Here is a 115,343-nt window from a genome sequence, read left to right as displayed (position 1 = left end):
CCCCTCAGGGCACGGCGAAGTACAAGGACCCGCACACCGGGGAGAGCGCCACCTGGGAGTACGCCACGTGGACGTCGCCGCTGCGGCCGGCGGGCCTCGCGGCAGGCGAAGTCATCACCTCGTGGAACGCACACACCCCGAAGGGCACCTGGCTGCGCGTCGAACTCCACGGCGTCTACTCCGACGGCACGAAGACGCCCTGGTACACGATGGGCGTGTGGACCTCCGGCGACGGCAAGGATGTACCGCGGCGCACCTCCGTCGACGACCAGAGCGACGGCAAGTCCAGCGTGTGGACCGACACCTTCGCCATCGACGAACTGGACAGCGGCCTGCGGTTGGCGGCGTACCAGGTGCGGCTGACCCTCTACCGTGCGCTGGCCAGCGGGGCCGAGCCGGCCGTGTGGCGGCTGAGCGCGATGAGTTCGGACGTTCCCGACCGCTTCACGGTCCCGGCGTCCAAGCCCGGACCGGGCAGCGGCGTCGAGCTCGAGGTGCCGCGTTACTCGCAGGAAGTACACAAGGGCCGGTACCCCGAGTACGACGGCGGCGGCGAGGCCTGGTGCAGCCCGACCTCCTCGACGATGATCCTCGAATACTGGGGCCGCAAGCCGTCGGAGAAGGACCTGGAGTGGGTCGACCCCGACTTCACCGACCCGCAGGTCTGCCACGCCGCCCGCTACACCTTCGACTACCAGTACGAGGGCTGCGGCAACTGGCCCTTCAACGCGGCCTATGCGGCTACCTACCGTGACATGGAGTCGGTGGTCACCCGGCTCGGCAGCCTCACCGACGTGGAGCGTCTCGTGGCGGCGGGCATCCCCGTCATCACCTCGCAGTCCTTCATCGAGTCCGAACTGGACGGCGCGGGTTACGGCACCGCGGGCCATCTGATGACCGTCATCGGCTTCACGCAGGACGGCGACATCATCGCCAACGACCCGGCCTCGGAGGACAACGAGGCCGTCCGGCGCGTCTACAAGCGCCGCCAGTGGGAGAACATCTGGCTGCGCACCAAGCGCAAGGACGCCGACGGCAAGGTCAAGTCCGGTACGGGCGGCGTGTGTTATCTCTACTTCCCGACCCGCCTGAGCGGCGGCCAGCGCAAGGTGCTCCGGGAGCTCGGGGTGCGTTAGCGGACTGCGGGGCGGTTCAGGCGGCGACGCCCGCCGTCCGCCCACCGGTTCGGCCGGTCCCGACCCCGTGTGCCCCGTCCACCGGGTGACCGTGGACGGGGCACACGGGTGTCCGGGAGTGCAGAAGTCGCGCGCCGTCAGGACCCGGAGGCTCCCGGAGAGGGCGCCGGTGTCCGTCCGGATACGGAATCCCCGTCCATTCCGGCAGGCGGCAGCGGGCCGGAATGGACAGAGGTACCGCCCGGTCTTCACGGAATGCTGTTCCCTGTGCGGGAGAATAACCCCTTCGCCCACACAGGGCTGGAGAGTTCCATTCGTCCGCGGAATACTTGCGAGGCGCCCGTGACTGCGGGAGCATGCACCGCCGAGAGGGTGGGGGAGCGGCTTTCCACTCGCATACCGGGGAGAGACCTGATGAGCAATCCGTTCGACGACGAGAACGGCTCGTTCTATGTACTCGTCAACGATGAGAAGCAGAATTCGCTGTGGCCCGCGTTCGCTGACATCCCCGAGGGCTGGACGATCGCCTTCGGCGAGGACAGCCGTCAGGCGTGCCTGGATTACGTCGAGGAGAACTGGACCGACATGCGGCCCGCCCACCTGGTGAAGGAGATGGGCTGAGGGGCTTCCTCGCGCGCTCCCCACACCCGGCTGGCCTGTTGCTGACGGCAGTGCGGCTGCCGCCGCGAGCCGGAGGGGATTCGCCGGAGTCGGGGTGCCAGTGGTCTGCACCGGTGAAAGGACCGGCCTTCCGGAATGCAATGTTCCGGCGTGGGTGAACCGCTTAATCCGGGCAGAGCGTCCATACTCGGTGAACTCCCAGGAAAAATCGCCCAGAACGATCCTGCGGAGGCGTCCGGAGTCCTCTCCAATACAGGAAACCGCGGCGGAGCGGGCGCCTTTCGCGGTGAATCTCCATTCTCGATCTCCTCCCTTCTCCCGGCCGGGCCGTGCCTGTAGCATCCCGCCCGACCAGAAGAATTCGGGGAGGATGCGTGACGCCTCAAGTCGCGGGAGAACGCGCGTTTCCGGTGGCCGTGCGGAGCGCCGCCTGGCATGTGCCCGAAACGGCTGTGGCGGTGCCGGACCTGGCCGAACTGGCGTCGCTGGGCGCGAGCGAGCGGAGTACGTGCCTCGCCCTGGGCATCGAGACGGTACGGGCGGACGACGGCCTGAACGCGGCGGCACTCGGCGAACTCGCCGCACGCGAGGCGCTCGACCGGGCGGGGCTCGCCGCACGTGACCTGGGCGCACTGATCGTCGTGGAGCCGCGTGCTCCGGAGACGCTGCTCAGTTCCGAGGCGACCAGGCTGCAGCATCTGCTGGGTGCGGAGAGGGCGGTCACCTTCACGGTGGGCGGCCTGGGCTGCGTCTCGATCACGCCCGCGCTGCTGGCGGCACGCGGACTCATGTGCGCCGACCGGGACTTGGGCGACGTGCTCGTCGTGCACGGCAGCAAGCCGGCCGCCGCGGGCCGCTACCGCCACCCCGTGACGGTGAACGGGGACGGTGGGCAGGCGCTGCTGCTCTCCCGTGGCGACTCCGGCCCCGCCCCGGTGCGGCTCCTGGACATCGTCCAGGAGACCAACGGGGAGCACTGGGACCTCTTCCACGTGGAGTACCGCGACCGGCCGGCCGACCAGTGGCAGGAGGTGTGCCGTGACCCCTCCACGTACTCATTCCGGCTCGCGATGGAGAGCCGCGGCAGGCTGTCGGGCCTGCTGAGCGGGCTGCTGGAGCGCAACGGGCTGAAGCCCGGCGACATCCGCGGCCACCTCAGCCAGAACCTGTCCGCGGCCGGGTTCACCTTCACCGAGGAGTCCCTCGGGATCGGCATCATGCCGGTCTGCCGGGAGAACCTGCGGCGCTACGGACATCTGGGCCCCAACGACGTGTTCCTCAACCTCTACACGGCGATTGAGCGCGGTGAACTCACCGAGGGAGACCACGCCGTGCTGATCAACGTGAGCCCGGTGGCGGCGTGGAGCGTGCTGCTGGCCGAGATCGGACCTCAGCCCGAGACGGGAGCGCACGCACAGTGAACGACATCACGCGGGAGATCACGGAGTTCCTCTCCGCGGCGCTGCGCAGCGAAGTCGGCCCGGACGACGACTACTTCGAACTCGGCCTCGCGGACTCGCTCTTCGCGCTGGAACTGGTGACCTTCGTCGAGGGCCGCTTCTCCCTCATCGTGGAGGTCGAGGACCTCGACCTGGAGAGCTTCCGTACGGCGAACCGCATCACCCGGTTCGTGCGGCGCAAGACCGGTTCGCCCGAATTCACCGAGAACCGGTGAACCGGGCATCGGGGACGGGGAGTCCGGCGGTCGTCGCCGAGGCGGCCCGGTTCGCCTCGGAGGTACGGGGCCGCGCCGCCGGCTGGGACCGCGATGGCGGACTGCCCGCAGGCGCACGCGAAGAGGCCGCCGCCGTGGGCCTGCTCGGGGCCGGGCTGCCTGAGCACTACGGCGGACCGGGCGTCTCCCCCGCCGAACTGGGCGAGATCTGCGCGCACTTGGGCGGCGTGTGCAGCGCGCTGCGCGGACTGGTCACGGTGCAGGGGATGGTCGCGGCGGCACTGCACCGCTGGGGGACCAGGGAACAGCGTGCCCGGTGGCTGCCACTGCTGGCGGGCGGTGAGCTGACCGCGGGCTTCGCCGCCACCGAGGAGGCCGCGGGCAGCGCCCTTTCGGCCGTCCGCACCCGCATCGAGGACGCCGGCGACGGTGAGCATGTGACGGTCACCGGACACAAGAAGTGGATCACCTTCGGGCAGGTCGCACAGCTGCTTCTGGTGCTGGGGCAGGACCAGGGCAAGCCGGCCGCGGTGGTCGTCGAGGCGGACCGCGAGGGCGTCAGCAGGGAGCCAGTCGGCGGCCAGCTCGGCATGCGGGCCGCGCAGATCGCTCACATCGGCCTCGACGGGGTGCGCGTACCGCGGAGCAATCTCGTCGCGCCCTCCGGGCTGGGACTCTCCCACGTCGCCGCCACGGCCCTCGACCACGGGCGGTTCACCGTGGCATGGGGCTGCGTCGGGATGGCCGAGGCGTGCCTCGAGGACGCCACCGCGCACGCGGCCGCCCGTACGCAGGGAGGCGTTGCACTTGCCGGCCATCAGTCGGTGCGGGCGCTGCTCGCGAAGGCGGCCGTCGAGACCGCGGGGGCGCGTGAACTCGCCCGCCGGGCCGCCGAGTTCCGGGCCGGCGGCGCGCCGGGGTCGGTGACGGAGACCATCGTCGCCAAGTACGCCGCCGCCGCGGCGGCCGCTTCCGCGAGCAGCACGGCCGTGCAGATCCTCGGCTCGGCCGGCTGCGAGCCGGACAGCCGGGCCGGGCGGCACTTCCGGGACGCGAAGGTCATGGAGATCATCGAAGGAGCGCAGCAGGTGGCCGAACTCCACATTGCCGAGCAGCTGATGCGCCGCCACGCGGGCACGGCCACGGCGTCGCCCGGCACGGCTTCCCCGGCCGCGGAGGTGCGGGCATGACGGCCGCCGCGGACGCACCGGTCCCACCCGTCGTCAAGTGCCTGGTGTGGGACCTCGACGACACCTTGTGGGACGGGGTCGTGCTGGAAGGCGACGAGCCGGAGCCGTTTCCCTCCGCGCTCAAGACGCTGCGCGCGCTGGACGAGCGGGGCATCGTGCACGCCGCCGCCGGCCGCGGCGAGTACTCCGTCACCTCCCGCCATCTCGGACGGCACGGCCTGGAGGAGTGGTTCTGCGACGTGCAGGTGGGCTGGGGCACCAAGTCCGGCGCGGTCCGCCGCATCGCGGAAGGTCTCAACATAGGCCTCGACACCGTGGCGTTCGTCGACAACGACCCGGTGGAGCGCGCCGAGGTGGCGTCCGCGCTGCCCACGGTCCGCTGCTACCCGGCGGACCAGGCCGCAGCGCTGCCCGATCTGGCCGAGTTCCAGCCGGAGTTCGTCACGGAAGAGGCCGGCAGGCGCCGGCAGCTCTACCGCACCGAACGGCGACGCCAGGCGGCCGAGGAGGAGTTCGGCGCCGACCGGCAGGGCTTCCTCGCCTCGCTCGGCCTGGAGATGACCGTACGGGACGCCACCGAGGACGACCTGTCACGGGCCAGCGAACTGACCGTACGGACACATCAGCTCAACACCTCGGGTCTGACGTACGACGCGGACGAGCTGAGGGAGCTGGCGGCATCGGACGGTCACCGGGTTGAGGTCGCCGAACTCCGCGACGGATTCGGCGACTACGGGATCATCGGCCTGGCCGTGACCGAACTCACCGCGGACGACGCGGTGCTCCGCCTGATGCTGATGTCGTGCCGGGTCGCCTCCAGAGGCGTGGGCGCCGTGCTCCTCGACCACCTCGTCCGGGACGCGGCGGCGGGTGGACGACGGCCCGTCGCGCACTTCGTGCCCACGGAGACCAACCGCAACATGCTGGTGACGCTGCGGTTCGCGGGCTTCGCCCCCGTCGCGGACGAACAAGAAGCCGGCGGGCCGCTCGTCCTCGCAGCCGATCCCGGCAGCCTGGCGCCGCCGCGGCACAGCCATGTACGAGTCGTCAGCGGAACGGACTGAGGTGAGACCACAGTGGCGCACGAGTCCGTGGAAGAGCGAGCCGAGGTGAGGGCCGCACAGCCGGACGCGGCCGGCGCGCCGCAGCCGTCCCTCCTGGAGCGGTTCCTGCGGCAGGCCCGGCGTGCGCCCGCCGCGACCGCGTTGATCGTCGGCGGCGTGGAGCTGACGTACCGGGAACTCGACCTGGCGTCCGCGGCGTTGGCGGACCGGCTGCGGCGACGCGGCACGGGACCCGGCCGCCTCGTGTGCATCCGCCTCGAACAGAACGCCCTCGCCGTCACGGGAATCCTCGCCGCACTGCGCACCGGAGCGGCGTGGGCGGTAGTGGAACCGGACCAGCCGCCGAGCAGGCTGCGGGCGCTGCTCGCCGATACCGACTGTGCGGTGGTGATCAGCTCAGGTCCCGACCCGGTGCCGGCGAGCGTGCCCTCCGCTCCACATCTGCTGGACGTGGCCGGGCTGGAAGTGCGCGAACTCGTCCTGGAGGGCGAGGCGTCCCTCTCAGCGGGCACCTCGTACCACGACGCCACCGGCGTACCCGATACTGCGCCCGCCTACATCGTCTGCACTTCGGGATCCACCGGAGCCCCGAAGGGCGTGATGGTCAGCCGGGGCCAGCTGGCCACGTCGATCAGCCCGAGGGGATCGGTCTACGGCTCCGGCCGCTCCACGTTCCTGATGGCGATGCGGATGTCGTTCGACGGGATGCTGGGCGGCATGTTCTGGTCGTTCGCAGGCGGCCACACGCTGCTCCTCCCCGACGAGAAGCAGCTGAAGCAGGTGCACGAACTGGCCCGGCTGGCAGGGGAGTTCAAGGCCACGCATCTCATCGTCGTACCCTCCTACTACCGGGCGCTGCTGGAGGAGAGCCGGCTGCTGCCGGACACCCTGCGGCTGGTCGTCGTCGCGGGCGAGCCGTGCACCCAGGATCTGGTCCGCCTCCACCACGAGCGGCTGCCCGGCACTCCGCTGGCGAACGAGTACGGCCCCACTGAGACGACCATCTCCTGCACCGTCCAGCCCGGTCTCGACCCGTCCTGGCAGCGGATACCCATCGGCAGGCCCTGGGAGGGCGCCGAGGCGCGCGTGCTCGACGAGCGGCTGCGCGAAGTGCCCGCGGGAGAGCGGGGGGAGCTGTACATCGGCGGCGGGTTCGTGGCGCTCGGCTACGCCGGGCAGCCCGGCAGGACCGCCGAGCGGTTCGTTGCGGACCCGTACGGACGGCCCGGAGCGCGCCTGTACCGTACGGGCGATATCGCGCACGTCGACGAGACGGGCGCGCTGCACTGCCACGGCAGAACAGACCACCAGGTGAAGATCCGCGGCACCCGGGTGGAACTGGGCGAGACCGAGGCCGCGTTGGAGTGCCACCCCGGGGTGGGGCAGGCGGTCGTCGTGCACGACACCTCCGGAGCGGAGCCCAGGCTCGTCGCTTTCCTCACGCCCGTGGCTCCCGGTGACTGCACACCGTCCTGGCCGGACCTGCGCGCACACTGCGGCGATTACCTCGTCGAGCAGGCCGTGCCGGTGCTCTTCCACACGCTGGAGCGGATGCCGCTCAACGCCAGCGGCAAGGCGGACCGCGCGGCACTGAAGGCGCTGATCCCCGAGGCGGCGTCCGGGGCACGCGGCGCAGCGGTCGCACGAAGCGGGGGCGAAGCAGACGTAGCTGCACGGGGCGAGGCCGCCTCCGCCGCGGCGGATCACCTGCGGAGCGTCACGGAGATCTGGGCGGCCGTGCTCGGCCACGGCGAGTCGCGGCCGCACGACAACTTCTTCGCGGTGGGCGGCAGTTCGCTCAGAGTCATCGACCTGCACAAGCGGCTGGATCAGCAGTGGCCCGGCGTGCTGCGGGTGGGTGAGCTGTTCGACCTGACGACGATCTCAGCACAGGCGGAGGCGGTCACGTCCCGGCTGGGGGCGACGGGCCCGGGGGACGAAGACCTGCCCGCCGCCTACGAGTTGTGAAGCGGGTTGCCCGTGACCCGGCCGGTGCCGGTGAGCTGTCCATGAACGGAAAGGCGGGAGAGATCGGGATGAGCGGGACGGTCAGCGCGACAAGCGGACGCGCCGGCATCGCGGTGATCGGGATATCCACCCGTTTCCCGCAGGCCGACACCCTCACCGGGTTCCGTGCGAACCTGCGCGCCGGCCGCGACTCGGTGCGTGCCATGCCGCGCGAACGTATCGAGGCGAGCTGCCAGGACCCCGCCGCCGGCTATCCGCACCAGGGGTACCTGGACCGTATCGACCTGTTCGACCACGAGTTCTTCGGGCTGTCGCGGCGCGAGGCGGAGGTGACCGACCCCCAGCACCGGCTGGCGCTGCAACTCACCCACGAGGCCCTGGAGAACGCCGGATACGCGGCATCGCGGATGCGCGACTCACGTACGGCCGTCATCTTCAGCTCGCCCAGCAACGGCTACGCGCCGCTGGTGCGGGAAGTCGGCACCCTCAGCATGATCGGGAACATCCCGTGCGGCCTGCCCGCCCGTGTCTCACACCTGTTCGGGCTCACCGGCCCCTGCTACGGCGTGGACACCGGATGCAACGGATCGCTCGTCGCCGTGCACCAGGCTTCACGTGAACTGCGCGACGGCGACGCCGACTTCGCCGTCGCCGGCGGAGTGAGCGTACGTCACGTGGTGCCGCCCGCGGCCACGGTCGGTGCCTTTCCCGGCATCGCCTCCCCGACGGCCAAGTGCCGCGCCTTCGACGAGCGGGCCGACGGCGCCGCGGGCGGCGAGGGCGGAGCCGTACTGCTGCTCACCACCTTGGAACGGGCCCTGGAGGAGGGCGCGTTCATCCACGCGGTGATCCGCGGAAGCGCGGTCGTGCACAACGGGCGGCACTCCGCGACCATCGCCACGCCCAGCGCCAGGTCACAGGCCGAGGTGATCAGGAAGGCGTGGCAGAACGCGGGCGTGGACATCGCGACCGCCGGCTATGTCGAGGCGCACGGATCAGGCACCCGCCTGGGCGACGCCGTCGAGGTGGAAGGGCTGGCTCTCGCCCGCTCCGGAGCCGCGGGGGCCTCCGGGGATCTGCCGGTCGGCTCCGTGAAGACCAACCTCGGGCACCTGGACCATGCGGCCGGGATCGCCGGCCTCGTCAAGACGGTGCTCAGCGTACGGCACGCGGAGCTGTACCCGACGCTGCACTTCACGCGCCCGGCCGCGGACGTCGACCTCCGGGCCGCACGGCTCGACGTGGTGACGTCGGGGCGGGCCTGGAAGGCCGACGTGCGCAGAGCGGGCGTCAGCTCCTTCAGCCTCGGCGGCATCAACGCGCACTGCGTGGTCGAGCAGTCGCCCGCGGCGGCCGAGCGGGAGACGCCCTGCGGAGAGCAGCCGCAACTGATCGGCGTCTCGGCGCGCAGCGCCGACGACCTGGTGACGCTGTGCGAGCGGCTGTCGCTCGAACTGCGCGACGCGCCATGGTCGTTGGCCGACGTCGCGAGGACGCTGAACGAAGGCAGGGACCATCACGGGCACCGAATGGGCGTGGTGGCGCGTACGGTCGCGGACCTGGCGCTGAAACTGGCCGCCCAGGTCACCTGGCGGCGACTGGAGGCTTCTTCCCCTGCCTCCGGCGGGGAGGCCCCTGCCGGCTCCAACGCGGAGACACCGAGGCCTGCGGGGGGCGGTCCCGTCGGGGCACCCCGCGTCGTACTGCTGCTCTCCGGCGACGCCACCGGAGCACCGGCCGGCGAGGGCGCGCCGCTGCCCGACCGGCTGCCCCTGCCCGCCGGCCCCGCCGCACGGGTACGTGCCCAACTCGCCGCGCACGAACGGCTCAAGGAGGCCGGGGTGCGTGTGGACGGGCTCATCAGCTCCGGCGCCTCGCGCTACGCGGTGCGGCATCTGCAGGGCAGACTGACGGCCGCCGACACGCAGGCGCTCACGAGGGCGACGAACGAGTGGACCGGCGACGGCGAGAGTGACGGCGATGAGGGCGGCCCCTTCGGGGGCCCGCTCCGGCGCGACCGGCTCCATGCCGCCGTGGAGGAACAACTCGCCTCCGGGCCGGTGGTGTTCGTCGAGCTCGCCGCCCGGGGTGAGATCAGCGACCAGCTCGCCGAGCACCTCTACGGGCGCACCGACGCCCGGGTCATCCCCCTCGGGGACGGCCCCGAGGACGTGCTGGCGGCGCTGGGCCGGCTCTATGAGGCCCAAGTCGCCCTCGACTGGACGGCGTTGAGGCCGAAGGACCGTACGTCTGAACCCCGCAGGGTCCCGCTGCCGGGGCATCCGTTCCGTGGTGTCCGCTGCTGGGCGCGCCCGCTGGGCGACGTCGTACGCTTCGACCTCCCCGAACCCGCACCGCAGGAGCCCCGGGCAGGTCAGGAGCAGCCGCCTGCGTCCGTCCCCGCTCCGGGAGAGCGAGCGCCCGCAACGGCGCCGGTGCCCGCTCCGGCGGCCGGGGCGTCGGAGCCTTCGGGCGGCGCGCCCGAAGCGGCTGTGCCGAAACCGGCCGGACCGACCGTACCGGCCGCAACGGCGGGACCGACCGAATCGCCCAAGTCCGAACCGGTCGAGCAGCCGCCCGCCGAGCCCGATCCGGTCGCCGCGTCCGCTCCGCACGGACCGCGGGCGGACGTGCTGCCATGGCTGCGCCGGACCCTCGCCGGACTGCTCTACGCGGACGAAGTGGCCCCGGACGCCGACTACTTCTCCATCGGCGGCAACTCCGTCATCGCCCTGCAGCTCATCGAGCGCGTGCTCAGCCGGTACGGCGCCTCCCTCAAGCTCGTCGACATCTACGCCCACCCGCTCGTGTCGGACCTCGCCTCCGCCGTCGCCGACCGCATGCCGCAACCGGCGGGCGAAGCGGGCGGGCACCTCACGACTCGCGACGGCTCCGCAGCCGAACCGGGCACCTCCCCGTCGTCCGCGGCGGCTTCCGCGTCCGCCTCCGCGGCTGCTTCTCGCTCCGCCTCCGCCGACATGCACAGACTGCCGCCGGTCCGCCCGGGCCAGGAACCGACGCTCTCCTACGGGCAGGAGCGCATGTGGTTCCACCACCAGCTCGATCCGGGCACGACCCTCTACAACCTGCCCGGCGCCTCCCGGCTGCGTGGCGAGCCGGACCTCGAAGCGCTGCGGCTCGCATGGGAGGACCTCGCCCAGCGGCACGAGGCACTCCGTTCCAACTTCGCCGAGGCCGACGGCCGTCCGCAGCTGGTCGTACGTCCCGAACTCGGCGACTTCTTCCGCGTGCTGGACGTCTCGGGCGAACCGGACCCGGAGGCGGCGGCCCGCTCCGCCGTGCAGAAGGAGACCCACTGGGTCTTCGACGTGGCCCGCGACCCGCTGGTCCGGGTCACGGTCGTACGCATCGCACCCGGTGACTACCTCTTCTGCTGGACCATGCACCACGGCGTGAACGACGGCTGGGCCCCGCAGATCCTCATGGGCGAACTGCTCCAGTTCTACGAGGCCCGCTGCGAGGGCCGCGTACACCGGCCCGAGCCGCTGCCCGTGCAGTACAGGGACTATGCCCGGTGGCAGCGCGACCTGCTGGAGGGCTCGCTGCTCGACGGTGAACTGGACTACTGGCGCGAGCAGTTGCACGACCCGCCCGCCCTGGAACTGCCCACCGACCGGCCGCGAGCCGCACGCATGGACTTCGCCGGCGCCACGTACGGCTTCACCGTCCCCGCCGAACTCGTCCGCAAGCTGCGGGCGTTGGGCAGCGCCGAGACGGCCACCCTCTTCATGGTGATCCTCACCGGGCTCAACGTGCTGCTCTCCCGCTGGTCGGGCCAGCGGGACATCGTGGTCGGCACGCCCACCGTCGGCCGCAGCAGGCCCGAACTGTGGGGGCTGCTCGGCTTCTTCAACAACACCATCGCCCTGCGCTCGGACCTCTCGGGCGACGCCACCTTCCGCGAACTGCTCCGCCGCGTACGGGCCGTCGTGCTGGGAGCGATGGAGAACCAGGAGATCCCGTTCGACAGGGTCGTACGGGAGGTCGCACCGGACCGCGACCCGAGCCGGAACCCGATCTTCGACGTGATGTACGTGCATCAGACGCTGCCGCCCCACTTCTCCTTCGGCGAGAGCACGTTCAACCCCGGGCGTCCCGGCGGCGTGGAGGACGAGACGCCGCTGTTCCCCGGACTGCCGCCGGGCACGGCCAAGTTCGACCTGACGATGGTCGTCGCGGAACGCCCGGACGTCGAAGAGCTGGAGGTCGCCCTGGAGTACAGCACCCAGCTCTTCGACGCCGGGACCGTCACCGCGATGACCCGGTCCCTGCTGGACTTGCTGCGGGCCGCCGCCGACGACGCGGACACCGACCACCGGGAGCTGCCCGCCGGTCCGCCCGAGGAGGGGGAGCGCGGCGGCACCGCCCGGACACCCGCCCCAGCCTCAGCCACAGCACCAGCCACAGCCCTGGCGCCCACTCCACCTTCCTCCGACGCCGTCTCCGCCTGCCTGCGGCTGCGCGGCGACGTCGACGCGGAGGTACTGCGAGCGGCGTTCGACGATCTGACGGAGCGGCACGACGTCCTGCGGACCCGCTTCCCGGTCCCGACCGGGCAGACGCTCTCCCCGTTCGCGCGGGACGCCGCCGCCGGCTTCTTCAGCGCGGTGGACGTCTCCGGCCGTACGGACCCGAAGGCGGCCGCGCGTGACCTGGCAGCCGCGCACGGCCGTGCTGCCATCGACCCGGCAACGGGCTCCCCGCTGAGGGCGCTGCTGATGACGACGGGCACCGCCGACCACATCCTCGTGGTCACCACGCACCGTGAGGTCTACGACGGTGCGCAGCCCGGCGTGTTCTTCGGCGACCTGCTCTCCTTCTACGCCGTCCGCTCGGGCGGCGTGCCGCCGGAGCCCGCCGCGCTCCCCGTCACCTACAACGACTATGCGCGGTGGCAGCGCAGCCTGCGGGCCGACGGACTGCTGGACGGTCAACTCGCCTACTGGCACGAGAGGCTGGCCTCGCTCAAGGCCTTCGAGGCGCCCGCCGACAGGCCGCGGCCCATGCGCGGTACGCACGCGAGCGCGTCCCACGGCTTCCGCATCCCGGCGCCGCTGGCCGCTGAGCTGATCCGCAGCGGCGCACGGGAGCGGCTCCTCGCCGGTATCGCGACGCTGCTGTCCCTCCGCTCAGGTGCGGACGAGGTGGTCATCGGCCTCACCGAGGCGGCCCCCGACACCGATTCGCCGCGCCCGGAGGGTTCGGGCGCGGACCGTCCACCTCTCGGTGAACTCGTCGGCCCGTTCGCCAACCCCCTTGCTCTGCGCATCGATTCCTGCGACGAGCCCGGCTTCGACGCCCTCACCGCCCGCGTCCGCGCAGTGATCGCAGCCGCCGAGGCCCGCGCCGACGTGCCGTTCGAGGACGTCGTACGGGCCCTGCGGCTGCCGCGGCAGCCGGGGCGGGCGCCGCTCTTCGACGTCACCTACGCCCACCACGCGCTGCCGCAGGACCTCGGCTCCGCGTCGGGTCTCGACGTGCGGGGAGTGACGTGGCCCGGCTCGGGCGCCGCCCGGCTGATGGTCCCCGCGGAGGCCGCCCCGAGCCGGCACGACCTGGCTTGGTCGGTGCTGGAGGGGCCCGGCCCCGGCTCGCTGAACGTCTCCGTGGACTACCGCACGGAGCTGTTCGACGCCGGGACCGTTGCAGCCATGGCCGACGGCCTCGTCACGCTGCTGCGGCTCGGACTGCGCGAACCCGCCGTACCGCTCAGCGAGTTGTGGCCCGCCGCCGCGTCCCCGCACGCCGGGCCGCACGCCCGCTGACCCCCGAACGGAACGGACCGAAGGAGGCCACGCGACAGTGGGCGAACGCAAGGACATCGAGCCGGCAGCACCGGAAGGCCCGGTCGTGGGGGTCGTCGGCGCCGGCACCATGGGCGCCGGAGTGGCCCAGTGCTTCGCACAGGCCGGCCATCGCGTCGTGGTCGTCGACCCCGACGCGGAGGCGCGCCGGGGCGGTGCGGCGAGGCTGCGGGCAGGGCTGCGGCTGAAGAGCCTGCTGCGCGGCGGACAGACCGGCGGTGCGCGGCAGCGGAACGCTCCTCAGGACGGCGGCGGCGACGCGGCAGGACCGGCATGTCCCGGTCAGCGGGCGGAGCCGGACGGCCCCGCCGCCGCGGTGCGGCTCGTGGACTTCTCCGCGGAGCTGTCCGATCTGGCACAGGCGTCCTTCGTCGTCGAGTGCGCGCGCGAGCGGGAGCCGCTCAAGGAGGAGATCCTGCGGGCACTCGACGGTCTGTGCCCGCAGGAGACGGTCTTCGCGTCGTGCACGTCGGCCATCCCCGTCGCCCGTCTCGGGTCCTTCACCGGCCGTCCCGACCGGGTCGTCGGCACGCACTTCATGAACCCCGCACCGCTCAAGGACGCCGTAGAGGTGGCGCGTTCACCGCACACGAGCGAAGACACCCTCGCGCGCACGCTGCGCCTCCTGGAGGGCATCGGCAAGAAGCCCCTCGTCGTGGGCGACGGACCCGGGTTTGTGACCAACCGTGTCCTGATGCTGACCGTCAACGAGGCGGCGTACGTGCTCCACGAGGGAACCGCGGACGCCGAGACCGTCGACCGCGTCTTCCAGGAGTGCTTCGGCCACCCGATGGGGCCGCTGCGCACCGGCGACCTCATCGGACTCGACACCGTCGTCGACACCCTCGACGTGCTCCGGGAGCACACCGGCGACGAACGCTTCCAGCCGTGCCCCCTGCTGGCGAAGCTCGTCGCCGACGGCAGCGTCGGCCGCAAGGCCGGCCGGGGTTTCCACACCTATCCCAGCAGCCCGCTCGTCCCACGGGGAGAAACCAGCCATGGCTGACCACCACACCGCGCGCGTCCCGATGTCACCGGCCGGGCGGGAGGTCTGGCGCCGCACGCCGGGCGCCGCCGCCGGATGCGCCGGCCGGTGCGTCGCCGAAGTCGTCGAGATACGCGGCCCGTTGGACACCGCGCTGTTCGAGGACGCGGTGCGCACGGTGACGGGGGAGAGCGAGGCGCTGCGCCTGCGCGTCGCGGAGAACGCCGCCACACAGGGTGACGCCAACGGCCCCCAGCTCGCTGAAGCACCCGGCGGAGCGAACGGCGAGGGGCACGGCGGTGCGAACGGCGAGGGGCACGGCGGTGCGCGGCACGGGGGAGAGCCGCACCTGGAGGCCGACGGCGGCTTTCCACTGCCGCTGGTCGACGTCAGTGCCGAGGCGGACCCCGTGGCGGCGGCGGAGGAGTGGGAACGTGCCGAACTGGCGCGGCCGTTGGAGCCGCAAGGCGCACTGTCGGGCCAGGCGCTCATCCGCCTCGCGGGCGACCGCTTCCGCTGGTTCCACCGCCATCACCCCTCCGTGCTGGACGCCTTCGGCTGCGCCCTGGTCACCCGTCGCGTCGCCGAGGTGTACACGGCACGTACGGAGGGCTGGCCGCACGACGACGACAGGCTCGTACCGCTGTCGGCCCTGGACGCGGAGGACGCCGAGTACCGGGCCTCCCAAGTGCCCGACGAGGACCGCGACTTCTGGCTGAGCAGGTACGCCGGCCGGCCCGAGCCGCTCTCGCTCGCCACCGGCCCGCCGGTTGCCGACCGGGCGGTCTTCTCCTCGCCCGGCCACGCGCGCTCACGCACCGTAGCCCTCACCGCGGAGGCGAGCGCACGCGTACGGGACGCGACCCGGCACACCGGCAGCGACCCCGGCGCGGTGCTGCTGGCCGCCGTGGCGGCGTACGTGCACCGGCTCACCGGCGGCACGGACGTGGTGCTCGGCCTGCCCGTCGACGGCCGCACCAGCCGCTCCTCCCGGCGGGTCCCGGGCGCGGCCGGGGACGTGGCGGCGCTGCGGGCGACCGTGGCGCCGGGGACCGCCTTCACCCGGCTCGTACGGGAAGTCGCGCTGGAGAGCCGCCGCGTCCGGCGCCATCAGCGGTTCCGGCACGAGGAGTTGTGCGACCGGCTCGGTGTCGCGGGTCGGGGCGGCGGCCTGTACGGACCGGTCGTCGACGTGCGCACGGCGGCGCACGAGATCCGCTTCGGCGACCACCCGGCCTCCGTGCGGCGCACCGGCGCCGAAGAAGCGGGGGAACTGCGCGTCGTCATCGACGAGGACCCCGCCGACCGCACCCTCGGCATCACCTTCACCGGCGCGGCCGACCGCTACACGGCTGCCGAACTCGACGCGCACAGGGCGCGGTTCGAGCGTCTCCTGGCGGCGGCAGCCGACGCTCCCGAGCGCCCGGTGGGTGCCCTGGACCTGCTGGACCCCGGTGAGCGGCGGACGGTGCTGTCCTGGGCGCAGGGCGGCGGGACGGCGCCTTCGGCGCAGGGAGGCCTGCTGCCCGCCCTGTTCGAGGAGGCGGCTGCCCGGCACGCGGACGCGGTGGCCTTGACCGACCGTTCGGGCAGCCTCACGTACCGGGAACTCGACGAGCGCGCCAACAGGCTGGCCCGTCTGCTCGTTGAACGCGGTGCGGGCCCCGAACGCGTCGTGGGCCTGATGCTGCCCCGTTCCGCCGGGACCGTCGTCGCGATGCTCGCGGTGCTGAAGGCCGGTGCCGCATACCTGCCGCTCGACCCCGCCTACCCGGTGGAGCGGCTGCGCTTCATGGTCCGCGACGCACGCCCTTCCTGTGTGCTGACCGACGCCGCCGGAGCGGACCGCGACATCGCCGGAGCCTCGCTGATCGTCCTCGACGACGCCCGTACCGCGCAGGAGCTGGAGCGCCGTTCGCCGGCACCGCTGACCGACGCCGACCGTGCCGCACCGCTGCTGCCCTCGCACCCCGCATACGTCATCTACACCTCCGGTTCCAGCGGAACCCCCAAGGGCGTCGTCGTCGCGCACGGCAACGTGAGCGCGCTGATCGCCTGGGCGAGGGACGAGTTCGGCCCCGGCGTGCTCCAACACACGCTTGCCGCCACGTCGTTCAGCTTCGACGTGTCGGTGGCCGAGATCTTCCCGGCGCTTACGACGGGCGGCCGGGTCGAAGTGGTCAGGGACCTGCTGGCGCTGCTGGACGGTGACCCGCCGCGCTGGTCCGGCGGGCTGGTGTGCGCGATCCCCTCGGTACTGGCCAAGCTCACCGAGTACGGAGGGCTCGACCTGTCCGCCTCGGCGCTGTCGATGGCCGGCGAGGCGCTTCCCGTCTCCCTCGCCGAGCGCGTGCGCAAGACGATGCCCGGCACCCGGCTGCTCAACGTGTACGGGCCCACCGAGGCGACCGTGTACGCGACCGCGTGGGCCGACGGGTCCACACCGGACGGTGTCACGCCGCCGATCGGGCGGCCCCTCGGCCACGTACGCACCTATGTGCTCGACGGGTCGCTGCAGCCGGTGGAGCCGGGCAGGCCCGGCGAGCTCTACCTGGCGGGTGCGGGGCTGGCACGCGGCTATCTGCGCCGGCCGGGACTGAGCGCCGAACGCTTCGTGGCCGACCCGTTCGGCCCGCCCGGCGAGCGCATGTACCGCACCGGTGATCTCGTGCGATGGCTGGAGGACGGGCAGCTCGACTTCCTCGGGCGGATCGACGGACAGGTCAAGTTCCGTGGATTCCGGATCGAGTTGGGTGAAGTCGAATCCGTGCTCGGCCGCCACGACGGGGTGGCCGAGGCGGTGTGCGCAGTGCGCGAGGACACCGAGGGCGAGCAGAGGCTGACTGCCTACGTCGTGCCGTCCGCGGACGGGAGCGGGAACGCTGAGCCCGAGGCGCTGCGGGAGTGGCTCGCCGAACGGCTTCCGGCGTACCTCGTCCCCGGCGCCGTCACGGTGCTCACGGAGCTGCCCCGTACGCCCAGCGGCAAGCTCGACCGCGAGGCGCTGCCCGTGCCGGGCCCGCTCTCCGGCGCGGCCGAGCGAGCTGTACGGCCCGAGCAGCCCGAGCCCGAGTTCGCGCCCGCCCCACCGACGGAGCCCGAGGCCCCCGCCGAGGCCTCCGCCCCGGTCGAAGCCTCCGCCTCCGCCGACGCGCCCATGCCTCCGGCGGCGCCGGAGACCGCAGCCGCGCCGCCCGCCGAGCCCGCCGCCGCGGCCCCCGCTGCTGTGACGGAACCCGCCGCCGCGACGGAACCCGCCGAGTCACGCGAGGACGTCGTCGCCGACGTCTTCGCCTCGGTGCTGCGGCTTCCCGAAGTCGCCCCGGACGACAGCTTCTTCGACCTCGGCGGCGACAGCATCGTCTCCATCCAGCTGGTGAGCCAGCTGCGGAAGGCGGGGCTGGTGCTCACCCCGCAGGACGTCTTCGAGCACAAGACCGTCAGGGCACTCGCGTCCGTGGCGCGCGAGACCGGGCGGGGTGCGGGCGGCGGCGAGACCACGTCCGGCGTCGGCGAGGTGCCGCTCACCCCGATCGTGCACTGGCTGCGCGAACTCGACGGCCCCGTCGACGGGTTCCACCAGGCCGTCCTGCTCCAGGTGCCGGGCGGTCTGCGCCAGGACGTGCTGACGAAGGCCGTACAGGTCCTCTTCGATCACCACGACGCACTGCGGCTGCGACTGGAGACGTCCGGCAAGGAGTGGCGGCTCGTGGTGCGCCCGCCCGGCTCGGTGCCCGCGGCCTCCTGCATACGCCGCATCGACGTGCCGGAATCGGGCGGCGACCTGGCCGGCGCGATCGGCCGGGAGGCGGCCAGGGCCAAGGAGGAACTGGACGTCCAGGCAGGCACGATGGTGCGGGTCCTGTGGTTCGACGCCGGAGCGGAGGCACCCGGCCGGCTGATGTTCATGGGACACCACCTGTCCGTCGACGGAGTGTCCTGGCGCATCATCGTGCCCGACTTGTCCTCCGCGTACGAGGCCCTGGAATCCGGCAGGGAGCCCCGGCTCCAGCCCGTCGAGACGCCGCTCCGGCACTGGGGACGCGCCCTGTCCGCGCAGGCGAAGGAGGAGCAGCGCCTCGCCGAACTGCCGCTGTGGACCGGGATGCTCGCCACGCACGGGCCGCAGCTCGCGAACCGTCCGCTCGATCCTGCGCGCGACACCACGGGCCGCGCGCGTTCACATGTGCTGACGTACGGGGCGGAGCGCGCCCGGCACCTCTTCACCACCATCCCGTCGGCGTTCCACTGCGAGATCAACGACGTTCTGCTCACCGCTCTCGCGCTCGCCGTGCGGCGCTGCCTCGGCACCGAAGGCGAGAGCGACGTGCTCATCGACGTGGAGGGCCACGGCCGTGAGCCCGTCGTACCGGGCGCCGATCTCTCCCGCACCGTCGGCTGGTTCACCAGCATGTATCCGGTGCGGCTCGCGCCCGGCACGGAGGCTCCGCGCGACGGGCAGGGCTACGGGCAGGAGCTTGGGCGTGCCCTGCGGCGCGTCAAGGAGCAGCTGCGCGCCATCCCGGACAAGGGCATCGGCTTCGGCCTGCTGCGCTATCTGAACCCGGAGACGTCGGCGGCGCTCGCCGCCGCGCCCCCCAGGCACATCGGGTTCAACTACTTCGGGCGGTTCCTGCTGCCCGCCGCGGCGGGTGAGCGCGACTGGGCGCCGGCGCCGGAGACCGCGATGAGCGCCGGGGCGGACGCGGACATGCCGCTGACGCACCCGCTCTCCATCAACGCGCTTACGCAGGACGCCGAGGACGGCACCGAACTGGCCGTGTCGTTCGTGTGGCCGGAGGGCGTCGTCGACGACGAGGCCGTACGGGCCCTGGCGGACGCCTGGTTCGAGATCCTCGACTCGCTCGCCGAGTACGCGGCGCAGCCCGGCGCCGGCGGACGCACACCCTCGGACTTCCCGCTGGTGAGCCTCGACCAGGACGAGATCGACGAGCTGGAGGAGGCACACCCGGACCTTGAGGAGATCCTTCCGCTCTCCCCGCTGCAGCAGGGCATGCTCTACCACGTGCTGCTGGGCGCGCTCGCCGACGACGGCGACGACGGCGAGCACGGAGACTCCGCTGACGAGACGAGGAACAACCTCTACACGGTGCAGCTGGCGCTCGACCTGGAGGGCACCCTGGACGCCCGGCTGATGCGGGACGCCGCCCAGGCGCTGCTGCAGCGTCACGGCAATCTGCGCGCGGCCTTCGTGCACGACGGCATGCGCCAGCCCGTACAGGTGATCTGCGGCGATGCCGAACTCCCCTGGCGGGTGGCGGACTTGAGCGGCTTCACGGGGGAGCGGCTGGAGACGGAGTCGCATCGGATGATGCGCTCCGAGCGTGGCCGCCCCTTCGATCCGGCACGCCCGCCGATGGTGCGCATGATGCTGCTCACGACCGGCGTGAACCGCTGGAAGCTGGTGCTGACCACGCATCACATCCTGCTGGACGGCTGGTCGTTGCCCGTCCTCGTGCGGGAGCTGTTCGCGCTCTACCGCAAGGCCGTCGGCGCAGCAGGTGGCGGCGACGAGGACCTGCCGGCGATCAGGCCGTTCCGCGAATACCTCGCCTGGCTGGAGAACGTCGAGGGGGACGAGGCGGAAGCCGCGTGGCGTGACGCGCTGTCGGGCCTGGCCACCACCACGCGGCTCGCCCCGGAGGAGGACGGCCGGCAGCCGCTGCCCGCGGCACACGTGGCCGTCGAACTGACCGAGGAGACCACGACGGCGCTGGTCGAGATGGCCCGCCGCCACGGAGTCACGCTCAACACGGTTCTGCAGACGTGCTGGGGAGTGCTGCTGGGCCTGGAGACGGGCAACGAGGACGTGGTCTTCGGGTCCGTGGTCTCGGGCCGGCCTGCCGAACTCCCGGGCGTCGAGACGATGGTGGGGCTGTTCATCAACACCGTCCCGACCCGGGTGCGGATGGTCCCGGACGAGTCGCTGGGCACGCTGCTCGTACGGATCCAGCAGGAGCAGACCCGGCTGATGCCGTACCACCACATCGGCCTCGGCGAGATCCGCGGCATCACGAACATGGGCGACATGTTCGACACCGTGATGGCCTTCGAGAACTACCCCATCGACGGCGTGACGGCGCAGCCGGCACCCGGGCTCACGCTCGCCGGCGCCTCCGGAGACGACGCCCCGCACTATCCGCTCGGCCTCATCGTCTCCGCACGGGGCGAACGCCTCTTCCTGCGCCTGGACTACCGTCCGCACCTTCTCCAGCGGGACCGGGTGGAGGCACTCTCCAGCCGCTTCGTGCAGTTGCTCACGACCGCGGCACACGACCCGGCGAGGCGCGTCGGCGACGCCGGGTCGGGAGACGGAGACGCGGCAGGCGCCGCCGCGCCCGTCGGAGCCGCCACGGGCGCGTCCACGGCCTCCGGCGGGCAGCAGGGCGAGCAGCCGAAGGCTGATCCGGAGCATCCGGAGCATCAGGAGCAGGGCCGGGAGCACGCCGCCAGCGGAATAGGGGTGCTGCTGCCGCTGCGCGACTCCGGCGGCCGGCCGCCGCTGTTCTGCGTACACCCGGCGGCCGGCATCGCCTGGTCGTACGCGGGACTCACCACGTCCCTCGGGGCCGGACAGCCCGTCTACGGGCTCCAGGCACGCGGTCTCGACGGTACGGAGGTGCTGCCGGCCACGATCGGGGAGATGGCGGCGGACTACCTGGCACAGGTGCGCGAGGTGCAGCCGTCCGGCCCGTACCACCTGCTGGGCTGGTCCTTCGGCGGGCTGGTGGCCCACGAGATGGCCGTGCAGCTGCAGAAGAGCGGTGAGCGGGTCGGACTGCTGTCGGTGCTCGACGCCTTCCCCTCGGGACCGGAGGGCGCCTCCGGTGCGCAGACGGCGTCCGGCGCCGGGACACCCGTGGCGGCGGAACCGCCGGCGGACGGCGGCGTGGGCACGGTCCTGGGGCTGCTGCTGGAGTTCTTCGGCTACGACCCGGCGGCGTGGGCCGGTGAGACGCTCACATACCCGAGGTTCCTGGAGATCGCGCGGGACCGCACCGGGCTGCTGGCCACGTTCGACGAGTCGAGGGTCGCCGCGATCTGCCGGATCTTCCTCAACAACGGCACGCTCTCCCGTGCGCACACGCCTGGCCGGTTCGCCGGCGACGCGCTCGTCTTCGCCGCGCAGGAGACCGACGCCCAGCTCGCGTCGGAGCTGTGGCTGCCATATCTGGACGGCGGCAAGCCCGAGGTGCGGACAGTCGGCCACTCGCACGGCGAGATGGGACGCCCGGACGCGCTGGGCGAGATCGGCAAGGTGCTGCTGCCGCGCCTCCAGGGTGACGGTGACGAGACCACGCCCGGTGCCACGCCGTGAGCGGCCCGAGGGGAGCGAGGCCGGCATGAGCGTCGACGCCGTGCAGGACGCCGTGCAGGACTCCGTGCCCCTCACCACCGCCCAGTCCGGCATGTGGATGGGCCATGCCCTCGCGCCCGCCTCGGCGCGCCACCACGTGGGAATCAGCGTCGAGGTCGGCGGGTCGCTGCACCCGGAGACCTTCGAGGCGGCGTTCCGGCACGTCATAGCGGAAGCCGAAGCGCTGCGGGTTCGGTTCACGGTGGGCGAGGACGGCGAACCGCGCCAGCACACAGGGCCGTTGCCGGAGTGGGGCGTGCCGTACGTCGATCTGAGTGGCGAAGGCCAGCCACGCCGCGCCGCGACGGCGTGGATGCGCGCCGACCTGTCGCGCCCCTTCGACCTGGCACGCGGGCCGCTCTTCCGCGGCGCGCTGCTGAGGCTCTCCGGAAGCAGCGTGTGCTGGTACCTGGGAGCACACCACCTCGTACTGGACGGCTTCAGCTCCTCCCTCTTCTCCCGGCGGCTGAGCGACGTGTACGCGGCGATGGAGAGCGGAAAGCCGCCCACGGCAGGGGAGTTCGAGCCGCTGAGGGCACTCCTGGAGGACGAGGCCGCCTACCGAGCGTCGCCCGGTCACCTCGCGGATCGCGGCTTCTGGCTGGGGCGGATGGCCGCCCGTCCCGGCCCCGGTGATCTCGCATGGGCCCCGACGCCGCGCAGCGTCGAAGCGGAGACGCACGCCGCCGCGGACGGACTCGCGCTGCGCCGCAGCGCCGTGCTCCCCCCGGGGGCGTGGCAGGCGGTCCGGGATCAGGCCGGACGGCTCGGCGTGCGATGGCCGGTGCTGGTGACGGCCGCCGCCGCGCTGCACGTGTACGCCCGTACGGCAGGCGGAGACCCCGTACAGGCCGGCGAAGGACGCGGGGGACGCTGCGGGGGAGAGGTGACGCTGGGCCTGCCCGTCACCTCCCGTCCGGGTGAGGCGGTACGCACCGTGCCCGGCATGGCATCCAATGTGCTGCCGCTGAGGCTGACGGTCGACCCGGGCAGGCCCGCAGCCGAACTCGTACACGCCGTGGGCGCCGAGATGAACGCCGCGTTCGCCCATCAGCGCTACCGCTGCGAGGACCTGCGCCGCGACCTCGGACTGACCGGCGGGGGGCGGCTGTTCGGGCTGGCCGTGAACGTGCTGCCCTTCGACTACGGTCGGCTCTTCGCGGGACGGCCGATGGTGATGCGCAACGTCGCGATCGGCCCGGTCGAGGATCTGTCCCTCACCGTCCACCGGGACACCGGCCACGCGTCTGCCACCGTCCCACCGGCCGACGGCGGGACACTGCGCGTCGAACTGGACGCGGACCCGGCCCGGTTCACCGGGGCCGAAGCCGCAGCCGAGGCACGCCGCTTCGTGCATGTGCTGCGCGGGCTCGTCTCCGACCCGGGCCTGCCCGCCGGGCGGATCGACCCTCTGACGGGCGGTGAGCGGCGGCTGTTCGTGCCACGGGCCGCCGCTGTGCGGCATGACCGGCGGCCCTCACCGACACTGCCGGATCTGGTCGAGCGCTGGGCCGCGCGTACGCCCCGGGCGGTTGCGGTCACCGCGGGGGAGACCCGGCTGACGTATGGAGAGCTCGACGCGCGTGCCAACCGGCTCGCCCGGTGGCTGATCCGGCACGGCGCGGGCCCTGAGCGCATCGTCGCCGTACTGCTGCCGCGCTCGGCCGGCCTGGTGACCGCGATCCTCGCCGTGGCGAAGACGGGCGCCGCCTTTCTGCCGGTCGACCCCCGCTGGCCCGAAGAGCGCGTCCGTACGATCCTCGCCGACGCACAGCCGGTGGTGACCCTTTCACCGGACGAACTCGGCCGGGCCGAGGACGAGTTGACGGCCCCGAAACACCCGGAACCGGAACAGCACAGCCAGGAGCATCGCCGGGAGCATCACACGCCTGACGCGACGGTGACCGACGCGGACCGGTGCGCGCCCCTGACTCCGTCGCACGCCGCATACGTCATCTACACCTCGGGTTCCACCGGCCGCCCCAAGGGCGTGGTGGTTCCCCACCGCAGCATCGTGACGCTCCTCGAAGACGCCGCGGCCCCGTTCGGCTTCGGCACCGACGACGTATGGACCATGTTCCACTCCTGCGCCTTCGACTTCTCCGTCTGGGAGATGTGGGGCGCCCTCGCACACGGCGGGCGCCTGGTCGTCGTCGGCCACGACGTGAGCCGCTCGCCCCGCGCCTTTCGTGACCTGCTCGTCAGGGAGAGCGTGACCGTGCTGAACCAGACGCCGTCCGCCTTTCTCGCCCTCGACCGCGCCGACGCAGAAGAACCGCGACGCGGCCGCGAACCGGCCCTGCGACTCGTCGTCTTCGGAGGCGAGGCCCTGCGCCCGGAACTGCTGCGCCCATGGAGCGAGCGGTACGGTGCGTCCGCGCCCGGCATGGTCAACATGTACGGCATCACCGAGACCACCGTGCATGCGACTCAACTGGGCCTGGACGGCCGGTATCTCGCCGAGCGCGGCAGCCCCGTCGGCAAGGCCGTAGCCGGCACACGCCTCTACGTGCTCGACGCGCGGCTGCGGCCCGTGCCGCCCGGTACGACCGGCGAGCTGTACGTGGCTGGCGCCGGCGTCGCCCGCGGCTATCTCGGACGTCCGGGCCTGACCGCGTCGCGGTTCGTCGCCGATCCGTTCGGGCCGCCCGGTTCGCGGCTCTACCGGTCCGGAGACCTCGCCCGGTGGCGTGCGGACGGCGGACTGGAGTACGCGGGAAGAGCCGACGACCAGATCAAGGTGCGCGGATTCCGCATCGAGCCCGGCGAGATCGAGACCGCCCTGGCCGGCGCCCCCGGTATCGCGCATGCCGTCGTGGCCGCCAGACAGGACGGCGGCGAAGGCGCTGCGGACGGAACCCGGCTGGTGGCCTACGTGGTTCCGGGCGCCGCCCGTCAACAGGGCGCCCGTCACCAGGCTTCCCGTCAACAGGGCGGCGCAGCCGAGCCGTTGGAGGACGCCGGTGCCGCCCTGCGCGAGTATCTGCGTCTCCGGCTGCCGGAGCATCTCGTGCCGTCCGTGTTCGTACGGCTGGACCGGCTGCCCCTCACGGCCAACGGGAAGCTCGACAGGGCCGCGCTCCCTCCCCTCCCCGCACCGGTTGTACGCACTGCGCGTCACCCCGCGCCGGGGCGGCAGCCGCAGGGCCCGCAGGAGCGCCGACTCGCCGCCCTGTACGCCGAGTTGCTCGGCGTCGGCACCGTCGGTGCGGACGACGGCTTCTTCGATCTCGGCGGCGACAGCCTGCGCGCGACACGCCTCGTCAGCAGGGTCCGCAGCGAACTGCACGCGGAGATCGACGTACGGGACGTGTTCGAGCACCCGACCGTCGCAGGGCTCGCCGCCCGGCTGCGGACGCGCGCCCCCGCCGTTCCCCTGTCCGCCGCGGACAGGGCCGGAGGGCGGCCGGTGAGCGTCCCGCTGTCGCATGCACAGCGCCGCCTGTGGTTCCAGCAGTCGCTGACCGGGCCGGACGCCTCGTACAACGTACCGCTGGTGCTGCGGATGACCGGCGGACTGGACAGGGACGCCCTGCACACCGCCCTCCTCGATGTGACCGAACGCCATGAGCCGCTGCGCACCGTCGTACGGGCCGGGGCCGCGGGCCCGGAACAGCACGTGCTTCCGGTGGGAGAGGCCCGCGTGTGGCTGCCCGACGCCGAGACCGGTGCGGAGCGGCTCGACGAGGAGCTGGGCGCGGCGGCCCGGCACGCCTTCCGGCTGGAGAGCGAACCACCCCTGCGGGCCCAGCTGTTCGTCCCCTGCCCTGGGCGGGGCGACCCCGAGTGCCTTCGGCAGGAGGACCCCAACCGGACCGGCGAACACGTACTGCTTCTGCTGCTGCACCACATCGCCTGCGACGCGGCTTCGCTCGAACCCCTCCTGACCGACCTCGGCACCGCCTACACCGCGCGCCGCGACGGACGTGCGCCGCAGTGGGAGCCGCTGCCCGTCCAGTACGCGGACTACGCGCTGTGGCAGCGCACCGTACTCGGCACAGGGACGGGGACGGACACGGACACGGACACGGACACGGGCGAGGGCGCGGGCAGCGGGGGCCCGGCCGGCTGCGGCCTCGAGCACTGGACGCGCGCCCTGGAGGGCCTGCCGCGGCGGATACCGCTGCCCGCCGACCGGGCACCCGACCCCGAGGACGCCGACAGCAGCGGCGACAGCGTCGAGCTGCGCATACCGGCAGACGTGCACGCGCGGCTGGCGGATCTGGCCGCCTCGGAGCAGGCCAGCCTGTTCATGGTGGTGCACGCCGCGCTGGCCGCGCTGCTGACCCGTCTGGGCGCGGGCGACGACATACCCGTCGGCAGCGCCGTGGAGGGGCGGACCGACGCGAGTCTGAACGGCCTCGTCGGCTTCTTCGTCAACACGGTCGTGCTGCGCACGGACACCTCCGGCGCACCCACCTTCCGTGAACTGCTCTCCCGCGTAAGGGAATCGGACCTCGCTGCGTTCGCACACCAGGACGTGCCCTTCGACCTGGTCGTCGAGGCGCTCAACCCCGACCGCAGCGCACCAGGACAGCCCTTGTTCCAGGTCATGCTGACCCTCACGCAGGCGCCGCCGGAGCACGTCGCACTACCCGGGCTGACGACCACGGTCGGCGCCGCAGGCACCGGCGCCGCCAAGTTCGACCTGTGCCTGAGCCTGTACGAGCACCGCGGTGCGGACGCCGGCTGTCTGGGACTCGACGGCCGGCTCGAATACCGCAGCGCCCTCTTCGACCACGCCACGGCCGAAGCGATCGGCGGGCGCTTCGAACGGCTGCTTGAGGAGGTGTCCGCCGGTCCGGACACTCCCGTCCCCCGGCTGGACATCCTCGGTGGCGCGGAACGGCGCCGCCTGCTGACGGAATGGGGCACCGCCGGGCCCTTGCCCGGCTCCGCGCACCGCACCGTTCCGCAGCGTTTCGCAGAGCAGGTACGCGCCACACCGGACGCGGTGGCCGTACGCGCATCCGGCTCCGGCGGTCCCTGGGCCCTGACGTACGCCGAGTTGGACGCATGGTCCGGTCAACTCGCCAGGCGGCTCGCCGGATTCGGAGTGGGCGCGGAGACGCCCGTCGCGGTCCTGATGGAGCGGTCGCCGGGCCTCGTCGTGACGCTGCTGGCGATCCTCCGGGCGGGCGGCGCGTACGTACCGCTGGACGCGCGGTCGCCGCGCGCCCGGCAGGAACAGGTCGTCGCCGAATCGCGGGCGCCGGTGCTCGTCGTCGGCAACGGGCAGGAGAGCGGGGGGAGTTGGCCCGGAGGTCCCCGTGTCGTCGAGGTCCGGGGATTCGGCACTCCGCAGGACGGCGCGACGGCCGGCAGCGGTGGGGCATCGGTGCCCGTGAGCGGTCCGGCCGGTCCGGCCGGTCTGGCGTACGTCATGTACACCTCGGGGTCGACCGGTGTGCCCAAGGGCGTTGCCGTCACACACGCCGACGTCGTCGCCCTCGCGCTCGGGCCGACCCTCGGCGGCCAAGTGAGCACGCCCCGGCGGACGTTGCTGCACTCTCCGCATTCCTTCGACGCCTCCACGTTCGAGATGTGGGCACCGCTGCTGACCGGCGGAGAGGTGGTCGTCGCGCCGCCCGGCGAACTGGACGTGGGGACGCTGGAACAGCTCGTCACCGCAGGGCATGTGAACACCCTCTGGCTCACCGCGGGCCTCTTCCAGCTGGTCGCCGAGGAGAACCCGGCGGCTCTCCGTACGCTCGACGAGGTGTGGACCGGTGGCGACGTGGTCTCTCCGCGTGCCGTCCGCGCGGTGCGGGCGCACTGCGCCGGCACCCGCGTGGTCAACGGATACGGACCGACCGAGACGACGACCTTCGCCACCCGGCACTCCGTCGAGGACACCGACGTGGGCGGGCCCGGGCATGGGCCCGCGCAGGACGGCCCGGCCCCGGACCCGGGGCCGGGCGTGCCCATCGGACTTCCGCTCGACGGCATGCGCGCGTACGTCCTCGACGAGGCCCTGCAGCCCGTACCGGCGGGCGTGGCAGGCGAGTTGTACGTGGCCGGCGCGGGCGTCGCGCGCGGCTACCTGGGCCGGCCCGGCCTCACCGCGGAACGCTTCGTGGCTGATCCCTTCGGCTCCTTCGGCACCGCCGGAGCGCGCATGTACCGCACCGGCGACCTCGTGCGCTGGCTGCCCGGCGGCGTGCTGGGATTCGTCGGCCGCGCCGACGGCCAGGTGAAGCTGCGCGGCTTCCGCATCGAGACGGAAGAGGTCGAGGCGGTGCTCGCGGGACACGGCGGAGCGGGCCAGGTGGCCGTCGTCGCCCGCGAGCCGCAGCCTGCACAGGACGGGCCGGGCGAGCGGCGTCTGGTCGCCTACCTCGTGCCCGCCGACGGACGAGCGGTGGACACCGTGGACTGGGACGCCGTTCGGGAACACGCCGGACGGCTGCTGCCGGACTACATGATTCCGACCGCGCACGTGGTGCTGGAGCGCCTGCCCCTGACCCGCAACGGCAAGCTCGACCGCGCGGCACTGCCCGCACCCACGCTGCCCGGACCCACACGGCCCGGACCGGACGGCGCCGGTGCGGCCCCGGGCACCGAGCGCGAGCGCGTGCTCTGCGACATCGTCGCCGGACTGCTGCGCCTGCCGTCGGCAGGCGTCACCGACGCCTTCTTCGACCTGGGCGGCGACAGCATCACCGCCATCCAGCTCGTCAGCCGGGCACGCTCCGCCGGGCTGCGCTTCAGCGTGCGCGACGTCTTCAAGCACCCCACGGTCGCTGAACTGGCCGCCGTCGCCCAGGAGATCAAGGGCAAGAGCCCCCGCGCCGGGGCCGCGGGCACGGCCGCACGTGGCACCAGCACGTCCGGTGCGGACGCGGACGTCGCCGGCGAAGCGGACAGCGACAGCGCAGCCACCGGCCCGGCGTCCGTGGCGGAGGCGTGCGGCCCTGTGCCGCTCACCCCGGTCATGCACTGGTGGCGCGAACACGGCGGCGAGACCACGAGGTTCAGCCAGCACATGACGCTGCGCGCTCCGCTCGGTCTGACACGGCACCGGCTGGTCGCGGCGGTGCAGTCGCTGCTCGACCACCACCACGCGCTGCGGCTGCGTTTCGGCGCACCGGAGGGCCCCGGGGAACACGCGGGGCCGTGGACGCTCGAAGTGCCGCCGCCGGGTGCCGTACGCGCCGAGGACTGCGTCCAGTACGTCCGTTCGCGCGACGGCGGCAAGCAGGAGAGCAGTCATGCGGAGGTGCTCTCCGAGGCGGTGCGCGCGGCAGAGGACCGACTGGACCCGCGGGCAGGGCGGATGCTCCAGGCCGTCTTCCTCGACCGTGGCCGCGACCGCCCGGGACGTGTCGTGCTCGTCGTGCACCACTTCGCCGTCGACGGCGTCTCCTGGCGCATCCTGCTGCCCGACCTGGCCTCCGCGTACGATGCCGTCGCCGCCGGAAAGCGGCCCGAACTGCCGCCCGCCGCAACCTCGTTCAGACAGTGGGCCCGGCTTCTGGCCGGCCAGGGCGAGGAGGGCGCACGCAAGGACGAGACGGCGCTGTGGTCGTCGGCCCTGCCGGGACCCGGCCCGGCGCCGGCGGACACCGCCGCCCGTACGCCCGCGGGAACGGCAACCGGCCCTGCAGGAACGGGCGTTGCGGGAACGGGCCCTGCGGGAACCGGCACCGGCGTGGAGCGGCTGCGTGTGACGATGCCGCCGGGGCGCACGCGTGCACTGCTGACGGAGGTCGGGGCCGCCTTCCACTGCGGGGTGGAGCCCGTACTGCTGACCGGCTTCACGCTCGCCCTGGAGGAGTGGCGCCGCAGACGCGGGCTCGCGCCGGGTGACGTCGTGCTCGATCTGGAGTCGCACGGCCGCCCGGACGGGGACGGTACCGCCGGCGCCGACGGGGACGAAGGTGTCGAACTCTCCCGTACCGTCGGCTGGTTCACCAGCGTCCACCCGGTACGGTTCGAGGCCACAGGATGCGACTGGGGCGACGTGTGGAGCGCGACTCCGGCGCTCGGGCAGGCGCTCAAGCGGGTGAAGGAGCGGCTGCGGGCCGTCCCGGACCGCGGCGTGGGTTACGGAGTCCTGCGGTACCTCGACCCCCGCACGGGACCCGGCCTGGCCGAACTCGGCACCCCGCAGCTCGGGTTCAACTACCTCGGCCGCTTCGGCGCCGCGGACGACGCCGACTGGTCGCCCGCGAACGACGGCGACGGCTTCGCCGGCGCCGAGCACCGCGCGGACAGCGACCAGCGCGACCACGGCGACCAGAGCGACCGAGGTGAGGACCGCAGCGGCACCGGGACGGCGTCCGCCCTGCCCGGCGGACACCTCATCGACGTCAACTCGCTGACGGCGGACGGTCCCGACGGCCCCGTGCTGAGCGCCGAATGGTCCTGGGCCGCAGGGGAGTTCCGTCCCGCGGAGATACGGGAGCTGGCCGACCTGTGGTTCAGCGCCCTGTACGCGCTGACGGCGCATGCGGCCTCACCCGGCGCCGGCGGACGCAGTCCCTCCGACCTGCCACTGACCGGTCTGCGGCAGGAGGAGGTCGACCGGCTGGAGGAGAGCTACCCGGACCTGACGGACGTACTGCCGCTGACGTCGCTCCAACAGGGCCTGGTCTTCCACTCGTTGTTCGCCCCCGGCAGCCCGGACGTCTACCAGGCGCAGATCGTGCTGCGGCTGCGGGACGAGCCGGACGCAGAGGCGATGCGCGCAGCCGCGAGGGCGCTGCTGGAACGCCACCCGAACCTTGGAGCGGCCTTCGTGCACGAGGACTTGCTCCGCCCCGTGCAGGTTCTTCAGCGCGCTGTCGAACCGCCGTGGCGAGAGGCCGATCTGACCGGAGTGGCCGCCGGGCGCCGCGAGGCGGTCATCAGGCGCCTCCTCCACGCGGACCTGCGCCGCCGGTTCACCCTGGACCGGCCGCCGCTGATGCGGTTCAGCCTCTTCCGCTGCGGGGACGACGACCACCGGCTCGTGCTCACCAATCACCATCTGCTGCTCGACGGCTGGTCGATGCCGCTGCTCGTGCGCGAACTGTTCGCCCTGTACGCCGTGCACGCGGGCAGCAGCACGCAGACCGCCCTGCCCGCGGTCACCCCGTACCGCGAACACCTCGCCGTGCTGGCCCGCCTGGACGAGGACGCCGCCCGCGCGGCCTGGCGGGAAACGCTCGCCGGCGTCGATGCCGCGACCAGGCTGACCGGCGGCGAGATCAGCGCCGGAGCAGTGCCCCCGCAGCCGTTGCACATCGTGCTCCCTGACGAGACGGCCGCGGCCCTCCGCCGTACCGCCGCACAGAGCGGACTCACCCTCAGCAACGTGCTCCTCGCGGCGTGGGCGCTGCTCCTCGCCCGTTCCTGCGGCACCCGGGACGTGCTCTTCGGCACGACCGTCTCCGGACGACGGCCCGAAGTCGCGGGCATGGAATCGATGATCGGCCTGTTCATCAACACCGTTCCGGTACGGCTCACGGTCGATCCGGAGGAGACCGTCGAGGAGCTGCTGGTCCGCTTCCAGCAGGAGCAGGCCCGCATGCTGCCGCACCACCACCTTGGGCTGGGCGACATCCAACGCATCGCGGGACGGCGGGAGTTGTTCGACACCCACGTGGTCTTCGAGAACTACCCGCTGGACCGGTCCGGCCTCGAAGAGCCCGTGCCGGGCCTTCGCGTCGACCGTATCGAGGGCCGGGACGCCGCCCACTACCCGCTCACCCTGGTGGCGTTCGCCGGTGAGGGAGGCCTCGCCCTGCGCTTCGACTACCGTCCCGACGTCCTGGACCGTGAACGAGCCGGGACGGTCGCCGCCGGCCTGCAGCGCATCCTCACGGCCGTCGCCTCTGCGGACACCGTGCCGGTGGCGGACCTGCTCCGCGGCTGAGGAGTGCGAGGCCAGGGGCTGGAATAATTGAAGCGTAAACTTCATTGTCGGGGGTGCACGCCCACGAGGGAGACGCACCGTTTCCCGGGCAGTCTCTGGCACCCAGGAGGTCACCATGCCGGCCGTCACCGCAGACACCTTCACTCTGCCGCGCGTCCCGTCCCCCGCCGGTGAGAACGCCCGGTGGCGCGGCGTCATCAAGACAGTCACCGCCCGCAAGCAGCTCGAAGGCGAGGGCTTCGAGGTCCGGCGGCCCTTCCCGGGCATGGACCTCTCCGCCGCGGACCCGTTTCTGCTGCTCGACCACCTCGGCGCGGTGGAGTACGGGCCGGGCGAAGCCAAGGGCGCCCCCTGGCACCCGCACCGCGGTTTCGAGACCGTGACCTACATGCTCGACGGGGCTTTCGAGCACACCGACTCCACCGGTGGCGGCGGCCTGATCACCGAAGGCGCCACCCAGTGGATGACCGCGGGTGCCGGCGTGCTGCACTCCGAGCTGCCGCCGCAGGACTTCGTCGCCAAGGGCGGCCTCTTCCACGGAATCCAGCTGTGGGTCAATCTGCCCAAGTCCCTGAAGTGGACGCCGGCCCAGTACCAGGACATCACCGCCGGACAGACCGTCCTGCTCTCCAGCGACGACGGCGGAAGCCTGCTGCGGGTCATTGCGGGTGACCTCGCCGGACACCGCGGCCCCGGCGTGACCCGCACCCCCATCTCCTACGTCCACGCCACCGTCAGCCCCGGCGCGCGGCTCGCACTGCCCTGGCCCCGCGAATTCAACGCCCTGGTCTACGTACTGGCCGGGCGCGGCACCGTCGGTACGGAGCAGCGGCCGCTGGAAGAAGGGCAGCTCGCCGTACTCGGCCCCGGCGAGGCCCTGTCCCTGCAGGCCGCGGACAGCCAGGACTACAACGGCAGCCGCACCGGCTGGGAGGTGCTGCTCCTCGGCGGGCTGCCGATCCGCGAACCGGTCGCCCGTTACGGGCCGTTCGTGATGAACACCAAGGCGGAGATCGTCCAGGCGGTGGAGGACTTCCAGAACGGCCGGCTCGGCAGCACCGCACCCCGGCCCGTGCCCCACCGCACCACCACCGACACCGAGCTGGGCGGCCGCGCGGCCCGGAGGAAGAGTCCGGATGACGCGCTGACGGTGTGCGCGAGCGGTTCCGGCCCCTGCTCCGGCAGGGGCCGGAACCGCTCCGCGGGGTGAGGGGCTTCTACGGGGAGGGGTCTTCAACCTCCTCGACCGCCTCCTCCGGTACGGGCTCCAGCGTGAGGACGCGCTCCGTGTTCTCCTCGACCGCCGAGCGGCTGTACAGCAGCGGGAAGGCGCGGTCCTCGGCCCACTCGGCGAACAGGTCGCGGTAGTGGCGGCTGCCGGGATCGCCGGACTGACCGGGGGAGTTCATGGCGAGCGACCGGTCCCAGGCGCCGACGTCGACGACGAGCCGGAACGTGGCGCCTCCGCTCTGGCGGAAGCCGGACGTGTAGGCGGCGGCCCCGACGGTGTCGCCGCTGCCGCCGCGCGGCGCGGGCCCCACGGACATCCACTCCGGCTCGCTCCCCGTCCTCTTGCGCACGAGCTCCGCCAGCGGATGCCGCAGGAGGCTGTGGTGCAGCTCGCCCCAGCGCCAGGCGCCCGCGTCCGCACCGAGCAGGCTCTCCGTCTCGGCGTGGGCGGCGGCGAGGGTGCTCCGGATGATGCCGCGTACGGCATGCCGGGGCTCCGGGCCGAGCCGTTCACCGGGCGTGAGCAGCAGATCCAGGTCCACCCGGGCGTCGGCCGCGGCGTCCTCGGCCGGCATGATCCGGGTGAGCGCCCGCCCGGTCTGTTCCGCGGGAAGCAAGTGGCCAAGTGCCGAGCGGAGCAGGGCCGGACGCAGATGCCGCCGGAACCAGATCTCGAACAGCGCCGCGGCCGCCGAGTCCGGCGTCAGCCGCGCGTCCCAGCCGTGCAGCATCTCCAGGGCCGCGGCGGTGCGGGCGTCGTCGCCGGTCACTCCGTGCAGCAGGGGCAGGATGCTGCGGGCCGGGATGCTGAGCTGGTCGGTCTGCAGCCGTACGCACTCCACGACGGTCCAGTCGTGACGGCTCTCCAGCATCTCGGCGATGCGCCGGTACCGGTAGGGCGCGTACCAGTCGTAGGTGACGGTCCGTTCCGAGTTGGGGTACGCGGGCGGCAGGTTCATCTCGTTGGCCGAGGCGAGCCAGCCGGAGCTGGGGTCGCGAACGGAGGGGAGAGCGCCGGGCGGGAGGTGGCCCGCCCATTCGTGGCTGCCGTCGCCCGGCACGGGAAGCGTCCCGTCCCAGCCTTCACGGACGGGCACGCGCCCCGCGGGGCACCAGCCGATGGTGCCGTCGTCCGCCGCGTACACCTGGTTCTCGCCGGGGGAGCCCCACCGCCGCATCGCCTCGGTGAACTCGGCGGCGTTCTGCGCCCCCATGTAGTTCATGCTGCCCAGGTACGGCGCCATGCCGGGCTCCAGCCAGGCCGCCCGTACCGCGAACGCAGCGTTCCGCTCAGGCAGTTGACGGATCACCGGACCGTGCCGCGTGAACCACAGCTCGGCTTGCGCGTCGTCGCCGCCCGCGACCGGGACCGTCTCGGTCACCCGGACCATGGACTCCCAGCCGCCGCGGTACCGGTACCGGGTCGGGTCCGCCGGGTCGGTGCGGTAGACGTACAGGTCCTCCTGGTCGATGGGGAAGATCGTGAGTCCGAAGGCGATCCGCCCGTTGTGCCCGATGGAGACGCCGGGCAGCGCGGGCTCGCCGCCGCCGACGACGTCCAGGCCCGGCGCCGAGAGATGGACCAGATAGCGCAGCGAGGGCAGCGTCAGCGCGCGATGAGGATCATTCGCCAGAATCGGTCGGCCCGTGGCGGTGCGGGAGGCGCCCAGCACCCAGTTGTTGCTGCCGTCCAGGCCCGCACGGGGCGGCGCCTGCGGGCCGCCGGATGCCGCCTGCTGTCCGCCGGGCGGCGCCGCCCACGGGGGTACGGTCGCCAGCCGGTACACCCGCAGAACGTCGTCGGGGATGACGGAGAGATCCAGCCCGTCCGGCACCCGCAGCCGGTGCGGCGACGGTTCGCGTACCCGCCGCAGATCCTCGGCCTCCGGCCCGAAGTCGCGCAGCGTCAGCGCACGCGAGACCTCCTCGCCCAGGTTGTAGTGCAGCCCGTGACTACGGATACGGGCCACGTCGGACGGGTCCCAGAAGGAAGGCTCATAGCCGAGCAGCGCGAACTCGGGCGGCAGCAGGGCCCGTCGGCGCCGGCACAGCTCGACGTAGGCGTTGACGCCCGCGGCGAACGCCCTGGCCGCAGGCTCCACGTCCGGGCCGTAGGCGCGCCACTCCTCGTCCATGGTGCCGCGGTAGAGGAACAGCCTGGCGGCGCGGTCGCTTTCGAGGTACTCCTCGCCGAAGACCTCCGACAGCAGCCCCAGTCCGCGGCGGCGCCACAGATCGATCTGGAAGAGGCGGTCGCGGGCGGCGTTGAAGCCCTGCGCTAGGAAGAGGTCGCGGCGGGAGGAGGCGTACAGATGCGGCACTCCCCACCGGTCGATGCGGATCTCGACGGGAGCCGAGAGCCCGGGTACCCGGAAAGCGGTCTCCGACCCCGCCGCGTCCCGGCTCTCCTGTGAGTCCCGCGACTCCTGTGAGTCCTGTGTGTCCGGCACCTTCTCAGACCTCCTGTGCAGCGTGTTCCGGCAGTCTCCGCTCATGACGCCGCAGTCCGCGCGGTCGCTCCGAACCCTCTCCGGCGGGACGCCTGCCCGCAGAACGCCGCCGCCAGGCACCGGCGCCGCCGCCACCTGGAGGCGGGCATGCGACGGAGTCGCCGCGTCTCCGGCAGTGATCGCGGGGTACACAGCACGGGAGCGGTGGTGGTCGACGCGTACACCCCGGACGACACCACGGACGAGGACACCGGCGACGGACGACGGCGAGGCGGAGCACAGTGCACGTGAAGATGTTGCGGCTGCTGGGTGCGGGCACGGCCCTGTACGGGCTGGCGGTGACGGCCCGGCCTGAGCTGCTGGCGCGTCCCTCGGGCCTGACCGGAGCGGACGGACGGGTGGCCGAGGCGACGCGCATCTCGCTGCGCCCTCTGGTGTGGCGGGACGTCGCCGGCGGCCTGGCCATGCTGTGCGCGCCGGAAGGGCCGGCGCTCCGCACCGCCGCCGTGGTCAGGATCGCCTCCGACTTCGGTGACGCGGCGCTCCTCGGCTCGACGCTGCCACGGAGCACACGCGCCAAGGCCGTTGCCGTGTCGGCCGGTTGGGGCGCCCTGTCGGTGATGGCGCTGTGCGCCCCCGGCAGTACGGACCGGCGGCGCGGCCGCCGCCCGGGCCGGAGTGCCGGGACGGCCCGGTGAGCGCGCCCGGTGCGCCCTCCTCACGGTCCGGGCCGTCGCCCGCTCTGATTCCGCACGCGAAGATCCGTGATCCCGGCGCCGCTGTGCTGGTGCTGCACGGAGGCCGCTCCGAGGGCCCGGAGGCTCCGCCGCGGCTGAATCTTCCAGGAGCCCGGATGAGGCTCTTCCTCCCGTCCCTGGCCAGGGCGTCGGCCGGGCACGGCGTGCTGCTGTGCCGGGTCCGGTACCGCTGCCGCGGCTGGAACGGCGAACGTGAGGACGCGGCACGCGACGCCCGCTGGGCGCTGGGCGAACTGGCCCGTACCGTGGGCGAGTTGCCGGTGGTGATCGTCGGACACTCCATGGGCGGCAGGGCCGCGCTCCGGGTGGGCGGCGCACCGGGCGTACGGGGTGTCGTGGCGCTCGCCCCGTGGTGCCCGGAGGGTGAGCCCGCCGCACAGCTCGCCGGCCGTAGCGCCGTACTGGTGCACGGCGACCGCGACCGTGTGACGGACCCCGAGGCCTCCCGGCGGTTCGCGGCGCGGGCACGCGAGGCCGGCGCCGACGCCCGATTCGTTCCGGTGCCGGGCGGCGACCACGCGATGCTGCGCCTGCCCGCCGCATGGCACCGGACCGTCGCCGAGGAGGTCATGGCGATGCTCGGTCTCCGCATGTCCGCCGCCCGGCGGACGCCCGGAGGCAGGTGAAGGAGGACGTCGGCTCCGTCCCTGTCCGTCATGCGGCGGTGATACGGATGTGCCATGGATCTGCGCGTCATGACGTTCAACCTCCGCTACGCCGACTACGACAGCGCGTCACCGCACTCCTGGAGCCGCCGCCGGCCCGCCGTCGCGGCCCTTCTGGGGCAGGAGGCGCCAGACCTCGTGGGCACCCAGGAGGGGCTGCACCGCCAACTGCGGGACGTCCACGAGGACATGCAGCGGCCTGGGAAGACCTACGACTGGATCGGGACGGGACGGGAGGGCGGCAGCCGCGGTGAGTTCATGGCGCTCTTCTACGACACCGCCCGTCTGGAACCCATGGAGTACGAGCACTTCTGGATCGCCCACGACCCGCACTCGGTCGGGGCGAAATGGCCCCGCGCGGGCTCGCCGCGGATGGTGACCTGGGCGCGCTTCCGCGAGAGGGCGACGGGCCGGGAGTTCTACGCGCTCAACACCCACCTGGACAACGCGAGCGCGGAGGCCCGGCTCGCCGGCGCCCGCCTGCTCGTCCAGCAGATGCACCGTCCCGAGCCGCCGCTTGCGCCCTTCGATCCCGCCCTGCCGCGTATCGTCACCGGCGACTTCAACGTGCCGGCGGTCAGGAAGCCCGGCGGCGTCTACGAGACGCTGCTGACCGAGGGCGAGCTGGCCGACACCTGGACCGCCGCCCCGCCGCAGGCGCGGAGTGCGGAGTACGCGACCTGGCACGACTACGCCGGTCCCTCCTCGCCGGGCGCGCGCATCGACTGGATCCTCACCTCGCCGGGAATCCGCACGACAACGGTCAAGATCAACACATTCACGCTCGGCGGCGAACACCCCAGCGACCACTTCCCCGTCCAGGCCGCCCTCGACTTCGGGGACGTGTGACAGCCCGTGACACCGCGAGCCCGCGGAACACCGGCGGCCCTGAACGCACCCTCAGGGCACGCGCTCGACCGCGATCACAGCGGCGTCGTCGTCCAGCGGCCCGCCGACATGGTGTCTCAGGTCCCGCCTCAGCCGCTGCAGCAGAGCATCCGGACCGGCGACGCTCCATTCGGTGATCCGCTCCGCAAGCGGATAGAAGCGCCCCGAGGAGTCACGGGCCTCGGTGATGCCGTCCGTGTAGAGCAGCAGCAGATCACCGGCCTCCAGTTCGAACCCGTCCACGTGGTAGTCGACCGTGGCCATCCCGCCGAGACCCAGCGGGGGAGCGGGACGGTCCGGCTCCAGCGTCATGACGCCGCCCTTACGCAGCAGCAGCGGCGGCGGATGCCCGCAGACGACCATGTCGCATCTGGTGTCCTCGTCGGAGATGTCGAGGAGCGACGCGGTGATGAAGGTCTCCTGGATCTGCTCCGCGCCGACCGGGGCGCCCAGGTTCCAGGCGACGCTTTCATCGAGCAGGGCCGCGGTCTCCGCCATGCCCATACGGTGCCGGACCGCTGCCCGGAACGCCCCGAGGAGAAGCGTGGCGTCACCGACGGCCGAGATGCCTTTCCCCCGTACGTCACCGATGATCAGGCGGGTGCTGGAGCTGGTGCGTGCGGCCGCGTACAGGTCTCCGCCGATCCGCGCCTCGGCCTCCGCGGCCACGTACAGGGAGGCGATCCGCAGCGGCCCGATCCTTTCGGGCAGGGGCCGCAGAGCGAGCTGCTGTGCGGTCTCGGCCACTTGCCTGACCTTCGACAACTCCCGCTTGCGGCGCTCCCGGACGATGCAGTAGCCCACGAGCGAGGCACCCACGAGGATCAGCGCCGCGATCTGCGCCTGGTGATTGGCCGAGAAGAGCTCGTCCCGGTCGCGCAGCACCGCGATGACGGACTGGGTGACCACGGCCAGCACGGCGACGAGCCCGGTCGCCCAGGCCCCGGCGAACGAAGCGGTGATCGCCGGCGCGGCCACCAGCAGCGGGCCGAGGTGGATGTGGGGCGGTGCGAGCACATCTGCCACGGCGACGATCACCAGGAAGGCGACCGGGACCGCGAGCATCCAGTGGCTTCCGTGCACGGACCGGCGGAGATCAGCGAACCGCTGCGACATACCTACTGCTTACCCCCGTCGTGCCCCCGGCGCAGAGCGGCGCACCTGGACGTACGTACATACGCTCCGCCGGGTCCGGCCGGATTCAGGCGTCCGCCGGTGCATCTCCCCGCCTGCCGGATCCGGCGGTGCTCACCTCCGCACCCGGTGGCGGAGCCAGACGATGCCGTCCCGCAGCGTCTCGTTCGCGACGAGTTCCAGCGCCCTGCCGGCGCCCGGCGCGCTCCCGTACCAGAACCGACCGTCCCCGCTCCCGGCGAGGCACGGGTGCACCAGGAGACTCACCTCGTCCAGCAGATCCGCCTCCAGCAGCGCGCCGATGAGGGAGCCGCCGCTGTCCACCCGTACGAGCCCGGCCCTCTCGCGCTCGGCGAGCGCCTCCAGCACCGCACCCAGGTCCACCCGTTCGGTGCCCGTGACCAGCTCACGAACCGGACGCGACGCGGGACGGGGCGGGGTGGACGCCGTGTGGAGAGCGAGAACGTCCGACCAGTGGCCCGCAGCCCGCAGCTCCTCCCAGCGGCTGACCCGGCCCCTGCCGTCCACGACGGCGAGGAGCGGCCCGTCGGCGGCGGGACCCGGACCAGGAGGGGCCGAGGCCAGCATCGCTTCCTGGGCGAGAACCGTGTCGGCGCCGGCGAGCGTCACGTCCTCCGGCCAGGTGCCCGCCAGTTCGTAGAAGAGACCGACGTCCGGGGCGAAGCCCGTCGTCGCGCCCTCGGGGGTGACTGCGATGTGTGCCACGACATGCGGGCGTGCCGGCTTGGGGGATGGACTGCTCGTCATGGCTGGGAGCGTAGGGCCGGGGTCTGACAGTGGAGGGACGGAGGGCGGGGCCCGGCAGGGCCCGCCCTCTTCTTGCTTCTTGCTTCTGCTGCTTCTACTGCTTCCGCAGAGCCGGCCGCAGCGCCTCCAGCACGTCCGGGTCGTCGATCGTGCTCGGTACGGGTTCGTCCGTGCCGTCGGCGATGCTCCGCATGGACTTGCGCAGGATCTTCCCCGACCTGGTCTTGGGCAGCGCCGCCACGACCGCGACGTCCTTGAGGGAGGCGACCGCGCCGACCTGGTCCCGTACGAGCTGCACCAGCTCGCCGCGCAGCCGCTCCTCGTAGCCTTCCCCGGTGGCGTCGACCCCGGACTTGAGCACCACGAACCCGCGTGGCACCTGCCCCTTCAGCTCGTCGGCCACGCCGATGACGGCGCACTCCGCCACGTCCGGATGACCGGCCAGGACCTCCTCCATGCCGCCGGTGGACAGCCGGTGACCGGCGACGTTGATGACGTCGTCGGTACGCCCCATCACGAACAGGTAGCCGTCCTCGTCGAGGTATCCGCCGTCACCGGTGAGGTAGTAGCCGTCGAAGGCCGACATGTACGACTTCACGAACCGCTCGTCGTCGTTCCACAGCGTCGGCAGCGCACCGGGCGGCATCGGGAGCCCTGCCACGATGGCACCGTTGGTGCCCGGCGGCACCTGCTTGCCGTCGCCGTCGAGGACCTGGACGTCCCAGCCCGGAAGCGGCTTGGTCGGCGACCCGGGCTTGACCGGCAGCAGTTCGATCCCGGCGGGGTTGGCGACGATGGGCCAGCCCGTCTCCGTCTGCCACCAGTGGTCGATGACGGGGATGCCCAGCAACTCGGAGGCCCAGCGGTACGTTTCGGGATCGAGCCGTTCGCCGGCGAGGAACAGGTACTTCAGCGACGACAGGTCGTACCGGCGGGCGAGCTCCCCGTCCGGGTCCTCCTTCTTCAGCGCACGGAAGGCCGTGGGGGCGGTGAACATCGACCGCACGCCGTATTCGGACGCCACGCGCCAGAACTGGCCCGCGTCCGGTGTGCCGACCGGCTTGCCCTCGTACAGAACCGTCGTCGCCCCGGCGAGCAGCGGCGCGTAGACGATGTAGGAGTGCCCGACGACCCAGCCGACGTCGGAGGCGGTGAAGAGCGTCTGCCCGGGGCCGACGTCGTAGACGTTCGCCATGCTCCATGCCAGGGCCGTCGCGTAGCCGCCGCTGTCGCGGACGACGCCCTTGGGCTTCCCGGTGGTTCCGGAGGTGTAGAGGATGTAGAGCGGATCCGTGGAGCGTACGTTCACGGGGGCGGCGGGAGAGGCATCGGCGCAGGCCGCCGCCCAGTCCACATCCGTCGCGCCCATCTCCGCCTCGGCCTGCGGACGTTGGAGGATCACCTGGCGCGCGGGCTTGTGCGAGGCGAGCCCGATCGCCTGGTCCAGCAGGGGCTTGTACTCGATGACCCGTGAGCCCTCGATCCCGCACGACGCGGAGACGACGACGGTGGGCGCGGCGTCGTCGATCCGCACCGCGAGCTCCTTCGCGGCGAATCCGCCGAAGACCACCGAGTGCACCGCGCCGAGCCGCGCGCACGCGAGCATGGCGACGGCGGCCTCGGGGACCATCGGCATGTAGATCACGACCCGGTCGCCCGCCGAGACGCCCGAATCCCGCAGCACGCCGGCGAAGACGGCGACCTCGTCGCGGAGCCGTTCGTAGGTGTAGGTGGTCTTCACGCCCGTGACGGGGGAGTCGTAGACCAGCGCCGCCCGGCTTCCGTGGCCCGCCTCGCAGTGGCGGTCGAGGGCGTTGTGGCAGACGTTCAGCTCCCCGTCGGGGAACCAGCTGTAGAAGGGCGGCCGCGAATCGTCCAGCGCCTTCGACGGGGCCCTGTGCCAGTCCAGCGCGCCGGCCGCCGCCAGCCAGAACCGCTCACGGTCCGCGACGCTCGCTCGGAAGATCTCCTCGTAGTCGCCCACCCTGGCCTCCTTCCGGGCGTCCTGCCGGGGGCCGCCCGCTTGTGCGTTGTCGTCCGACGTGCGCGTGCCCAGCGGGAGCCGGCCCATGACCCCGCAGCGGCAGCCCCGCCACGCGGCACGGCGCCGGAGCCGCCGACCCACCGCCCGGCGCTTCCGCCGACGATACGGCGGCGGTGCGCGCCGGGTCAGCCCCGCTTACGGGGGTCAGCCTTCCGCGCGGGGCCGTTGGACCCGCGCAGCGCCGGCTCCTCCCGGTCGCCTGCGGCGAGCAGCGCCGCGGCCGCGTCGCGGGCCCGCAGCGCGGGTGCGGGAGTGTCGGTGACCGCGGCGACGGTGATCGCTCCGTCGAAGAGGACGAGGAGCTGAGTCGTCAGGCTCTCGGGGTCGGGGGCCTTTACGTCGCGGACCAGCCCCGCGAAGAAGCGCCGCAGGGCGGCCTTGTGGCCTTGCACGATGGCCCTGACGGCGGCCGAGTGCGAACCCAGTTCACCGAAGGCGTTGTTGAACGCGCAGCCCCGGAAGCCGGGCTCGCTGACCACGGTGTGCAGCCATTCGAAGGTCCCGAGGATCTTCTCCTCCGGCGAGGCGAGGCCGTCCGCATGCTCCTCCAGGGACCCGCGTGCGGTCTTGTCCCGGCGCCGCAGATACGCCTCCACAAGAGCGCCCTTGGAAGGGAAGGCCTGGTAGAGGCGTTTGAGGGGAACGCCGGAGGCGTCGCGGATACGGTCCATCCCCACGGCCTGGACACCTTGCGCATAGAACAGCGCGTCAGCGGCGTCCAGCACACGCGTCTCGACACTGACTTCGGTCTCCATCCCCGTCCCGTCCCCGTCCCCGTCACACTTGAGAACCACCGTTCTTCAGACTACTCTGCACGGCAGAGAACGGCCGTTCTCTGGGCTGCCTGCCCGTCCGTGGGTGATCTGAAGTCGCCGCTTCGGCGCGACGATTGCAAGGGGGGTCCACGGATGAGCGGCACCCCGCCTCGGTGAGGCGATTGCGGCCGGACCGGCCGGTGGACTGGGGGACGGGGGACCACCGGCCGGGCCGGCGACCGGGTGGACGGTTGCTTCCGCTCGGCCACCGGCACCTGGGTGCCGCCGACTCTGACGTTCGTACTCATCGGCTTCTTCCTCCGGATCGCGCGGAACGCCGCGACGTGCGCGGGCGCATGGAGCCACCCGGATCAACTGGACGGCCGGCAGCCCGTGTCCGCGGCGAAGGCCGGGGCATGCCTGCCCTCCGCGCGGCGGCCTCCGCCTGATCGATATCGTCGGCGCGGGGGCGGAGAAGCCACCGGGCCACGGATGTACGGCGAGCCGGTCCGCCTCACGGCGGGGCCGGGAGAACGGGAGAGTTCGGGTGCGTTACGGCGTCAACATCCTCAACTTCGGCACGGGCACAGAACCGGCCACGCTGCTGCGCTGGGCGCGGTACGCCGAAGAGCGGGGTTTCCACTTCGCGATGATCTCCGACCACGTCGCCGTCACCGAGGAGGTGGCGCAGCAGTACGAGGCTCCGTTCTACGACCCGTTCACGACGCTGGCCTGGCTCGCCGGACACACCGAGCGGATAGAGCTGGGCACCACCGTCACGGTGCTGCCTTTCCGGCACCCGCTGCTGACCGCCCGTACGGCGGCGAACATCGACAGGTTCAGCGGAGGGCGCCTCATCGTCGGCGTCGGAGTGAGCTGGAGCGAGACCGAATACAGCTCGCTCGGCGTGGAGTTCAGGAGGCGCGGAGCGATCACCGACGAGTATCTGGCCGTGGTCACCAGGGCGTGGCGGCACGAGAAGATCTCGCACCACGGCGAGTTCGTCTCCTTCGACGACGTCTCCACGGGACCGCTGCCCGTACGCGTGCCGCCCGTGTGGATCGGTGGTGCCAGTAAGGCGGCGCTTCGGCGCACCGTCAGGTACGGCGACGCGTGGCACCCCCTCAATCAGCGGATGCGGTTCCTCCGTGACGAAGGGCTCCCCACGCTGCGCCGAATCGCCGAGGAGGAGGGCAGGCCCGTACCGCAGTTCGCTCCGCGGCTGCCGCTGAGGCTGACCGACTCGGCACTGGAGGAGGAGACGCGCCTGGTGGGACAGGGAACCCTCGACCAGATACGGCGGGACCTGGACGGCCTCGCGGAACTCGGCGCCACGCACGTCCTCTTCGACACCTACCAGGGTGAACCGGCCTCGATGCGGCCGCAGGAGGAGGACGAGCGCCTGCTGGAGACGGTGGCGGAGCACGTGCTCTCCCTGGCCGGGCCGTAGCGGGCGGTGCCCGCGCCGCCGTCTCCAAGCGGAACCCCTGCTTCCTTAGGGTTGGATCCGTCCGTACGATCCGCACCGGCGCATCGTGATCCACCGCGATCCACAAGCACCGCGCCGAGGAACCGAGGAACGCCACGTGAGCACAGTCCCGGAAGTCACCCTCAACAACGGAATCCGCATGCCGCAGCTCGGCTTCGGCGTCTACCAGGTGCCGGAGGACGAGACGCAGCGCGTGGTCGCCTCCGCCCTGGAAGCCGGCTACCGCAGCATCGACACAGCCGCCCTCTACCGCAACGAGGCCGGGACCGGCCGGGCGCTCGCCGCCTCGGGCATCCCGCGCGAAGAGCTCTTCGTGACGACCAAGCTCTGGAACACCGACCAGGGTCACGACGCCGCGCTGCGGGCCTTCGACACGTCCCTGGCGAAGCTGGGCCTGGACCACGTCGACCTCTACCTCGTCCACTGGCCGCTGCCCGCACGGGATCTGTACGTGGAGACCTGGCGGGCCCTGGAGAAGGTGTATGCCGAGGGACGGGCCCGTGCGATCGGCGTCTCCAACTTCCACCCCGCACATCTGCGCCGACTGACGGAAGAAACGGACATCGTCCCCGCCGTCAACCAGATCGAGCTCCATCCGCGCCTCCAGCAGCAGGAGTTGCGCGCCTTCGACGCAGGGCTGGGCACCGCAACCGAAGCCTGGTCGCCGCTCGGCCGCGGCAACGGCGTCCTGGAGGACCCGGCGGTCACCGCGATCGCCGAGAAGCACGGCAGGACCCCGGCGCAGGTCGTGCTGCGGTGGCACCTCGAGCTGGGAAACATCGTGATCCCCAAGTCGGCGACTCCGTCGCGCATCCGGGAGAACCTCGACGTCTTCGGCTTCGAACTGGACGCGGAGGACATGGCCGCCGTGGAGACTCTGGAGACCGGCGCACGTGTCGGGCCCGATCCCGACACCTTCAACTGACCTGATTCCGGGCGGCGTTGCGTGCCGCCGCGCCTCGGCCCGTCCCCTCACCCGGCAGGCGGCCCGGTGCGGGGACGTCGGGCCATGTCGGCCATGTCGGCCACGTTGGCCACGTCGGGCCGTCCCCCCGGCTCAGCCGAGTGACGGCCCCTGCGCCAACAGCTCCTCGATGCGTGCCAGTTCGTCGTCCCCGAAGCCGAGCCGCTCGCTCGCGGCGACGCTGTCCGCGAGCTGCTCAGGGCTGCTCGCGCCGACGAGAGCCGACGTGACGCTGTCGCGCAGCACCCAGGCCAGCGCCATCTGCGCCAGCGACTGCCCGCGCTCCCGGGCCAGTTCGTTCAGCCCGCGGAGCATGCCGACGGTCTCGCCTGTGATCTGGTCGCTGCTGAGGAACGGGCTCGCCCCCGCCGCACGAGAGCCCTCGGGCACGCCGTCGAGGTAGCGGCTGGAGAGCAGCCCCTGCGCCAGCGGTGAGAAGACGATGCAGCCGGCGCCCAGCTCCGTCAGTGTCTCCAGCAGGCCCGCTTCCGGAGCCCGGTCGAGCATGGAGTAGCGCGGCTGGTGGATGAGGGGGGGCGTGCCCAGTTCCCGCAGGATGCCGGCGGCCTGCCGGGTCTGCTCGGACGAGTAGTTGGAGATGCCGGCGTAGAGCGCCTTGCCCTGCTGCACCGCGGAGTGCAGCGCTCCCATCGTCTCCTCCAGCGGGGTGTCCGGGTCCGGCCGGTGCGAGTAGAAGATGTCGACGTGGTCGAGGCCCAAACGTCCGAGGCTCTGGTCCAGTGAGGCCAGGAGGCTCTTGCGGGAGCCCCATTCCCCGTACGGACCGGGCCACATGAGATGCCCCGCCTTGGTCGAGACGACGATCTCGTCCCGGTAGGGGCGCAGGTCCTGCCGGACGATCCGGCCGAAGGCCGTCTCAGCGGCGCCGGGTGGCGGGCCGTAGTTGTTCGCCAGGTCGAAGTGGGTGACGCCCAGGTCGAGGGCGCGGCGGACGATGGCCTGTTGGCGCTCCAGCGGGCGGTCGGTGCCGAAGTTGTGCCACAGGCCCAGCGATATCGCGGGCAGGCGGAGGCCGCTGCGGCCCGTACGGCGGTAGGGCATCGTCTCGTAGCGGCCGGCGTCGGCTTCGTACACGGGTGTGTCTCCTCATCGGGGTTGCGGATGCTGCCGTCGGCGGAACGGTCAAGGGCGGCCGGGCCGACGACGACCGGGGGAACAGACGGGACCGGAACCGGGGCCGGGACCGGGACCGGGAACCGGACCTGGACCTGAACCGGTCACCGGCTCAGGCGACACCCTCAGGGCTGGCGCCCTCGATCTGTACGCCGTCCGAAGCGATGCTTTCGATCTCGGCCAGTTCGTCGTCGCTGAGGGTGATGTCCGCGGCGGCGGCGCTCGATTCGATGCTCGCGCTGCTGCGCGCGCCCACCAGCGCGACGTCCACGTGCGCCAGCACCCATGCGATCGCCAGTTCGCCGACGCTGTGGCCTCGTACCTGCGCGAAGTCCGACAGGCGGCGCACCACTTCGAGGTTCTGCCGAAGTGCGTCGCCGGTGAAGGCCGTCGCCTTGCTGCGCCAGTCGTCCCGGTCGAATCGGGTGTTCTCGTCGAAGCGGCCGGTCAGCAGCCCGCTGGCGAGCGGACTGTAGGCGAGGACGCCGATCCCGTGCTCCCGCGCGTACGGCAGGATCTCCGCCTCGATGCCGCGCCGGAAGAGGTGGTACGGCGGCTGGAGCGTCTCCACGGGACGCACGGCGGCGAACTCGGCCATCTGTCCGGCGTCGTAGTTGGAGACGCCGACGTGGCGCAGCTTGCCCTCGTCGGCCATCTCCTGGAGCGCGCCCGCGGTCTCGGCTGCCGGAGTCCTCGGATCCGGCCAGTGCACCTGATACAGGTCGATGGTCTCCACGTCCAGCGCCCGCAGGCTCTGCTCCACGCCCTCGCGCAGGAAGGCGGCCGAGGCGTCCCGGCCGCCGCCGTCGGGACGCACGCCGCCCTTGGTGGCGATCACCACGCTGTCGCGATCGCGGTCGAGGTCCTCGCGCAGTGCCCTGCCCAGCAGGCGCTCCGAGGCGCCGAAGCCGTAGGCCTGCGCCGTGTCGAAGAAGTTGACGCCCAGCTCACGGGCGCGCCGGATGGCGGCGGTCGCGGCGTCCTCGTCGAACGGGCCCCAGTCGCCGCCCAGTTGCCAGGTGCCGTATGCGATACGGGAGACCCGCAGGCCGGTGGCTCCGAGTGTGGTGGTCCGCATGCCTTCGCTCCTCCTCGCGGCGGTGGACCTCTCCAGCCTCGCCCGCCGCAGGCGAGGCGTCCAATAGAAGAAAGCGAACGGATTCAGCGACTAAGCTTCTCAATCGTGGAACTACGGCACCTTGAATACTTCGTCACCGTCGCCGAGGAACGGCACTTCACCCGCGCCGCCGAGCGGCTGCTGGTCTCCCAGTCCGGGCTGTCGGCATCCGTGCGCGCGCTGGAGCGGGAGCTGGGCGCCAAGCTGTTCGTACGCACCACCCGCAGCGTCGAGCTGACCGGCCCCGGCCGGGCGCTGCTCGCCGAGGCGACCCGGACGCTGGCGAGCGTCCGCGCCGCGAAGGAGGCCGTCGCCGCAGCGCAGGGGCTGCTGCGCGGCACCCTCGCCGTCGGCACCGAGCAGTGCATCGCGGGCGTGGACGTACCGCGCCTGTTGGCCCGCTTCCGTACGGAGCACCCCCGGGTGGAGGTCAGGCTGCGGCAGGCCGGGTCGGGTCTGCTGGCCGAGGCCGTCGGCTCCGGCAGCCTCGACCTCGCCTTCGTCGCGCTGTGCGGGCCGCCGCCGCACGGCGTGAGCCTCACGCCGCTCACCGAGGAGCCGCTCGTCCTGCTCTGCCATCCCGGGCACGCGCTCGCCGGGGGAGAAGGGGCACGCTGGGCGGAGCTGAAGGGCGAGGCACTCGTGGACTTCCAACCCGACTGGGGCGTGCGCCAGCTGACCGACCGTGCCTTCGCAGGCGCCGGTATGGAACGGCAGGTCGCGCTTGAGGTCAACGACGTGCACAGCCTCATCGAGCTGGTGGAGCAGGGGCTCGGAGTCGCCGTCGTCCCCCGGCACTTCGCGCGCAAACCGCAGGCCGCCGGGCTGTGTGCCCTGCCGCTGACGGAGGGACCGCAGCCCCTGTGGGAGGTGTCCGTCGCGCGCCCGGCCGGAGACGCCGCCAGTCCTGCCGCGCGGAAGCTCTGTGCCCTGCTGGACCTCCCCGGAGACGGGCTCGAAGCCCCCACGTGACGCTTCGCAGCGGTGGCGAGCCCGGGGTCAAGTTTCCCAACGCCCCTACACTGGCGCGATGTTGACCAGTACTCCTGTCCTGGACACCGCCGGTGCCCTTCCGCACGCGGACACTTGCCTTCACCCCTGCCCACTGCGTTCTCACGCGAGACCGGTGCCCCGGGAGGACCGATGACCCCCACAGACCCCGTCGGCGACCCCACCCCACCTGAAGCCTGGGCCACGCTCGGACTGCCGACCGCTTCCGGGCCGGGGGACGCTTCCGAGCAGGCTGACGCCTCCGAGCCGACTGACGCCTCCGGACCGGCGGACGCCGCCGCTCGCCCCGGCAGCCGCAGCCCGCTGTCCCGCGCCGCGCGGCTCTCCCGCCGCCGCTTCCTGGCCACGACCGCCGCGGGCGCCGCCACCGCCGGAGCGGCGGGAACGGTCGTGGGCACTGCGGGCACCGCAGTCGCCGCCGCCCCCGCCCCCGCAACCGCAGCCGCGCCGGCCGGCGGCCCTTCCCGCATCACGCTCTCCTTCACCGCAGCCACCAACGGCGCCGCGACCCTCGCCCCCGGCGGCGACCGCCTCGTCGCGGAAGTGCAGAACATCCTGTGGTCCGTGCCCCGCGGAGGCGGACCTGCCGTACCGCTGACCGACCCCGAACTCGAGCCCACCCGGCCCGAGTTCTCACCCGACGGCAAGCAACTGGCCGTCTGCGCCTACCGCGGCGGCGGATTCCACCTGTGGACGCTGCGCCCCGACGGCTCCGGACTCCGGCAGCGCACCGACGGCCCATGGGACGACCGCGGCCCCGCCTGGTCCCCGAACGGCACCCGCATCGCCTTCTCCTCCGAGCGCGGCGGCGACGCGGTCACCGGCAGCCCGTACCGCATCTGGCTCCTCGACGTACGAACCGGCGAACTCACCCGGCTCACGGGCCTGCCCGGCCAGGACGGACCGCATCAGGACGGCGCCTGGGAGGACTTCGACCCGGCCTGGTCCCCGGACGGGAAACGCGTGCTGTTCGTGCGCGGCACCCCGGCGGAGGGCGAGAACGGGCCGGTGCTGCGCAGCCGCACCATCGCGTCCGTACGCGCCGACGGCGGAGGAGCGGTGCGTACGGAGCACACCGAGAACGCCGAGGCCGACGTGATGACGCCTGCCGTCTCGCCCACGGGCAGGCTCGCGCATCTGCGGACCACGCCCTCGCCTGAGGCCTCATGCACGCTGCTCGTCGACGGCGAAGTGCTCGCCGTGGAGGGCGAGGTGCTGCCCGTGCCGCCCCGCTGGGTCTCCGCCGGGGAGCTGCTGCTCACCGTCGACGGGCAGTTCAGCATCGTACGGACCGCCGACCCGGAGAACGCCGAACGCATCCCCCTCGCGGCCTCGTTGCCCGTCGAACGCCCTCGGTACCGCGTCAAGGACTACTTCGCAGGACAGGGCGGCAGCAGCGGGACCGTACGGGCGCTTCACCTCCCGGCCCTCTCGCCCGACGGCTCTCAGGTGGCCTTCGCGGCACTCAACTCGATCTGGGTCGGGCGGACTTCGGGCCAGTCACGCCCCCGCAAGGTCATCGAGGGCGCTCCCACCCGCTTTCCGCTCGCGCCCACGTGGACGCCCGACGGACACGGACTCGTCTACTCCGACGACCGCGACGGACTCCTCGCCGCCCGCTGCCGGGATCTGCGCACCGGTGAGGAGACGGTCCTCTCACGCGGGGGCCGAGTCTTCCCCGTCCTCTCACCGGACGGGTCCCGCCTCGCCTGCCTCGACATGACGGGCAACCTCGTCGTTCGCGATCTAGGTGAGGAGAGCGAACGCGTCCTGGCCGAGCCGCTCGGCGCCGCGGGGCTGCCGGGCAGACCAAGCTGGTCGCCCGACGGCCGCTACCTCGCGGTCTGCGACCGCAACCGCCTCAACCAGCGCTTCCGCGAGGGCTACAACCTCATCCGCATCGTCGACGTCCGCAGCGGCGACGACCGGCTGTACCCACTGGCCCCGCACGCCTCGCTCTCCGAGCGCTACGACGGCGGCCCTGTCTGGTCCCCGGACGGCGCGCATCTCGCCGTCATCAGCGAGTCAGCGCTGTGGCTGCTGCCCGTACGTCCCGACGGCACCCCCCGCGGCGAGCCGCGCCGCATCACGGACGAGAGCGCCGACCACCCTTCCTGGTCGGCCGATTCGCGCACGCTGCTGTATCTGTCGGCAGGAAGGCTGCGCCTCCTCGACGTCCGCAGCGGAGCGGCACGCACGGTTCCGGTCCGGCTGCGGCACCGGCCGCCGCGGGCCCGAGACACCGTCGTACGGACAGGGCAGCTCTGGGACGGCACGGACGGAGAGACCCGTGAGGACGTCGACATCGTGGTGCGCGGTGGACGCATCCGGGCCGTACTCCCGCACCGCGCGGGACGGGCCGCGGCCCGGCACATCGACGCGTCCGGGCTGACGGTCCTCCCCGGCCTGTGGGACTCGCACACCCACCCCTGGCAGAGCACCTACGGCGGGCGTCAGACCGCCACACAGCTCGCCTACGGAATCACCACCGCCGTGTCCCTCGGCGGTTTCGCCTACGAGCAGGCCCGCATCCGCGAAGCCGTCGCGGGCGGCGCCCTCGCCGGACCGCGGCTGCTGACCACCGGCGAACTCCTCGACGGGGCGCGCGTCGCGTACAGCATGGGCCGCCCCCACCGCACCCGTGCCGGGCTGCGACGTTCACTGGAGCGCGCGGAAGGGCTCGACTGGGACTTCGTCAAGACCTATGTGCGAGCCCCCGGCTGGATCATGGCGGAGGCGGCGGAGTTCGCCCACGAGCGGCTGGGCGTGCGCGCCGGCAGCCATCTGTGTACGCCGGGCATACAGCTCGGCGGCGACCTGACCACCCATCTGCAGGCCACGCAGCGCCTGGAGTTCGGGCGTGCGACGACGGCCACCGGACGCGCCCACCAGGACGTCGAGGAGATCTACACCGCGCAGGGCGCCCGGTTCCACCTCGTCGCCACCCCGTTCACGGCCGTGCCGCTGCTGGGCGCCGACCCGTCACTCGCCGACGATCCGCGGGTGACGCGGCTGATGCCGCCGTGGGACACCGGCGCCGTGGAAGAGCTCGCCGGCACTCCGCCCACGCGTGCCCAACTGGACACGCTGGCACGGGAGACGGCGGTCTACCGGCGGGTGCTGGACGGCGGCGGCCTCATAGCGCTCGGCACCGACCAGCCCCTCGTACCCGTCGGCCTCCACCTGCACCTCGCGCTGCGCGCGCTGCACCGGGGCGGCCTGTCCCCTGCGGAGGCGCTGCGCACCGCGACGGTGATGCCCGCCCGGGTGTTCGGCGCCGAGGACGACCTCGGCACGGTCGAGGAAGGCAAGCTCGCGGACCTCACCCTCGTCGACGGCGATCCCTTCAAGGACTTCGACGATCTCGTACGGACGGTGTCGGTGCTGCGCGGTGGTGAACTCTTCGAAGCCTCCGAGCTGACGGACTCCTTCCCCGAACGCGGGGGCGAGAAGGACACCGGGACGGCGGCCGCCGGCATCGTGGCCGACTGGCGCCGCGTGAGCCGGCAGCTGCGCCGGGAAGGCTGCTGCGACATGGGCACCTGAGCGGTCCCGCCCGGAGGGCGGCGGACGCGGGCTCCCGTTTCCGGTGTGCTCGGGACGACACGGCGGCTGCGGGGCGGGGCCTTCCGCCCCGCAGCCGCCGGGTGACGGGACCTGCCTGCCTCACCGCTTCCTCCTGCTCCGGGCTCCTGCCGCGGGCGGGGCGGAGGCTGTTGACTGGGGGAGTGGAGTGCATCTTCTGCGACATCGTCGCCGGCCGCCGCGAGAGCCACCGCGTCCTCGACGACGAGGACGCGGTGGCCTTCCTCGACGCCCGGCCGCTCTTCCCCGGCCACACCCTCGTCGTCCCGCGCGGACACCACGAGACGCTCACGGACCTGCCCGCCGCGGACGTGGGTCCGTTCTTCACGCAGGTACGGCGCGTCACCGCCGCCGTGGAGACGGGTATGGAGGCCACCGGTTCGTTCGTCGCCGCGAACAACCGCGTCAGCCAGTCCGTGCCGCACTTCCACGTGCACGTCGTCCCCCGCAACCGCAAGGACGGACTGCGGGGCTTCTTCTGGCCGCGCAGCCGCTACGGCAGTGAGGAAGAGGCCGAAGCCGTCGCGGCCACGCTGCGCTCCGCGCTGGAGCGGTGACCGGCACGGCAGGGAGAGTGCGGCCGTCGGGCGGACCGCCCGCGAGCGGACCGCCGGCGGGCTGCCTCAGCCGGCGGTGACCAACGGAGTACCGCCGGAAGTCACTTGGCCTCGGCATAGCACTCCACGACGGCCGTGCTGAAGGCGAACCGCACCGGGGTGTCGCCGAACGCGGCGCGTCCCGCCCGCTCTCCCGCGTCCCTGACCGCCTCCGCGACCCGTTCCGCATCCTCCGCGGGACAGTGCACGATCACCTCGTCATGCTGGAAGAAGACCAGCTCCGCCGCCGACCCCGCCAGCTCCTGACGGAGCGCTGCCAGCATCAGCACCGCCCAGTCGGCAGCGCTGCCCTGCACCACGAAGTTCCGCGTGAAGCGGCCGCGGGCCCGCGCGGCACCCCCGCCCGCGCCGGTGCCGGCGAGCGCCGCGGGCGGTGTCCCGTCGCCGCCCTCCCAGGCCGCCTCCGCCTCCGGCCCCGTACTCCCGCCGTCCTCCCCGGCCGGGGACCCGGCGGGCGGACAGGTACGGCCCAGATGCGTGCGCACCAGCCGCCCCTCCTCGCCCGCTCTCGCCGCCTCGTCCACATAGGCGACCGCGCGGGGGAAGCGCCTGCGCAGCGCGGCGAGGTTCCGCAGCCCGTCCCCGCTGGTCTGCCCGTAGACCGCGCCCAGCAGCGCGAGCTTGGCCTGCGCGCGGTCCCCTCCGAACGCCTTCTGGGACAGCGCCGTGTACAGATCCTCACCACTGCCCGCGACGGCCATCAGCCCCGGGTCGCGCGAGACCGCGGCAAGCACCCGCGGCTCCATCTGCCCGGCGTCGGCCACGACCAGCCGCCAGCCCGGATCGGCCACGACCGCCCGCCGCACCACCTTCGGGATCTGCAGCGCACCGCCGCCGTTGGTGGTCCAGCGGCCGGACGCGGCACCGCCCGGAATGTACTCCGCGCGGAAGCGGCCGTCCCGGACCCAGGAGCGCAGCCACGACCAGCCGTGCGCCGTCCACAGCCGGTAGAGCTTCTTGTACTGCAGCAGCGGCCCGACCGCCGGATGATCGACGCCGCGCAGCTCCCACGCCCTCGTCGAGGACAGCACCACCCCCGCCTTCGCGAACGCCCGCAGCACGTCCGCCGGCAGATCGGGACGCACCCGCACGCCCGGCCCGAACGCCGCCGAAATCTCCTCCTCCAGCTCGGCGAGCCGCCTCGGCAGCCCGCCGCCCCCGTACCGCTCGCCGAGCAGCTCGTCCAGCAGCTCACGGTGCACATCCGCCCGCCAGGGCACGCCCGCACGCCCCATCTCCACCGCGACGAGCGTCCCCGCCGACTCACCGGCCAGCAACAGCCGCATCCGCTCCGGGTGTTCGGCCGCCTCCGTACGCTCCAGCTGCGCGGCGTACACCTCCAGCAGCGCCGTCATCGGCCCTACGCCCTCCGGCAGCGGGGCGGGTCCCGCGTCGAAGAGCGACGGCTCCTCCTCCGCCCCCCGCGTGGCAGGGGGAGGATCCTGCGGCACCGGCAGCCCGTGCAGGCGCGCCCACGCCGCCGCCAGCGACCGCGGGGCACCGGCCCGCCCCTCATGACCCAGCAGCAGCGCCTCGGCCGCCTCCACGTCGTAACACCGCTCCACATGCACACCCGCCTCGGTCAGCCGGGGGTGCACGGCCGCGCTCGACCGCCACACCCACCGGCCCACCCCGGGCCGCGCGCGCACCGCCGCCACCGCGGACTCCTCCGTACGCACGGCACCCGCGGGCATCCCGCGCCCGTCCAGCGGGCAGACCCGGGCACGCCCGTCCTCGCACTCGGCCAACGCCCACCGCACGGCCGTGCCCGGGTCATCCGTCATGCGCGCGAGTCTTGCACCGGCCACTGACAACGCCTCGCGCCCCGTGAGGCCCACGGGGCGCGAGACGGTGACGGTCGCGGACCAGGGATGCGGACGGCTAGCGGACGGCCTTGATCAGTTCGCCGTCAGGAGTGTCACCGCTCAACTCCCAGACGAAGAAACCGCCGAGGCCCTGCTGCGTCGCCCAGTCGCTCTTGCTGCCGATGGTCTCCGGGGTGTCGTAGCTCCACCACTGGCTGCCGCAGTGCGCGTACGCGGTGCCCGCGACGGTGCCGGTGGAGGGGCAGCGGCTCTTGAGCACTTCGTAGTCCTCGATGCCCTGTTCGTACGTCCCGGGCGCCGGGCCCGTCGCGGTGCCGCCCGGCTCCGCCTGGCTCACGCCGTTCCAGCCGCGCCCGTAGAAGCCGAGCCCGAGCAGCAGCTTGCTCGCCGGCACACCCATGCCGGTCAGCTTCTCGACGGTGGCCGTGGTGTTGAAGCCGTCCTTGGGGATGCCGTCGTACGCGGTGAGTGGCGAGTGCGGAGCGGTGGGCCCCTGGGCGTCCCAGGCGCCGAAGTAGTCGTAGGTCATGGGCAGATACCAGTCGACGTACTGCGCGGCGCCCTTGTAGTCCGCCGCCTCCAGTTTGCCGCCGTCCGAGGCGTCGGCGGTGATGGCGGCCGTCACCAGCTTCTCGCCGCCGAACTTCGCGCGGAGCGCCTTCATCACCTCCGTGAAGGCCTGCGGACCGCTCTCGTCGCACGTCAGTCCGCAGGCGTTGGGGTACTCCCAGTCGATGTCGATGCCGTCGAAGAGCCCGGCCCAGCGCTCGTCGTTGAGGAGCGCGTGACAGGACTCGGCGAACGCCGCCGGGTTCTTGGCCGCTTCGGCGAATCCGCCCGACCAGGTCCAGCCGCCGAAGGACCACAGCACCTTCAACTCCGGGTGCTTCTCCTTGAGTTTGAGCAGCTGGTTGAAGTTGCCGCGCAGCGGCTGGTCCCAGGCGTCGGCCTTTCCGTCGACGCTCTGTTCGGCTGTGTACGCCTTCTCGTAGTCGGCGAACGCGTCGCCCACCGTGCACTTGCCGCCCTGCACATTGCCGAACGCGTAGTTGATGTGCGTGAGTTCGGCGGCGGAGCCGGAGGACTCGATGTCCTTGACGTGGTAATTGCGCTGGTAGACGTCCCAGTTGGCGAAGTAGCCCACCAGCTTGCCGTCGGCAGCCCGCTGCTGGTCCGCTCCGGCGGCCTGTGCGCCGGGCGGCGGAGCCGCGGCCGCTCCGGCGCCCGGGAGCGTGGCGGCGAGGACGGCCGCGCATGCCGCGGCAGCGAAGACGAGGAGCCGGCGCCGGGTACGGCGCCCGGGAGCCGGCGAGGAAGTTCTGCGACGTCGTGCGAATGGTCCGGTCATAGCTCTCCTCAAGGGAGTTGGGGGGAGATGGGGGAGACGATCCGGTCATCCCTGCGTGCGCGATGGGGGGTGATCCGCCACAAGTGCGGGGGAAGATTCCAGCCGGAATCTAGAAGGACTAGACCATTGAGTCAATGGTTTGAACCAATCTGGATCCCGGTCCGCCGCCCGCACACCGCCCCGTGCCCCGGCCCGCCGGTGACGTGATGCCCGCGATCGGGCATACTTTTTTCGCCGCAACCCCTGGTCAGCCGCCGTCGCAACCCGGCGCGGCGCCATCGGCGAAGCGGCCTCGCACAGGTCCCGGTTCCGGCCACGGGCCTGATACGGCGGCGCCGCCACACCCCGGTCCGCCGCCGCAGCCCCCGAACAGGAGGAGAGCGTCGTGATGCCCCAGTACGGACCGCAGCCCGTCCAGCGCCGACTGCCCACGCAGGAGGCCCGCGATCTGCTGGCCCTCGTGCGCGAACTGGCCCAGCGCGAGATCCGCCCCCACGCGGACGACGAGGAGGCCTCCGGGCGCTTCCCGCGTGAGATCTTCACATTGCTGTCCGAATCGGGCCTGCTGGGACTCCCGTACTCCGAGGAGTTCGGTGGCGGCGACCAGCCGTACGAGGTCTACCTCCAGGTGCTCGAAGAGCTGGCGGCCGCCCGCCTGACCGTCGGCCTCGGCACAAGCGTTCACACGCTCGCCTGCCACGCGCTCGCCGTCTTCGGCAGCAAACAGCAGCGGGCCGACCACCTCCCCGCCATGCTCGGCGGCGGCGCGCTCGGCGCGTACTGCCTCTCCGAACCCTCCTCCGGATCCGACGCCGCGTCCCTGCGCACCCGCGCCACGGCCGACGGGGACGAGTGGGTCCTGGAGGGCACCAAGGCGTGGATCACCCATGGCGGGATCGCCGACTTCTACACCGTCCTCGCCCGTACGGGTTCCGACGGGCCGCGTGGCATCACGGCGTTCCTGGTGCCCGGCGAGGCGGCGGGACTCACCGCGGCGGCGCCGGAGCGCAAGATGGGACTGAACGGATCGCCCACCGCCCAGGTCCACTTCGACGGTGTACGGGTCGGCGACGCACGCCGCATCGGCGAGGAGGGCCAGGGCCTGACCGTCGCGCTGTCCGCCCTGGAATCCGGGCGGCTGGGCATCGCCGCGTGCGCCGTCGGCGTCGCACAGGCCGCGCTCGACGAGGCACTCGCGTACATGCTCGGCCGGGAGCAGTTCGGACGGCCGATCGCCGACTTCCAGGGTCTGCGTTTCATGATCGCCGACATGGCCACGCAGATCGAGGCCGGGCGTGCCCTCTACCTGAGCGCGGCACGGCTGCGGGACGCGGGGCTTCCGTTCGGCCGGGAAGCCGCCATGGCGAAGCTCTTCTGCACCGACGCCGCGATGCGTGTGACCACGGACGCGGTGCAGCTCCTCGGCGGCTACGGCTACACCGCCGACTTCCCCGTCGAGCGCTACATGCGCGAGGCCAAGGTCCTGCAGATCGTCGAGGGCACCAACCAGATCCAGCGGATGGTGATCGCCCGCGGGCTCACGGGCCCGGAGAGCGACCGGTAGGCCCGGTCACCCGGAGCCGCCGCGCCGCCACGACTCCATCAGGCCCTCGCCCCGGCCCCGCAGCTGCGGGGCCGGGGAGGGGCCACCGGCGCCGTGCCGGCTACGCCGCTTCCCGTACGTCCTCGACCACCTTCTTGTCGAGCGCCGCACGCACCAGCGCCGCCGCGAACCGCGCCCGGTCACGCTCGGCGACGAGCTTGTCCAGCTTCCCGGGCGACGTGGGCAGTCCCAGCCGCTCCGCGCCCTGCTGCGCCTTCGCGTCGAAGTACGGCCCGTACTCGGGCCACACCTCCTGTGCCTCCCGCAGGAAGATGTCGATGCCCGTCGGCCCGATGCCCGGCACCTCCCGCAGGCGCTCCGCGGTCCGCGGGTCCTCCCGCATGCGGCGCAGGTCGCCCTTGAACTCCTGCAGCAGCAGCTCCGCGCCGTCCCCCAGCTGCGTGGAGGTGCGCTCGTCGTAGCGCCGGTAGCCGCCCACGCCGAGGGCGTCGACGCGCTGCTGCCAGGTCGCATCCGCCATCCGCCGGGCGTCCTTCAACCCCGCGTCCGACAGGGCCCGCGACGCGGCGACGGCGATGTCGGCCCGGATGCGGGCGGAGAGCAGCAGGGAGAGCACCAGCAGCCGGTACAGCGGCGACGGTGTGTCCCGAAGGGTGATACCCGCCTGCTCGGCGTACGTCTGGCCGTGCGTCTCCAGCAGTGCCCGTACCGTCGCCCGGTCCCCGGACCGCCGCGCGGGCTTCGCTTCCGGCCTGGTCTGTGTCTGTGCCATTGGGGCCTCACTCGGCTGTCGCCTTCAGAGGCGGTACGGGTGCCCAGCGAAGGCGCCGGATCCACCTGCGGGACGGCCGGCAGGCATCCGCGAGGCGAGGCCAGAGAAGACAGCCTGCGGTCACGCCCCGCTCAGCAGCGGCCTCGTGCGCGGGCCGCCCGCGTGCGAGAACGGCTGCATCCGCCAGTCCAGCCCTTCCGGCAGGGTCAGCAGCGCCGTCAGACCGTGCTCCTGATGGGTGTCTCCGTCGACGGCGGCCGCCTCACGAGCGGCCCGGCCGGATCCCTGGCAGACCGTCAGCCCGAAGGGGTCCCACGGTGAGGCGCACAGCGCGTGCTCGGGAAGCCGCTCCTCCTCGGCGAGCAGGGCGATCGGCTGCCCGCAGTCCGGGCAGGTCACCCGGAAGATGTCGTAGATCCCGTCCTCGTACGCCCCGTCAGCCACGGCTTCGTCCGCCACCGCGGCCGCGACCTCCGCGACCTCCGCGACCGCAGCTTCCACGGAAGTGCGGACCCGCTTCTCAGTGCGCATGCAAATCCCCCTCTGGTGGACCTGCCGGGCATCTCGCCCCCGGCCTCAGCAAGCACTTCCCGCGGCGTCATTCGCATAATCGCCGCACGCCCGGGGACACGGGAGCACCCGTGTGGCCTTGCTCACACACAGGGCCCGTATCTGCGCTCCTCCCTGCGCCCGGTGTGCCGGAGTGCGCCCGGCACAGTAGGTTGACCTGCTGTGGAGGAAGTGGACCGCCAAATCGTCGATCTGCTCGTCAAGGACGGGCGGATGAGCTACACGGATCTGGGCAAGGCGACAGGCCTGTCCACCTCGGCCGTGCACCAGCGTGTGCGCCGGCTCGAACAGCGCGGAGTCATCCGCGGATACACCGCGCTCGTGGACCCCGAAGCGGTGGGCCTGCCGCTCACCGCGTTCATCTCCGTGAAGCCCTTCGACCCCAGCGCACCCGACGACATCTCCGAACGCCTCGCCGAAGTACCGGAGATCGAGGCCTGCCACAGCGTCGCCGGCGACGAGAACTACATCCTCAAGGTCCGCGTGGGCACGCCCATCGCGCTCGAGGACCTCCTCGCCCGCATCCGCTCCCTCTCCGGCGTCTCCACCCGTACGACGGTCGTTCTCTCCACCCCGTACGAGGCCCGGCCCCCGTCCATCTGACGCGCTCCGCCCCGACCCGCCCGGCACGGCGCGGCGGCCTGGCGGGAGACTTGTCGCCATGAGTGAGCGCACCGCCGAGGGGCACGAGACCCGCACCGTCCTGCTGCGCGGCGGGGAGGTGCACAGCCCTGCCGACCCGTTCGCCACCGCGATGGTCACCCAGGGCGGCAGCATCGCCTGGATCGGCTCCGAGGGCGCGGCCGACTCCTTCGCCGACGGAGTCGACGAGACCGTCCATCTCGACGGCGCTCTCGTCACCCCCGCATTCACGGACGCACACGTGCACATCACCGCCACCGGTCTGGCGCTCACGGGCCTGGACCTGACGGGCGTCGCCACCCTCCGCGACGCTCTCGCCCGTGTCCGCGACTACGCCGCCTCGCGCCCCGGCGACCCCGTACTGCTGGGCCACGGCTGGGACTCCACCCACTGGCCCGAGGGCCGCCACCCCGGCCGCGCGGAGCTGGACGAGGCGACCGGAGGCCGCCCCCTCTACCTCTCCCGTACGGACGTCCACTCGGCCCTCGTCACCACACCACTCCTCGAACTCGTCCCTGGCATCGCACAGTTGACCGGCTTCGCCGACGGCGAGCCCCTCACAGGCGACGCCCACCACGCCGTACGCGAACGGGCGTTCAGCACTCTCACGCCCAACCGCCGGGCCGAGGCCCAGCACGCGGCCCTCGCCCACGCCGCCTCATTGGGCATCAGCGACCTCCACGAGTGCGCCGGTCCCGGCATCTCCGGTGAGGACGACTTCACCGCTCTCCTCGCTCTCGCCGCGCGGCGCAACGGCCCGCGTGTGCACGGCTACTGGGCCGAACCCGTCGCCTCCGCCGCGGACGCCGACCGCATCCGCGCCATGGGCGCCGTGGGCGCTGCCGGGGACCTCTTCGTGGACGGCTCGCTCGGCTCCCGCACCGCACACCTGACCGCCCCCTACGCCGACGCGCCGCACACCGGCAGCGCCTACATCGACGCCGACGGCGTCGCCGCTCACGTCGCCGCGTGCACCCAGGCCGGTCTCCAGGCCGGCTTCCACGCCATCGGCGACGCCGCCGTGGCAGCGGTGACCGACGGCGTACGTGCGGCGGCAGAGCGCGTCGGCACGGACCGCGTGCGCGCCGCCCGGCACCGCGTCGAACACGCCGAGATGCTGGACCGCCAAACCGTCGCCGCCTTCGCCGAGTTCGCACTCACCGCGTCCGTGCAGCCCGCCTTCGACGCGGCGTGGGGCGGCCCCGACGGCATGTACGCCGCACGCCTCGGCGAGGAGCGAGCCGCCGGCCTCAATCCCTATGCGGCGCTGCTGCGCGCCGGTGTTCCGCTGGCCTTCGGCTCCGACAGCCCTGTGACAACACTGGGCCCGTGGGAGGCCGTCCGTGCCGCCGCGTTCCACCGCACACCCGCACACCGCATCTCCGTACGCGGCGGGTTCACCGCACACACCCGCGGCGGCCGGCGCGCCGTGGGCTCGGACGACGCGGGCGTGCTCACTCCCGGCGCGCCCGCCGACTACGCGCTCTGGCGCACCGGCGAACTCGTCGTACAGGCACCGGACTTGCGGGTCGCAAACTGGTCGACCGACCCCCGCTCCGGCACCCCCGGGCTGCCCGACCTCACGCCCGGGAACGGGCTGCCCGTCTGTCTGCGGACGGTGGTTCGGGGACGGACCGTCCACGAGCGGCCGAACGAGTGATGTATGAGTGTCCGTTACGGCCCGCCGACGCCCCCTCAGACTGTCGCCCCCGCGCCCCTTCCGCCGTACTGACCTGCTGATTCGGCGAAACGCCGCAGGTAGCGTCGCTGTTGACAGGCGATGCCCGCCGCCGGGTAGGTTCGGCCAGGTCCACCACAGGACGTCCGGCTTGCCATTCCCCGCGCAGTCGTCGAACGCCGCTGGGCCAGGGGGTGGTGTACCGCACCGGGACATCACCACTGGGAGCCAGGTCCAGCGCCCGCGGCACGGGGGCGGAAGGTTGAGGCTGGCCGGCGGGTGTGACCCGGGTGGGGCCCGGATGCTCAGTAGACAACGGCTCGGTCGACTCGCAGCCAGCGGGTCCCAGGTCGGCCCGAAGGGCACCGGGCCCCGACCCGCAGACATTCACTCAGAACGCCGGTCCCCAGGGCCGCCGCTCCGTTTCCCCATCGGGACTCCCGGTTCCGCCGGGTCTTCCCACCGGTCCTGTCCGGTCTTCCCGCCGGTCTCGTCGGGATCCTCTCCGTACCCTCTCCGCATTATCGGCAGCCGCATGTGCGCCCGTTCCTCAGGCCGGGGCACAGCCGTGCGCCGTCTGTGGCATTACCGGCCCAGGCCCCACGGAGGCGGGTCGCCGTTATACGGTCGCTTCACCACCGCACGACCTGCAGGAAGGGCGCGACCTTGCCATCGGGTTCCGACACCACCGCCGAATCCGCCGCCGGCGGCCAGTCCGCGGGCCGCCCGGCCGGCACGGAGGAGGCGCGCCCGCGCAGCGTGACGCCGAACGGCGACGGAGCCGGAACAGCAGCCGATGACGGAGCCGGAGCAGAAGCCGGGGAGCCCACCGCGGTCCAGGACTCCGCCGCCCCGGAGGTGAAGGACCCGTCCGGCCCCGCCCGTGACCGCGAGGCCCCGGCAGTGGCGCCCGGGGGCCGGCTGCGCAGGCTGCGCGGCCTCATACGGCGTGAGACCCCACGGACCGCGGCCGCCGTCCTCGCCGGAATCGCCCTCGCGCTCGCCTTCCCCCCGTACGGTCTGTGGCCGCTGTCGCTGCTGACGGTCGGTGCGCTCAGCCTGCTCACCCGCGGGCGGACCCTCCGCCAGGGCGCGTGGACGGGATTCGCCTTCGGCTGGCCCTTCTTCATCGTCCTGCTCAAGTGGCTCAACGTCGTCGGCTGGGACGCGGTGCTGGGGCTCGCCTTCATCGAGTCGCTGTTCATCGCCGCGCTCGGTGCCGCACTCGCCGCCACCTCGCGGCTTCCGCTGTGGCCGCTGTGGGGCGCCTGCCTCTGGGTCGCCGAGGAGTGGGCCCGCGACCGCGTTCCCTTCGGCGGCTTCCCCTGGGGCCGGCTCGCCTTCGCCAACACCGGTTCGCCCTACACCCCGCTCGCCGCCCTCGGCGGTGCCCCGCTGGTCACCTTCGCCGCGGCCCTCACCGGTACGGCACTGGCAGCGGCGGCTCTGGCCTTGTGGCGTCTCCGCGGCACGGGCGACGCCGGGCCGGCGGAGGAACAGGAGTCAGCCCCGTCCGCCTCCGCAGCCCCCGTCCGTACGGGGTCCCGCCGCCGGACGCTGATGCCGCCGCTCGCCTCTCTCGTCCTCGCGGTGTCCGTGACCGCCGCCGGGTACGCCGTGCCCGTACCCACCGCGGCGGACGACACGGCGGACATCGCGGTGGTGCAGGGCAACGTCGAGCAGCCCGGCATGAACTTCCTCGGCCGCCCCATGAAGATCCTCAACAACCACGTCGACGCCACTCTCGACCTCGCACGGAAGATCAAGGCAGGCAAGGCCGAACAGCCCGACCTGGTCATCTGGCCCGAGAACTCCTCCGACCTCGACCCCTACCGCTGGCCCGAGGCCCGTGAGCGCATCGACGAGGCGGCGAAGGCCGTCGGCGTACCCATCCTCGTCGGGGCCCTCGTCGACCACCCCGGCACAAAGGGCTACGTCGAGAACCAGGGCATCGTGTGGGATCCGGAGAAGGGTCCCGGCGCCTCGTACACCAAGCAGCACCCCGTGCCCTTCGGCGAGTACGTGCCCTTCCGGGACGAACTGAGCAAGGTCATCACCCGCCTCCAGCAGATCCCCCGGGACTTCTGGCCCGGCGACCACTCGGGTGTCCTGCAGACGGGGCCGGCCCGGCTCGGCGACGTGATCTGCTTCGAGGTCGCCTACGACGAGATCCCCCGCGACACCGTCAACGCCGGCGCCCGGGCCCTCGTCGTCCAGACGAACAACGCCACCTACGGCAGGACGGGCCAGCCCGAGCAGCAGCTGGTGATGTCCAAGCTGCGCGCCGTCGAACACGGCCGTGCGGTGGTCACGGCGGCCACCAGCGGCATCAGTTCGGTAGTCGCCCCCGACGGCACGATCAAGCAGCGCACAAAGGAATTCGAGCGCGACGTGATCAGCGCCGAACTGCCGCTGCGCGATGAGATCACGACGGCCGACCGCGTCGGCGCCGTCCCGGAGTGGGTGCTCGCTATGGTGGGCGTCCTCGCCTGTGCCGCGGCCTGGTACGCAGGCCGGCGCGGCCGGACCGACCACCGGCACGTGCAGCGGACAGGACAGGCGCGGCAGACCGATGCACGGCGGAAGCAAGAGGGGCAGCAGCGGTGACGGACGGCGGACAGGCGCGGCGGTACGGCCCGCTCGGCACGGTTCTGGTGATCATCCCGACGTACAACGAGGCCGACAACCTCGAATCCGTCACCGCCCGGGTGCGCGAGGCCGTGCCGGAGGCGCACATCCTCGTCGCCGACGACAACAGCCCGGACGGCACCGGCAAGGTCGCTGACGAACTCGCCGTCCACGACGAGCACATCCACGTCCTGCACCGCCCCGGCAAGCAGGGTCTGGGCGCCGCCTACCTCGCCGGCTTCCGGTGGGGCATCGAGCGCGGCTACGGCGTACTGGTGGAGATGGACGCCGACGGCTCCCACCAGCCGGAGGAGCTGCCGCGCCTGCTCACGGCCCTCAAGGGCGCCGACCTGGTGCTCGGTTCCCGGTGGGTGCCGGGCGGGCGGGTCGTCAACTGGCCGGTCTCGCGCCGGTTCATCTCCCGCGGCGGCAGCACCTACTCGAGGCTGATGCTCGGTCTGCCGCTGCGTGACATCACCGGCGGCTTCCGCGCCTTCCGCGCCGAGACCCTCAAGGGGCTGGGCATGGACGCGGTGGCCTCGCAGGGCTACTGCTTCCAGGTCGACCTCGCCCACCGGGCGGTGCGCGCCGGGTTCCACGTCGTGGAGGTTCCGATCACCTTCATCGAGCGGGTCCGGGGCAACTCCAAGATGGGCCGCGAGATCGTGGTCGAGGCCCTGTGGCGCGTGACGGCCTGGGGCGTGGAGGGCCGTGTGAAGCGTGCCCTCGGCCGCAGGCACACTTGAAGCATGACGAGCCGCGCACCGTACCCTTACGAGCCGCCCCCCGACGAGCAGGGCTCCGGCCGTTCCGCCGACGGACAGCAGGGCCCGCGCGGCCCGCGCCGTTCACGGGCCCGTACGTTCTTCCCGCTGGGAGTGGCGGCGTGGGCGCTGCTTGAGATCTGGCTGCTGACGCTCATCGGCGAGACGGCCGGCGGCTTGGCGGTGCTGGGCCTGCTGGTCGCCGGCTTCCTGCTGGGCGCCTTCGTCATCAAGCGTGCCGGGCGCCGTGCCTGGCGGCGGCTCGCCGAGAGCGTCCAGCAGACGCAGCAGGCCGCACAGACGGGACAGGCCCCGCCGGAGAGCACGGAGAAGTCCGGCGCCGGCAACGCCCTGACGATGCTCGGCGGGCTGCTGATCATGGTGCCCGGTGTCGTCTCGGACGCGGCCGGGCTGCTGTGCCTCTTCCCGCCCACCGCGTCGTTGATGAGGCGTACCACGCAGCGCTACCTGGAGCGGCGTTCCGGTTTCGCACCCGGCACCATCGGCGACGCCTACCAGCAGGCCCGCAGGGCGGAGGAGCAGATGCACATGCACAAGCCGGACGGCAAGGTCGTCGAGGGAGAGGTCGTACGCGACGACGGACCGGAGCCCCCCGCCCGCTGAAAGCCTGGAGTGTTCGCCCGCTGAACCCGGTTGTGAGCCGGCTCCGGACACAGCAGAGCGCGGGCCGGTGACCTGACAGGTCACCGGCCCGCGCTGCGCTTGCGGTACGGCTGAGGCCCGGGCGGTCCAGCCGCCCGGCGCCGGCCGGCGTGGCTTACGCGGACTTGCGCTTGTTGTTGCCGTCCCGCGGATGCACCGCGAGGTTCATCGTCCCGGACCTGAGGACGGCCAGCCGTTCCGCGAGAACCTCTTCCAGCTCCTCGCGGGTGCGCCGCTCCATGAGCATGTCCCAGTGCGTACGCGCGGGCTTGCCCTTCTTCTCCTCAGGCCCTTCGCCGTCGACCAGGAGTGCCTGTGCGCCGCACACCTTGCACTCCCACTCGGGCGGGATCTCGGCCTCGACAGAGAACGGCATCTCGAAACGATGTCCGCTCTCACATGCGTACTCCACGGCCTGGCGCGGAGCCAGGTCGATACCGCGGTCGGTCTCGTAGCTGGTCACCACGAGTCGCGTGCCGCGAAGAGCTCGCTCACTCATGAATTCGTGCCTCCCGGGCTTGTCGCCCACAGGACAGGTGTCGCTGTCGTCGTCATCTGCTCAACGTCCGGTCGGCGGTGAAGATTCCCGAATCGGGATATGCGTCGCCGTCGTGCCGCCCTTCGTGTACCCACCAATGACCGGTTCGTCACAACTGACAGGAGATGTCACCCAGCGTTCTCATCTCTTTGGCGTGCAGTAACGGTCCATCCGGCGAGCCGAGGGCGTACACTACCGCGCCGCCGCCGCAAGTCCTAAATCCGGTCCGGCTGAGGGTTGCCCGCCGCCGCTGCCGCACGTTCGACCGGTACCCGCAGCAGCAGAACGAAACCCAGTACGAAGAAGACGACCAGCGAGATGATCGCAGCCCGGTAGCTTCCCGTCAGCTGGTATGCGAGACCGAAGACGAGCGGGCCCAGCCAGCTCGTCCCGCGGTCGCTGACCTCGTAGAGCGAGAAGAACTCCGCTTCCTTGCCCGCGGGCACCAACTGGGCGTACAGGGACCGCGAGAGGGCTTGGCTGCCGCCCATGACCAGGCCGATTCCCGCCGCGAGGGCGAAGAAGAAGACCGGTGCGCCGGCGGGCAGGAAGTACCCCGCGCCGACGATCGCGGCCCATGCCACCAGCGAGCCGAGGACGGTGCGCTTCGCCCCGTGGCGTTCCGCGATCCGGCCCATCAGCAGAGCGCCCGCCACCGCCAGAACCTGAACCAGCAGCACCGCGCCGATCAATGTCGTCTGGTCCACGCCCAGTTCCTCCGAGCCGAACACCGACGCCTGGGTGATCACCGTCTGCACCCCGTCGTTGTAGACGAGGTAGGCCAGCAGGAAGAGCATCGTCAGCCGGTAGCGCCGCAGTTCGCGGAACGTACCGGCCAGCTGCCGCCAGCCGCTGAGCAGCGAGACACGTGAACCCGCGGCAGCGGTCCCGGGCCGTTCCCGCAGCCGCAGCAGCGGCACCACCGTGAAGACCGCCCACCACGCGCCGGCGGAGGCGAGACAGATCCGGACCGCCGAGCCCTCGGACACCCCCAGCTCGTCGTGCTGCAGGAACAGCGCGAGATTCGCCACCAGCACCACGGAGCCGGCCGCGTAGCCGAACGCCCATCCACGCGAGGAGACCTTGTCCCGCTCCTCAGGGCCGGCGATCTGGGGCAGGAAGGCGTTGTAGATGACGGCCGACGTGGCGAAGGAGACGTTGGCCAGCACCAGCAGCACACCGCCGAGCACATACCGGTCGCCTTCGAGGAAGAACATGGCGGCCGTGGCGCCCGCGCCGATGTACGCGAAGATCCCCAGGATCGGCTTCTTCCGGCCCGTGTGGTCCGCGATCGCGCCCGCCAGCGGCATCACCAGCACCGACAGCAGCACCGAGACCGAGACCGTGTAGGCGAAGTAGGAGCCCGCACGGACGGGGAGGCCCAGCGGATGCACGTAACCGTCCGCGTCCGCGGCCGCTTTGGCGATCTCCGTCAGATACGGGCCCAGGAAGACGGTCAGGACGCTGGTGGAGAAGACGGAGTTCGCCCAGTCGTAGAAGTACCAGCCGCGTTGCTCCCGGCGGCGTTCGGCCGTGCCGTCGCCGGCACCTGTCACGACAGCGCTCACAGCCATCCCCCTCGTTCCCCGGCACTGTGCGCCGCGCCGGCACGCGGCGCCCGGGCACAGGACGTGCGGGCGCCGCGGCGCGCAGCCGCCGGTCTACCGGGGGCCGGGCCCGTGCATCCACGCACCCCGCTCGGAGAGGACGTCGCGCAGTGTCTCGATGTGATCGGTCACAATGCCGTCAACTCCCAGGTCGAGCAACTCCCGCATCCGGTTTCTTTCGTTCACTGTCCATACGTGCACCTGCATCCAGCGGGCGTGTGCCGCCCGCACGAACGCCCGGTCCACCACGCGGATGCCCGACCGGTGTTCGGGAACCTGGACGCACACCGCGCTGCCGCGCACCGCGCGCGCCGGCACCAGCCCGTACGAGCGCAGCCGCAGCCGCACCACCCCCCGCGTGCCGAGTGATGTCGCGAGCCGCGGCCCGGCCAGGGCCTGGGCCCGCGCCGCCCGCTCCTCCTCGAAGGAGCCGACGCACACGCGTGCCCACGCGTCCTGCTCGGACAGCAGCTCCAGCAGCGGTACGAGCGCGGACTCCGCCTTGACGTCGATGTTCCACCGCACGCCGGGGAAGGCCCGCAGCAACTCCCGCATCAGCGGCAGCGGTTCGCGTCCGCCGACGCGAGCGCGGCGCACCTGCGACCAGGGCAGCTCGCCGATCGGGCCGCTCGCGTCCGTCATCCGGTCGAGCGTCTCGTCGTGGAAGGCGACGAGAGCGCCGTCGGCGGTCGCGTGCACGTCCGTCTCCAGATAGCGGTATCCGAGGCCGACCGCGCGGGCGAAGGCGCCGTGCGTGTTCTCCAGTCCGTCTGCCGCCCCGCCACGGTGGGCGAGGGCCAGCGGCCCGGGATGGTCCAGGAAAGGATGGCGCGGCTTGCGCCGAAGTGCCGCCGGGTGTGCGGGGAAAGCGGGGAAGGCGTGCGGGTCGCTGCTCATCACCGCCGCAGTATCGCGCTCCTGCGCCACCACGCGCGCCGCCGCCCCCCGGCCGCGTGCTCCTTCTGCGGACGGGCTCCCGTCCCCTGTGCGACCACGCGCGAGGTGCCCGCGGCGGCGCCCTCTGCCGCGGCCCGCTGCTCGGGCAGCGCGAACACCCGCAGGAAGAGCTGCGAGAGCGGGCCGATGCCCAGCGCGTACACCACGGTTCCGGCGCCCGCCGTGCCGCCCAGCAGCAGCCCGGACACCAGCACGGTCGCTTCGATTGCCGTACGTACGAGGCGGACCGAGCGGCCGGTGACCCGGTGCAGGCCCGTCATCAGTCCGTCCCGCGGACCCGGGCCGAATCGGGCGGAGATGTACAGGCCGGTGGCGACGCCGTTGAGCACCACGCCGGCGGCCAGCATCGGAGTCCGCAGCGCCAGACCCTGCGGGCCGGGAACGAGCCAGATCGTGACGTCCATGGCCAGTCCGACCAGGACGACGTTGGAGACGGTGCCCAGCCCGGGGCGCTCCCGTATCGGCACCCACAGCAGCAGTACGGCGGCTCCCGCGATGATCGAGACCGTGCCGATCGACAGACCGGTGTGCTCCGCGAGCCCTTGGTGCAGTACGTCCCACGGGGGCAGGCCGAGGCCGGACTGCACCATGAGGCCGATGCTCGCCCCGAACAGCAGCAGGCCCGCGTACAGCTGCACCAGGCGACGGCCGATGCGTCTCGTGGAACCCGTGGCACGTGACAAAGAGGGCTCCTTCCCTGGTGCGTCGCCGGTGCCGGTGCCGGCGACGCATGCCGTGTGCTGGCGGCGGTGAGTGGCTGCGTGGCAGTCTGGAGCCACGGACCAGGCCACATCCATGGCCAATCAGAGGAAGGTGGACCGCAAAGATGGTGCAGTGGACCTCTGCTGTGGGCGCTCCCCAGCTGGCCAGGCTGCTGGCGTCGCAGCGCGCGGCGACCGCGGCGGACGCCGGGCACCGTGTCCCGGCCTACCGGTCGCTGGCGGACGGTGTGCGGCTCCTGGTGCTCGAAGGCCGCATCCCGGTGGCCGCCCGCCTGCCCGCCGAGCGGGAGCTGGCAGCGGCCCTGCGGGTCAGCCGTACGACCGTGGCCGCCGCCTTCGAGGCGCTGCGCAGCGACGGGTTCCTCGCCTCCCGGCGCGGCTCGGGCAGCTGGACCGCCGTGCCGGCGGGCAAGCCGCTGCCCACGCGCGGACTGGAGCCACTGCCTCCCGAATCCGCCGGATCGGTGATCGATCTGGCCTGCGCCACCTTCCTGGCACCCGAACCCCACCTCACCGACGCCTTCCAGGGCGCGGTCTCCGACCTCGCGCCGTACACGGACACCCACGGCAACTACCCCGGCGGGCTGCCCGCCCTGCGTGAGGCGCTGGCGGCGCGTTACACCGCCCGCGGCGTGCCGACGATGCCCGAGCAGATCATGGTCACCACCGGCGCGATGGGCGCCGTCGCCGCGCTCGCACGGCAGCTGGTGCCGCGCAGTGAACGCGTCGCCGTCGAACACCCCTCGTACGCCAACGTCCTGCATCTGCTGCGCGACGCCGGCGCCCGCCTCGTGCCCGTCCCCATGGCGGACGGTCTCAGCGGCTGGGACCTGCCCGCCTGGCGGCAGGCGTTCCGCGAGAGCGCACCGCGCATGGCGTACGTCATCGCCGACTACCACAACCCGACCGGCGCCCTCGCCCCCGACGACCAGCGGCGCGAGATGGTCGCGGCCGCACGCGCCGCCGGCACGGTCCTCGTCGCCGACGAGTCCATGACCGACCTGACCCTGGACGAGGACGTCGAACTGCCGCGCCCGATGGCCGCGTTCGACCCGGGCGGCTCCTGCGTCATCACCGTCGGCTCCGTCAGCAAGGCTGTCTGGGCTGGGCTGCGTATCGGCTGGGTCAGGGCGGCACCCGAGGTGATCCGCAGCCTCGTCGCCGCACGCGTCTACGCCGATCTGGGCAGTCCCGTGCTCGAACAGCTCGCCGTGGCACGGCTGATGACCGGTCACGGCTGGGAGTCGGCGGTCGCAGCGCGCCGCGCGGGAGCCCGGGCGAACCGGGACGCGCTCGTCTCCGAGCTCCACGACAGGCTGCCGGACTGGGAGTTCACCGTTCCCAGCGGCGGACTCACGCTGTGGGCCCGCACCGGCGGTCTTTCCGGTTCACGCATCGCCGAGGCGGGTGAGCGCATCGGTGTGCGTGTGCCGGCGGGAACACGCTTCGGCGTCGACGGGGCCTTCGAGGGCTATGTGCGGCTGCTGTTCACCGTCGCGGGCCCGGTCGTCGGCGAAGCCGTCGCCCGTCTGGCCAAGGCGGCCGATCTCGTCCGTACGGGCGCGGTCGCCGACGGGGACGTGCCCCGCACCTACGTGGCCTGAGACCCTGCCCCCGGCTTCGTACCCGGCCGGTGACGGGACCCGTCCGGCGCGGCATGGTGTGCGGCCTGACCGCCCAGCGCCCTGGCCTGTGCCGCGGCGAACGGGGGCAACAGCGCCAGCACCGCCTGCCGTTCGGCCTCGCCTGCCGCGTCGTCCAGCGGGTCGGGCGCCGCGGGCACCTGCAACCGCAGTACCGGTCCCGCGCCGAGCCGGGCGAACCCCCGCCCGGGCGGTGCGTCGGAGGTGGGCTGCGAGACCGTCGTCTCTCCGAGCACCGTCCATGTCTCCTCGTGTGAGGCGGCACCGAGCAGCACGCGGGCCCTGGTGTACGAGCGCACCGCACGGGCCAGCCCGTCAGCGCTCTCGAAGTGCTCCGCGACGGCGACCGTCACCTGCGCCGCCCGGCCGTGCCGCAGCGGGACCTGAAGCAGCTCCTGAGGGTCCCGCCGTCCTTCCGTACGGGCGAGGTGGCTCAGCGCCGCCGGCCGGTCGAGGACCACCCACAGCGGCCGCCGCACATCTTCCGGAACGGGGCGCCCCGCCTGCCGTGCGCGGCTCGCAGCAGTCAGCCGCCGCTCCGTCTCGTGCACCGCCCACTCCAGCGAGGCCACCGCCCCCGCGGGCGACGTCTCCACGGCCAGCACACCCTCGCGCCCCGCCAGCGACGCGAACTCGCCGGATCCGCCGCCGTCCACGACGAGCACCTCGCCGTGCTGGAGGGCCTGGAGCACCACCGACCGCAGCAGCGTGGTCGATCCCGCACCGGGCGCCCCGGCGACCAGCAGATGCGGCTGTGCCGAACGCGCGCCCGTACGCCACACCACCGGCGGGACGTCGCGTGCCCGCCCGCCGTCGGCCACGGGGATGCGGCGGTGCACGGCCTCGGCGTCGGTGAAGCCGAGGACGATCTCACCCGGGCCCGTCACGAAGCGCTGGGCGCCGATGCCCTGGGGGAGAGGCTGCGGGACCGTCATCTCCAGCAGATTGCGCTCCTCGTGCCATACGAAGCGGTACTCACGGTCCCGTCCGGACTTGGTGGTCAGCCGTCGCTCCACGGCCAGCCGGTGCGGGGCGTCGCTGTCGGGGAAGTGGGCCGGATAGCGCACCAGAAGGCGTCCGATGCGGCCGTCGTCGGTGAACTCGACCTCCTCGAAGGCCCGTTCCCATGCGCCGTCGTGTGCGTACAGGGGCTCGGGGCCGGGGTCGTCCCGCAGAGCGAAGCACGGCACCAGCGCCTCGTAGACCGCCTGCAGGCGTTCGTCCTCCGCCTCCTCGCAGCCGGATCCGCCGGACGGGCGCGCCCCCTCGCGCCCGTGCCACGCCGCCGCACCCACGACGACCGCCACGGCGAGGGCCGGCCCCCACGGCAGCAGACCCACCACCATGACTGCCACCGCTGCGAGGAAGAGCACCGGCCCCCGGCGGTCCTTCGGGGCCCGGGACCACCAGCGCAGCACCAGCATCGTGAGCCGGGCCAGGCCGCGTACGAGCATGATCAGCGGATGGAGCACGTCCAGCGCACCGTCGGTGCCGGCCCGCAGGGCGCGGAGGGCGGGCCCTGCGGCCGGACGCGCGGCAGCGCCCGTACCCGCCGGCTGACGGGGGAGCGGCCAACGCACCACGGAACCTCCTGTGACGAATGCGGCGCACAGCGCGCAGCGCGACGGTCGGATTCACCCGCTGCGCGCGCCGCGCTAGAACTTCAGACCGCCCAGCAGCCCGGCGAGGCTGGCACCGCCCGCCTTGATGCTCGGGGCGATCGCCGTGCCCGCCAGATAGAAGCCGAAGAGCGCACACACCAGCGCGTGGGAGATCTTGAGCCCGTCCTTGCGGGTGAAGAGGAAGATGATGAAGCCGAGCAGGAGGACGCCGGAGACACTGAGGATCATGGGGGACTCCTGATGTAGGGGATTTTCACCCTGAGTGCTCCAAGGGTCACAGAAAGTGCCTGAGCAGGGAAACTGGCAGACGGGTGATTTGCCGGGCGGGGCAGGGTGGAGGCCCAGCCTGTCGGGTCAACCCCCGGCCCTGTCGCGGGTGTTGACCACCAGCGGTGTGATCGGGCAGCGGTGGGCGCTCCGTGGGCGCTTGCGGTTCCGTCTGCGCGAGCCCACGTACGAGCCTGTCCATGGCGTCGAGCGCCGCGAGAGCCGGACCGTGCCGTGTCTCTGCGGGCCGAACCGGACCGGACCCGGCCGCGCCGCTCCGGCCGTGTTGCGGGCCCCTGCTCAGTGCTTTGTACCCGTATTGACTGATTCGTCATGAAATCATCTGCGCTGTGCTGTCGCTGATCCTTCTTCACTTCGCCGGGGCGTGCTGTGCTCCGCTTCTGGTGCGGTGGCTGGGCACGCGGGCGTTCCTCGTACTTGCCCTGATCCCGGCGGCGGCACTGGGGTGGGCGGTCCGGCAGTACGGGGACGTGGCGGCGGGGGAGGTGCGCGTCGAACGGTGGCCGTGGATGCCGGCCCTGGGCGTGGAGCTGGATCTGCGCTGTGACGCGCTCGCGCTGCTGATGGTGGTCGTCGTCGGCGGCATCGGTGCGCTGGTGCTCGTCTACTGCGCGGGCTACTTCAGCAGTGCGGCGTTCTCGCTGGGACAGTTCGCGGGGACGCTCACCGCGTTCGCCGGTGCGATGCTCGGCCTGGTTCTCGCGGACGACCTGATCGTCCTGTACGTCATGTGGGAGCTGACCACGGTCTTCTCCTTCCTCCTCATCGGCCACGTACCGGAGCGGCGCCCCAACCGCCTCGCCGCGCTCCAGGCGCTGATCGTGACGGTCGCGGGCGGCCTGGCCATGCTGGTCGGCCTTCTGATGCTGGGGGAGGCGGCAGGCACGTACCGGATCTCGGGCATCCTCGCCGACCCGCCGCCCGCGGACGGAACCGTCGCGACCGCCCTCGTGCTGATCCTCGCCGGGGCCCTGTCGAAGTCCGCGGTGTGGCCGTTCAGCTTCTGGCTGCCGGGCGCCATGGCCGCGCCGAGCCCCGTGAGCGCGTATCTGCACGCCGCGGCCATGGTCAAGGCCGGCGTCTATCTCGTCGCGAGGCTGGCTCCCGCGTACGCGCACGCGCCGCTCTGGCAGGTGACGGTGCTCGCCCTCGGGTCGGTGACGATGCTGCTCGGGGGCTGGCGTGCGCTGCGCGAGAGGGACCTCAAGCGGCTCCTGGCCTACGGGACCGTCAGTCAGCTCGGCTTCCTCACCGTGCTGACCGGCACGGGCACACGCGACACCGCGCTCGCGGGGGGCGCGATGCTGCTGGCGCACGCCCTGTTCAAGGCCCCGCTCTTCCTCGTCGTCGGCATCATCGACCACGCCACCGGCACCCGGCAGCTGGACCGGCTCTCGGGGCTGCGCCGCTCCATGCCCGTCGTGTGTGCCGTCTCCGTGGCGGCGGGAGCCTCGATGGCCGCGGTGCCGCCGATGCTCGGGTACGCAGCGAAGGAGGCCGCGTTCACCGCGCTGATGGACCCCGCCGGGGCGGATCTGCCCGGCGCGGTGCCGGTCGCCGTGACGGTGGCGGTGACGGTGGGCTCCGCGCTGACGACGGCGTACACGCTGCGGTTCCTGTGGGGGGCGTTCGCCGCGAAACCCGCGGGGGACGGCGTCCGGGCGCCCACCGCGATGCGCGCCCGCACCAACCTGCTGCTGACCGCACCCCCGGCGCTGTGCGCGCTCGCCGGAGTGGCCCTGGGCCCGGGCGTCTTCAGCCTCGGAGGGCTGCTCGGCCGGTACGCCGGAACCTTTCCCGGCCCCCCGGAGCCGTACCGGCTGGCGCTGTGGCACGGGCTGAACACGGCGCTCCTGCTGTCGGCCCTGGCCTGGGCGGCGGGCGCGGCGCTCTTCCTGGCGACGCGCCCGCTGGAACGCCTGGGGCAGCGGCTGGCGGTGACGGAAGGCAAACGTGTCTTCGCCCGCTCGCTGTGGGCGCTGGAGCGCACCGCGCTCGAGGTCACCGGAACCGTGCAGCGCGGATCGCTGCCGGTCTATCTCGGGACCGTCCTCGCCTTCCTGATCACGGCACAGAGCATCGCCATGATCCTCGCCCCGCCGTGGCGGCACGTCGGCCCGGTGCGCTGGTTCGACTCGGTGCCGCAGCTGGGCGTGGCCGTCGTCGTCTGCGTGGTCGCCGCGCTGTGCGTGTCGGCGCGCCAGCGCATGACGGCCGTCGTGCTGGCCGGTGTGACGGGTTACGGCACGGCGGTGCTGTACGTGCTGCACGGTGCGCCGGATCTCGCACTGACCCAGTTCGCCGTGGAGACCGTCTCCCTCGTGGTGTTCGTACTGGTGCTGCGCAGGCTGCCCGCCCGCTTCCCCCACGAACGGCGCACCAGTGTGCTGCGGCGCGTCACGCGGCTCGTCACGGGACTGGCCGCGGGCGGGTTCGCCGCCGTGCTGACGTACGTGGCAGGCGCGGCGCGGGAGGTGCAGCCGTCCGGTCCCGGACTCACCGCGGCCACCGCGGACCACGGTCTGAAGAACGTCGTCTCCACGACGCTGGTGGACCTGCGCTCCTGGGACACCCTGGGCGAGTCCGCCGTTCTCGGGGTCGCCGCCGTCGGCGTGACGAGCCTTGTCTTTCTCCGCCGCCGCACCGGAAGTCCCGTCACCGCGTGGCCCGCGGCGGCCGAGCCCGTGCCGCCCGCGACCGCGACCGGGACCGCGGCCCCGACCGGCGGCCGGGCGGCGCATGCGCGCCATGGCCGGGGCGACGGGGGAGGGGGCGCGCAGCGCGCCGGGCATGTGTGGCCCGTACGGGCGGAACGGGGCGAGCACGGTGAGCGCGGCCGGCCCGGCGGCACCGGGGCGCCGCGCAGGGGCACGGGTGCGGTACCACGCCGCACGTGGCTCAGCGCCAGCGGCACCCTCGATCCCGAACGCCGTTCGGTGATCTTCGAGGTGCTGGCCCGGCTCCTCTTCCATCCCATCGTGGTGCTCTCCCTCTACCTGCTCTTCTGCGCCGAGAACCTGCCGGGCGGCGGCTTCAGCGCGGGCCTCGTAGCCGGGCTCGCGCTGGCGGTGCGCTATCTCGCGGGCGGACGGTACGAACTGGACGCGGCGGCGCCCGTCGACGCCGGCTTCCTGCTCGGACTCGGGCTGATGACGATGACCGCGACCGGGCTCGGCGGACTGGTGCTGAGCGGTTCGGTGCTCCAAGCGGGCACCTACCACGGGGAGTTGCCGGTCGTCGGGAAGTTCCACGCCGCCAGCCCCGTACTGTTCGACACCGGCATCTACCTGCTTGTTCTGGGCGTGGTCCTGGACGTGCTGCGCAGCCTCGGCTCCGAGATCGACCGGCGCGTCGAGAGGGCTCTGCGCGACGACAACCGCGGAACGCGCGCGGGCGGGGAGGCCGGGAGATGAACGAGACGGTCGCGCTCGTGGCCACCGGCGGCGCACTCATCGCCGCGGGCACCATCCTGCTCCTCAGCCGCCCGCTCACCCGCATCGTCCTGGGCACGGTCGTGATCGGCAACGGCGTCAATCTCCTGCTGCTGGCCACCTCCGGCGCCGCGGCCCGTGCCCCGCTGCTCTACCGGGTCTTCGGCCCGCAGCGCATCACGGACCCGCTGCCGCAGGCGTTCGTCCTGACCGCAATCGTCATCACTCTCGCTCTGACAGCGTTCCTCTCCGCGATGGCCTACCGCGCGTGGCAGCTGTCCGGGACGGACGACGTACAGGACGACGTGGAGGACCTCCGCGTCGCACACCGCGCCGAACACGGTGAGGAACACGGCGAGGAGGGCGCGCGGAGGCTCCCGAACGAGCGGGAACGGCGCGCCCGGCGCCGTGAGCTGCTCGGAGCAGGTGAGGAACTCGGAGCCGGTGAGGAAGAGGAACAGGCAGGCGAGGAGGGCGTGTTGAGGCACCCGCGGCGCTCGGGCGCCCACTTCCACGAGGCGCGGCGCCGCGCCCGGGCGGAGACGCGGGCGCACCATGCGCTCGGTGCCCGCAGGGACGACGAGACAGCCGACGACGACCTGTGGGAGTCGATCCTCGGGGCGGACCGTTGAACACGCCCCGGTCGTCGGACATCCCCGGACCGGCGAACACGCCCGGCCCGGCGGCCCGTTCCGCCCGCGCCCCGGCGGCGCGCCCCGCCATTGGCCCGCGCCCCGCTCTCGCCCCCGGAGCCCTCAGGTGATCGCCGCGCCCCCCGCCGGCGCCGACCCGGGCTCCGCACTCGTGGCCCTGCCGGTGATCCTCCCGCTCTTCGCCGCCGGGCTGAAACTCGGCATCGGCGTACGGCTGCAGCGCACCCAGCGCGTGATCAGCACCGTCGTCCTGGCCACCGTCCTGGCCGTCGCGCTCGTGCTGCTCGTGGACGCTGACAGCCACGGCCCGCAGGTCATGTACGCCGGGGGCTGGCAGCCGCCTGTCGGCATCGTCCTCGTCGCCGACAGGCTCTCCGCGCTGATGCTGGTGATCTCCTCGGCGGTGACGCTGTGCGTGCTGCTCTACTCCGTCGGCCAGGGCATGGCCGACCAGGAGGAGGGCACGCCCATGTCGGTCTTCCACCCCTCCTACCTGGTCCTGGTGGCCGGGGTCTCGGACACGTTCCTGGCCGGCGATCTCTTCAACCTCTATGTCGGCTTCGAGATCATGCTGACCGCCAGCTACGTCCTGCTGACGCTGGGCGGCACGGTCACGCGCATCCGCGCGGGAGCGACGTACGCGATCGTCTCGCTGCTCTCCTCCGTTCTCTTCCTCGCGGCGGTCGCCGTCGTGTACGCGGCGACAGGCACCGTGACCATGGCCGAACTCGCCCGCCGGTTCGACGAACTCCCGGGCGGCGTCGCCGTACTGGCCCAGATCTCGCTGCTGACCGTCTTCTGCACCAAGGCGGCCGTCTTCCCCCTGGCCGCCTGGCTGCCCGACTCCTATCCCACCGCGCCCGCACCCGTCACCGCCGTCTTCGCGGGGTTGCTGACCAAGGTCGGGATCTACGCGATGCTGCGCACCCAGACCCTGCTCTTCCCCGGTGACCGGCTCAGCGGCGTGCTGATGGTCCTTGCGCTGTTCTCCCTGATCGTGGGCATTCTCGGGGCCGTCGCACAGACCGACTTGAAGAGGCTGCTCTCCTTCACCCTCGTCAGCCACATCGGTTTCATGGTCTTCGGCATCGCCCTGGCCACCCGCGCCGGATTCGCGGGCTCCGTCTTCTACGTCGTGCACCACATCACCGTGCAGACCACGCTCTTCCTCGTCGTCGGGCTCGTCGAACGCCGCGGCGTCACCACCGACTTGCGGCGGCTCGGCGGAATCGCGAAACTCTCGCCCGCCCTCGGCCTCGTCTTCTTCGTCCCGGCGATGAACCTCGCCGGAGTGCCGCCGCTGCCGGGATTCCTGGGCAAGTTCGGGCTGATGCGCGCGGGTGTCGTGCACGGCGGCGCGATGGTGTACGTGCTCATCGCCGCCGGCGCCGCCACGAGCCTGCTCACGCTGTACGCCCTCGCCAAGGCGTGGAATCTGGGCTTCTGGCGGGCGGCACCGCCCCAGCTGTACGTCGTCGGGGTCGTGCTCGACACCGTCGAGACGGACGACGACGAATCACCGCCGGAGCGGGCGGCCGGCCAGGACAAGGGCGGAGCGGCGCCGGGTGGCAGCGGGGCCGTCGACGTCGACGTGCTCGCGGGGCGCGCCGAGACGTCGAGTTTCGGCGGCCGCGCCATCACCACCGGACAGCCGCCGGCCGCGATGCTCGCACCGACCGCGGCGCTGGTCGCCTTCGGCCTGGTCTTCACCGTGCTCGCCGGGCCGCTGTCGTCCCTGACCGCACGCGTGGCGGGCGAACTGACCGCCCGTACGCCCTATGTGACGGCGGTGACCGGGCGATGAGCGGACCACCCGCCCCGGGCGGCGCACCGTCAGGTGCCCCCGGAGGTGCCGCAGAAGGCGCCGCAGGGCGCGCGCCGGAGCGCGGCCGCGGCCGGCTGCGGGCCGCACAGTGGCCGATGGTGCTCGTGCTCACCGCGCTGTGGGTGCTGCTGTGGGGCACGCTGAGCGTCGCCAACGTCGCGACGGGCATCCTCGTCGGCGTCGTCGTGTGTGTGGTCTTTCCGCTGCCGCCGATCGAAACCCAGGTGCGGCTCCGTCCGGTCGGAATCGTGCGCTTCGCAGTCCGCTTCGCCCTCGACATGGCCGCGTCCAGCTGGCGGCTCAACAGGTACATCCTCGGGCCGCACCAGCCGCTGTGCGCTGTGCTGGCGGTACGGATGCGCAGCCCCAGCGACCTGATGCTGACGGCTACGTCCGTCGCGGTCGCCGCCGTTCCCGGCAGCAACGTGCTCGATGTGCACCGGGCGTCCGGGACGCTGTACATCCATGTGATGGGCGCGGAAAGCGAGGCGGCACGGGAACGTGCGCGGTACGAGGTGCTGCGTCTGGAGGACCGCATCGTGCGGGCCTTCGGTACCCGCGCGGACCTGGCCTCGCTCGACGCGTGGGACGGGCCGGGCCGGTCGTCCGGGCCGGGACCAGGGTCCGGACCGGGCGGAGGCGGTGCCGGCGGAACCACCGGGAGGAGCGGACCGTGGACACCGTCCTGAGCGTCGTCGTCGCCGTGCTGCTCGCCTCGGGTGTGCTGGTCACCGTACGGCTCGTGCGCGGGCCGTCGACCCTGGACCGCGCCGTCGCACTCGACGCCCTGGTCGCGGTGGTGATGGCCGGGATCGGAGTGCTCACGGCGACGCGGGGAATCCCGTACTACCTGCCGGCGCTGCTGGTCCTGTCCTTCCTGGGTTTCACCGGCTCGGTGAGCATCGCCCGCTTCCTCGCTCTGCGGGACGAAGCGGGCAGCGAGGACCCGGACGAGGGCGACGGCGCCGACGGCGAGGGGGAGGACGGAGGGCACACCGCCGCTCCGGAAAGCGGCCGCGGCCGCGGCCCGCGCCTCCACGGTGGGGGGAGAGAGCAGGGGAGCGGCGGATGAACTGGGCGGAGGCCGCTGATGTGGTGGCCCTGGCATGCATGCTCGCGGGCGCCGTGCTGTGCCTGCTCGCGGGAATCGGGCTGGTGCGGCTGCCGGACGTCCTGACGCGCATGCACGCCGCCACCAAACCGCAGGTGCTGGGCCTGCTGTTCGTCCTCGTCGGAGCCGGGCTGAGGCTGCGCAACGTGGCGGACCTGACAACGCTGGTCCTCGTCGGCCTCTTCCAGCTGCTGACCGTCCCCGTGGCGGCGCACATGGTCGGCAGGGCCGCCTACCGCACCGGAAGGACGGACCGCGAACACCTCGTCGTCGACGAACTCGGTACGGGACCGCATGAGTCCTCCGGGAGGCCGCGCGGGTCCGGCGGACCTGCGGGGGCGGACAGCCCGGACGGATGAGGAGCCACGGTGCCGGCTCCCGGCACCGCCGGGGGCGCATTCGGCAGGAACGTGACGGAACGGTGGATTTCCGGTGTCCGGACGCGTCCGAGGCTGTCTCGCGGTGAATGCCCTCGCCGCACGCCGGGAAGGAGAATCCGCAGGTCTTGATTCGCGTGGCCGGCCTTCCGCCCTCCCGGGCGGCCGCCGGCACCGAGGGGAAGTGAACGTCATGCGCGCGAGTTCGCGCCGGCCCCGGCGCACCGCACGCGTCGAGTACACGCTGCCGCGGCGGGCCGCATCCGCCCGCTGGGCCCGCCAGTTGACCACCGGATTCCTCACCGGCTCCAGGACACCGCCCGAGGCGGCGCGAGGTGTCGAGGACGCGCGGCTGGTCGTCTCCGAACTCGTCACCAATGCCACGCTGCACGGCAGGGGCCGGTGCCGGCTGCGGCTGAGCAGCGGCGAGGGCACCGTCACCGTCGAAGTACGCGACGACGGCGTCCTGTTGCCCCGCCTGCGCCGGGCGGGGCGCGAATGCGAGGGCGGTCGGGGCATCGCGATGGTCAGCGGGCTCGCGCGGCGTCTGGACGTCACCGGGGCACCCGGCGGTGGCAAGACCGTCAGCGCAGTCCTGGACGCCGCCTAGCTAAGCCGCTCCGCGTGCCCGTCCCCGCATGTGCACAGGGCTGTCTGTGGTCGGTTCGCCGGGAACGCTCAACTGCCATGACGGACGCGGCCGTTCAGGGCTGCCGTGACCACGCCGCCCATGCGGAGGCGACGTCCGAGTGGAATCGGCAGCGCCCGTCCGCGCCCAGCGGCGTACGGAAACCGTCGTGCGCTCCGACGATGTGGAAGCGCAGCCGCCCGCCGGCGGGCAGCACCCGGGGGAGCTCGCCGGCGGGCAGATTCTCGTCCCAGTGCACCGAGTTGAGGTCGAGATAGAAGTGCGTCCGTTCGTCCGTCACGCGGGCGCACAGGCTGTAGTGCAGCACTCTGAGCGTGGCGGCGCACAATGTGCCGCTCACCGCCACCCACACGCGCCGGCCCGCGACGGCAAGGACTCGGACCTGTATCGTCGCCGTCCCCATGAAAGCCCTTGTCCAGACCGTACGTTCCGTCGCGGCGAGTGCAACACCCGTACCGCTCCGGTCCGTACACAGATCACTTCGGTCCACTGCACTCCGCCCGGCGCACACAAGTATCACGTCCGGTACCGCATTCGGGCAGGTGGGTGACTGAACGGCACGTTCTCCCCGCATTTCCTCACGGGACCGCCCCGTTCCGGTCCCGCGGCCCTCCGCGCGGCAGCCGGCCGGGTGCGGAACGTAATTCGCTGGGCGGTTGCCGTGCGGTTCGGCAGTATCTCCGGTCATGGGAGAACGCGATTGCTTCGCGCAGGACGGCTACGCGGTGCGCTTCGAGTGGGGACCCGAGGGCGTACGCCAACTCGGCCCGCACACCGCATGCTTGGTGATCGTCGATGTGCTGTCCTTCACCACGTCGGTGACCCTCGCGGCGGAGCGCGGCACGCGGATCTTTCCCTGCCGGCCGCGTGACGAGCGGGCCGCGGAGCTCGCGGCGGAGGCGGACGCCCGCCGCGCGGTGGGGCGCCGCGAGACCACGGTGGACGCACCCTGGTCGCTCTCTCCCGCGTCCCTGCGGCGTGCTCCGTTCGTTCCCCGCCTGGTCCTTCCGTCGCCCAACGGGGCCGCTGTCAGCGTCATGGCGTCCGAGTACGGCGGCGTCGTGGTCGCCGCGTCGCTGCGCAACGCCGCCGCAGTCGGGCGGTGGCTCGCCGTGCAGGGGTACGCCACAGCCGCCCGGCCTGTCGGTGTGATCGCCTCGGGGGAGCGCCGTACGGACGGCACACTGCGGCCGGCCGCCGAGGATCTCCTCGGGGCGGGTGCCGTCATCGCCTCGCTGTCACGGGCGATCGCCGCGCTGTCTCAGGACGAAGGCAGCGCCCTGTCACCGGAGGCCGCCGTCGCGGCTGCGGCGTTCACCGGCACCGCCGATGCCGGGCGGGCTGTCGCCTCATGCGTCTCCGGGCAGGAGCTGGCCGAGGCGGGCTTCGGAGAGGACGCGGTCATCGCCGCCGAGACCGGCACTACTGCCGTGGTCCCCGTCCTGACCGGCGGAGCCTTCGCGCCCGCGAGCTGACGGACCGGTGGGCGGGAGCTCCGCCGCTGATGCTCAACCGCACGGCGACGGGGCGTACTTGACGGGGCCGGAGCCCGGCAGCAGGCTCCATCCGTCGGATCGGCGGAACGGGGGGCGCTGTGCCTGGTACGGAGACGGGTTCGCCGCACGGAGCGGTGGGGGAGAAGGCCGGGCGGAAGATCGCCGTGGAGGCCAACGGCCTCGACGTCATCGCCGACACCGAACGCAAGGGGCGCCCGGCACAGCTGTTCTGGCCGTGGTTCGCCTCCAACGTCTCGGTGCTGGGCCTGAGTTACGGCTCTTTCGCGCTCGGGTTCGGCATCGGTTTCTGGCAGGCTCTGGCAGCCGGCGTCGCGGGCATCGTCTTCTCCTTCCTGCTCTGCGGCTTCATCGCGGTGGCGGGAAAGCGCGGATCTGCTCCGACGATGGTGCTCAGCCGCGCCGCGTTCGGAGTGCGGGGCAACAGGCTGCCCTCCGCGGTCTCCTGGATGCTGACCGTCGGCTGGGAGACGGTGCTGGTCGTCCTGGCGACGCTCGCGACGGCGACCGTCTTCGACAGGCTCGGCTGGGGCGGAGGCACCGGCACGAAGATCGCCGCGCTGGCCGCCGTCTCCGTACTCACCGTGCTGGCAGGCGTCATCGGCTTCGACCTGATCATGCGGATGCAGACGGCCATCACCGTGGTCACGGCAGCGCTCACCGCCGTCTACATCGTCCTGGCCGCCGACGAGATCCGCTGGGAGTCGGTCCGGGCGCTGCCCGCCGGATCCGCCCAGGACGTCATCGGTGCACTCGTCTTCCTGATGACCGGTTTCGGACTGGGCTGGGTCAACGCCGCGGCGGACTACGCCCGTTACCTTCCCCGGCGCACCCCGGGAAGGGCCGTTGCGGGCTGGACGGCACTCGGTGCGTCGGCGGCGCCGGTGGTTCTGCTCGTCTTCGGCCTGCTCCTCGCGGGCTCTTCGGAGGATCTGAGCGAAGCGGTCGCGGCCGATCCCATCGGCGCGCTCACCGGAGTGCTGCCCGCCTGGTTCCTCGTGCCGTTCGCGCTCGTCGCCGTGCTGGGGCTGGTCGGCGGCGCCGTGCTGGACATCTACTCCTCCGGGCTGGCGCTGCTCGCGGTCGGGTTGCGGGTGCCGCGCTACGTCGCCGCCGCTCTCGACGGCGTCCTGATGATCGCGGGGACCGTCTGGATCGTCTTCTTCTCCGAAGACTTCCTCGGCTCCTTCACCGCGTTCCTCACCACTCTCGGCGTCCCCGTGGCGGCGTGGTGCGGAGTCATGCTCGCCGACGTGGCCCTGCGTTCCCGCCCGTACGACGACGGAGACCTGTTCTCCCGCAAGGGGCGCTACGGCGACGTACGGTGGCTGCCCGTCACCGTTCTCGCGGTGGCCACGGCGGCAGGTTGGGGCCTGGTCACCAACTCCGGGGCGGGGTGGCTCTCCTGGCAGGGCTGGCTGCTGGGGCCGCTGGGGCTCGGCGGCACGACGGGCCCGTGGGCTTCGGCGAACCTCGGTGTGCTCGTGGCGCTCGCTCTCGGCTTCGCAGTCACCTGGGCCGGCCAGCGCGGGCGGGTGAGGGCGCAGGAGAGCGCACCGCCCTCACAGCCGGCAGCGACGGCGGAACCGGCGACTTCTCCCGCACGGGCACCCGATCCGGCCCGCGCACAGGCACCCGCGACGGGACAGGCTGATGCGGAAGACGCAGGAGGCGGCAGCGCGCCAGGCTCAACCGGCGGTCAGTGAGGGCCCGTTGACTCCGTCGACGCCCCGCCTGCCGTCGGCGGCCGGTCTCGTACCGATGAGCACCGTTGCACCCAGCTCCTCGCACCGGGAAACCTGCGCAGCAAGCCCGTCACCCTCGAACGCAGCGGCCGCCGCCCCGGTCTGGGCCTCGCTCGTCTCCACCAGCAGATGTCCGCCGGGGGCGAGCCAGTGCGGTGCCGCCGCCGACACTCGCCTCAGTACCTCGAGGCCGTCGGTTCCGCCGTCCAGCGCCTCGCGCGGCTCGTGGACGCGTGCTTCCGGCGGCAGCAGGCTCACCGAATCCGTCGGTACGTAGGGCACGTTGGCCAGCAGCACCTCGATGCGCCCGCGCAGTCCGGACGGAAGAGCCCCGTAGAGGTCGCCCTCGTGGACCTGGCCGCCGGCGGCCGCCACGTTGCTGCGTGCGCAGCGCACCGCTACGGGATCGATGTCGGCCGCGTGCAGCTGCAACTCGACCCGGCCGTACGGCTTCTGAGCCGGTTCGTGTTCCTGAGCCTGTGCCTGTTCCTGGTCCTGTTCCTGCTCCGGACGAGCCGCCACCGCCGCGGCCAGCGCGGCACCCAACGCGCCCGATCCGCAGCACAGATCGACCACGACGGCACCGCGACGCGTGAGCGCCGCGGCCTGCCGTACGAGGAACTCCGAGCGGCGGCGCGGCACGAACACCCCCGGCCCCACCGTCGTCCGCATCCCGCAGAACTCCGCCCAGCCCAGGACGTGTTCGAGGGGCATGCCCGCCGTCCTGCGTTCCGCCATGGCGTCGAGCTCCCCGGGCGTACCGGCGGTGTTGAGCATCAACTCGGCCTCGTCCTCGGCGAATACGCACCCGGCCTCGCGGAGGCGGGAGACGAGGGCCGAGCGGGAGCACGACGAAAGCGCGGACGAACGCGGTGACGAAGGCGGCGACGACGTCGACCACGACGGAAACAACGGGGGAATGACGGACATGCGGGCGCCTCTCGGGATTCCGGAGGGTGCTCCCGGCTCCGGCCCCGGGCGAGGGCCTGCGTCAGCGCGACAGGACGCCCGCGGAGGGGAGGGAAGCACCCCGTTCCACAGTGGTGATCGGTCCCACCTCCCGGTGACGTGTGGTCTGAGAGCGGCAACACTACCCGAGCGCCGAACGGCGCGCAGCGGCCCCCGCGGCACCGCCCCCGGTATCCGTCGTGAAGCCGACGACAGCGGTGAACGCCTCCTCACCGTGCTGCGTGACGCTCACCGTCAGGCTCCGCTCGCCACCCGGGTTGCCGTCTCCGAGATCTCCGTCTTCCCCGGGGCCGGGTGAGACCTCGACGAAGCTGGGCGCGTCGAGATCGACATAACGGTGGAACCCGGCCTCCATCCGCGTCAGCCGCGGCTTGTGCGGCGCTGCGGCGAGATGCGCGGACTGCCGGGCGGCCTCCATCAGCAGCATTCCGGGGACATGGTCGACGGGGTGGTCGAACAGCCAGGGGCTGGTGGTGAGCACCCTCAACTGACGGCGCCCCGCGCCCCCGTGGGCGCTCCCGCCGTCGTCGCCGCCCTCGCCGCCGTTGCCGCCCCCGCCCCTGTCGTCGTTCTCGTCCGCAGCGAGCACCACTTCGCTCCCGCGCTCGCGCCCCACGAGCGCCGGAGCCCGCGGCGGCGGAGGGGCCACCGCGGCGGCCATGGCGTCGGGGGGTGCGGGAGTGCCGGGTCCGCGCAGCCTGCCGTAGACCGCGGGGCTGTGCGCGCTGTAGACGGTGGACGCGCTGCCCAGAGTGCGTCCGGCACAGCTGACGGTCATCGCCAGGGATATCCGCCGCAGGCGTGCTCCCGGAACCGGGGCCTGCGAGGCGGACACGTGCAGCACCACTTCGGCCGGGCTGTCGCCCACCGATAGGAACGGCGTGGAGAAGGCGCAGTGGTGGTGGTCCCAGATCAACTGGTGCCCGCGCGGCACACCGTATGCGGCGTGCGCGATCAGCGGCAGCGCCTGACGCGTCGTCTCGACGAGCAGCATCGGATCCTGCAAGCCGTCGCCGTCGGTACGCCAGAAGCCGTGATCCCGCGGCCACTGCGCACCCACCTCGAACTCCCGCTCACCGCACCGCCGCCAGCCGGTCAGCAGCACCTCGTTGTGAGCCGTCTTGTGTACGAACTCCCGCGGCACCGGCCACGAGTACGCTGTGCTCTCCGGCAGATGGGGCACGGCGGGGGTGAAAGCCATGTGCGGTCCTCCGGGTATATGACGGTGTCCGAAGAATGTGACAGTGACCTGTGCCTGAAACGATAGAACCTTTTGGGGGCATCGGATGGCGGCGGCAAGAGCGAGGCCGATGCAGCAACGGGCTCTTGAGACCCGGCAGTTGATTCTCGAGACGGCGGCGGAGGTGTTCGACGAGGGAGGCTACAAGGCTTCGAGGATCTCGGAGATCATGCACCGGGCCGGCATCACCCAGGGAGCCTTGTACTTCCACTTCACCTCCAAGCTGGACCTGGCCCGCACCGTCATGCTCGCCCAGCGTGACGCCGTCGTCCTGCCGCCCGGACCGGACGGCCTCCAGCGCCTGATCGACACGACCCTCCTCCTCGCACACGAGCTGCAGACCAACAAGCTTCTGCGCGCCGGGGTACGTCTGGCCGTGGAGCAGGAGGAGATCGGCTTCCACGACGACGCCCCGTACCGCGAGTGGGCGGAGGTCTTCCGCGGCCAGCTCGCCGCCGCGGCCGAACGCGGTCAGTTGCGCAGCGGAGTCGAGGTGGAGCGGCTCGCGGTGCTGCTGGTCGGCTGCTACACCGGCGTGCAGCACTTCTCCAAACTCTCCTGCAGGCGGGCCGACTTGCCCGACCGCATCGCGGACCTGTGGCAGTACATGCTGCTCGGGATCGCCCCGCCGCAGGTCGCGGCCGAGATGGTGGTCAACCCGGACACCCCGCTGCTGGCGGCCGGATGACCGTACGGGTGGTGCTGACAGGGGCGAGCGGCTTCATCGGGTCCGCGGTCCTGCGCCGCCTCATCGGGCAGGAAGTCGCCCCGCAGGAGCACGAAGACGTGCAGGTGCGGGCGCTCACGCGCCGGGAGCTTCCGCTTCCCGACGGGGTGGAACAGGTCCACGCCGACCTCGCCCGTCCATCCACCCTCGCCGGGACCTGCTCCGGTGCCCGGGTTCTCCTCCACGCGGCCTCGCACGTCGGGCCGGACGACCGACTCTGCACGCAGATCAACGACTTGGGGACCGCCGCGCTGATGGACGAGGCCCGGCGGGCCGGCGTGGAGCGCGTGGTGCAGCTCTCCACCACCGCCGTGTACGGACGCGGGCCCCACCATGGCGCGGCAGTCGGCGACGTGGTGCCCGACCCGGGCTCAGCCACGAGCCGCAGCCGCCTCGCGGCTGAGGCGCACGCACTGCGCCAGGACGCCCTGGTACTGCGCGCCGGTCTGATCACCGGAGCGGGAGACCGCTGGGTGGTGCCGGCACTGGCCGAACTTGCCCGCCGAGTACCGGGATACTGGCGGGGAGGGCACGCGAAGCTCTCCCTGATCGACGTGGCGGACCTGGCGCGTCTCGCCGTACGCGCCGCGTTGCCGACCCCCGGCTCCGGCCGCATCCACGCTGCCGTCCGGGGCGTCCACCACGCCGTGCACCCCACGCCCGTACGCAACCGTGACCTGCTGGACACGCTCGCCTCGCTCGGCCTGATGCCGCCGGTGAGCGGCGAGTTGACGTGGCCGGAATGCCTCGCGCTCATGAAAGAGCACCCCGGACGCATCAGCGAGCGCCAGCTCGCCCTGCTCGCCTTCGACCACCATTACGCCACCGGTCTGTGGGAGGCGTGCGAATCAGCCCCGGGGCAGGGCCCGTTGGGCGCGCTCGCCGGAGCGGCTCCCTGGTATCGCGCGTATCTCGCGCGTGCGGCCCGTCCGTGACGCCCCGGGCAGCCGGCCTCCGGCGTCCCGAACCTTCGGGCCCCGCGGGCACCGTGGGCAACTCCGGCGACGCTCCCCGCCAACCGGCTCTGTCATCCCTTCTGATCCCTTCGGGCGCAAAAAAACAGAACACTTTGTATGTTTGTGGGGGCGGCACCTTCATCTTCCCCGGCGGCTGCCGCTCCTGACGGTCCGTCTCCCCGCGGACCGGATCGCATGAAGGGACAACAGCCGAATGAGGCAAGAGCGCGCGGAACTCACCCGGCAGGCACTGACGATGGCTGCGGCGAAATCGTTCGACCGCCTCGGCTACCAGCGCACCACGCTCTTCGAAGTCAGCCGCGGCGCAGCGATGAGCAAGGGCGCGCTCTCCTTCCACTTCGGGAGCAAGGAGGAACTGGCCGATACCGTACGGCGCGAGGCGTGCACGCGGTCCTACCGTGCCGCGGAGCAGCTGCGCGCCAAGGAGCAGCCCGCGCTGCAGACCCTGATCGACCTGACCCATATGGTGGCGCACCAGCTGGAGGGCGACCACCTCGCCAGGGCTGCGGTCAAGCTCGCCCGCGAACTGGACACTCCGCCCGACCCGGAGATCAACCCCCTCGCCTGCTGGCAGCAGGTCTTCACCGACGTGGCCCGCGAGGCGGAGAAGGAGGGCACGCTGCGCGGCGAGGCCACCACGGAGGCCGTCGCCGAACTCGCCTTCTGCCTCGCGTCGGGAGCCCACTCCGAGCAGAGCAACCGTACGAAGGACTCCGGCGTCGACATCCACCAACGTCTCGCCGCTCACTGGCAGTTGCTGCTGCACGGGCTCGTGACGTCGCCGGGCGGACTGTGGAGCGCCGGCACCGAGACGGACTGGCTGCGGGCCGTCGAGGGGCAGCAGACCACCCCGGACTGAGCGGCTGCGGGGAGCACACGCCGTGATCCTCAACTCTGCGGCCGGCCCGGCCCTTCGCGGTGATGCCGGGAGCCCGGCCCGGACGGTCACCCCACCCGGCCCGGAGGGTCACCGTGCCGCCCCACGCTGTCACGGACGGTGAGTAGCGTTCGCGGGTCGCCGCTGTGCGGGAGGGCCGCGGCGCTGGACGTTGACCATGATGGACAACTGTCTGCGCTGCGTACCGGCCACGTGATACGCATCTCACAAGCCCCGGCGCTCCCCGCGCGGGGGTGCCGCCCTCGCTTCCGCTGTGGCGGGGGAGTTCCGCCGCGGGTGTTCCGGTGGTGGCAGGTCAGCCGCCGGGCGCGCCCTGGGTACCGCTTGTGCACCGTCCGCAGAAGGAGTCCATCATGGCCCACGCGAGCGGCGTTCCGCCGACCTCTCCCGCAGGCCCCTCGGCCGCCCGACCCTCGCGCCCCAAGGGGCCGGCCCGCATCGCCCTCGAAGTCGTCCTGTGGGCGGTGCAGTTGTATGTCGCCTACTTCATGGTCACGGTCGGAGCGCTGCCCGCTCTGACCGCCGACTCCGGAGCCAAGGGAGTCTTCGAGCAGATCGGCCTCGGCCTGTGGCTGATGTATCTGACCGGTGCGCTTGAGCTGCTCGGCGCCATCGGTCTCCTCACACCGTGGTTCTCGGGCCTCGCCGCGCTCGGGCTGATCTTCGTGATGTCGGGTGCGTGCTTCACGCACCTGACCCTCCACGACGGCAAGGGCGTGGAGACCCCGGCGATGATCCTCATACCGCTCGCTCTCATCGTCGTCGGACGGTGGTCGACGGTGAAGAAGCTGGGCTCGTGGCTCACGGGCGGCGGCAACCGGCGCTGAGCCGCCGGCAGCCGGCGCCGCCACGGGCGGGCCGTCCCCGCCGAGCCGGGGCGGCCCGCCCGCACGGCGTGCGCCCGTGCCGCGCCCCCGGGCCCTGCTGACGTTCCGCCTTCCCCGCCCTGCGGGTATGTCCGCGTGAACGCGTGGGTTCCGCCGCGATGAGAATGGTGCGGCCGTCCGGTCTGCTCCGGTGTGTACATCCCGTACGCGCCCCTGAGAGGAGACCGCCATGAACCAGTCAGCCGGCACGCCTTCCGGATCCGCGGCACCGTCCCCGGGGCGTGCGCCGGGTCAGCCCGCCGTCCGGCGCGAACGCACCAAGCACCTCGCCCTGCTGGCGCTGCAGGTGATACTCGGACTGTTCATGGTCCTCGCCAGCGCGGTCCCCAAGCTGATCGCCCACTCGTCGGCCACGGAAGGCTTCGAGGAGATCGGCTTCGGCATGTGGTTCATGTACCTGATCGGCCTGCTGGAACTGGCCGGCGGGATCGCACTCGTCACGCCATGGCTGTCGGGTCTCTCCGCGATCTCCCTCATCGCCCTCATGATCGGGGCCTTCATCACGCAGATGACCGTCTTCGACGGCGAATACGCCGCCACGCCGCTGCTCTTGATCGTCCCGCTGGCTCTCATCGCGTGGGGACGCAGGGACACCCTTAGCGCTCTGCCCACGCTGCTGAGGCGCGACGGCCGTACTGGCGACGCGGGTTGAGCGGGGAACGAATGCTCGCCCGTCGACGGATCACCGTTGACGGATCACCCGTAACCGATCACCCGTAGCGGATCACCTGACAACGGATCTGACCGACTCCGGAGAGCGGCCCACCACAGCGCTCCCGTCGTCCGCGGTGATGATCGGCCGCTGGATCAAGGAGGGGTGGGCCGCCAGCGCCCCGAGCCACCGGCCGCGGCTGTCCGCATCGCGAGCCCATGACGAAAGCCCCAGCTCGGCGGCTGCCGGCTCGCCGGTGCGGGTGATGTCCCACGGCTCCAGCTCCAGCCGCGCCAGGACATCCTCCAGCTCCCGTACGGTCGGCGGCTCTTCCAGATAGCGGCGCACCGTGTACTCGGCGCCTTCCGCGTCCAGCAGCGACAGCGCCGAACTGCACTTGGAACACGCGGGGTTGATCCAGATCTCCATACTCCGGTCCTTTCCTCTGGGCGGCGGTGCCCCGCCGGTCGTCGATGGATCACCGCTGCGGAAGGCACGGCGGTGGGCCGCGGGAGCCACGCCCCGGCGGGCGGCGAAATGATGCCGCAGGGTGTCCGCACTGCCGAAGCCGGAGCGCACCGCCACGGCCTCGACGGGAAGCGGGGTGTTCTCCAGCAGCTCCTCGGCCAGCTGCAACCGCTGGTCGAGGATCCACCGGTGCGGCGTCGTCCCGGTCGCCTCCTTGAAACGCCGGGCCAGCGTCCGCGGTGACATCGCGGCGCGTGCGGCGAGTTCTTCCACTGTCAGCGGCCGGTCCAGGTGCGCCTGCATCCAGTCGACGAGCTCCGTCAGGCCGTGACCGGTACGGGCGGGAGGCACGGGCATCTCGACGAACTGGGCCTGCCCGCCCGCGCGATGGGCCGGAACGACCATGCGGCGCGCCAGGGCGTTGGCGGTGGCGGCCCCGTGCTCCCGGCGCACCATGTGCAGGCAGGCGTCTATGCCCGCTGCCGCGCCTGCGCTGCTGAGAACGGGGCCGTCCTCGACGTAGAGCACGTCGCTGTCCACCTGGATCCGGGGATGGAGCCGGGCCAGACGGCCGGCGAACTGCCAGTGCGTGGTGGCCCGCCGGCCGTCGAGGATCCCGGCGGACGCCAGCAGGAAGGCACCCGTGCACACCGACAGCACGCGGGCCCCGCGGGCGACGGCTTCGCGCAGCGCCTCGAGAAGCGGCTCCGGCGGATCGTCCTCCAGCTGCGGCCAGGCGGGAACGGTGACCAGGTCCGCGGTCGCGATCCGCTCCGGACCGTGCGCGACCTGCAGTGTGAAGCCCGAAGTGGTCATGACCGGGCCGGGCCGGGGAGCGCACAGCGCGAAGTCGTGGACGGGAAGACCGTCGTCCGAGCGGTCCAGCCCGAAGACCTGGGCGACCACGCCCAGTTCGAAGACGGCAGCCTGCCGCCCGACGAGAGCGACGACATTTCGAAGCACCCGCTCATCATGGCAGGAAATCATGGCAGGAAATACCCGTGCACTGGCAGTCCTGCCACTGTCCCGTGGCTGCGTCCGGCAGCAGGATCCCGGCATGGACAGAATCGGACACCGCCCCGGAACGGACTCCTCCGCCGGTACCTTCCCGCTCCCCGGCACGGCTGGCTCCGCCACGGTGGCCGTCCCGGCGCCGGACAGCGGACATCAGCGATGGGCGGGCGCACCCAGCTCGCACTGGGACACCGACGGGTCACTTCTGCTCGCCTACCGTGTGCGGGCGGGGGAGGACTACAACGTCGTCGCCCGCTCCGTGGACGGCGCCACCTTCACCACCCTCACCGTCCTCACCCGCGACCGGCTCGGCGCCGCCATGGTCGAGCGCCCCGCACTCATCCGCACCGACAGCGGCGCGTGGCGCCTCTACGTGAGCTGCGCGACCCCCGGCAGCAAGCACTGGTGGGTCGGCGTGACCGAGGCGGCGACCCCGGAAGGACTCGGCAGCGCCCCGGTGACGCCGGTGTTCGAGGGAGACCGGCACACCGCCGTGAAGGACCCCGTCATCCGAAGACGCGGTGACCGCTGGGAGGCGTGGCTGTGCTGCCATCCCCTGGACGAACCGGGCGAAGAGGACAGGATGTTCACCGCCTACGCCACCAGCCGCGACGGGCTGCGCTGGCAGTGGCACGGCACCGTGCTCGCCGGACGGCCCGGCGCATGGGACGCGCGGGGCGCACGGCTGACCAGCGTTCTGCCGGACGGGCGTGCCGCGTACGACGGCCGGGCCTCCGCCGAGGAGAACTGGCGTGAACGCACCGGAGTGGCCGCACCGGACGGGTCCGGGCACGGCCTGGGCCTCCACGGCCTGGGCGGGTCCGCGCACGGCCTGAGCGGGTCCGGCGACACCCCGCTTCTGGTCCCGGTCGGCGACGCGCCGGCCCGCGACGTGCGGTACCTCGATGTCCTGCCCGTGCCGCGGGGCGGATACCGCATCTTCTACGAGGCCCGGCTCCCGGACGGAAGTCACGAGCTGCGCACCGAAACCGTCCCCGCCCCGGGGCCTGCGCCGGCTTCCCGCTAGGAGGAGTCGCCCGTCACGGGGATCTCACCGGAGCCGCGCGCGATCAGCTTTGTCGGCAGCGTGGTCCTGCCGGGGGCGGGGGAGTGGCCCGCCATCCGCTCGAACATCAGCCTGGCCGCAGTGCGTCCGATCTCCTCGACGTCGTGGGAGATCACGGTGACGGGCGGGTCGATCAGGTCGGCCGTCTCGAAGTCGTCGAATCCGATCAGCGCGACCCGCCGGGTCAGGCCGAGGCTGCGCAGCGCCCGTACGGCGCCGATCGTGCATTGGTTGTTGAGCGTGAACAGCGCTGTCGGCGGCTCCCCGGAGCGCAGAAGATCCAGGCACGCGTGCATGGCCTCCTCCGCGCAGCGCGCCCCCAGACGCGTCAACTCCTCGGCATACGGGACCTGTTCGGTGCGCAGCGAGGCACGGTGGCCGCCGATGCGCTCCGCGACGCTGAAGATCCGCTCGTCGTCTCCCACCACGCCGATCCTGCGGTGCCCCTGGCGCAGCAGATGTGCGGTCCCCTCGCGGGCCCCCTCGGCGTGATCCGTGAGCACTGCGTCGGCCGCGATGCCGTGCGGTGGCCGGTCCACGAAGACGACGGGCACGCCCGCCTGTTGCTCCGGCCGGAGAAAGCCGTGGTCCTCGCCGGCGGGCACGACGATCAGGCCGTCGACGCGCCGTGAGCACAGTGCGGTCAGCGTCTCGCGTTCGCGGGCGGCCGTTCCCGACGAGGCGGTCAGTACGAAGCTGCCCTGCTGCCGGGCGATCTCGTCGATTCCGTGCACGAGGCTGTCGTGGAAGCGGGTGCCGGCCTGCGGGATCGCGAGCCCGATGGTGCTCGTACGGTCGCTCTGGCGCAGACCGCGCGCCAAGTCGTTGCGGCGGAAGCCGAGTTCGGCCATGGCCTGCAGGATGCGCTCCGCGGTGGCGGCCGAGACGCCGTCCTCGCCGTTGAGGACGCGGGAGACGCTCTTGATGCTCGTGCCGACATGAGCGGCGACGTCCTTCATCGTCGGGCGTCCCGCCCGACTGCCGGTCCTGCCTGTCCCGCCCACCGCTGACGGCACCCCCTCGTCGTTCACTGCCCCGCCGCGCCGCGGCGCCGCGGGTCTCTTCCGTCGTCCCTCTTGACGCCGCGGCCTCACCAAGTGTGCACTGCTCCCGCAACTACGTCAACGTTGTCGGTCAACGTTGACTGTGAATCCGGACCCCTCTGGACAGGAGAAACGTGCACGCCCCCGCCCCTCCGCCGCATCACACGGCGCCCCAGGAACCCCTCGCAGTCGTAGTGCCGCACACGCACTGGGACCGCGAGTGGTACAGCCCGTTCGAGACGATGCGCTTCGCGCTCGTACAGTTCCTCGACGAGCTGATCGACGTCCTGGAGGAGGAGCCCGGTCTGCCGGCCTTCCTCCTCGACGGTCAGGCGGTGATCCTCGAGGACTACACCGAGATCAGGCGGGACCGGCGCGAGCGTCTCACCGCCCTGGTGGAGGCGGGACGGCTGCGCCCCGGACCGTTCTACGTACAGCCCGACGAGTTCCACGTCTCCGGCGAGGCGCTGGTGCGCAACCTGCTCATCGGCTGCCGCGTCAGCCGCGAGTACGGGCATGTGATGCGCGAGGGATATCTGCCGGACACCTTCGGGCACGTCCACCAACTACCGCAGATCCTGCGCGGGTTCGGCATCAGCACCTTCTACGCGATGCGCGGCTTCGGGGAGGAGGCCGAAGCCGCCGGCAGCGAGTTCCACTGGGACGCCCCCGACGGATCGCGGGTACGCGTGCACTGGCTCGCCGAGAGCTACTCCAACGCCGCCGTCCTCACCGGCGATCCCGGAACCCTCTCGCTGCACCACGGCATCCTCGTCGGCTACGACCGCCTCGGCGAACTGCTGGAACGTCTGGGGGCACGCTCGCAGACCGGCGTACTGCTGCTGCTGAACGGCGGCGACCATCTGCGGGTCCAGCAAGGCGTGCTCGGCATGGTCCGCTCGCTGGACGCCGCCCAGGCCGCCGCCGGCGGTCCCCGCCTCCGGCTCGGCGGTCTGGAGGAGTTCCGCCGCCTCACCGACGAACGGCCGCCGCCGCAGGCCGAGTTCAGCGGCGAGCTGCGGTACGGCCGCAAGCACGACGTCTTCGACGGCATCGGCTCCACCCGCACCCCCATGAAGCGGCTCAACGAAGCCACCGAGGCCAGGCTGTCCGGGATCGCCGAACGGCTCGACGCGCTCGCCGCCGTCCAGGACGGCCGCTCCCACCTCGACTCGCTGCGCCACGCCTGGCGCGAACTGGTCAAGAACTACGCCCACGACTCCATCTGCGGCTGCTCCGTCGACGACGTCCATGAGGAGATGCACGTGCGCTTCGCCCGCGTGCGCCAGATCGCCGACGCCGTCACCACCGACGCCCTGGCCCGCCTCGCTCGCACTGCCGCGGCGGCAACGCCCGTGCACGGCACGGGAATTCCTCTCGCCGTGTTCAACCCGAGCGCCTTCCCGCGCTCGGAAGACGTGAGCGTCGATGTCGTCCCCGATCTCCGAGCACCGCTGGGGGAGCGGAAGTTCGGATGGACACAGTCCCCGGAACGTACGGACTGGAGCCGCTACGCCCTCATCGGCCCCGACGGCAGGCGCCTCGACTTCACCGCGGCCGCCGCTCCCGAGGTCCGCGTCGAGGACACCCTTGACCGCCGCAAGGAGATCCACCGCGACCGCCTCACCTTCCACGCCGCCGACGTGCCCGCACTCGCCCCCGCCCTGTACCGTCTCGTGCCCCTGGACGAGGTGCCGCCCCAGCAGCCGCCGTCACCGCGGCCCCCGCGGACGGTACGGGGCGAGCGCAGCCTCGAAAACGGCCTTCTGCGCGTCGAGTTGGAGGCTGAAGGAACCCTCGCCGTCACGGACCTCGCCGACGGCCGGCGCCACACCGGCCTGCTGGAACTCCTCGACGACGGGGACGCCGGCGACGAATACGGCTTCGGCCCGCTCCCCGGCGACCGGCCGCTCACCTCACGCACCGCCGACTGGCAGGTGACCGGCGGCCCCGCGGAGGACACGCTCCTCGCCCGCGCGGAGCTGACCGTCCCGGCGTCCCTCGCCCCCGGACGTACCGCCCGCGGCGGGAACTCCACCGCCCTGCCCGTCTCACTCACCGTCCGCCTGCCGCCCGGTGCAGGCCGCGTCGAGGTGGACGTGACCGTCGAGAACAACGCAGAGGACCACCGGCTGCGGCTGCGCCTGCCGACAGGCCTGCACACCGGTCACTCCGTCGCCGAGTCCGCGTACGGCCTCATCCGCCGCCCGGCCGCACAGCCCAGCGGCGACGGCTGGCGGGACAGGCCGACGGGCGCCTTCGCCATGCGCCGATTCGCAGCGCTGGAGGAGGAGGACGGCACAGCGGGCCTGGCCGTCTTCACCGAAGGCCTGCACGAGTACACGCACACCGACGGCCACGTGCTGGAGGTGACGCTGCTGCGCTCCGTGGGCTGGCTGGCACGCCAGGACCACCCGCTGCGCCCCCACAAGGTCGGGCCCGAACTGCCCACGCCCGGCGCCCAGTGCCCGGGCAGGCACACCTTCCGCCTCGCGCTGCGCCCGTACTCAGGAAGCGCGGAGACCGGCGATCTGTACCGCACCGCCGAGGAGTTCGCACTGCCGCTCCTCACGCACGCCGTCCAGAGCAGCCGCCCCGGCCCCGCACCTCAGGGCGCACCGCCGCCGGGCCTGAGCGTCGGCCCCCGGCAAGCCGTCGTCACCGCGGTGAAGAGCGCCGAGGACGGCGACGGAACGGTGGTGCGGCTCTTCAACAGCTCGGGAAGCCAGATCACGGCCACAGTCGCCCCCCGATTCCCGCTCGACGCCGCGCAGTTGTGCGACATGGAGGAGAACCCGCAGCAGGAGCAGGCGATTCAGCGGGACGGAACCCTCCGGCTCCCGCTTCCCGGCGGCCGGATCACCACCCTGCGGCTGCGCCCGGCAGCACAGACGACCAGGAGGCGATGAAGCATGCGACACCCACCGTCACGGCCCGCCCCCGCGGACGGCCTCACCCGCCGGCAGCTGCTCCACGCCGGGGGCGCCGCCGGCGCGCTCACTCTCGCCCCGGGCTGCGCGTCATCCGGGAGCGGTCCCAGGACCACCGGCTGGCAGGCCATACCGCCGTACTCGCTGCAGGCCCCGGACCCAAAGCGGGCCGCATATCTGAAGCGGCGCCTCGCGGCGCACCGCCAGCGTTCCCCGTACGGCATCGAACCGCTCGTCAGCAGCAACGACACCTCCGCGGCGATGGCGAAGCTCCTGCTCCAGGCGTCCCAGGGCCGCGCGCCGGACATCGCGCAGGTCGACTCGTACATCTTCGGCCGCATCGCGCCGTACGCACAGCCCGTACAGCGGCACATGAAACGGCTGGGGCTGCGGCTGGATGACTGGTTCCCCACGATGCGCCGCGAGATGGAGCGGCGGCCCGGCGACGTGCGGGGGCTGCAGTTCACCTCCGACCTGCGGGTGCTGTACTACCGCCGCGATCTCGTCCGTACCCCTCCCGGCGACTGGGACGAGATGATCGACATGGCGCGGCCTCTCGCCCGGCGCGGCTACTCGGTGCTCTTCCCCGCGGGACGCAGCGAAGGCGCCGTCACCACGACGCTGTGGCCCGCCTACTGGAGTCAGGGCGCCGAACTCTTCGGCCGCGACGGAGAACCCGCCTTCGCGACGGGCAGGGGCTACGAAGCGATGCGCTCCTGCCTGAGGGCCGTGGAACGCGCCGTCGGCGCCGGAGTCGTGCCGCGCCGCGTCGCCGGCTACGACCAGGAGGACGACGAGAACCCCGACATCGTCGCTGGCCGCGTCGCGATGTTCCTGGGCGGAAGCTGGCAGGCCGCCGCGCTCGACGGCCTGATGAAGGACCAGAACTTCTTCCGCCGCTGGGGCGTGGCACCCATGCCAACCATGGGCGGCAGCCGTCATGTCACTGCCACCGGCGGATGGATGTGGGCGGCTTTCGCAGACGACGAGAAGAAGATCGCTGCGGGACTCGACTGGGTCGGCTCCGCCTACCTCGGCGACCGCGGCATGGCCAGGTGGTGCTCGCTCGGCGGCTATCTCCCCCCACGGCAGAGCATCTACGGCGAAGACGCGTACGAACAGGACCCGTTCACGCCCGTCTTCCGCGAGCACATCGTCCGCTATGGCAGAGCACGCCCGTCGGACCGTAAGTACCAGGACGTCTCCCACACGCTGCAGATCGCCCTGTCCGGCGTCGCCTCCGGCACCGCCGGTGCGACGGAGGCTCTCGACCAGGCTCTCGACCGGCTCGTGGGATGAGCCGGACAAGGGAGGAGGAAGAAGCGATGGCCACCACCGTGAACCCCGTGAACCCCGTGAACCCCGGGTCCCGGCCGCGGACCCCCCGGGGCCGGCGGCGGCGTTCGTCCGGGCGCTTCGGATCCGTGGCGGGCTCGCCCTGGCCGTGGCTGCTGCCGCTGGGCACCGTGCTGCTGGTCGTGCTCGTCTATCCGGTGACCGAGATCGTGCGGCTGAGCTTCACCGACGCCAGCCTCGTGACGGGAGAGCCCTACAGCGTCACAGCGGAGACGTACACCTCGCTCGTCACCGGCACTGACTTCCGTCACACACTGCAGGTGACGTTCCTGTTCGTACTGCTGAGCGTCGTCTTCCAGCTGCTTCTCGGATTCGCCGTCGCACTGCTCGTCCACGGCGCGGAACGCCGCGGACTGCGCGGCGTCGTGGCTACGCGGGCCGTGGTGCTGACGGCATGGGCGATCCCGGGTGTGATCATCGGCGTCATCTGGAGCCTGCTCTATCAGGAGACCGCGTCGGGAGTCCTGAACCACGGGCTGTCCCTGCTGGGATTCTCCGGGAACACCCCGTTCCTCTCCGACCCCGACAACGCCCTCGTCTCCGTCATCGTCGCCAACATCTGGCGCGGCACGGCCCTTTCGATGATCCTCTGCTATGCCGGGATCAAGACCGTCCCGGTCCAGGTGTACGAGGCGGCCCGCATCGACGGTGCCTCGCCCGCGCAGACGCTCTTCCGCGTCACGCTTCCGATGATGCTGCCCATCCTCACCATGAACCTCGTCCTGGCGACGGTGGAGACCTTCAACAGCTTCGACATGGTGCTCTCACTCACCGGAGGCGGCCCCGGCACGGCCACACAGGTCCTCGCCCTCGATGTCTACGACCAGATCTTCCGTCAGCTGAACCTGGGCAGGGGAGCGGCGATGGCCGTCGTCCTCATGGCCGTCAACGTCCTCGTCATCGGCCTGTACGTGCGGCTGACCGAGCGTCAGGAGAAGGAGATATGAGCCTGAGCGACCACCACAACCCTCCGGCGTCCGGAGGCAGTCGAACGGGCCACGTCCGAACTCCGGGGCGGGCGGGCCGGGTTGCCGGCGGGGTTCCCGGCCGTCGTCCCGGCGGGCGCCGCCGCACGGACGCCGCCTACTACGCAGCCATGCTCGTGCTGGCCGCCGTCTTCGCCTTCCCCCTGGTGTGGGTGGCGTCGCTGTCTCTGAAGACCGGCCCGGAGGTGCTGCGTTCACCGCCCTCACTGCTGCCCGACGACCCGCAGTGGGCGAACTACGCCCACGTCCTGGAGACCACACCCATCGGCCGCTACCTGGTCAACTCGCTGATCCTGGTGGCCGCCGGGGTCACCGGCGCGCTGCTGCTGAGCGTCCCCGCGGCGTACGCCCTCTCCCGCTTCCGCGGCCGCACTCGCGGCCCCCGCGCCTTCACGCGTGCGGTGCTCGCCGCGCAGCTTCTGTCCCCGCTGATCATCGCCGTACCCGTCTACCGGGTATTCGTCGCGCTCGGCCTCATCAACGACTACGTGGGTCTCGTACTGGTCTACATCGCCGTCACGGCGCCGTTCCTGACCTGGTTCCTCAAGAACTACCTGGACACGGTCCCCACGGAACTCGACGAGGCGGGACGCGTGGACGGCTGTTCGCGGCTGCGGGCGCTCGTCCTCCTGGTGCTGCCCGCGGCCAAGCCCGGCCTCGTCTCGGCCGGGATCGTCGCAGGCGTCACCACCTGGTCGCAGTTCGTCCTGCCCTTCATCCTCGTCGACTCGCCCGACCTGGCGCCGGTATCGGTGGGAGTGGTCAACCTGCAGTCGACCAGCGGGGAGATCACCACCCAGTACCTCGCGGCGGGATGCATGCTCGCCGTCGCCCCGGTAATCGTGGTCTTCGCCTTCCTCCAGCGCCACATCGTCGGCGCCCTCACCGCCGGCGCGGTCAAGACATGACGTACGGGATAGCCTCAACGCGTGAGCGATACCTGGAATCCGGAAGGCGCCGGCGTGCTGCGTCTTCCGTCGGGACGTCTGATCCGGGGACGCGGTCTCCGCCGGGAGCTGCCGCCGGGCCCCGAACCGGCCTTCTCCGTCTTCCTGCTCGGCAAGGAACCGCCTCAAGTGCCCTGGGATTCCCGGTGGTTGCGCTGGCCGGACTTCCGGCTGCCCACGAGCAGACCGCAGGCGCTGGCCCTGCTGAGCGAGGCATGGTCGCGGGCGGAGGCCGAGCGCGTCGAGGTGGCGTGCGGCGGAGGCCGCGGACGTACCGGCACTGCGCTTGCCTGCCTGACGGTGCTCGACGGCGTCCCGGCCGCGGACGCGGTCGACTTCGTACGGCGTCACTATGATCCCCGCGCAGTGGAGACGCCCTGGCAGCGCCGTTACGTGCTCCGCTTCACCAGGTGATTCCGCGCCGGGCGCAGCCGCGTCCCGTCAGCGCCGACGGGACCCGCCGGCCCCGGAGAACCGGCTGAGCCGGCCGGGCCCCGCGCGTCAGCCTCCGGTGCTCTGCAGGAGATCCGGGTCCCGCCCCAGGACCGTACGTCCGCCGTCCACGGGCAGCGTGACTCCCGTGATGTAGGCCGCCTCGGGGGAGAGCAGATGGGCGACGGCCGCCGCGACCTCCTCCGGCAGGCCGGTCCTCCCGAGCGGATGCAGCGCGGCCATGTCCGCCTCGACGCGTGCCGCGACGCCCGGCTTCTGCGCGGCGAGAAGCGACGCGTAGCGTTCCGTGCCCACGGAACCGGGCGCCACGGCGTTGACGCGGATGCCGCGCGGCCCGTACTCGACGGCCAGCGCGCGGGTGAGCCCTTCGATGGCTGCCTTCGCGGTCGCGTACGGCGTGCAGCCGGGGACGGGGCGGCGGGCCTGATGCGAGGTGAGGTTGACGACGGACCCGTGTGTGCCGGCGGCGAGGAAGCGCCGTACGGCAGTCGCGCACCCGGTGACAGCCGGGTCCATGACGGCCGATATCAGCTCCAGAACCGTACGTGTCGGGGACGTGCCGAGCGAGGCGTCGCGGAAGACGGCAGCGTTGTTGACCCAGCCGTCGAGGGTGCCCGCCGCCTGCGCGAGGTCCGCTGCATGCTCGGTCACGGCTTCGTCCGCGGCGCTGCCCGTCACCGTCCTGGCGCGTGAGGCGGACGGATGATCCGCCAGCCAGTCCAGGGAGTCCGGGTCCACGTCGATCGCGACGACGGTGTGGCCGTCGGCGAGCAGCCGCTCCACGACCGCCCGTCCGATGCCGCGGCCTCCGCCTGTCACCACATAGGCGCCGCCCATCACTGCCACCTCTCCGACTCGGCCTCGCCGTGCCTGCACGCAGGCAGATTCCCGTCACCGCCCGCCACCTGTCAACAGCATTCGTCGAAGCACTTCGACAGCCGTTCCGGACCGAGATCCGTCCTCGGCAGAGATCCGCCTTCGTTCTGCGAACAGCGGCGTCAGGTGGAGCCGCGCCGCACGAGCTCCAGCCTCAGCTTGATCTCCCGTACGGCAGCGGGCTCGCCGGTCATGCGCTGCAGCAGCAACTCCGTCGCCGCGCGGCCCGACTCCTCCAGCGGCTGCCGCACCGTCGTCAGATCCATGGCCTGCGCCAGCTCGCTGTCGTCGAAGCCCGCCACTGCCAGCTCTCCGGGTACGTCGAGGTCCATGGCCTGCGCCGCGCGCAGCGCGCCGGCGGCGAGCGTGTCGTCGCCGGCGAACAGCGCGTCTGGCCGCCGCGGCCCGGACAGCAGGCGCTGCGCCGCGCCGGCCGCCTGGTCCACTCCGTGCCCGGTGAAGTGGACGTTCTCCGCGGGCAGCCGGTGACCGGCCTCGTCGAGAGCCGCACGGAACCCCGACAGCCGCCGTTGTCCCGGAGACACGTACGCGTCGGACTCCTGCGCCTCGCCGAGGAAGCCGAAGCTGCGGTGGCCCCGCTCCAGCAGATGTTCCGCCACGATGCGGCCGCCTTCGGCGTCGTCCGCGTGCACGGAGTCGAAGCCGGCACGGCTCACGTCCACCAGCACGGACGGCAGACCCAGACCGGCGAGACGTCGGGCGGTGCTCTCCTCCAGCGGGAGGCTCATGACGATCAGTCCGTCGAGCCGGCCCGTCAGCGGCAGGCTGTCGAGCAGGGGAGAGGAAGACGTGGCCGCCGACGGGTGATCGAAGACGACGACTTCCAGCGGCCTGTCGCCCACCGCCCGCAGAACGCCGCCCAGACGCCGGGCCACCGAGGGATACGACGTGTACGGGGCGAGCACCCCGATCCGTCCGACCCCCTTGCGTGCCTTGGCGACGGCCTCCGACTTGGGTGTGTAGCCGAGCGAGTCGGCGGCCCGCAGGACGCGCTGCCGCGTGCCGTCACTGACACGGGCCGGGGTGTTGAGAGCCAGCGACACCGTGGAGATGCTCACCCCCGCCTCGGAGGCGACGTCGTAGATGGTGACCCTGCGCGGCAACTGCCCTCAGCTCTCTTCGACTTCGGAGCGTGACCACGGCATCGTACTCGGCGCCGCGGGCCGCCTCAGGACACCGGCGGCCCTGCTGCTCCACTCCCGTTGCCGCACGCCCGCAGCCGTCCTCGGACCATGCGCGCCGGACTACTGCACGTCGAACTCGTTGCCCTCCGGGTCCGTCATCGTGACGTGGCTGCTGCCGCGTGCCTCGACCCGCTGAAGCACCGTCGCACCCAGTTCCGTCAGCCGCCGCACCTCCGCGTCGACCTGCTCGGGGCCGACGTGCAGGTCCATGTGGAGACGGTTCTTGACCTGCTTGGCCTCGGGCACCGCCTGGAAGAGCAGCCGTCTGCCCAGACCCGTACCGCTGGACTCGTCGACGGGGTCGTCGGGATGGCGCACGGCTGCAAGCTCCCGCCATGCCTTGTGCCCGTCGACCACCGTGTAGTCGCTCTCGTCCACGGCGCCGGAGCCGACCAGGCGCTCGATGAGCACGCTGTTGTCCTCGACCTCGTAGCCCAGGGCCGTCGCCCAGAACCGGGCGAGCTGCAGCGGGTCGGCGCAGTCGATGACGAGCTTCCACTCAAGAGCCATCCGATCCTCCAGATCCGGCGGGGACGGGACGCGGACGAGAGGCGGGCCCCGTCTCTGAAACCACTTATAATGGTTACATGACGTCGGCGGCAAGCGGGGTGGTGCTCCGTTCACCGGAGGGCACGAGTTTCGTCTTCGACGCGGGAGCCTTGTGCCTGGAGTTCCTCACCACCGGCGGTCCGGGCGTCCTCTCCGGCTACGACTCCCTGCACTCCCCGGACGATCTGGCCCGGTGGTGCGCCGCCTCCAGACTGCGCCTCGCGCCCGGCGACCTGCACATCAGTGCCGGCGAGTTCCGGGCGGCCCGGTGGCTGCGCGATGCGCTGTCCCGTCTCGCCGGTGCCGTCGCGGCCGGCCGGCCGCCGCGCCCCCGGGACGTCGACGAGGTGAACCAGGCGGCGCAACTGCCGCCCCTCGTCCCGCAGATGGCAGCCGGCGGAGCGCACAGCCGGTACCTTCCCGCGGACGCCTTCCAGGTGCTCTCAACCGTCGCCCGCGACGCCGTCGAACTGTTCACGGGTCCCCTCGCGGCGCGCGTACGCGAGTGCGGGGCACCGGACTGCGCGCTGGTCTTCGTCGACACCTCACGTCCGGGACGGCGCCGGTGGTGCGCCATGGAGCGCTGCGGCAACCGGCACAAGGTCCGCTCGCTGCGTGAGCGCCGCAGCACGGAGGCAGAGGACGGAGACACGGGACGGGGAAATCGCTGAACGGTGAGGGGCGGGGGCCTCGGGCCTTCGGCCTCTTGGCCTCTTGGCCTCGCATCAGGGTTGGGCGTCTACTGTCAGCTGTCAATCTTCGATATCTGTCATCTGCTATCCGTCACCGCTGATCCGTCACCCGGCGTCACCGTATGCTGTCGCCTCCCGGCTGCGTCTCCGGCGCATCCTGGAACCACTCACGCGCCGCGGCTGCGACCTGTTCCAGCGCGCCCGGTTCCTCGAAGAGATGCGTCGCCCCCGGTACGACCTGAACGCGGTGCGCCACGTGCAGCAGCTCCGCCGCTGCCCGGTTCAGCTCCAGCACCTGCGGATCCCGCCCGCCGACCAGCAGCAGTACCGGCACATCGACCCGCGTCAGCGCGTCACCCGCCAGGTCGGGCCGCCCCCCGCGGGAGACCACGGACACGACCGGACCGGACCGCGCGGCCGCAGCCACCAGCGCTGCCGCAGCGCCCGTGCTCGCACCGAAGAGATGCACGGGCAGCGCTTCGGTCACGGGGTGCTTGCCGAGCCAGTCCACCGCCGTCACCGTCCGCTCGCTCAGCAGAGCGATGTCGAAGCGGTGCTCCCCGGTAGCCGCGTCGGCCCGCTCCTCCTCCTCGCTGAGCAGGTCGATCAGCAGCGTTCCCCACCCGTACCGGCGCAGCTCCCCGGCGACCGCTCGGTTGCGCGGGCTGTGCCGGGAGCTGCCGCTCCCGTGCACGAAGAGCACCACGCCGCGCGGGGACGCGGGCACATCGAGGTCACCGGGGAGTTCCACACTGCCCGGCACCGCCACCGAGACCGTCTCCGAGATCATCAGCGCTTCCCCTTCCGGCTCGCGGTCACTGCCCTCCGGAGTAGCCGCCCCGTCGCCGGGTCATGCACGCCCGTACGGAACGGTCGCCGCCACCCGGCCACGCTCGTGCCGTACGCCCGCCGTGCTCAGCGCCGGTAGAGGCGGAAGTAGTCGAACTCCGCCGTCGCCCCCGCGCCGCCCAGGGAGACCAGTCCGAACCGCAGCCGCTTCTCACCCGGCACCGTCCATGTGCCGCCCGCGATCCAGTTCTTGCCGTCGCGGCTGGTGAAGGCCCGGACACGGTGCTCACCGCCGTCCCGGGCGGTGGTGTGGTGCAGCCGCAGCCAGGTCGTACGCGCGGGCGGGCCCACGGAGGTCGAGCCGTAGGCGATGTCACCGGCGTATGGCTGTTCCTTGCCGTACTCGGTCTGCCGGGTGTTCCAGATCGCGGTGTGCGCCAGACGCAGATACCTGTCGTCACCGGCGTACGCGACGAGCCCGGCCTGCTGATAGTTCCGCTCGGTCTGCACACCCAGGTCGATGCTGAGCTTCGTCTCCACGGTGAAGTCGCCCCGGGGGACCTCCCGCAGCAGCACCGACGCGGTGTTCTCGTCCTTGTGCAGCTCGGCGTCCTGCGTGGGCCACACGTACCGGCCGTCCTCGACGCGGCCTGCGGGCTTTCGTACCCACTGCCAACCGGGGCGGGGCCGTCCGCGATCGAACTCGTCGCTGCGGGAGGGGTCCGGACGTCCGGGCGAGGTGCGCGACCCGCCGGGTGCCGGCCCACCGCTCCCGCCGTGAGCGCCCGGATCCGGGGGGCCAGGTTGCGGCGACGTCACCGGCGCCGGCTGCCTTCCCGCGGAGGCGCCCTTGCCGCTCCGTACGGCGGGCCAGCCGCCGCTCCAGTCGAGGCGGTCGATCAGCATCGGGCGCCGGTTGATACCGAAGGGCTCGTCAAGGTACGGATCGGAGCGGTCGATCGCGTGGTAGACGATCCAGTCCTGCCCGGTCACGTCCCTCACGACGGCGTTGTGGCCGGTGCCCACCCAGCGGTTGCCGTTCGGCGTGAGGGTGATCGTCCCGCCGGTGCGGGAGGCCGTGAGCGGAACGCCCTCGCGGTCGGTGAAGGGTCCGCGCACCGAGCGGGACCGGCCGACGAAGACGGAGTAGCCGGTCGTCGGCCCCGCGCAGCAGTCGCCGGAGGAAGCGAACAGATACCACCAGCCGTCGCGCCGGATGACGTACGCGCCTTCGAAGCGGTTGTCCGTCGCGACCCTCGTGGGGCGGCCGGTCCGCCGGGTACCGTCGCCGGACAGTTCCGTCACTTCGATGCCGCCGTTGTACGAGCCGTAGTACAGGTAGCGGCGCCCGTCGGTGTCGACGACGTGCGCGGGATCGAACGTCCACAGAAAGTCGCTCTCTCCTCCGCCGCCGTCCCGTGGCGGGACCACCGGTTCGTCGTGCGTCTTCCAGGGGCCTGCCGGACTCGGCGCGGTGGCCACGCCGATGGCGCTGTCGTCCTGCTCGCCGGTGAGCGTGGTCTGCGTGACGACGAAGTAGAGCCAGTAGCGGCCGTCGTGGTAGCTGACGTCCGGCGCCCAATAGGCCGCGTCCTTCGCCGCCCAGTCCGGTTCGTTGTGCTTGCCGAGGGCGTCCGTGACGTACGTCCAGTCCACGAGGTCGCGTGAGCGCGCCACCGGCAGGATGTGCGGTTCGTCCTCGCCGCTGCGCAGGGGGTCGGTGGTTCCGAACGCATACCAGTAGCCGTCCTCACCGCGTACGACGGCGGGGTCGGCGAAGGTGTCGGCGAAGCCCCGCGACACCGGGTTGACGTAAGTCTGCCCCCGGGCAGCCGCCGCCTCGGACGGCCGCGCATCGGCGGATGCGGGGGAGCCGTATGCCGCCGGCGCGACGGCGACAGGGACGAGCAGGGCGAGGCCTGCGAGTGTCTGACGGACGTTGGACACGGCTCTCCGCACGGTCACGTTGCCTCCCCTGGCGTTGTCGGCGGCACAGCATGTGTACTGCGCCCGATACAACGTTGTAAAGAAGGGAGCGGTGACTGTTGCCCCGCTGACAAACGCACCACGCACGAAACGGCCGCCCGCCGCGTGTGTCCGTGCGGTGGGCGGCCGTTCAGCGTCTTCTTGAGCGTCTTCCTCAGCCGTGAACCGGCCTGCAACGCCTGAGACTTGCCCTCAAGTCTGGGGCTTGCTGCCGTGGTTGGCCGCGTTCTTGCGGCGTGCCTTCTTCTTGCGACGACGCTTCGACGACATGTCGACTCCTCTCCTTGGTGATTCTCTCCCGGGTGAACTCGCACTGATCACGATCATGCGCGCACGCACCCCGCTACGAGGACACCATCCAAACTCTCGATGCCCGTCACCGGGGCCGGTACCGAACCGTCCCTGGGATGCTCAGAGCCAACGAAGAAAGTGTCGCCGGGGCCGTACGTGCACTTCACCCGGGACGGGCGAGGATACTTGAGCCGCCGCATCGCACACGAACCATGCACGCAGGTACGCCTCTTCGCCTCAGTCGCGACGCACCCCGGGGCCACGCCCGTTCGACGCCCTCCCGCTCCAGGAGCCGCCAGAACTCCTCGCTCAGCGCCGTCTGTTCGTGCACCTGGTGCGATTCCTTGCCGCGGTGTGGGTGGCGGATGCGCTGCGCCATCGTGTCATCCGTGTCGTAGAGGGCGGTGAGGTCTTGGAGGAGATGCCCACGGGAACCGGTGTCTTCGCTGGCGCCGGGTGCTGGGGTGGTGGTGCCCAGCCGGTGTGCCGCTTCACCGGTCCCGGCCGGGTTCAGGGCGGCATGTGACGTCAAGCCGGTTTGGAGTGCCAGTGTTGCGTCATGGATACGAATCTGCGCTCGTGGGCCGTGGACGGGCCGGTCACTTCGTCTTTCGCGCATCCTTCCGGTGCCGCTGGGCGCCTGGCGGGGTGGTTCATGCGGTGGACCAACCGGCAGAACGAGGTGGTCGGGCTGCTTGATGTGCGGCCCGGTGATGAGGTGGTGGAGGTGGGCTACGGCCCTGGAGCCCTCGTTGGGCTGCTCGCGGCCCGCACCCGCGCCGCCACGGTCCGCGGGGTGGATCCCTCACCTGAGATGCGTGCGGCCGCGATCCGCGCCAACCGTGCGGCGGTACGCGCCGGCCGCGTCTGCCTGGGCCTGGGCACGGCGGAGGAGACCGGGCTTGAGGGCGGCAGTGCCGACCGCTTGGTCTGCGTCAACAACGTCGCTGTCTGGCCGGATCTGGAGGCCGGGCTGGGGGAGTTGCACCGGGTGCTGCGTCCCGGGGGGCGGGTGGTGATCGCCTGGCACGGGGGCTCCGCGCCGGGGCGTATCGCCCGCAGTCTGCGTCTGCCGCAGGAGAAGCTTCGGCGCATCGAGCGGGGGCTGACCGGCCTCTTCTCCGAGGTGACGCGGAGCGAGCTGCGCAACCTGGATGTTTTCACGGCGGTGCGCTGAACATCCCTTCCGCGCAGGCCCGTTCGGTTTCGCGTTGCTGTGCTCCGGCAGCGCACAGGTGTGCTGCCGGAGCACGGGGAGTGCATCCCGGGGGTGTCAGACCGTCATGGTCAGGCCGTCGTGGGCGACGTCCCAGCCGTTCAGGTCGGCCTCGAGCGCCGCCGGTGACAGATGCGTCAGGACGAGACGCTGTGTGGCCAGCCGGCCACGCTGCTCTTGCAGGGTGGCCAGGTCCAGATGCCAGCGCACGGGGCCTGGAGCGTACCCTTCGCACAGGAACAGGCCGGTGCCTTCCGCCACTTCGACGAGCGCGTCGGTCCATTCCGTGTCACCGGAGTAGGCGATACGGGCCGGGGTGGCGGCGTCCTCGACGCGGATCGCGTACGCGGGCGCACCCGCGGAGTGACGCACCGGGAACGGGTCGGTCACCAGCGGCGTCCGCTCGGCGTGTTCGAGCACACGCAGCGAGAAGCGGCGCCGGACCGACGTCGACCCCGGGAAGCACACCTCCATGGCCTCGGCCAGGCGGCGCTCGGTCCCCGGCGGCCCGACCACCGTCAAGTCCCTGGTGCGGCGCCGGAACTGACCGTCGAGCACCAGGAAGGGAATGCCCCCGAAGTGGTCTGCGTGGAGGTGGGTGACCAGCACCGTCTCGATGGAGTTCAGGTCGAACCCCTGCTGCTGGAGAGCGACCGCGCTGGTGGCGCCGCAGTCGAGGAGGGTGTGTGAGGCGGCGGCCGGGTCGTCCGCTCCGAGCACGATGCACGTCTGGAAGCGTCCCCCGGTACCGAAGGCGTCACCGCTGCCCACGACCGTGACCCGCATCCTGACCAGCTCCTCTCCGGCGGTGCCGTGCTCCCTGTCGTGGGCTGGGGTTGGCTGTCGTGCCACCTGCGTGGTGGGTGGGTGGTTTCCTGCTGGGTTTTGTTGGCGGGTTTTCTGCCATGGTGCCTGCCGTGTTGCCTGCTGTGTTGTCTGCCGTGCTCGGGGAGTGGGGGGTGCTGCGGCGGTTCCGCCAGGGACGTTGTGGTGTGCGGCGATCGCGTGTGCGGTGTGGTGTGCCAGGTTGTGGCTTCCTCCGGGAGGGGGCGGGCGTGTGTGAGCACTGCGGTGGGCAGTTCCCCGCCCTATGGTGCGGCACCGGCCATGCTGTTCCACGGCACGTCGCCGTCCGAGTGCAGGTGTTCCGGTATCTGCCGGCCGGTGTGCAGGCGGGAGCGGCGGCCGGTGGGTGCGCTGTGGATCTGTGACGTCGCCCGACGGGGACTGGGCCGGGGATTGTCCCACTCAACATTTCCCGAGACCGCCACCCCGCGCCCCCGCTCCCCGGCGTCGGCTGGGCCGCTCTCCCCAGCTGCGCTCCGATCCCCCGCCTTACCCGCCACCCACGCAGGGGCGCGCGGGACGCCGCCGCCTGGGCCGGCTGCGTGCGGTTGACGGCAGGGGGTGGGGATACCGTCGCGTGGGACGTGGCGGGTACGTGAACTGCTGTGGCGGGCCCGGGTCTTCGCAGAGCCCCCGGGCCCCGTGCGGGGGCGGGGACTTGTGGAGGGCTGCGCTCGCCCCGGGCGTCAGGGGATCCCCGCGGCATTACCGTGGGCGAGCGGGGTGCTCGGTGCGCTATATGTACGCGTGAAGTGCGCTCGCTGTTCGCGCTCGCTGTTCGCTGTCGCTGTTCGCTGTCGCTGTTCGCTGTCGCTGTTCGCTGTCGCTGTTCGTTGGGGGTGTTGGTGTTGGGGTTGTTCGATGCGGTTGACGGGTTGGTTGCGGGGAGCAGTGCGTTGCCCGCGCCGGGGGAACGTGCGCGTTTGCGGAGGGCTCACGGGCTGACGCAGGAGGAGGTTGCGGGGGCTTTGGGGGTGCGCCGGGCGACGGTGGTGTCGTGGGAGGCGGGCAGGAGTGTGCCCCGGGGGCGGCAGCGTGAGGCGTATGCGCGGTTGTTGGGCAGGCTTGCTGAGCTGTATCCGCCGGAGGGCGGGGGCCGGGAGCGGCCGGATGGTGTGCGGGCAGCAGGGGCAGGGCGGGAGGCGGACTCTGTCCCGGGGCGGGGGAGCGCGGACAGTGCTGGTGCCGGTGTGCCGCCCCCCGAACGTGAGCCGGCCCCGGCACCGGAGCATGGGCATGAACCGGGGCATGAGCCGGAGCGTGAGTCGGCCCCGGCCCCGGCCCCGGCACCGGAGCCGCCCCCCGAACGTGAGTCGGCCCCGGCCCCGGCCCCGGCACCGGAGCCGCCCCCCGAACGTGAGTCGGCCCCGGCCCCGGTTCCTGGGTGGGGAGCGGGGTCTTCGCCGCGGCGGGTTGTGGGGGAGAGGGGAGTCACGCCGCGGGGCGAGGGCTGCTCGGGGGGGTCTGCGCCGGGGAAGGCCCCGTCGGCGAAACGGGTGCCGGCGAAACGGGTGCCGGCCGCGGCGGAGGACGATCCACGGTTCACCGCCGGCCCGCTGGCGGTACTGGACGGCGACGGCTCCGCGTACTGCACCGCCGGCCTCGTCCTGGACTGTCCTGCCACCACGGTCCCGGAACTGGCCGAATGGACACTGTCCGAAGCGAACCTGGGCGCACCACGGCTGCACCGCTCCGGCCAGGACGCCGACCCCCTCATCGTCCTTACCGCGGCAGCGGCCGAACACCTGGGCCTGCCCCCAGAGTTGACCGACCGCCGCGGCTTGCGTCTGCCACAGGACCACCCGGTAGTGCAACAACTGACCGCAGCCCGCTGGAACCTCACACGCCGTGGCTTCGGCCCGTGGCCGCGTATCTACCGCCCCGTCCACGACGGCCGCCGCCAGTGCGTGCAACTCGCCGTACTGCCCTGGGGCGCGCTCGATACCCGCTCCTGGGGCACCGCCGCGCAGCTGCCCCCCGCCGAACTCGCCCGCGTCCTGGGCGACTTCGCCACCCGCGTCCTGACCCCCCGCGGCTCCACCGCCGTATGCGGCCTGGAACTGATGACCGCGCTGCGGCCACCCACCCGCGCCGTACGGCAGGAGACCTCCGGCTCCTTCACCTCCGCCCCGATGCCCGGATCGCTCACCACCGCCGTGGACCCGGCACCACCCGAAGCACCCCCCGAACACCCACTCGCCCAACACCGCACGGACGGGCAGCTGCTGGATGAGGAAGCCTACGACTGGATCCGCGACCCGCAGCTGCTCACCGACGCCGAATGCACAGCACCTCTCGTGGTGGGCCTGGATGTCAACGCCGCGTTCGCCGCGGCCGCGAACCGGCTGACCGTCGGCCTCGGCGCCCCGGAACACCGCCAGGCACCCGCCTTCGACAAGAAGCTGCCCGGCTGCTGGCTGGCCGACCTCTCCCACATCGACCTCGACACGCGGCTGCCCAACCCCTTCACCCCGCACGGCGACCGCCCCACAGGACCAGCCTGGTATGCAACCCCCACCCTCGCCTACGCCCTCGAACTCGGCCATGACGTACACCCACTGGAGGCATACCTACGCCCCGACAGCGGCCCCTACCTGGACCCCTGGTACCAGCGGCTGCGGGACGCCTACCTGACGACCATGGCCCACCTCGGCGTCACCACAAGCATGGACGAAGCCGAATACCTCACCGCAATGAAGCACCACAAGAGCCTCGACCCGGGACAGGCCGCGCTGCTCACCGCCATCAAAGCCACCGTCAAGGGCGGCATCGGCAAGCTCCGCGAACGCCCCCAGGGCGCCGGCTACCGCCCCGGCGACCGGTGGCCGGCCCTGGAACGCCCCACCTGGCGGCCGGACATCCGCGCCGCGGTCATCTCCACCGCCCGCATCAACATGCACCGCAAGATGCGCCGCCTCGCCGACACCGCAAACCTCTTCCCCCTCGCGGTGCTCTCCGACTGCGTCGTCTACCCTTCCGCCGGCCCCTCCCCGCTGGACGTCCTCCCACGCGGCCACGACGGCAAACCGGTACCGGGCGGCTTCCGCCTCGGCGTCAGCCCCGGAATGGTCAAACACGAAGGCACCCAGTCCTTCCTGTGGGCCGCCGAACTCCTCGACGCCGGCCACAACCCCGCCCGCCACATCAAGAACGACGACACCCCCGACGGCGGAGAATAGGAGCAGCCCGTGGGAACCATCGGCGACGGCCTCACCAAAGCCGCCCAGAACACCACCACCCGCCCCCTCCCCAAGAGCGCCGGCGCCCGGATGCGCTTCCTCGTCAAGAGCGAAAAGGGCTCCACCCGCACCGTCGCCCACCGCCTGGGCATCTCCCAGCGCACCGTCGAGCGCTACCTCACAGGCCAGTTCAAACGCCCCCGCGCACCACTCGCCGCCCGCCTCGCCGAAGAAGTACGCCGCGACTGGCAGCCACGCATCAAACAACGCGCCCAGAAACGCGCCGCCACCACCGGCGGCATCACCGTCGAGACCCGCGCCCGCTTCGGATTCACCGCCGCACCCGGCTCCACCGACGACGGCCGCATCCGCCTCATCACCCAGCACCTGCCACCCGCCTACGCCCAACGCCTCTTCGACGCCCAGGCCCAAGCCGCCACCGAGGAACAACTACGCGCCATCATCGCCGAAGGACTGCAGGAGCAGTACTTCAAGGACCGAGGCCGCCGGGCCGCCGGCCTCCTCGTCGAATTCACCGACATCGACTACGCAGAACTCCACTACTGACCAACCCGACCACACCAACAAAACCAACCCCCAACCCCCGGGATCGGCACACACTCACACCCAGCGCATCCCCAACTCCGTGAGCTGAGCGGCACGCTCAGGCGCAAGACGCCCCACCCGGGAGCGCTGGTTGGAGATGAACGCACCAAGCCGGAAATCGACACCCTCCACGCACTCCACATGCGAGCGGGGAACATTCAAATGACCCTCCCGCTCCCGATACTGCCGCGCAGCCGCGAGATTCGACGCCCAGATCTGCGCCCTGCTACGCCGCACCCCCGCCATCCCCACCCCGGTAGCGGGCTCGACACCCAGCACATGCCGCAGCATCCACTGCTGCGCCACACTGCGCGCGTCCCAGCCGCGCCGCTGCGCAGCCACCCACCGCCCAAGATCATCACCCTGCACGATCACAACCCCCGGCTCGGTGGGCAGCCTCCCGCCGGCTTCCCGGTGACGACGCGTGAGATGAAAACACCGCTGCCAGTCCACCGGCCAAGGAGGGCACCAGGCCGGGTCGATCTCCTCCAGCGCCTCGCGACGCTCCGAGGAGAGCATCCCCGCCGTGGAACCGACCGGAAGCCCCTCTCCGCGCCGCCGCACGGCCTCATCCGCCCGCTTCGCAGCCGCGCGCTGATTCCGCAGCCAGGTCCCGACCGGATACCCGCCCTGGCCGACAGCGCCCACCGGAGCAAGGAGGTGACCGTGCCCGTCCGCCCACGCCCGCGCCGCATCGAGCCCCTCCTCGAAGGCGACGTCGAAGTGCGACCAGATCATGCCCAGCTTCTCCAACTGAGCGATCCGCCCGTCATCCAGACGACCTTGCCCGTACGCGCGGCGAGCGTCGGCAAGCCACTGCCCCAGCGGAAAGTCAGCCAGCGACGCAGGCCACCCCCCGGCCTCCCCCTCCTCGCCGACCGGCACGCGAAAGGTGAAGGACACCCGCAGATCACCATGCACACGCCGGTACAGACCCGCAGCTTCGACCCCGCGCCTCCAGTGCTTGTGCTCAGGATCCAGGACACGCAGCGTGATGAACGCGGCCAGAGCGGCATGGTCACGAGGAGCGGAAAACTTCAGCAACTCCCTGGCAGGACCACTGACACCCTCGACGCCGCTCTCCTCTTCCACGAACCTACGACGGCTTCGAACCTGCTGCTCGGCCAGAGCCTCAACGACCCGGGCATCATGCGCGCGCAACGCCTCCAACAGCCGGGCCAACCCGGCATAGGCCTTGGAAGTGAGCATGTTCTGCGGACCCTCACCGGGACCCAGCAGCACCGGCACAACCAGCGAGGCAACCTTCCCCTCCCCGGGCTGCACACGCAGCGCCCTGCCCACAGCCTGAACCAGATCCGGCATGGACCCACGCACATCCGCCCAATACACGGAATCACAATCCCTCGTGTCCACGCCCTCACCGAGCACCTTCACCGAGGACAGAAAACCCTTCTCGACCACCGTGCCGTCACCAGCGACCCCGTCGGCGAACTCGCCCAGCACCCGACGACGGCGCACCGGCCCGTGCTCGCCGCACAGCCAATCCGCCCACACCGTCTTCGGGTACAACTCCGGATCGCCGGCGTGCAGCCGCGCCGCGACGCCGGGAAGACCGGCCGCGAAACTCTCGGCCTCCCTCAACTGGTGATGAAAGACCAACGTCCTGCGCAGATCCTCCTCAGCCGACGCCTTCAGCAGCGCCGTCTGCAAAGCAGCGAGCCGCGCACCGCGGACCGTGTCACTGCGAGCGTTCTCCCCCAGCAGCAGCGCAGCCTGAAAGTCCGCATCCCTCACATCCACGCACACGACCTGGTACCGGGCGCAGATCCCCCGGTCGACCGCCTCGGAAAGCGTCAGGGTGTAACAGCGCCCGCCGAACGGACCCCCCGGATCGTCTTCCATACTCGCCACCACCCCGCCCGGCTGCCCGGCACCCTCATCCCCGAACTGCCACAACCGCGGGGTGGCCGTCATGTACAGCCGCCGCACCGCCGGAATACGCAAGTTGTCATGAACAACCGCCCACGGCTTCCCGATCCGCCCAGACGTACGGTGCGCCTCGTCGACCACGATCAGGTCCCACCCCGGAAGCCCGGCAGCATGCGCACGCTCCAGCGTGCCCAGCCCCAGAGAGGCATACGTGGCGAACACCGTCACCCACTCCATCCCCCGGATCCACGCCACCAGCTCGTCCACGTCCGTGGTGTTGACGAACCCGACCTCGTCCCCCCGCAAGGACGAGACACCCACCACCGGACCCGTACGGCCCCCCTCACGCCACGCGGCCACGCTCTGCTCCAGCAGATCCAGCGACGGCACCAACACCAGCACCCGCCCCGCGCGAAGCTCCTCAGCACTGCGCACCGCCACGAAGCTCTTGCCCGAACCCGTGGCCATGATCACCTGAGTGCGCAGGCCCCGCTCCGGCAGCATCCCCGCTGCAGGAAAATCCAGAGCCCGAACAACCGCATCAACAGCCTCACGCTGATGCGGACGAAGCTCCTTGAACACCATCTCCACACCTCCATAACAGCGTTCCAGAAACCAACAAAACAGGAATTCATGGTCATCGATTGCTGCCGACAATAAAATTCATCCATGGGCAGAATTCACCGTCCGAACCGCACCGCAACTGCATTCTGGGAAGATCCGCACTCGACGAAACCCAACAGCACTGAGTGCGGGACGTTCTCCCCAGTGAATCCAGGATTCCAACCCGTTAGACACCCTCGGCCGAGTAGAGCATCCAGTTTTCCAGAGACTAGCAGCACTTCATTTTGAAGCACAGATGCTTCGGTGCCACTGACACACCATCACCCAGCAACCCCTTCCAAGACAGCCCGCCGCCCCGCGTCAGCGGGGCTTGGCGCCAAGGCGAAGCCGCGGCGCCCAGGCTGCCGTAGGCAGCCAACACAGGCCGTGAAACGGCCTGTTATCACTTCCGCGGAGCGGGACGCGAGGCCGCGGAGCGGCCCGCGTCAGCCCCGGCAACGCCGGGGCCGGCCGCGTGAAACGCGGCCGATGAAACCCGCGAAGCGGGTTTCATCTCTTGCAGCGCGCGCAGCGCGCTGGTACCCGCTCCGCGGG

General features: G+C 72.1%; 80 protein-coding genes and 3 pseudogenes (1 of these 83 running past the window's edge). 52 read left to right on the top strand and 31 right to left on the bottom strand.

Annotation, left to right across the window (positions count from 1 at the left end; all coding sequences use genetic code 11):
- The 12 genes from ACSMXX_RS00415 to ACSMXX_RS00360 all read left to right on the top strand — a co-directional run.
- Positions 1-1,136 carry the 3' portion of a peptidase C39 family protein gene (locus tag ACSMXX_RS00415; RefSeq protein ID WP_473182001.1) on the top strand. 235 nt of this gene lie to the left of the window's left edge, so only the last 1,136 of its 1,371 coding nucleotides appear in the window; the start codon falls outside the window, past its left edge; it ends in the stop codon at positions 1,134-1,136.
- A gap of 414 nt (positions 1,137-1,550) precedes the next feature.
- Entirely contained in the window at positions 1,551-1,757 is a 207-nt protein-coding gene (locus ACSMXX_RS00410; protein WP_281393665.1) for an MbtH family protein, read from the top strand.
- Between the two features lie 374 nt (positions 1,758-2,131).
- A complete protein-coding gene (locus ACSMXX_RS00405) occupies positions 2,132-3,178 on the top strand; it encodes a 3-oxoacyl-ACP synthase (protein ID WP_473182000.1) in 1,047 nt (348 codons plus the stop codon).
- The gene (locus tag ACSMXX_RS00400) at positions 3,175-3,432 is read left to right on the top strand and encodes an acyl carrier protein (RefSeq protein ID WP_473181999.1); all 258 of its coding nucleotides are present in this window, start codon (positions 3,175-3,177) and stop codon (positions 3,430-3,432) included. The genes ACSMXX_RS00405 and ACSMXX_RS00400 overlap by 4 nt, the downstream gene beginning before the upstream one ends.
- On the top strand, positions 3,429-4,622 hold the full coding sequence (locus tag ACSMXX_RS00395) for an acyl-CoA dehydrogenase family protein (RefSeq protein WP_473181998.1): 1,194 nt from the start codon (positions 3,429-3,431) through the stop codon (positions 4,620-4,622). The genes ACSMXX_RS00400 and ACSMXX_RS00395 overlap by 4 nt, the downstream gene beginning before the upstream one ends.
- A complete protein-coding gene (locus ACSMXX_RS00390) occupies positions 4,619-5,686 on the top strand; it encodes an HAD-IIIC family phosphatase (RefSeq protein ID WP_473181997.1) in 1,068 nt (355 codons plus the stop codon). The genes ACSMXX_RS00395 and ACSMXX_RS00390 overlap by 4 nt, the downstream gene beginning before the upstream one ends.
- A gap of 12 nt (positions 5,687-5,698) precedes the next feature.
- Positions 5,699-7,654: a non-ribosomal peptide synthetase gene (locus ACSMXX_RS00385; protein ID WP_473181996.1), complete on the top strand. Its 1,956-nt coding sequence runs from the start codon at positions 5,699-5,701 to the stop codon at positions 7,652-7,654.
- Positions 7,655-7,695: 41 nt separating this feature from the next.
- Complete coding sequence (locus ACSMXX_RS00380; RefSeq protein ID WP_473181995.1) at positions 7,696-13,440, top strand: condensation domain-containing protein; 5,745 nt, start codon at positions 7,696-7,698, stop codon at positions 13,438-13,440.
- Between the two features lie 37 nt (positions 13,441-13,477).
- Positions 13,478-14,485 (top strand): 3-hydroxyacyl-CoA dehydrogenase family protein, encoded by a 1,008-nt coding sequence (locus ACSMXX_RS00375; protein WP_473181994.1) that lies wholly within the window; start codon positions 13,478-13,480, stop codon positions 14,483-14,485.
- On the top strand, positions 14,478-21,803 hold the full coding sequence (locus ACSMXX_RS00370; RefSeq protein WP_473181993.1) for an amino acid adenylation domain-containing protein: 7,326 nt from the start codon (positions 14,478-14,480) through the stop codon (positions 21,801-21,803). Before ACSMXX_RS00375 ends, ACSMXX_RS00370 begins: the two co-directional genes overlap by 8 nt.
- 25 nt (positions 21,804-21,828) lie before the next feature.
- Positions 21,829-31,701 (top strand): amino acid adenylation domain-containing protein, encoded by a 9,873-nt coding sequence (locus ACSMXX_RS00365; protein WP_473181992.1) that lies wholly within the window; start codon positions 21,829-21,831, stop codon positions 31,699-31,701.
- 115 nt (positions 31,702-31,816) lie between these two features.
- Complete coding sequence (locus ACSMXX_RS00360; protein ID WP_473181991.1) at positions 31,817-32,911, top strand: pirin family protein; 1,095 nt, start codon at positions 31,817-31,819, stop codon at positions 32,909-32,911.
- A 7-nt stretch (positions 32,912-32,918) separates the two neighbouring features.
- On the opposite strand, the gene ACSMXX_RS00355 is transcribed toward ACSMXX_RS00360, so the two are convergent.
- Positions 32,919-35,381: a penicillin acylase family protein gene (locus ACSMXX_RS00355; RefSeq protein ID WP_473181990.1), complete on the bottom strand. Its 2,463-nt coding sequence runs from the start codon at positions 35,379-35,381 to the stop codon at positions 32,919-32,921.
- 281 nt (positions 35,382-35,662) lie between these two features.
- Here ACSMXX_RS00355 and ACSMXX_RS00350 point away from each other — a divergent pair, with 281 nt between their 5' ends.
- The 3 genes from ACSMXX_RS00350 to ACSMXX_RS00340 all read left to right on the top strand — a co-directional run bounded on the left by ACSMXX_RS00350 (position 35,663) and on the right by ACSMXX_RS00340 (position 37,653).
- A complete protein-coding gene (locus ACSMXX_RS00350; RefSeq protein WP_473181989.1) occupies positions 35,663-36,079 on the top strand; it encodes a hypothetical protein in 417 nt (138 codons plus the stop codon).
- 83 nt (positions 36,080-36,162) lie between these two features.
- On the top strand, positions 36,163-36,765 hold the full coding sequence (locus tag ACSMXX_RS00345; protein ID WP_473185048.1) for an alpha/beta hydrolase: 603 nt from the start codon (positions 36,163-36,165) through the stop codon (positions 36,763-36,765).
- 54 nt (positions 36,766-36,819) lie between these two features.
- The gene (locus ACSMXX_RS00340; protein ID WP_473181988.1) at positions 36,820-37,653 is read left to right on the top strand and encodes an endonuclease/exonuclease/phosphatase family protein; all 834 of its coding nucleotides are present in this window, start codon (positions 36,820-36,822) and stop codon (positions 37,651-37,653) included.
- A 51-nt stretch (positions 37,654-37,704) separates the two neighbouring features.
- Here ACSMXX_RS00340 and ACSMXX_RS00335 read toward each other — a convergent pair whose 3' ends face one another.
- The 4 genes from ACSMXX_RS00335 to ACSMXX_RS00320 form a co-directional block, all read right to left on the bottom strand.
- On the bottom strand, positions 37,705-38,808 hold the full coding sequence (locus ACSMXX_RS00335) for a PP2C family protein-serine/threonine phosphatase (RefSeq protein ID WP_473181987.1): 1,104 nt from the start codon (positions 38,806-38,808) through the stop codon (positions 37,705-37,707).
- Between the two features lie 132 nt (positions 38,809-38,940).
- Entirely contained in the window at positions 38,941-39,594 is a 654-nt protein-coding gene (locus ACSMXX_RS00330; RefSeq protein ID WP_473181986.1) for a dihydrofolate reductase family protein, read from the bottom strand.
- Positions 39,595-39,688: 94 nt separating this feature from the next.
- Complete coding sequence (locus ACSMXX_RS00325; RefSeq protein ID WP_473181985.1) at positions 39,689-41,578, bottom strand: propionyl-CoA synthetase; 1,890 nt, start codon at positions 41,576-41,578, stop codon at positions 39,689-39,691.
- Positions 41,579-41,763: 185 nt separating this feature from the next.
- Positions 41,764-42,393 (bottom strand): TetR/AcrR family transcriptional regulator, encoded by a 630-nt coding sequence (locus ACSMXX_RS00320; RefSeq protein ID WP_473181984.1) that lies wholly within the window; start codon positions 42,391-42,393, stop codon positions 41,764-41,766.
- A 243-nt stretch (positions 42,394-42,636) separates the two neighbouring features.
- Between ACSMXX_RS00320 and ACSMXX_RS00315 the strand changes: the two are divergent.
- From ACSMXX_RS00315 to ACSMXX_RS00305, 3 genes and pseudogenes are all read left to right on the top strand, one after another.
- A pseudogene (locus ACSMXX_RS00315) lies at positions 42,637-42,798 on the top strand (DUF817 family protein); the annotation flags it as partial.
- A 142-nt stretch (positions 42,799-42,940) separates the two neighbouring features.
- Entirely contained in the window at positions 42,941-43,843 is a 903-nt protein-coding gene (locus ACSMXX_RS00310; RefSeq protein WP_473181983.1) for an LLM class F420-dependent oxidoreductase, read from the top strand.
- Between the two features lie 136 nt (positions 43,844-43,979).
- Entirely contained in the window at positions 43,980-44,807 is an 828-nt protein-coding gene (locus ACSMXX_RS00305; protein WP_473181982.1) for an aldo/keto reductase, read from the top strand.
- A gap of 132 nt (positions 44,808-44,939) precedes the next feature.
- On the opposite strand, the gene ACSMXX_RS00300 is transcribed toward ACSMXX_RS00305, so the two are convergent.
- Together ACSMXX_RS00300 and ACSMXX_RS00295 are read right to left on the bottom strand one after the other, a co-directional pair.
- Entirely contained in the window at positions 44,940-45,941 is a 1,002-nt protein-coding gene (locus ACSMXX_RS00300; RefSeq protein WP_473181981.1) for an aldo/keto reductase, read from the bottom strand.
- Between the two features lie 151 nt (positions 45,942-46,092).
- On the bottom strand, positions 46,093-47,058 hold the full coding sequence (locus ACSMXX_RS00295; RefSeq protein ID WP_473181980.1) for an aldo/keto reductase: 966 nt from the start codon (positions 47,056-47,058) through the stop codon (positions 46,093-46,095).
- A gap of 105 nt (positions 47,059-47,163) precedes the next feature.
- Between ACSMXX_RS00295 and ACSMXX_RS00290 the strand changes: the two genes are divergently transcribed.
- The 3 genes from ACSMXX_RS00290 (at position 47,164) to ACSMXX_RS00280 (ending at position 52,250) form a co-directional block, all read left to right on the top strand.
- The gene (locus ACSMXX_RS00290; protein ID WP_473181979.1) at positions 47,164-48,069 is read left to right on the top strand and encodes a LysR family transcriptional regulator; all 906 of its coding nucleotides are present in this window, start codon (positions 47,164-47,166) and stop codon (positions 48,067-48,069) included.
- Positions 48,070-48,240: 171 nt separating this feature from the next.
- Positions 48,241-51,654, top strand: a complete 3,414-nt coding sequence (locus ACSMXX_RS00285; RefSeq protein ID WP_473181978.1) for an amidohydrolase family protein — start codon at positions 48,241-48,243, stop codon at positions 51,652-51,654.
- A 182-nt stretch (positions 51,655-51,836) separates the two neighbouring features.
- Positions 51,837-52,250: an HIT family protein gene (locus ACSMXX_RS00280; protein WP_473181977.1), complete on the top strand. Its 414-nt coding sequence runs from the start codon at positions 51,837-51,839 to the stop codon at positions 52,248-52,250.
- 101 nt (positions 52,251-52,351) lie between these two features.
- On the opposite strand, the gene ACSMXX_RS00275 is transcribed toward ACSMXX_RS00280, so the two are convergent.
- Together ACSMXX_RS00275 and ACSMXX_RS00270 are read right to left on the bottom strand one after the other, a co-directional pair.
- Entirely contained in the window at positions 52,352-54,094 is a 1,743-nt protein-coding gene (locus ACSMXX_RS00275; RefSeq protein WP_473181976.1) for a bifunctional 3'-5' exonuclease/DNA polymerase, read from the bottom strand.
- 97 nt (positions 54,095-54,191) lie between these two features.
- Positions 54,192-55,484 (bottom strand): glycoside hydrolase family 18 protein, encoded by a 1,293-nt coding sequence (locus ACSMXX_RS00270; RefSeq protein WP_473181975.1) that lies wholly within the window; start codon positions 55,482-55,484, stop codon positions 54,192-54,194.
- A gap of 388 nt (positions 55,485-55,872) precedes the next feature.
- Between ACSMXX_RS00270 and ACSMXX_RS00265 the strand changes: the two genes are divergently transcribed.
- Complete coding sequence (locus tag ACSMXX_RS00265; RefSeq protein ID WP_473181974.1) at positions 55,873-57,048, top strand: acyl-CoA dehydrogenase family protein; 1,176 nt, start codon at positions 55,873-55,875, stop codon at positions 57,046-57,048.
- 100 nt (positions 57,049-57,148) lie between these two features.
- Here ACSMXX_RS00265 and ACSMXX_RS00260 read toward each other — a convergent pair whose 3' ends face one another.
- Both ACSMXX_RS00260 and ACSMXX_RS00255 read right to left on the bottom strand, forming a co-directional pair.
- Entirely contained in the window at positions 57,149-57,820 is a 672-nt protein-coding gene (locus ACSMXX_RS00260) for an endonuclease (RefSeq protein WP_473181973.1), read from the bottom strand.
- A 120-nt stretch (positions 57,821-57,940) separates the two neighbouring features.
- The gene (locus ACSMXX_RS00255; protein ID WP_473181972.1) at positions 57,941-58,351 is read right to left on the bottom strand and encodes a hypothetical protein; all 411 of its coding nucleotides are present in this window, start codon (positions 58,349-58,351) and stop codon (positions 57,941-57,943) included.
- A gap of 201 nt (positions 58,352-58,552) precedes the next feature.
- On the opposite strand from ACSMXX_RS00255, the gene ACSMXX_RS00250 reads away from it, so the two are divergent.
- From ACSMXX_RS00250 to fxsA, 5 genes are all read left to right on the top strand, one after another.
- Complete coding sequence (locus tag ACSMXX_RS00250; protein ID WP_473181971.1) at positions 58,553-58,993, top strand: Lrp/AsnC family transcriptional regulator; 441 nt, start codon at positions 58,553-58,555, stop codon at positions 58,991-58,993.
- Between the two features lie 58 nt (positions 58,994-59,051).
- On the top strand, positions 59,052-60,692 hold the full coding sequence (locus tag ACSMXX_RS00245; protein ID WP_473181970.1) for an amidohydrolase: 1,641 nt from the start codon (positions 59,052-59,054) through the stop codon (positions 60,690-60,692).
- A 684-nt stretch (positions 60,693-61,376) separates the two neighbouring features.
- Positions 61,377-63,317: an apolipoprotein N-acyltransferase gene (gene lnt / locus ACSMXX_RS00240; protein WP_473181969.1), complete on the top strand. Its 1,941-nt coding sequence runs from the start codon at positions 61,377-61,379 to the stop codon at positions 63,315-63,317.
- The gene (locus tag ACSMXX_RS00235; RefSeq protein WP_473181968.1) at positions 63,314-64,084 is read left to right on the top strand and encodes a polyprenol monophosphomannose synthase; all 771 of its coding nucleotides are present in this window, start codon (positions 63,314-63,316) and stop codon (positions 64,082-64,084) included. The genes lnt and ACSMXX_RS00235 overlap by 4 nt, the downstream gene beginning before the upstream one ends.
- A 3-nt stretch (positions 64,085-64,087) precedes the next feature.
- On the top strand, positions 64,088-64,726 hold the full coding sequence (fxsA, locus tag ACSMXX_RS00230; RefSeq protein WP_473181967.1) for an FxsA family membrane protein: 639 nt from the start codon (positions 64,088-64,090) through the stop codon (positions 64,724-64,726).
- Positions 64,727-64,880: 154 nt separating this feature from the next.
- Here the strand turns inward: fxsA and ACSMXX_RS00225 are convergent, their stop codons facing one another.
- The 4 genes from ACSMXX_RS00225 to yczE form a co-directional block, all read right to left on the bottom strand.
- Positions 64,881-65,264, bottom strand: coding sequence for an RNA polymerase-binding protein RbpA (locus tag ACSMXX_RS00225; protein WP_028434437.1), 384 nt, complete (start codon positions 65,262-65,264; stop codon positions 64,881-64,883).
- Between the two features lie 254 nt (positions 65,265-65,518).
- Positions 65,519-66,877, bottom strand: coding sequence for an MFS transporter (locus tag ACSMXX_RS00220; protein WP_473181966.1), 1,359 nt, complete (start codon positions 66,875-66,877; stop codon positions 65,519-65,521).
- Between the two features lie 87 nt (positions 66,878-66,964).
- Positions 66,965-67,807, bottom strand: a complete 843-nt coding sequence (locus ACSMXX_RS00215) for a glycerophosphodiester phosphodiesterase family protein (RefSeq protein ID WP_473181965.1) — start codon at positions 67,805-67,807, stop codon at positions 66,965-66,967.
- Positions 67,807-68,550 carry a membrane protein YczE gene (gene yczE, locus ACSMXX_RS00210; RefSeq protein ID WP_473181964.1) on the bottom strand — a complete coding sequence of 248 codons (744 nt, stop codon included), beginning with the start codon at positions 68,548-68,550 and terminating at the stop codon, positions 67,807-67,809. The genes ACSMXX_RS00215 and yczE overlap by 1 nt, the downstream gene beginning before the upstream one ends.
- A 143-nt stretch (positions 68,551-68,693) precedes the next feature.
- On the opposite strand from yczE, the gene yczR reads away from it, so the two are divergent.
- The gene (gene yczR, locus ACSMXX_RS00205) at positions 68,694-70,193 is read left to right on the top strand and encodes a MocR-like transcription factor YczR (RefSeq protein ID WP_473181963.1); all 1,500 of its coding nucleotides are present in this window, start codon (positions 68,694-68,696) and stop codon (positions 70,191-70,193) included.
- On the opposite strand, the gene ACSMXX_RS00200 is transcribed toward yczR, so the two are convergent.
- Both ACSMXX_RS00200 and ACSMXX_RS00195 read right to left on the bottom strand, forming a co-directional pair.
- Positions 70,181-71,815, bottom strand: coding sequence for an FtsK/SpoIIIE domain-containing protein (locus ACSMXX_RS00200; RefSeq protein WP_473181962.1), 1,635 nt, complete (start codon positions 71,813-71,815; stop codon positions 70,181-70,183). The two genes, yczR and ACSMXX_RS00200, sit on opposite strands and share 13 nt — an antisense overlap.
- A gap of 72 nt (positions 71,816-71,887) precedes the next feature.
- Positions 71,888-72,082 carry a hypothetical protein gene (locus ACSMXX_RS00195; protein ID WP_241062849.1) on the bottom strand — a complete coding sequence of 65 codons (195 nt, stop codon included), beginning with the start codon at positions 72,080-72,082 and terminating at the stop codon, positions 71,888-71,890.
- A gap of 389 nt (positions 72,083-72,471) precedes the next feature.
- Here ACSMXX_RS00195 and ACSMXX_RS00190 point away from each other — a divergent pair, with 389 nt between their 5' ends.
- The 7 genes from ACSMXX_RS00190 (at position 72,472) to ACSMXX_RS00160 (ending at position 80,149) form a co-directional block, all read left to right on the top strand.
- Positions 72,472-75,555 (top strand): Na+/H+ antiporter subunit A, encoded by a 3,084-nt coding sequence (locus ACSMXX_RS00190; RefSeq protein ID WP_473181961.1) that lies wholly within the window; start codon positions 72,472-72,474, stop codon positions 75,553-75,555.
- Positions 75,552-76,205 carry a Na(+)/H(+) antiporter subunit C gene (locus ACSMXX_RS00185; RefSeq protein ID WP_473181960.1) on the top strand — a complete coding sequence of 218 codons (654 nt, stop codon included), beginning with the start codon at positions 75,552-75,554 and terminating at the stop codon, positions 76,203-76,205. The genes ACSMXX_RS00190 and ACSMXX_RS00185 overlap by 4 nt, the downstream gene beginning before the upstream one ends.
- 127 nt (positions 76,206-76,332) lie before the next feature.
- Positions 76,333-78,030 carry a Na+/H+ antiporter subunit D gene (locus ACSMXX_RS00180; RefSeq protein WP_473181959.1) on the top strand — a complete coding sequence of 566 codons (1,698 nt, stop codon included), beginning with the start codon at positions 76,333-76,335 and terminating at the stop codon, positions 78,028-78,030.
- Complete coding sequence (locus ACSMXX_RS00175) at positions 78,027-78,740, top strand: Na+/H+ antiporter subunit E (RefSeq protein ID WP_473181958.1); 714 nt, start codon at positions 78,027-78,029, stop codon at positions 78,738-78,740. The genes ACSMXX_RS00180 and ACSMXX_RS00175 overlap by 4 nt, the downstream gene beginning before the upstream one ends.
- Positions 78,725-79,123, top strand: a complete 399-nt coding sequence (locus ACSMXX_RS00170) for an MrpF/PhaF family protein (RefSeq protein WP_473181957.1) — start codon at positions 78,725-78,727, stop codon at positions 79,121-79,123. The genes ACSMXX_RS00175 and ACSMXX_RS00170 overlap by 16 nt, the downstream gene beginning before the upstream one ends.
- A complete protein-coding gene (gene mnhG, locus ACSMXX_RS00165; RefSeq protein WP_473181956.1) occupies positions 79,120-79,521 on the top strand; it encodes a monovalent cation/H(+) antiporter subunit G in 402 nt (133 codons plus the stop codon). Before ACSMXX_RS00170 ends, mnhG begins: the two co-directional genes overlap by 4 nt.
- 211 nt (positions 79,522-79,732) lie before the next feature.
- Positions 79,733-80,149 carry an ATP-binding protein gene (locus ACSMXX_RS00160; protein WP_473181955.1) on the top strand — a complete coding sequence of 139 codons (417 nt, stop codon included), beginning with the start codon at positions 79,733-79,735 and terminating at the stop codon, positions 80,147-80,149.
- Positions 80,150-80,243: 94 nt separating this feature from the next.
- Here the strand turns inward: ACSMXX_RS00160 and ACSMXX_RS00155 are convergent, their stop codons facing one another.
- Positions 80,244-80,591 (bottom strand): hypothetical protein, encoded by a 348-nt coding sequence (locus ACSMXX_RS00155; RefSeq protein WP_473181954.1) that lies wholly within the window; start codon positions 80,589-80,591, stop codon positions 80,244-80,246.
- A 283-nt stretch (positions 80,592-80,874) separates the two neighbouring features.
- Between ACSMXX_RS00155 and ACSMXX_RS00150 the strand changes: the two genes are divergently transcribed.
- Positions 80,875-81,663: a 2-phosphosulfolactate phosphatase gene (locus tag ACSMXX_RS00150; protein ID WP_473181953.1), complete on the top strand. Its 789-nt coding sequence runs from the start codon at positions 80,875-80,877 to the stop codon at positions 81,661-81,663.
- A gap of 185 nt (positions 81,664-81,848) precedes the next feature.
- The gene (locus ACSMXX_RS00145; protein WP_473185047.1) at positions 81,849-83,408 is read left to right on the top strand and encodes a purine-cytosine permease family protein; all 1,560 of its coding nucleotides are present in this window, start codon (positions 81,849-81,851) and stop codon (positions 83,406-83,408) included.
- Here the strand turns inward: ACSMXX_RS00145 and ACSMXX_RS00140 are convergent.
- Positions 83,391-84,377 carry a putative protein N(5)-glutamine methyltransferase gene (locus ACSMXX_RS00140; protein ID WP_473181952.1) on the bottom strand — a complete coding sequence of 329 codons (987 nt, stop codon included), beginning with the start codon at positions 84,375-84,377 and terminating at the stop codon, positions 83,391-83,393. The genes ACSMXX_RS00145 and ACSMXX_RS00140 overlap by 18 nt on opposite strands.
- Before the next feature lie 160 nt (positions 84,378-84,537).
- Complete coding sequence (locus ACSMXX_RS00135) at positions 84,538-85,617, bottom strand: ScbA/BarX family gamma-butyrolactone biosynthesis protein (RefSeq protein WP_473181951.1); 1,080 nt, start codon at positions 85,615-85,617, stop codon at positions 84,538-84,540.
- Positions 85,618-85,726: 109 nt separating this feature from the next.
- Here ACSMXX_RS00135 and ACSMXX_RS00130 point away from each other — a divergent pair, with 109 nt between their 5' ends.
- The 5 genes from ACSMXX_RS00130 to ACSMXX_RS00110 all read left to right on the top strand — a co-directional run bounded on the left by ACSMXX_RS00130 (position 85,727) and on the right by ACSMXX_RS00110 (position 89,797).
- Positions 85,727-86,344 (top strand): ScbR family autoregulator-binding transcription factor, encoded by a 618-nt coding sequence (locus ACSMXX_RS00130; protein ID WP_473181950.1) that lies wholly within the window; start codon positions 85,727-85,729, stop codon positions 86,342-86,344.
- Positions 86,341-87,318: an NAD-dependent epimerase/dehydratase family protein gene (locus ACSMXX_RS00125; protein ID WP_473181949.1), complete on the top strand. Its 978-nt coding sequence runs from the start codon at positions 86,341-86,343 to the stop codon at positions 87,316-87,318. Before ACSMXX_RS00130 ends, ACSMXX_RS00125 begins: the two co-directional genes overlap by 4 nt.
- A 235-nt stretch (positions 87,319-87,553) precedes the next feature.
- Entirely contained in the window at positions 87,554-88,219 is a 666-nt protein-coding gene (locus ACSMXX_RS00120) for a ScbR family autoregulator-binding transcription factor (RefSeq protein WP_473181948.1), read from the top strand.
- A 392-nt stretch (positions 88,220-88,611) separates the two neighbouring features.
- Positions 88,612-89,085 (top strand): DoxX family protein, encoded by a 474-nt coding sequence (locus tag ACSMXX_RS00115; RefSeq protein WP_473181947.1) that lies wholly within the window; start codon positions 88,612-88,614, stop codon positions 89,083-89,085.
- Positions 89,086-89,314: 229 nt separating this feature from the next.
- Positions 89,315-89,797: a DoxX family protein gene (locus ACSMXX_RS00110; protein WP_473181946.1), complete on the top strand. Its 483-nt coding sequence runs from the start codon at positions 89,315-89,317 to the stop codon at positions 89,795-89,797.
- A gap of 72 nt (positions 89,798-89,869) precedes the next feature.
- Here ACSMXX_RS00110 and ACSMXX_RS00105 read toward each other — a convergent pair.
- Positions 89,870-90,202 (bottom strand): annotated as a pseudogene (locus tag ACSMXX_RS00105) (ArsC/Spx/MgsR family protein); the annotation flags it as partial.
- An 81-nt stretch (positions 90,203-90,283) separates the two neighbouring features.
- Positions 90,284-91,228, bottom strand: a pseudogene (locus ACSMXX_RS00100) (helix-turn-helix domain-containing protein); the annotation flags it as partial.
- A gap of 94 nt (positions 91,229-91,322) precedes the next feature.
- Here ACSMXX_RS00100 and ACSMXX_RS00095 point away from each other — a divergent pair.
- Complete coding sequence (locus ACSMXX_RS00095) at positions 91,323-92,306, top strand: hypothetical protein (protein ID WP_473181945.1); 984 nt, start codon at positions 91,323-91,325, stop codon at positions 92,304-92,306.
- Here the strand turns inward: ACSMXX_RS00095 and ACSMXX_RS00090 are convergent.
- A complete protein-coding gene (locus tag ACSMXX_RS00090) occupies positions 92,303-93,304 on the bottom strand; it encodes a LacI family DNA-binding transcriptional regulator (protein WP_473181944.1) in 1,002 nt (333 codons plus the stop codon). The genes ACSMXX_RS00095 and ACSMXX_RS00090 overlap by 4 nt on opposite strands.
- A 218-nt stretch (positions 93,305-93,522) precedes the next feature.
- Here ACSMXX_RS00090 and ACSMXX_RS00085 point away from each other — a divergent pair, with 218 nt between their 5' ends.
- Genes ACSMXX_RS00085 through ACSMXX_RS00065 form a run of 5 tightly spaced genes read left to right on the top strand, consistent with a single transcriptional unit; the run spans position 93,523 to position 100,021 of the window.
- Positions 93,523-96,297, top strand: a complete 2,775-nt coding sequence (locus tag ACSMXX_RS00085; RefSeq protein WP_473181943.1) for an alpha-mannosidase — start codon at positions 93,523-93,525, stop codon at positions 96,295-96,297.
- A gap of 3 nt (positions 96,298-96,300) precedes the next feature.
- Positions 96,301-97,617, top strand: a complete 1,317-nt coding sequence (locus ACSMXX_RS00080) for an extracellular solute-binding protein (protein ID WP_473181942.1) — start codon at positions 96,301-96,303, stop codon at positions 97,615-97,617.
- A gap of 26 nt (positions 97,618-97,643) precedes the next feature.
- A complete protein-coding gene (locus tag ACSMXX_RS00075) occupies positions 97,644-98,621 on the top strand; it encodes a carbohydrate ABC transporter permease (protein WP_473181941.1) in 978 nt (325 codons plus the stop codon).
- Positions 98,618-99,568, top strand: a complete 951-nt coding sequence (locus tag ACSMXX_RS00070) for a carbohydrate ABC transporter permease (protein WP_473181940.1) — start codon at positions 98,618-98,620, stop codon at positions 99,566-99,568. Before ACSMXX_RS00075 ends, ACSMXX_RS00070 begins: the two co-directional genes overlap by 4 nt.
- A 21-nt stretch (positions 99,569-99,589) precedes the next feature.
- The gene (locus ACSMXX_RS00065; RefSeq protein ID WP_473181939.1) at positions 99,590-100,021 is read left to right on the top strand and encodes a protein-tyrosine phosphatase family protein; all 432 of its coding nucleotides are present in this window, start codon (positions 99,590-99,592) and stop codon (positions 100,019-100,021) included.
- Positions 100,022-100,108: 87 nt separating this feature from the next.
- Here ACSMXX_RS00065 and ACSMXX_RS00060 read toward each other — a convergent pair whose 3' ends face one another.
- From ACSMXX_RS00060 to ACSMXX_RS00050, 3 genes are all read right to left on the bottom strand, one after another.
- Entirely contained in the window at positions 100,109-100,897 is a 789-nt protein-coding gene (locus ACSMXX_RS00060) for an SDR family NAD(P)-dependent oxidoreductase (RefSeq protein WP_473181938.1), read from the bottom strand.
- Between the two features lie 161 nt (positions 100,898-101,058).
- Positions 101,059-102,060 (bottom strand): LacI family DNA-binding transcriptional regulator, encoded by a 1,002-nt coding sequence (locus tag ACSMXX_RS00055; RefSeq protein ID WP_473181937.1) that lies wholly within the window; start codon positions 102,058-102,060, stop codon positions 101,059-101,061.
- Between the two features lie 141 nt (positions 102,061-102,201).
- Complete coding sequence (locus ACSMXX_RS00050) at positions 102,202-102,651, bottom strand: VOC family protein (protein WP_473181936.1); 450 nt, start codon at positions 102,649-102,651, stop codon at positions 102,202-102,204.
- 77 nt (positions 102,652-102,728) lie between these two features.
- Here ACSMXX_RS00050 and ACSMXX_RS00045 point away from each other — a divergent pair, with 77 nt between their 5' ends.
- The gene (locus ACSMXX_RS00045; RefSeq protein ID WP_473181935.1) at positions 102,729-103,361 is read left to right on the top strand and encodes a CGNR zinc finger domain-containing protein; all 633 of its coding nucleotides are present in this window, start codon (positions 102,729-102,731) and stop codon (positions 103,359-103,361) included.
- Between the two features lie 136 nt (positions 103,362-103,497).
- Here the strand turns inward: ACSMXX_RS00045 and ACSMXX_RS00040 are convergent, their stop codons facing one another.
- The 3 genes from ACSMXX_RS00040 to ACSMXX_RS00030 all read right to left on the bottom strand — a co-directional run bounded on the left by ACSMXX_RS00040 (position 103,498) and on the right by ACSMXX_RS00030 (position 106,427).
- Positions 103,498-104,172 (bottom strand): dienelactone hydrolase family protein, encoded by a 675-nt coding sequence (locus ACSMXX_RS00040; protein ID WP_473181934.1) that lies wholly within the window; start codon positions 104,170-104,172, stop codon positions 103,498-103,500.
- Between the two features lie 125 nt (positions 104,173-104,297).
- Entirely contained in the window at positions 104,298-106,136 is a 1,839-nt protein-coding gene (locus ACSMXX_RS00035; RefSeq protein ID WP_473181933.1) for a glycoside hydrolase family 43 protein, read from the bottom strand.
- A gap of 213 nt (positions 106,137-106,349) precedes the next feature.
- A complete protein-coding gene (locus tag ACSMXX_RS00030) occupies positions 106,350-106,427 on the bottom strand; it encodes a hypothetical protein (RefSeq protein WP_473185046.1) in 78 nt (25 codons plus the stop codon).
- 580 nt (positions 106,428-107,007) lie between these two features.
- Here ACSMXX_RS00030 and ACSMXX_RS00025 point away from each other — a divergent pair.
- Positions 107,008-107,625, top strand: coding sequence for a class I SAM-dependent methyltransferase (locus tag ACSMXX_RS00025; protein WP_473181927.1), 618 nt, complete (start codon positions 107,008-107,010; stop codon positions 107,623-107,625).
- Between the two features lie 96 nt (positions 107,626-107,721).
- Here the strand turns inward: ACSMXX_RS00025 and ACSMXX_RS00020 are convergent, their stop codons facing one another.
- A complete protein-coding gene (locus ACSMXX_RS00020) occupies positions 107,722-108,516 on the bottom strand; it encodes an MBL fold metallo-hydrolase (RefSeq protein ID WP_473181928.1) in 795 nt (264 codons plus the stop codon).
- A gap of 833 nt (positions 108,517-109,349) precedes the next feature.
- Between ACSMXX_RS00020 and tap the strand changes: the two genes are divergently transcribed.
- Both tap and tpg read left to right on the top strand, forming a co-directional pair.
- Positions 109,350-111,689, top strand: a complete 2,340-nt coding sequence (tap, locus tag ACSMXX_RS00015) for a telomere-associated protein Tap (protein WP_473185045.1) — start codon at positions 109,350-109,352, stop codon at positions 111,687-111,689.
- A 9-nt stretch (positions 111,690-111,698) separates the two neighbouring features.
- Complete coding sequence (tpg, locus tag ACSMXX_RS00010) at positions 111,699-112,256, top strand: telomere-protecting terminal protein Tpg (RefSeq protein ID WP_473181929.1); 558 nt, start codon at positions 111,699-111,701, stop codon at positions 112,254-112,256.
- Positions 112,257-112,310: 54 nt separating this feature from the next.
- On the opposite strand, the gene ACSMXX_RS00005 is transcribed toward tpg, so the two are convergent.
- On the bottom strand, positions 112,311-114,770 hold the full coding sequence (locus ACSMXX_RS00005) for a helicase associated domain-containing protein (RefSeq protein ID WP_473181932.1): 2,460 nt from the start codon (positions 114,768-114,770) through the stop codon (positions 112,311-112,313).
- Between the last annotated feature and the right edge of the window lie 573 nt (positions 114,771-115,343).

This window comes from Streptomyces sp. DSM 116795 (assembly GCF_055792905.1).
The sequence above is the reverse complement of the archived record's forward strand: the minus strand, read 5'-3'. Positions and strand labels throughout refer to the sequence as shown.

Coding starts and splice junctions, on each gene's coding strand:
- ACSMXX_RS00295 (WP_473181980.1), bottom strand. CDS start 47,058: ATGCGGACCACCACACTCGGAGCCACCGGCCTGCGGGTCTCCCGTATC.
- ACSMXX_RS00110 (WP_473181946.1), top strand. CDS start 89,315: ATGAACCAGTCAGCCGGCACGCCTTCCGGATCCGCGGCACCGTCCCCG.
- ACSMXX_RS00365 (WP_473181992.1), top strand. CDS start 21,829: ATGAGCGTCGACGCCGTGCAGGACGCCGTGCAGGACTCCGTGCCCCTC.
- ACSMXX_RS00335 (WP_473181987.1), bottom strand. CDS start 38,808: ATGTCGCAGCGGTTCGCTGATCTCCGCCGGTCCGTGCACGGAAGCCAC.
- ACSMXX_RS00075 (WP_473181941.1), top strand. CDS start 97,644: ATGGCCACCACCGTGAACCCCGTGAACCCCGTGAACCCCGGGTCCCGG.
- ACSMXX_RS00095 (WP_473181945.1), top strand. CDS start 91,323: ATGGACAGAATCGGACACCGCCCCGGAACGGACTCCTCCGCCGGTACC.
- ACSMXX_RS00005 (WP_473181932.1), bottom strand. CDS start 114,770: ATGGTGTTCAAGGAGCTTCGTCCGCATCAGCGTGAGGCTGTTGATGCG.
- ACSMXX_RS00115 (WP_473181947.1), top strand. CDS start 88,612: ATGGCCCACGCGAGCGGCGTTCCGCCGACCTCTCCCGCAGGCCCCTCG.
- ACSMXX_RS00185 (WP_473181960.1), top strand. CDS start 75,552: ATGAACGAGACGGTCGCGCTCGTGGCCACCGGCGGCGCACTCATCGCC.
- ACSMXX_RS00340 (WP_473181988.1), top strand. CDS start 36,820: ATGGATCTGCGCGTCATGACGTTCAACCTCCGCTACGCCGACTACGAC.
- ACSMXX_RS00130 (WP_473181950.1), top strand. CDS start 85,727: ATGCAGCAACGGGCTCTTGAGACCCGGCAGTTGATTCTCGAGACGGCG.
- ACSMXX_RS00040 (WP_473181934.1), bottom strand. CDS start 104,172: ATGATCTCGGAGACGGTCTCGGTGGCGGTGCCGGGCAGTGTGGAACTC.
- ACSMXX_RS00255 (WP_473181972.1), bottom strand. CDS start 58,351: ATGCGCACTGAGAAGCGGGTCCGCACTTCCGTGGAAGCTGCGGTCGCG.
- ACSMXX_RS00060 (WP_473181938.1), bottom strand. CDS start 100,897: ATGGGCGGCGCCTATGTGGTGACAGGCGGAGGCCGCGGCATCGGACGG.
- ACSMXX_RS00410 (WP_281393665.1), top strand. CDS start 1,551: ATGAGCAATCCGTTCGACGACGAGAACGGCTCGTTCTATGTACTCGTC.
- ACSMXX_RS00120 (WP_473181948.1), top strand. CDS start 87,554: ATGAGGCAAGAGCGCGCGGAACTCACCCGGCAGGCACTGACGATGGCT.
- ACSMXX_RS00320 (WP_473181984.1), bottom strand. CDS start 42,393: ATGGAGACCGAAGTCAGTGTCGAGACGCGTGTGCTGGACGCCGCTGAC.
- ACSMXX_RS00155 (WP_473181954.1), bottom strand. CDS start 80,591: ATGGGGACGGCGACGATACAGGTCCGAGTCCTTGCCGTCGCGGGCCGG.
- ACSMXX_RS00030 (WP_473185046.1), bottom strand. CDS start 106,427: ATGTCGTCGAAGCGTCGTCGCAAGAAGAAGGCACGCCGCAAGAACGCG.
- ACSMXX_RS00245 (WP_473181970.1), top strand. CDS start 59,052: ATGAGTGAGCGCACCGCCGAGGGGCACGAGACCCGCACCGTCCTGCTG.
- ACSMXX_RS00160 (WP_473181955.1), top strand. CDS start 79,733: ATGCGCGCGAGTTCGCGCCGGCCCCGGCGCACCGCACGCGTCGAGTAC.
- fxsA (WP_473181967.1), top strand. CDS start 64,088: ATGACGAGCCGCGCACCGTACCCTTACGAGCCGCCCCCCGACGAGCAG.
- ACSMXX_RS00025 (WP_473181927.1), top strand. CDS start 107,008: ATGGATACGAATCTGCGCTCGTGGGCCGTGGACGGGCCGGTCACTTCG.
- ACSMXX_RS00275 (WP_473181976.1), bottom strand. CDS start 54,094: ATGACGGATGACCCGGGCACGGCCGTGCGGTGGGCGTTGGCCGAGTGC.
- ACSMXX_RS00080 (WP_473181942.1), top strand. CDS start 96,301: ATGCGACACCCACCGTCACGGCCCGCCCCCGCGGACGGCCTCACCCGC.
- ACSMXX_RS00390 (WP_473181997.1), top strand. CDS start 4,619: ATGACGGCCGCCGCGGACGCACCGGTCCCACCCGTCGTCAAGTGCCTG.
- ACSMXX_RS00260 (WP_473181973.1), bottom strand. CDS start 57,820: ATGGCACAGACACAGACCAGGCCGGAAGCGAAGCCCGCGCGGCGGTCC.
- ACSMXX_RS00125 (WP_473181949.1), top strand. CDS start 86,341: ATGACCGTACGGGTGGTGCTGACAGGGGCGAGCGGCTTCATCGGGTCC.
- ACSMXX_RS00370 (WP_473181993.1), top strand. CDS start 14,478: ATGGCTGACCACCACACCGCGCGCGTCCCGATGTCACCGGCCGGGCGG.
- ACSMXX_RS00150 (WP_473181953.1), top strand. CDS start 80,875: ATGGGAGAACGCGATTGCTTCGCGCAGGACGGCTACGCGGTGCGCTTC.
- ACSMXX_RS00090 (WP_473181944.1), bottom strand. CDS start 93,304: ATGAAGGACGTCGCCGCTCATGTCGGCACGAGCATCAAGAGCGTCTCC.
- ACSMXX_RS00140 (WP_473181952.1), bottom strand. CDS start 84,377: ATGTCCGTCATTCCCCCGTTGTTTCCGTCGTGGTCGACGTCGTCGCCG.
- ACSMXX_RS00215 (WP_473181965.1), bottom strand. CDS start 67,807: ATGAGCAGCGACCCGCACGCCTTCCCCGCTTTCCCCGCACACCCGGCG.
- ACSMXX_RS00225 (WP_028434437.1), bottom strand. CDS start 65,264: ATGAGTGAGCGAGCTCTTCGCGGCACGCGACTCGTGGTGACCAGCTAC.
- ACSMXX_RS00380 (WP_473181995.1), top strand. CDS start 7,696: ATGAACGGAAAGGCGGGAGAGATCGGGATGAGCGGGACGGTCAGCGCG.
- ACSMXX_RS00195 (WP_241062849.1), bottom strand. CDS start 72,082: ATGATCCTCAGTGTCTCCGGCGTCCTCCTGCTCGGCTTCATCATCTTC.
- ACSMXX_RS00175 (WP_473181958.1), top strand. CDS start 78,027: ATGAGCGGACCACCCGCCCCGGGCGGCGCACCGTCAGGTGCCCCCGGA.
- ACSMXX_RS00135 (WP_473181951.1), bottom strand. CDS start 85,617: ATGGCTTTCACCCCCGCCGTGCCCCATCTGCCGGAGAGCACAGCGTAC.
- ACSMXX_RS00285 (WP_473181978.1), top strand. CDS start 48,241: ATGACCCCCACAGACCCCGTCGGCGACCCCACCCCACCTGAAGCCTGG.
- ACSMXX_RS00360 (WP_473181991.1), top strand. CDS start 31,817: ATGCCGGCCGTCACCGCAGACACCTTCACTCTGCCGCGCGTCCCGTCC.
- mnhG (WP_473181956.1), top strand. CDS start 79,120: ATGAACTGGGCGGAGGCCGCTGATGTGGTGGCCCTGGCATGCATGCTC.
- ACSMXX_RS00070 (WP_473181940.1), top strand. CDS start 98,618: ATGAGCCTGAGCGACCACCACAACCCTCCGGCGTCCGGAGGCAGTCGA.
- yczR (WP_473181963.1), top strand. CDS start 68,694: ATGGTGCAGTGGACCTCTGCTGTGGGCGCTCCCCAGCTGGCCAGGCTG.
- ACSMXX_RS00330 (WP_473181986.1), bottom strand. CDS start 39,594: ATGACGAGCAGTCCATCCCCCAAGCCGGCACGCCCGCATGTCGTGGCA.
- ACSMXX_RS00050 (WP_473181936.1), bottom strand. CDS start 102,651: ATGGCTCTTGAGTGGAAGCTCGTCATCGACTGCGCCGACCCGCTGCAG.
- ACSMXX_RS00220 (WP_473181966.1), bottom strand. CDS start 66,877: ATGGCTGTGAGCGCTGTCGTGACAGGTGCCGGCGACGGCACGGCCGAA.
- ACSMXX_RS00045 (WP_473181935.1), top strand. CDS start 102,729: ATGACGTCGGCGGCAAGCGGGGTGGTGCTCCGTTCACCGGAGGGCACG.
- ACSMXX_RS00265 (WP_473181974.1), top strand. CDS start 55,873: ATGCCCCAGTACGGACCGCAGCCCGTCCAGCGCCGACTGCCCACGCAG.
- ACSMXX_RS00270 (WP_473181975.1), bottom strand. CDS start 55,484: ATGACCGGACCATTCGCACGACGTCGCAGAACTTCCTCGCCGGCTCCC.